Raw genomic sequence first — 91555 nt, 5'->3', positions numbered from 1 at the left:
ACGGGGCGCCTAAGATCAAAGTCAAAAGCAAAAGCACGGCGGCCTAGTAGCCGACCTGAGTGGTGTGGATCTGTAGGAGCCGGCTTGCCGGCGATGCAGACGCCTCGGTACATCAGGCACTCCGAGCAGATGCCATCGCCGTCAAGCCGGCTCCTACAGGGATTGGGGTTGGCCGGTTTCCAACTGTCGGCGCGGTCCAAATGTAGGAGCCGGCTTGCCGGCGATGCAGGCGCCTCGGTGAATCAGGCATGTGCCAAACCGGGCGCCGGGTTCAGCGTTGCAGCACCCCACGGAAGGTTGCACTCAGCGCGCGCAAGGTTTCCCGCGAACGCGCATCGCTGATCCGGCTGTAGAGCACCACTTCACTGACGGGCAATGCGGGCAGTCCAAATTGCGCACTCACGTCCACTGCACCGGGCGGGGCCACGCGGTGGGCGAGGGCGGCGACGCCGAGGCCGGCGCTCACGGCGGCGCCCACGGCCATTACGCCGCCGCCGACGAAGACTTCGGTCCAGTCGATGTGGGCTTCGTCCAGGGCGCGGGTGGCCAGGTGGCGAACGCCGCACGGTGCGGCCATGGTTGCCATGCGCAGCGGCGTGCCGGGAGGGTGTTGCCAGGTGGGGGCGGCGAACCAGCCAAAGCGTTCCACGGCCAGGACTTCGCCGTCTTGGCGGTCGCCTTCGTTGCGCACGATCACGGCGTCGAGTTCGTTGCGATCGAACGCGGCCACCAGGTCGCGGGACGAGGCGATGCGCACTTCCAGAATCACCAACGGGTCGTAGGCCGCCAGGCGGCTGAGCCACAGCGGCAGGTCGGGGCCGGCCACGTGGTCGCTGATGCCGATCACCAGGCGTCGCTGCACTTGGGCAGCCATGTCGCCCAAGGCGCGTTCGTGGGCGTTGAGCAGGGCGCGGGCGGCGACGATGAATTGCTCGCCCTGGGGCGACAGCCGCACATGCCGGGGCGTGCGTTCCAGCAGACGATAACCGAGGCGTTCTTCCAGGCGCTTGAGCTTGAGGCTGATGGCGGCCTGGGAGGTGTCCAGCGCCTCGGCGGCGCGGGTGAAGCTGGTGAAATCGGCGACCAGCACGAACGCGTGCACGGTGTCGATATCCAGGGGTTTGGGTGCGTCAGCCATATCGGTTCCTTATCGCACATATATCGGGTCATATCTTGTTGAAATCAACGCTGCTGCGCAAGCTGGAACCTCATCTTGCACGGGAGTTTTTATATGTTCGCCAAACAGTATTCGCACCGCTTGCCTGCCGACTACGACATGGGCGTGATTCGCCGGCGTGCCGCGCAATTGGGGCCATTGTGGGATAACGCCGAGGGGCTGCTGTTCAAGGCCTTTATCGCCCAGGAGCAGGGCGGCAACGTGTATGCGTCGGTGTACCTGTGGTCAGACCCATTGCAGGCCGCCGACTTTCTGCTGGGGTCACGCTTCCAGAAAGTGCTCGACAGTTTCGGCCGCCCGCATATCGAAAGCTGGCTGCCGCTGGATGTGCAACGTGGGCCGGCGCAGGCGGCGTTGAGTTTGTATCGGGAAGAGTGGCCACTGGCGCCGGGGGCGGACCGGGCCGCGATACTGGCTGAGGAGAAGGCGCGCAACCTGCAGGTGGCGGACAGCCGTGACACCTTTGCGGTGTTCCTGGCGCTGGATGTGCAAGCCTGGCGTTTGGTGCGGATCACCTTGTCGGCCAAGGCACTGGATGGGGCGCATCCCGGGACGGGCTATCAGGTGTTCTACCTGGCCCATCCCGGAATCTAGTTCAGGAGTTCAAGCGTGCGCGTGGCTGGCTCAAGAGGCGCTCGGCCACCGCACCGAACACCAGGCCCAGGGTGGTCCACAGCACCAGCTGGATGCCCAGCGAGGCGACGCGGAATTTCCACAGCAGCACGGCCGAGAATTGCTCCGGCACTTCATTGATCACCGGGAACAGGCTGCTGGCCACCGAGACGATCACGATGTACAGCGCCACGCCCAGGATCGCCCCGGCCCACACGCCACGGCGGGCGATCAGCTTGCGTGCGGCGTTGATCGCGATCACGGCGGCCGCCACCGACACCAATAGCATCAGGAAGAACAGCTGGGTACGTTGGGCGATGGTCTCCGGGTCGCCCACCGATGGCGGGTTGGCCGGGTATTTCAGGCCGGGCACCAGGATCAGCGTTACAAATGCCGCCAATGCCAGCAGCGCCGCCAGGCCACGGGGACCAACCTTGCCGATGCGGCCCAGGGCGTAGGCGAACACCAGGGAGAAAATCCCGCCCAGGGAAACGCTGTACACCACCACGCCGGTGAACAGGCCGAAGGTGCTTTGCACGTCGCGGCTCACCAGTTCTTCTTCCGGCACATCGCCGTGCATCTGTGCCATCTGGTCTTCGAAGGCGATGGCCTTGTCGATTTGCGGTTCGCCAAAAGCCTTGGCGAAGCCGAATGCCAATACGCCGGCGAGCAGGCCCACCAGCATCCCGCGAACGAGTAATTGCCCTGTCATGTCATGTCTCTCTTATTGATTAATGGCAGGGAAAGCCCAGCAGGTGGCGACCGTCGTGGACGAATTCGTGCACGTACATGCCTTTGAAAACCGCCGTGGCACCTTGCTCGGCACCGACGAAGTAGATCGCCAGCATCAACAGCAGGCCGCCGAAGATCGCCCAGGGGAGGATTTCGCCCAGGGGAATCGTTGGCACATAGACATCAGGGTGGGTTGCAGCGGTGTTAGCCATGAAAACCTCCAGGGATGACGCGTCCCGAAATGGAAAGCCTAGGGAGCTGAAACAGGGTCTGGCTTACGGCTGTGGGGCCGAATACAGTGGCGCGACCGCGCCGGCATTGAACCGGCTTCCTGTTTCATGTTCGTTGTAACATGTTGAAACAACTTCGCCAGTCTACGCTGACTGCGCGCCGAAGCAGAGTGAATTTGTGATGCAGACCACCCGTTTAAGCCTGATCTGCCATGCCGCCACGCTGGCGCAAAAGCAGGGGCGTTTTCCCGATGACGAACCCGTTGTGCTGGACTGGCAGCGTGAGGCGTTATCCCTGGCCGGTCGCTACCCGAAAAAACACCGCCTGATCTGCGGGCCGGAAGCCAGGGCCCGGCAGACCGCTGGTTTGTTTGGTGACAACGCACAGGTGGAAGTCGCCGTGCGCGATGGTGATTTTGGCCACTGGAAAGGCCAGGCCATCGACCAATTGGAAGGCGAGGCCTTGAATGCCTGGCTCACTGACAGCGCCAGCGCGCCCCACGGTGGCGAGTCGGTGGACCAGATCTGCCTGCGGGTCGGGCAGTGGATGAAAGCCCTGGAAAGCCAACCGGGGCATGTCGTGGCCGTTACCCATCCCTTTGTGATCCGTGCCGCGCTGTTGCACGTGCTGCAGTTGCCGCTGTCGATGTTCTACCGGGTCGACGTCGAGCCGCTGTCCTGCACCGAGCTGCGTTTCAACCGTGTGTGGCGCCTGCGCCTGGAAACTCACGCCTGACCCCGCGAACATGGCAAAATCCACGCCCCGCAATGAGAGCAACCCATGAAACGCATCCTGATCATCGGCATTGGCGCCGGCAACCCTGACTACATCACGATGCAGGCCGTGAAGGCGCTCAACCGCACCGACGTGTTCTTCCTGATGGACAAGGGCCAGAGCAAGGACAAGTTGATCGACCTGCGTCGCGAGATCTGCGAGACCTACATCACCGAGCCCGGCTACCGCTTTGTCGAGGCCGACTGCCCCGAGCGTGTGCGTGGTGATATCGACTACACCACCGCCGTGCAGGACCTGAACCGCGACAAACAGCAGACCTTCGAGCGCATGATCAACGAGGAAATGTCTGACGGCGAAGTGGGTGCATTCCTGGCCTGGGGTGACCCGGCGCTGTACGACAGCACCATTCGGATCCTGCAGGCGATCCTGGCCAGTGGCCGTTGCACCTTTGAATTCGAAGTGATCCCCGGCATCACCAGCGTGCAGGCCCTGGCAGCGCAGCACAAAGTGCCGCTGAACCGTATTGGCAAGTCTGTCGAGATCACCACCGGGCGCCGGTTGGCAGCAGGGCAGGCCAGCGATGCCGACACCCTGGTGGTGATGCTCGACGCCGAAGACTCCTACCGTACCGTGGCCGATCAGGACCTGGATATTTACTGGGGTGCCTACCTGGGCACACCGGACGAGATCCTGATCAGCGGTAAAGTGGCCGACGTTGCGGACGACATTCAACGGGTGCGCAAGGCCGCGCGCCTGGCCAATGGCTGGATCATGGACACCTATTTGTTGCGCAAACCCTGAGGTAACGTCCCATGCTCAAATTGTTTGCCCTGGCGCTGACCCTGGTGGCTGGCGCTGTTCATGCCGACGATTCGCTGCACACCGACCTGCCATTGGCGTACCTGGAACAGACCCAGACCGATGCGCGCAACCAGCCGTTGGTGATTTTCCTGCACGGTTTTGGCAGCAATGAGGAAGACCTGTTTGGCATAAAGGATTCGCTGCCGTCCACCTGGACCTACCTGTCGGCGCGGGCGCCCATGCCGGTGGACCCTCACGGCTATCGCTGGTTTGCCAAGACCCAGGGTGACGCTGAGTACAACGGCGAAACGGCCGACCTGCAGCGCAGCGCCAAGCTCATCGAAGACTTTGTGGCCAAAGCTACCGCCAAGTACCACACCCGGCCCGACCGGGTATTTCTGGTGGGCTTCAGCCAGGGCGCGATCATGTCCTACGAGGTTGGGTTGCGTCAGCCGGAGCTGGTGCGTGGGATCGCGGCGCTCAGTGGCAGTGTGCTGCCAGTGCTCAAGGCCGAGCTGAAACCGAATGACGCGTTGGGAGCGCTGGCGATCTTCATCGGCCACGGCACGCTGGACCAGGCGCTGCCTTATGCGTCGGCGACGCGGGCGAACGAAGTGCTGACGGGGTTGGGGTTGAAACCGGAATTTCACGGCTACCCGGGCATGCCGCATACCGTGAGCGAGGCCGAAGTGCAGGACCTGAAGGCCTGGCTGGAAAAAAGCCTGAAATAACCCGCACCTCAAAAAAATGTGGGAGCTGGCTTGCCTGCGATAGCGATTGATCAGTCGATATCGCCGTTGACTGATACACCGCTATCGCAGGCAAGCCAGCTCCCACAGGGGTGCTAAGTTGCAAGAGAGATCAGGTTACTTACCGCCGGTGATCTGCTTCACCAATTCAGCATGTCCCTTCACATCATCCCCACGGGAAATGGCCTGGATCACCAGCAGGTGATTACCCGAACCGCCTAGGAACGTGGAATTCAGCGTCTTGCCGCCGCCCTGGGTGGCGGTGCTGTCGACTTGGCGCAGGCCCAGGCCTTTGAAGGTCAGCTTCTTTTCGCCTTGCTTCTTGAAGTCTGGCAGGGCAGCGCTTTGGTCCTTGATAAAACCGGCCACGGCGCCATCGAGGAATTGGGTGTCGTTGTCCTGGATGGTGACCCCGTCTTTACGCGCGGTTTCGGCGACGATCACCACGCTTTTGGTGGTCTGGTTGGCGTACAGCGTGCCCTGGGTGTCGGCGGTGCCGTCTTCGGCCTTGCCAGTGGGCAGCGTGTCGGCCACATACGCCTTGGGCAGCTTGAAGGTGAACTTGCCGCCCAGTGTCGAGATGGTTTGGGTGTCGGCCTTCTGTGGCGTGGGTTTGCTGGCCGCGAAGGCAACGCTTGCACAGAGCGCGAGGGCCAGCAGGGCGGCGGTCTTGGTGAGGGTGGCCATGTAGCGCTCCAGAGATGAACGAAATTGCGGCGTATTCTGTCAGAAAATTCGCAATTTCGTTCATCTGCTGCCTCACACCTTGTCGGACTCCTCCTCAAGCCGGTCCATCTCAAACAGCCTTGCCAGTTCTGTCCGGGCTTCCTGGGCGGTTTGCATCACCTTGGCCGCATCGTCGTACACCGCGTGCTGGGCAGCCAGCACTTGCAGGTCGTGGTTCTTGAAACGGGTGATGCGCGCATCGGCCTGGGCCTGGGTCAAGCCGAGGCCGACCAGGGTTCGGCGGCTCATTTCCAGGCTGGAGTAGAAGGTTTCGCGCACCGGTGACGCGTCCAGGTCTACCAGGCGGTGAACGTGCTGGCGGTTGCGGGCGCGGGCGATGATCTTCATGTGCGGGTAGAGGTTGCGCACCAGCTCCGCCGTCTTGATGTTGATCTCCGGGTCGTCCATGGCGATCACAAAGAACTCCGCCTGATCGACCTTGGCCGCGTGCAGGATCTCGGGGCGTTGCGGGTCGCCGTAGAACACCGGCATGCCGCCGAAACTGCGGGTCAGCTCGATGGTTTCCACCGAGGTGTCCAGGGCGATGAACGAGATGTTCTGCGCACGCAGAATTCGCGCGACGATCTGGCCCATCCGGCCCATGCCGGCGATCACCACGCGGGGCGAATCGCTTTCGATGGTGCGGTATTCCTCGGGCACTTCCACCGGCTTGGCCTTGGGCTTGAACAGCTTGGGGCACACCAGTAACAGCAGTGGCGTCACCGCCATGGACAGGGTGATGGTGAGTACCAGCACGTCGTACAGGTGGGGGTCGAACAGGCCCTGGTCGCGGCCGATCTTGAACACCACAAAGGCAAACTCACCGCCCGCCGCCAGCACCACGCCCAGGCGCAGCGCGCTTTCGCGGTTGAGGTCGCCCACCAGGCGGCCCACGGCGTACAGCAGGGGCAGCTTCAGGCCGATCAGCAACAGGGTCAAGCCGATCACCACCAGCGGCGTGCTGAGCAGCAGGCTGAGGTTGGCGCCCATGCCCACGCTGATGAAGAACAGCCCCAGCAGCAGGCCCTTGAACGGTTCGATCTGGGATTCCAGTTCGTGGCGGTACTCGGAGTCTGCCAGCAGCAGGCCGGCGAGAAACGCGCCCAGGGCCATGGACACGCCCACCAGCTCCATCAGCCAGGCGGTGCCAATCACCACCAGCAGCGCGGTGGCGGTGGACACTTCGCGCAGGCCGGTCTTGGCCACGATGCGAAACACCGGCCGCAGCAGGTAGCGCCCGCCGATGATCACCACCGCGATGCTGCCGAGAATTTGCAGCACATGCTGCAGGCCTTGGGCCTCAGTGGTCGGGTGATCGCTGCCCGCCAGCAGCGGCACCATGGCGATCAAGGGGATGGCGGCGATGTCCTGAAACAGCAAAATCGCAAAGGCCAGGCGGCCGTGGGGCTGGTTGAGTTCCTTGCGCTCGGCCAGGCTTTGCAGGCCAAACGCGGTGGATGACAGCGCGAGGCCCAAGCCAAGCACGATGGCGCTGTTCCACGATTGGCCAAACAGCCACAGCGCCACCACGCCCATGACCAGGCCGGTGAGCAGCACCTGGGCCAGGCCGACGCCAAACACCGCCTTGCGCATCACCCATAACCGCTTGGGCGACAGCTCCAGGCCGATGATAAACAGCAGCAACACCACGCCCAGTTCAGAGAACTGCGCGACGCTTTGCGGGTTGCCCACCAGGCCCAGCACCGAAGGGCCGATGATCACACCGGCGAACAGATAGCCCAGCACCGCGCCCAGTTGCAGGCGTTTGGCCATGGGCACGGTCAGCACGGCGGCGAGCAGGAACACCACGGCTGCTTGTAACAGGTTGCCTTCATGGGGCATTGCGAACTCCAGGATCGTTGAAGCGGATCAAAACAGGGGCTATTAGAGCGCTTTTTACAGTTTGAAAAATTGTATTTTTGCCGCGAGCGGGGATGGGGGTGAGGTGGGATCCCGTTCTTGCTGGGCGTTTACGAAAGTATTAATACCATTTAATTCAATGACGTTTTCGTGGGTCGACTACCGTTTTGGCACACAGGATCTGTTGTTGTCACTGTCAATTTCTACCTCGGTTTCTGATCAAAGCCGAGTTCCTTAAGCCGCCCGGAAGGGCGGTTTTTTTTGGAATTTTTTGAATCCTGTTCAAAGAACCCTGCAAGCGCCGAGAGTGTGGAAGCACGTGCGTGCTGAAGAATGTACAAACAATTTGCCTAGGAACCCGGGTGGCGACAGAGGCCGCTGTGATCCTAAAGTTATGCCCTTGAGTTTATATTCCTTGGGTGGCATATTTGCATGGTCTGGGACATTGAATACACGGATGAATTCGGAGACTGGTGGGGCGGTCTTGATGCACGGGAGCAATCGTCGGTATCTGCCAGCGTTGACCTGCTTGGGCTTTTTGGGCCGGGCCTGCGTTTTCCCCATAGCAGCGATATCAAGGGCACTCGACATGGCAACTTGCGCGAGTTGCGCGTACAGCACGCAGGTCGGCCTTTTCGGGTGTTGTATGCATTCGATCCCAGGCGGTGTGCCGTTCTGTTGATTGGCGGCGATAAAACTGCACAGCACCGTTGGTACGACGTGCACGTTCCCATGGCAGAAAAGCTGTATGACGTGCATTTGGAAACATTGCGTAAAGAGGGCCGTAACCATGGCTAAAAAATTCGCTGACCTTCAAGCGTGCATGACGCCTGAGGCGCGCGCCGATGCCGAGCTAATACTGCGTCAGCACCTGAAGGAAATGCCGTTGCATGAACTGCGCAAGGCGCAGCAGTTGAGCCAGGAGAGCCTGGCCAAAGCGCTGAACATCAACCAGGCGGCAGTCTCCAAGATGGAGCGTCGCACTGACATGTACATCAGCACCTTGCGTGATTACATCCGCGCGATGGGAGGGGAGCTGGAAATTATCGCAACGTTCCCGGATGGCCAGGTCAGGATCGACAACTTCGCCTGCTAGAGGCGCAACCGTGATGGGCAGGAGCCCGGCCCGAGTGCCGGGCTTTTTGTTGCCCGGCGTTGTGTCGGTATTGTGCAACTTGGTGGACAATAGCCGTCACTCCCACCCGCGGAATAACCCCTGTGAACCAACTCCTCGCCATGCGTGCCTTCGTCCGTGTCGTCGACACCGGCTCCTTCAGCCGGGCGTCCGACCAGTTGGCGCTGCCACGTTCCACGGTCAGCAAGCTGATCACCGACCTGGAACAACACCTGGGCATCAAGTTGATGCACCGCACCACCCGCACCCTGGCACCCACCGCTGAAGGGCTGGAGTATTACGGGCATGCACGGCGCCTGGTGACGGAGCTGGATGAAGTGGACAGCCTGGCCCGTGGGCAGATCCTCAAGCCGCGTGGGCATTTGCGGGTGGATGCGCCGGCGTCGTTTGCCAATTGCCTGTTGATCCCCGCGCTGGTGGATTTTCATCGCGAGTACCCGGATATCACGGTTGCCCTGGGGATCAGCGACCGTGCGGTAAACATCGTTGGGGAGGGGGCCGACTGTGTGATCCGGGCCGGCAAGCTCGAGGACATGGGGATGATCGGGCGCAAGGTGGCCGACCTGGAGTACCTGACCTGCGCCGCGCCCAGCTATCTGCAGCGCCGTGGCCTGCCGGTTTCGCCGCAGGACCTGGAGCAGAACCACCTGCGGGCGGGCTATTTTTTTGCAGGCTCCGGCAAGCCTGAACCCCTGATCTTCGAGAACGGTGAGCAGCGCATTGAAGTGGGCGATTGCGCGTTCTCGACCAACGAAGGCAACGGGCTCAAGGAAATGCTGCTCGCCGGGCTGGGCGTCGGGCAGCACTTCACATCAATCGTGCAGTACTACATCGATGCGGGCCAGTTGATTCGCGTGTTGCCGGACTGGTCACGCCCGCCCACGCCGCTGCACATCCTTTACCCGCCCAATCGCCACCAGAGTGCGCGGCTCAAGGTGTTTACCGAGTGGGTGATCCGCACCTTCGGCGTCAAGGAATGATGGCCGTCACCCGGATCTCCACGCGCATGGTGGGCAACCCCAAGGCTTCGACGCCGACCTGGGTCCAGATGGGCGCATGGTTGGGCATGTAGCGGCGGTACTGCTTGACCATTGCCTCGTTGACGTCGGGCGGGAAGCCGCCGACGTGGTAGGAGTTGACGTGAATCACATGCTCCCAGCCGGCGCCTGCGCTGGCGAGGGTACGCTCCAGGTTGTGAAAGGCCTGGGCGATTTCTTCGGCCAGGTCGGTAGGGATCTGGAACTCATCGTCCCAGCCGCCCTGGCCTGAGGTTTCAATGCGATTGCCGACTTTCACCGCCTGGGAATAGTGCAGGTGCTCGCGCATGTAATCGCCATAACCTGGGGTGACAAAGAATTCAGGTGTGCTCATGGGGGTGACCTCGGGTCAATGGAAGACCCTGTGAATCCTAGTGAACACGCTGCAGCGGAAAAATCCCGGTTTTCTGCCATGACTGTCTATCGGTGTGCACAATCGGGCGGCACGCGCGGAGCTGGCTTGCGGTAAAGGCCCACGGCCAGGCCGGTGATGATGATTGCGATGGCGATCAGCTCGGTGGTGCTGACCTGCTCGCCGAGGATCAATACGGAACTGGCGATGCCGAACACGGGAATCAGCAACGACAGCGGCGCCACGGTGGACACCGGGTAGGTCTTGAGCAGCGAATTCCAGCCCCAGTAGGCCACGTGCGTGGCCAGGTACACCTGGAACAGGATCGACAGCACGGCGGTCAGGTCAAGGCTGACCTGCACCTGGGCGAACGACGCGCTGCCGTGCAGCCACCAGGCCATGAGCCCCAGTGGGATGGGCGGAAACAGGCTGGCCCATACCATGAACGAGAAGATCTCCTTGACCCCCGATTGCTTGATGATCACGTTGCCGACGCTCCAGGCCAGAGCACTAAACACGATCATCATCACCCCCAGCACCGCATGCTCACCCTGTTGCGTGGCGATGATGCCACCCAGGCCGATCAGCGCGAGCAGGGCGCCCACCCACTGGCTGCCGCGTATCTTTTCGTTGAACAACACGCAGCCCCAACCCAGGGTGAAAAACACGCTGAGCTGAATGATCAGCGAAGCAATGCCCGGGCTGACGCCGACCTGGATGCCGTAATTGATCACGCCCCACATGCCCAGGCCGAAGATCACGCCGTAGGCGGCGACATAGCCGAAGTTGACGCGGGGGCGCTTGATGAAGAACACCAGGGGCAAGGCGGCGAGGGCAAAGCGGATGCCCGTGAGCACAAAGGGGTCGATCGAGCGCAGGCCCAGTTTTGTGATGGGAAAGTTCAAGCCCCAGATCAGGGTGACGAGTACGGCCAGGGCGAGGTGTTTCTTGTGCATGGGAAATCCTTGGGGCAGGCAGGGCTGTTCAATGGCGATCAGGTTAGGGCGCCGCCGAATGGCCCGCTTGCTATGTCGGGCCATGCTTTGACATTATCGGGCCATGATTCCGACCTTTGATGCCCATGTCCCCGAAGCGCTGGTCACCGTGCGTGAATACCCGTGCGGTACCGTCTTCCCACGGCACACCCACCCGCGTGGCCAGTTTGCGTATGCCTCCACCGGCGCACTGAAGATGTTCACCGACCTCGGCAACTGGGTGGTCCCACCGCAGCGGGCGATCTGGGTGCCCGCCGGCGTGCCCCATGAGATGCACATGCGCGGCGAGGTGGTGATGCTCAACACTTACCTGGACGACCAGGCCGCCGAGCGCGCCGGTTTGCAGGCGCGTTGCCAGGTCTTCGAGGTATCGCCACTGCTGCGTCATCTACTGGAAGCGGCGCTGGCATTCGAGCCGTCGGCGCCTGCCAGTGAGCGACAGCGCTGTGTGCTGACGCTGTTGATCGATGAAATGGGCGCCATGCCCGAGCTACCCCTGAGTGCGCCGCTGCCCGGCGAACCACGCCTGGCCCAGGCCTGCCAGCGCTTTCTGGCGGCGCCCACGCAAACCATTTCCCTGGATGAAATGGCCGCCTGGTCGAACATGAGCCGGCGCACCTTCACCCGCCATTTTCTCGAAAGCACCGGCATGACGTTCGTCGCCTGGCGCCAGCAAGTCTGCCTGCTGGAAGCCACGGCGCGCCTGAGTCATGGCGTTTCCATTACGGCGGTGGCGTTGGAGTTGGGGTTCAGCAGTTCCAGCGCCTTTACCTCGGTGTTCCGGCGCAACCTGGGCGAGTCGCCGGCGCGCTACCTGGCCAAGTCGAAGGCGGCCGCGTTGTTCTGAATCTTCAACACGTCGGTCAGGATTCACCTCTTTTGCGGCCGCGCTTTGGTAGTATCGCCCTCCATCGTCACCAGGAGTCACCGGCCCATGCAGCACCAGTGGGATGAAATGCACCGCACCCGCAAGCCCACCTTTGTATTGTGTGGCGAGCCCCAGGGGGATGTGCTCAATCTCTACGTTCACGGTTACTCGGCGTTCTTTAACCGCCAGCAATTGGGCAGCTTCAAAGACCAATTGGCCAGCATCGAAGGCTCGACCAACCTGATGCTGTTCTGGCCGGCGGGGCATTTTCTGGAGAACCTGTTTGCCCCGTTCAAGGAGGTGATAGGTTCGATGCTCGGCGGTGGTGGCCTGGGCGCGGCCACTGTGGGCGTGGGCAAGGCCATCGCGTATTTTCTCGACCACTACAAAAGTGTCGAGGCCCGTGTGGATGAAGTGGCCAAGACCCTGTTGCCGGAGCTGGCCGGTTACCTGCACGCCGAAGCGTTGCCGGTGCGGCGCATCAACCTGATCGGGCACTCCCTGGGGGCGCGCATCCTGGTCAAGAGTGTGCTGGCTCGCCCGGATGTCGCCCGTGAGCTGCCGCTGAACAACCTGCTGTTGATGGGCGGTGCGATTTGTACGTCGAGCCCTTGGGACGAGGTGTCGGCGCCGCTCAAGGGGCGGGTGATCAACTGCCATTCCAGCAAGGACTGGGCGCTGGCGATGAAGCCGGACACCGAGCGCTGCATCGGCCGTTATGCGATCCCGCTGACCCCGGCGCTCAAGGCCAAGGTGACCAATGTGCACCTGGCCACCTTCGACCATGCCGCGTACTGGCCGCAGTTGAAGACGGTGGTGCAATACACCGACCTGCTGCAGGAGCGTCGCGGCCTGATTCGCTCTGATCAGCGCAGTGCTGAGGTGCGGTTTGCCGAGGAGGACGTCGAGTTGTTCCCGGCGCTGGTGCAGGCCCGCCCCGAAGAACTGAAGTTTCTCGCCGAGCTGATGGCGCAAAAGCGCAGTGCGTCGATTGATGCCAGCGTGCGCGAACCGTTGAAGCTGGCGATTGAACTGCAGCGCATGGGCGGCGACACGTTCATGAACCTGGCCCGTGGCCATGGCGTGAGTTATCGGCAGATCGCCGAAGATGTAGCGCAGCGCCTGGGCATCACGTTCGATGAACCGCTCGACAGTGTGGCGCTGGCAGACATCGAGGCACGGGTCGCGGAAACACTCATCGAGCAATACAAAGACAAACTCAGCCGCGCCGACCGCCAGGCCTTCGACGCGGAACTGAAGGCGGCGGCGCAGAAAGAGCAGGGCCTGTTCAGTCGTTTCGACGTGGGCCGTTCGGCGACGACCGCCTTGAGCGGCACGGCCCTGGCGGGACTCACCGGGTTCATGCTGCGGCGCGGGGCGGCCACGGCCATTCCGGTGGTGGGCCAGGCCCTGGCGGCGGCGATGTTGCTGGTGAGCGGTGTGCGGGCGTTTTCCGGCCCGGCTTACTCGATCACCACCCTGGCGGTGCTGGTGGTGGGCGTGATTCGCCAACGCATGGAACGCGAGGCGTTGAACCAGGAGATGGACCTGGTGGTGCAAGTGGTGGAGGCGTTCGACCTGCCCCGGGACACGGTGATGCGCACGGTCGCGTCTGACTGATAAGCTGTTTCCCTGTCTTGTGTGTTTGCCTGGGATACCGCGTGAAATTCAGCCTGCCGAAAATCGCTACCGCCCCGTTCTGCCCGCCGGAAGTGGCCGGCTCCGTCGCCGTCGACCCCAAGGCTTCGTTTTTCAAGCGGATGCTGATGTTCGCCGGCCCCGGCCTGTTGATCTCCATCGGCTACATGGACCCCGGCAACTGGGCCACCGCCATCGAGGCGGGCTCACGCTACGGCTACAGCCTGTTGTTCGTGGTGTTGCTGGCCAGCCTGGCGGGCATGGCGGTGCAGTGCCTGTGTTCACGGCTGGGCATCGCCACCGGCAAGGACCTGGCGCAGCTGTCGCGCGAACGCTACAGCCAGCGCTCGGCCCGCACCCAATGGGTGTTGGCGGAAATTTCGATCATCGCCACCGACCTGGCCGAGGTACTGGGTTGTGCCCTGGCGTTTCACCTGTTGTTGGGCGTCTCGCTGACCACCGGCATTGTCATTACCGCCTTCGACACGTTGCTGATCCTGGCCCTGCAGAACCGTGGGTTCCGTCGCCTGGAAGCGATCATGCTGGCGCTGGTAGCGACCATCGGCGTGTGCTTCTTCATTGAACTGGTGCTGATCAAGCCGTACTGGCCGGACGTGCTTAGCGGCTTCGCGCCGTCCTTGTCGGCCATCAGCGATGCCGCGCCGCTGTACCTGGCCATCGGTATTCTCGGCGCCACGGTGATGCCGCATAACCTCTACCTGCACACGTCGATCGTGCAAACCCGCCTGATCGGCAAGGACCTCGCCAGCAAGAGGGACGCGGTCAAGCTGGCGCGAATCGACACCATCGGCTCTCTGGCCCTGGCCTTGCTGGTCAACGCCGCGATCCTGGTGCTCGCCGCAGCCGCCTTCCATAACACCGGCCATGCCGATGTGGTCGAGATCCAGGACGCCTACCACTTGCTCGATCCCCTGGTGGGGGGCGCGTTCGCCAGCATCCTGTTCGGCGTCGCCTTGCTGGCCTCCGGGCAAAGCTCCACCTTCACCGGCACCATTGCCGGCCAGGTGATCATGGAGGGCTACCTCAACCTGCGGATTCCCTGCTGGCAACGCCGCCTCATTACCCGCGGGCTCGCACTGATCCCCGCGTTCCTCGGCGTGTGGCTGATGGGCGACGATGCCATTGGCAAACTGCTGATCCTCAGCCAGGTCGTGCTTAGCCTGCAGCTGCCGTTTGCGTTGTACCCGTTGATCCGCATGACCGGCGACGAACAATTGATGGGGCCGTTCGTGAATCGCTGGCCCACGAAGCTGTTGGCGTGGTTTTTGTTCGCGGTGATCAGTGGGGCGAATGCCTGGTTGATTGGGCAGTGGGTGTTTTGATCGTTTGACTGGTTCACCCGTAGAATTCATCCAGTAGCTCGCTTGGTAAGCGTTCGTCGAATTTGTCAGGAAGAACCAGCTTTCCTTTCATCGCCCCGATCCGTTGCGTTGCTGATTGTTCAGCGGCTATAAGGCGAGCAATGGCTCTGCCTTGTCTGGTGATTATGATTGTTTCACCGGCAGCGGCCTGCGCAACCAGCTCTGAGAGGCCGGCTTTTGCTTGACGTAGAGTGATGGAAATTGCCGAACGTGTTGCAGTCATGATGGCTATCCAAGAGTGGAAGTCATCGAATTGTGCCGGTAGCGTCATACGCCCAAAAATAGTGGCCCACAAAAACAGAACTTGCCTACGTTTTGCCCTCGGACGTTTCCTCAAACAGCGTGAGCCATGTGACCCTGATCGCTCACCGATCCCAATACGGCACCGTCCCAAAACACTCCACGAAATAATCAATCACCGTGCGCACCTTCAGCGACAGCCGGCGGCTGCCTGGCCATAGTGCGGCGATCTGCTGCGGTTCCAGGGTGGTTGCCACCTCGTATTCGGTCAGCACTGCCTGCAACGTACCCGCGCGCAGGCCTTCGCCGATCAGCCAGGACGGAAACACCACCAGCCCCAGGCCTTGTTCGGCGGCGTGGGTGAGGGTGTCGGCGTGGTTGCCGGTGATGGGCCCCTTGACGCTGTACGGCGTCCAGTCGCCCTGGTCGCGGCGGAAGAACCAGCGTTGCTGGCCGGTGATGCCTTTGTAGGCCAGGCATTGGTGGTGGGCCAGTTCGTCGGGGTGCCGGGGGGTGCCATGCCGGGCCAGGTAGGCCGGGCTTGCGGCGATGCGAAAGCGTTGGGGGGCGAAGATGCGCGCCTGCATGCTGGAGTCGTTGAGTACGCCAATGCGAAAGAGCAGGTCGGTGCCGTCTTGCAGCGGGTCGACGTAGGTGTCGGTCTGCTGGATATCCAGCTGCAACTTCGGGTAACGCCGGCACAGTTCGCCGAGCCACGGCGACAGGTGGCGCTGGCCGAACACCATCGGCGCGTTGATGCGCACCAGGCCGCTGGGCTCGCGCTCCTGCTCCTGCAGGGCCTGGCTGGCGCTTTCCAGTTGTTCGAGCATCAAGCGCGCATGGCGCCCGAGCACGCGGCCGGCTTCGGTGGGGCTCACCGCGCGAGTGTGCCGGTACAACAACTGTTGGCCGAGCGCCTGTTCCATCAACTGGATCTGCCGGGAGATGGAGGAGGGCGCCAGGCTCTCGCGGCGCGCCACTTCAGAGAAGCTGCCGTGGTCGAGTACCGCGACAAACAGTCGAAGCGCCTTGAAACTCAATTCATTCAAGCCCTGCATCGTGGTCTCCAGGCTGTGCGTTTTGCGCAAAGGTGTTGTCGGCATGCTCCCATTTATCGCACAGCACGGCCACTGGATAATGCGCGCCATGTTTCCTTTCTTTGATGCGCAGGTGATGTATGCAAGCGAGTTCCATGGCGGGTGCGGCTTCGGCCACGCCGAAAAAAAACCTGTTGCGGCTGCTGTTGTTGCCGCTGGTGATCTTGGCGGGCATGGGCCTGTCGGTAGAGGCCGGGTTGCTCGGGCCGTTGGGTGTGCAGGTAGGGCACTTATGGGCAACCCTGAGCATTTTCGGCGTCGGTTCGGCGATTTTGTTTCTGTTGCTGCTGTTCAGTGGCCCGCAAAAAGGCCCGGCGTTGACCGACTTGCCACGCTGGCAGTTGATCGGCGGGTTCCTGGGGCCGATGTATGTGGTGGTGTTGACCCTCGCCACGCCGCACATCGGTATCGCGATGACCATGATCGCGATCCTGTCGGGGCAGGTGGGCAAGAGTGTGTTGATCGACCACTTCGGCTGGTTCGGCACCCAGCGCAAGCGGGTCAATGGCGAGCGCTGGATTGCCCTGGCGTTGATTGTGGCGGCACTTGTTCTGATTGCACGAGGGTAAGGCGATGAATCTGATTCTGTTGTTGGTGCTGGTGATTGCAGCGGGTGCTGTCTTGAGCGTGCAAGCCGCGATCAACGGGCGTTTGGGCCAGGCGGTGGGCGTATTGCGCAGCAGTTTGCTGACCTTTGCGGTGGGTGCAATCAGCACGGCACTGCTGATTTTCTTCTTTGAACCGGCCCATGCCGTCAGCCTGCTGGACGTGCCGAAATGGCAACTCACCGGTGCCCTGTTTGGCGTGGTGTACATGATGGTGATGGTCGGCGCGGTGCCGGTGGTGGGCACGGCCGTGGCGACGGTGGCGGTGATCGTCGGGCAGTTGGGCATGGGCATGCTGATCGATAATTTCGGTTGGCTGGGCAACCCGGCCATCGAACTGTCGGGCAGCCGACTCCTGGCGATGCTGCTGTTGGCGCTGGCGCTGGTGTTCATGTACCGCAGCAATAGCCGTCTGGCCGATTAACGACGCTGAACCCGGATGGCTTGCCTATAGTCACTGCTTAAGGTGTGGCGCCCGCTGCACCTGGACGACCATGAAAAAGGAGTCTGACCATGGCTGATAAAACCTGTGCCTGCCCCCATTGCAAGTGCGTTCTGGGTAAAGATGCGGTGATGAAGGACGGTAAAGGCTATTGCTGCAAAGGCTGCGCCGAGCACCATGCCCATGGCGAGCCCTGCGCCTCGGCGTCGGGTTGCGAATGCGCTAAGTCGGCCCACGGCTGAAACCTGTAAAAATCCGCTCGGATTATCCGGTGGCGGTCATTACCATGGCCGCTCACCCTTGATCGATGCGTTCTTCATGGCCCTGGCCGCACCCCCTGACCTCTCTGATCACGCCGTCCCCGTGCAACCGCTGGCGCGCACCTACCCGCGTGGGTTGTATGTGGAACCCCACAGCCACGATTGGGGCCAGTTGCTGTACGCCATGAGCGGGGTGATGTGGGTCGAAACGCCCCGCGAAGCCCTGGTGGTGCCGCCGCAGCGTGCGGTGTGGCTACCGCCGGGGGTGGAGCATGGGATCCGCGTGGTCTCGGACCTGCAGATGCGCAATATCTACCTGCGCCCGGCGCTGGCGGCGACGCTGGACCGCCAGGTGCAGGTGATCGAGGTGGGTGGGTTGTTGCGCGAGCTGATCATCACCCTGGTCGATCAGGGCGATAACGGCGAGCCGGCGTATTACGATGCGGTGGTCAGCCTGGCCCTGTTGGAACTGCAACGGGCACGCCGTTCGCAGATCCGCATCGCCATGCCAGTGGAGGCCGACCGGCGACTGGTGAATGCCTGCCAGGCGGTGATGGCGGCGCCGTCCCTGGAAATCCCGTTCGAACAGCACGCCGAAGCCGCCGGTGCCAGCGTGCGCACCTTGTCGCGCCTGTTCCAGACCCACCTGGGCATGGGCTTTGCCGAATGGCGCCGCCAGGTGCAACTGGCCACGGCGGTGGCGGAGCTGATCCAGGGCCAGTCCGTCAGCGGCATCGCCCGCTCCCTGGGGTACTCGCCCAGCAGTTTCAGCGACATGTTCCGTCGCGCGCTCGGCGTGGCGCCTTCGCAGTACGTCGGTTGAGGGTTTGGCCGAAATCCTGAAGCACTTGGCCGATGCTTCAGCAATGGGCTCTCTACACTGAGCCCATCCACCCAACTGGCATGACCCCCATGAACTACCTGATTTCCCTCGCCATCGGCCTATTGGTCGGCGTGATCTACGGTGCCCTGGATTTCCGTTCGCCCGCGCCACCCGCCATCGCCCTGGTGGGCCTGATGGGCATGCTGCTGGGCGAAAAGCTCTGGCCCGTGGGGCGGCAGCTGGTCAGCGGTTGGTTGTCCTGAATTCCTTCCCTCCCTTCGATGGATATTGGCCATGAAAGCACTGCAATTTTCCGCCACCGGCGATCTTTCGTCCCTGCGCTTTGTCGACGTCGCCACCCCGGTGCCCGCTGCCGGTGAGGTGCTGGTGCAGGTCAAGGCGGCCGGCCTGAACCCCAGCGACGTGAAAAACGTGCTCGGCCGCTTCCCGTACACCACATTGCCGCGCATTCCCGGGCGTGACTTCGCCGGCGTTGTGGTGGACGGCCCGCAAGCGCTGATCGGCCAGGAAGTGTGGGGCACTGGTCGTGACCTCGGCTTTTTTGCCGACGGCTCCCACGCCCAGTACCTCACGGTGGCCGCCGAAGGCGTGGCGCATAAACCGACCCACCTGAGCTTTGCCCAGGCCGCCAGCCTTGGCGTGCCATACACCACCGCCTGGGATGCACTGGCGCGCAGCGGCGTTACTCAGGGCACGCGCTTGTTGGTGATCGGCGCGAACGGGGCGGTGGGCAGCGCAGCGTTGGTGCTGGCCAAGATCCTCGGTGCCGAAGTGTTGGGCGCGGTGCGCAAGGCGGATCAGGTCGAGGTGCTGAAAGCGCAAGGCTTTGAAGCAATCACCCTGGGAGAGCCGGAGGCGTTGGGCGCGCAGGTGAATGCGGTGTTCAAGGGCGGCGCCGAGGTGATCTTCGACACCACGGGTTTCTGGCTGCCGGCGGCGGTTGCTGGCTTGGCGCCGTTCGGGCGTATCGCGATCATCGCCGCACCGGTTGACGGCCACGTGCAATTGCCGGCGCTGGCGTTGTACCGCAAGGGCGGTTCGGTGGTGGGGATCAACTCATTGCTATACAACTGCCAGCAGTGCGCAGTGATGCTGGAGCAGTTCGGCGGCTTCTTTGACGAGGGCTTGCTGCCCCTGCCAAGCGGCCTGCGCGAAGTGGCGCTGGCTGATGGCTTGCAGTGCTATGAGGAAGTGAACAGCGGCAGTGCGGACAAGATTATCTTCCTGCCCTGACACATCCTTGTAGGAGCCGGCTTGTCGAGTCGTCGCACCGCGGCGATGGCGATTTCGAGGACGCCATCGCCGGCAAGCCGGCTCCTACAGGGGATCATCAGGCCTCGGGAACGCCTTTTTCCCACGCCGACCAATTCTTCAGAATCGCCTGCACCAGCGGGTTGCCCGTGCGGTACAGGTTCTCCAGCGCCGGTACAAAGCCGCCCTGGTCTGCGTATTTCAGCAGGTTGTCCACTTCGCTGTAGCCAGGGTACGGCCGGTCGAAGTCGGAGCCGGCGCGCACCACCGCCAGGCGCTGGATATCCACCAAACCTTCACGGCTGGCACGCAGCAGGGCTTCATAGGTGGAGTTGTCTTCCTGCTGGGTGGTGCAGTACTCGCCCTTGTTGTCCGTCAGCAGCTTGGTCCAGACCTCGGCGCGCTCGCTCAGGCGTGTGCCGGAGAACCAGGTATTGCCCGCCAGCGTGTCGCAGCGGGTGACTTGCGGCGGTTGGTTGGCCGGTGCCGCCGGGTAGTGCTTGCGCCAGGCGCTGGACTCCTTGCTTTCGGTCAGTTCGACTTTCTGCGACAGGGCAAATGCCTTGGCCTGCAACTTGGGGTTGAGCTCAAACACTTCGGTCTTGTAGTCCAACGGTGGTTTTTCGTTGGGCCCCTTGGTGTTGATGCCGATGTAACCGGTCGGCCAGTCCTTTGGCGCGTCCCGCGAATCCAGTTCCCACTGGGTACCGAATTCCACCAGGTAATGGGCCCAGGCCGCCGTGCCGATGGTGCCGTGTTTAGGGCTGATACCCGCGATCCCGGCGATCAGGAAATAACTCTGGCGCAGGTCGAACTTGGGCGACAAGGCCAGCGCCAACGTGGACGCGGCAGCATTGGTCTGGCCCATGCCGGTGACCAGCAGGCACACGTCCTGGGTGTTGCAGCGAATCACCGGGTATTCGGCGGACAAGCCCGGCACGCGGACTTCCCGCTTGAGTTCCAGGCGATCGATCCAGGTTTGCGCCTCGGGGGCGAACATGGTGATCAGCATCACCTTGGGCTTGATCGGCGCCGGCGTATCGGCCAATACCGCAGGGGCCAGCAGGGCCAGGCCCACGGCAATCGAGAGACGGGTAAACACGTTCATGTAAAGCTCCTTAGTCAGAATTGATAACCCACGCCGGCGTAGTAACCCCAGCCGTCGGAACGGGCGCGGAAGTTGCCCTCGCCGAAATTCAACTCGCTGCCATCTTCCCAGTTGCCGCCGTTATGGAAGTAACGGCCGACCAGGGTAAAACGCAGGTGGGTGAACGAATACAGCAGCACGTTGGTGGCCACGACCGAGTTGGCGGTACGCGCCGGATTGTCCTTGTGCAGGTCCGAGCCAAAATCGTAGTTAGTGAAGCCGATGTAGGTCAGCGAGGCGCCGTTGTCGAAGCTGCTGATGGGCACGATGTACTTCATCTGCGCGCGGTAGCCATCCCACGAATACTCGTTGCTGGCGCCATAGTTTTCCCACTGGTAACGGCCATAGAAGTTCGCCGACAGGTTGACCCGCGAGTGGGTGTCGATGTCGGTGCCCAAGCCGCTGTACAAGGTGTTGGCGCGGTTGGCCTTGTTGCTGCCGTGGTCGTAGATCCAGTCGAACGCCACGTACCATTCCTTGAACGGCCCGATCGCCAGGCTGCGGCCCGCCAGGTAGTCGATGGAGATACGCGGCTCGTGCTCCATGAACACCGGCGAGCCATGGTCCCACACGCCTTTGTCATTACTGTTACCGATGCCGAGGATCTTCGGCACATCTACGTAGCCGTACAACTCGAACGGGCCCTTGCGGCCGAAGTACTCGTATTCCAGGTAGACATCATCCTGTGGCTTGGGGCCGAAGCTGATGTCTTTACTGCCGATCAGTGTGAGGTCCTGGTTGAACCATTCCGACAGATAGACGCCTTTTTTCGCCGGGCTGGCTTCAGGATTTTTCGTGTCGGGGCTCAGTGTTTCGCCCTGTGCTGAGTCATCGATGGGTGTTTCCTGCGCCAAAAGGGGGGCGCTGAGTACTCCCGTAACGGCGGCCAGTAGCAAAGAAACACCAAGGGAAGCAGGACGCCTTGAGGTGGGGTGCATTGAAAATCCCTATTCGTACGCGGTTTGAACCCGATTCTTCGGGTAAAGGTGAACCTGGTTGCCAAGTTCGTTCCGCAAACGTTTGCACAGGCTGTACCAACTTCTCTCAATCGGTTGATCAGCTTGAAAAAAATGGGGATTAGTCGACCTTTTGATCAGAAATGACTGGGTGTCATTTTTTCGATGCGATTGAACAGGTGCATCGCGGTTTCGCGACGGTATTCGCTCGGCGTCTGGTTCATCTCGATGCGAAAGTGCCGATTGAAATTGGACAGGTTGGCATAGCCCACTTCAAAGCAGATATCCGCCACCGACATATCGCTTTGCAGCAACAGCCGGCAGGCGCGTTGCACGCGGAACTTGCGCATCAGGTCGATAAAACCGTGGCCGGTGTTGCGCTTGAAGAAACGTGAAAACCCTGGTTCGCTCATCTCCAACTGTTGGGCGATGACCGATAGGCGCAAGTCACCAGTCAGTTCACGCATCAGGTAGTCGAAGGCCTTGTTGATTCGCTCGGCGCTGCGCGCGTCCAGGGTCGGTGCGTAGCAGGGGCTGGCGAGTGCCTGGACGTGCTGCACGGGGGCGTTCTTCAGGGTGTTCAGCAATTGCAGGAACAGGATCAGCCGTTGCAGGCCGTGGGCCTTGCCGATGGCCTCCATCAACTGCGCCGCCTGCACGGCGGTGTCGCCGCTGAATTCCAGGCCGCGCCGGGCGGTTTCGAACAACTGCTGCAAGTCGCCGAGTTCCGGCAGAGTTTTTCGCAGGGCGAGGAGGGCAGCGCCGTCGAATTGCAGCACCACGTCGCGGCCGGTCAGGTACTCACCGGGGGCCAGGTCACCGATCCAGTCATGGGGTAGGTCCGGGCCGATCAACGCCACATGCCCGGCACTGAACGCGCCGATGTAGTCGCCGGCCACCAGCTTGCCGCTGCCCTGGCGGATCAGGTGGATTTCGAATTCGGGGTGGTGGTTCCAGCGCGCCAGATCAAAGGGGTAATCGTGTTCGAACCAGCGGAAACAGTGGTCCGGCTCGGGCAGGATCACTTCGAGTTCGGCAGGGCGGTGCTCGAACAGCTGGGCGCGGCTGACAGGCATGATGCGGCCTCAGGGTGGGCGTGGACTCGCTTCAAAATACGCGCCCCGCACGGGTGAGCGCTACCCCCGGTTTCGCCCGGCACTGATACTTTTTTGATCCGGGTGGCTAAGTTAAAAAAGTATCAGTCGGGCATTCGCCATTCGTTTGTGAGGGGGTGGGCAAGCTGCTGTAATCAGGCTTCAACAACAAAAACAACAGGTGGAAACCGCCATGTTCCAGATCTGCAAAGGCAAGCTCCCGCAAGCGTTGTTCCTGCTTTCCGGCCTGGCGCTGGCCATGCCCAGCCACGCCGCCGACACCGTGACCATCGCCACGGTCAACAACAGCGACATGATCCGCATGCAGCGCCTGTCCAAGGTGTTTGAAGAACAGCACCCGGACATCAAGCTCAATTGGGTGGTGCTGGAAGAAAACGTGCTGCGCCAACGCCTCACCACCGACATCGCCACCCAGGGCGGGCAGTTCGACGTGCTGACCATCGGCACCTACGAAACCCCATTGTGGGGTGCCAAGCACTGGCTGGAACCGCTGACGCAGCTGCCAGCCGCGTACGACGCTGACGATATTTTCCCCTCGGTACGCCAGGGCCTGTCGGTCAATAACACCCTGTACGCCTTGCCGTTCTACGGCGAAAGCACCGTTACCTATTACCGCACCGACCTGTTCAAGCAGGCCGGCCTGAGCATGCCCGCGGACCCGACCTGGACCCAGCTCGGCGAATTCGCCTCCAAGCTCACGGCAAAAGACAAAGACCAATACGGCATGTGCCTGCGGGGCAAGGCCGGCTGGGGTGAGAACATCGCCTTGCTCAGCACCATGGCCAATGCCTTTGGTGCGCGCTGGTTCGACGAGCAGTGGAAGCCCGAACTGACCAGCCCCGAGTGGACGGCCGCCGCCAACTATTACGTCAACACCCTGAAAAATTACGGCCCGCCTGGCGTCTCCAGCAACGGCTTCAACGAAACCCTGGCGCTGTTCAACAGCGGCAAATGCGCGATCTGGGTCGATGCCAGCGTCGCCGGCTCCTTCACCACCGACAAGAGCCAGAGCAAGGTCGCCGACAGCGTCGGTTTCGCCGCCGCGCCCACCGAGGTCACCGACAAGGGCTCCTCCTGGCTGTACGCCTGGTCCCTGGCCATCCCGGCCACCTCCAAGCACAAGGACGCGGCTAAGGCGTTCATTACCTGGGCCACGTCCAAGGACTACATCCAACTGGTCGCAGACAAAGAAGGCATCACCAACGTACCGCCAGGCACCCGCCAGTCCACCTACAGCGAGGCGTACTTGAAGGCCGCTCCGTTTGCCCAGGTGACCCTGGAAATGATGAAGCACGCCGACCCTGCACACCCGTCGGCCAAGCCGGTGCCGTACGTGGGCATTCAATACGTGACCATCCCTGAGTTCCAGGCGATCGGCACGTCGGTGGGCAAGCTGTTCTCCGCCGCGCTCACCGGTGGCATGTCGGTTGACCAGGCGTTGCTCGAAGCCCAGTCCACCACCGAGCGCGAGATGAAACGCGCCGGCTACCCCAAATAATGCCCAAGGACACGAACGTCATGAAACGACTGGAAGGTAAAAGCGCGTTGATCACCGGGTCGGCGCGCGGCATCGGCCGCGCCTTTGCCCAGGCCTATATCGCTGAAGGCGCTACCGTTGCCATCGCCGATATCAACCTGCAACGGGCCCAGGCCACCGCCACTGAACTCGGCTCCAAGGCGTATGCCGTCGCGATGGATGTGACCGACCAGGCCTCCATCGACGGCGCAATTACCGCCGTGGTGGCCCACGCCGGCAAGCTGGATATCCTGATCAACAATGCTGCGCTGTTCGACCTGGCGCCCATCGTCGACATCACCCGCGACAGCTATGAGCGGCTGTTCTCGATCAACGTTGCCGGCACGCTGTTCACCCTGCAGGCCGCGGCCAAGCAGATGATCAGCCAGGGCCACGGCGGCAAGATCATCAACATGGCCAGCCAGGCCGGGCGCCGGGGCGAGCCGTTGGTGGCGATCTACTGCGCGACCAAGGCGGCGGTAATCAGCCTCACGCAGTCGGCGGGGCTTAACCTGATCAAGCAAGGCATAAACGTCAACGCAATCGCCCCGGGCGTGGTGGATGGCGAACATTGGGACGGGGTGGATGCACTGTTCGCCAAGCATGAAGGCCTGGCGCCTGGCGAGAAGAAGCAGCGGGTAGGGGCCGAAGTGCCGTTCGGGCGCATGGGCACGGCAGAAGACCTGACCGGCATGGCGATCTTCCTCGCCTCGAAGGACGCCGACTACGTGGTCGCCCAGACCTACAACGTCGATGGCGGCAATTGGATGAACTGACCCCACACACCTATAACTGAATGAACTGACCCCACACACCTTGTAGGAGCCGGCTTGCCGGCGATGGCGACCTTTGATGTTGCAGAAATCTCAGGGGCCCCATCGCCAGCAAGCCGGGCTCCTACAAGGGGTGTTTCATTCCGCAAAGCTGCGGTCGAAGAAGTAGATTTCACCCGGTCTCAGCGTCGCCACCGTCGCCTGCGGCCGGCCACCTTCGCCGTGCTTTTTACGCCCCGTCTCCCGCAAATACCCCGCCTCAGTCAGCTTCAACAACCGCTGGCGAATACTGGTCTTCAACACCGGCCGCGCCAGCACCAGGGAAAAAATCGCGGTCGCTTCCGGTGCACTGAACTCCTCACCCAAAAACATCAGCGGCAAGCTGCTGTACAGCGATTTGGACAGCAGCCGCTCCTGCACGGCCGCCACGATCAGGTTGTGATCGAACGGCAGCTTGAGGCTGCCATCCGCCACGTCATCCAGTGAAAACCAGGCCTGATGCTCGCCCAGCGCCACCTCGTCGGCGACGATTGCCAGGTAATAGGTCGACGATGACCAGCAGCGTGGGTCGCGAAACGCATCCCCCACCGTGCCCACTTGCTCGCTCCAGGCCAGTGCCAGGCCGACCTTGTCACTGGCGCGCAACCGTTCCACCGCATCCTTGAGGCTCAGATCTTGCACGTCGCCATTGACCACAACGCCTGGCAGCGCCCAATGCCCGGCGAAGGGTTCGGCGTCGCGCTTGTTGAGCAGCAGTTTCAGCTCGCCGGTGGCGCGGCAGTAGAACAGCACGCACAGGTCGACGGTATGGAGGTAGGCGTGAAGGGGCATCGGGCATTCCTTGTAAACAGTGGCGGGGCACAGTCTAACGGATCGAGCAGATATGTCATGTACTCGCTCCAGCATAGATAACTAAATGTTTCTTGCAATGAAAGTACATGACGTGTACTTTTGTTTCCAGGCCACAGGAGAACCACCATGACCCTTGCGAAAACTGCCATTGCCTCATTCGACGTCGACGCCCAGAAGAGCTTCACGCCCCTGTGCCCCAACGAGTTGCCGGTGGCCGGTGGCGACAGGATCGGCGCCGAGCTCAACTACATGGCCAGCCTTGCCGGCCATCGCGTTGGCAGCAAGGACGCCCACACCCCGCATGCCCCCTGGGTGGTGACGCAGCACAGCGACATGCTGCAACCCACTGGCCTGGCCCACGCCGACGTGACCTGGGTGAGTCACTGTGTGCCGGGCACCGAGGGTTTCACCTTGCTCGACGAGTTGCCCACGCCCTATGAGTACGACTACTTCATCTGGAAAGGCGTCGAACCCGACCTGCACCCCTATGGCGCCTGCTTCCACGACCTGCACGACAAACTTTCCACTGGCGTCATCGAGTACCTCAACGCCAGGGGCGTGAGCCGGGTAATCGTCGGCGGCCTGGCCCTGGACTACTGCGTCAAGACCACCGCGATGCAACTGCTCAAGGCGGGCTTCGAGGTGATCCTGCACCTGCCGGCCTGCCGAGGTATCAGCGAGGAGGGCGGCGTGCAAGCCGTCAATGCGTTGCTCAAGGCCGGTGCCGTCATCAGCAGCACCCGCGAAGAACTGGCCGCGATGGCCGCGCGTTAAGGAGACACACCATGGAAAGTGCCTACGACTACGAAGCCCCAGTGATCCAGGGCTTGCTCGACACCGACTACTACACCTTCACCATGATGCAGGCTGTGTTGCACCAGCACCCGAACGTCGATGTCGAGTACAACTTCATCGTTCGGTCCAGGGAAAAACTCGGCCACCTGATCCCCGAACTGCGCGCCGAGCTGGAGAAGATGGCCGGCCTGCACATGCGCGAAGGTGAGCTGCGTTTTCTGTTCAACCCACGTTTTCGCGAATACCTCACCCCGGACTACGAGCGTTTCCTCGGCCTGTTCCGCTTCAACCTGCGTTACATCCACGTCAGTGAATTCGACGGCCAACTCAACATCCGTGTGGTTGGCCCGATGCTGCACTGCATCATGTTCGAGCAGCCGTTGCTGGCCCTGGTGAGCGAGCTGCGCAACCGCGACAAGTACCCCGACGTGACCCTGGAAGACGTCACCCGCAAGCTCTACCAGAAGTTCGACTGGCTGGAGAAAAACCTCAGCCGCGACGAGTTGGCCGACCTGCGCGTTTCCGATTTCTCCACACGTCGGCGCTTGTCGTTCAAGGCCCAGCGCGAAGTGGTCGACATCATGCGCCGTGATTTTCCCGGCCAATTCGTCGGCACCAGCAACGCGCACCTGGCCTACGAATTTGACCTGCCGCTGATCGGCACCATGGCCCACCAATGGCTGATGGTGCACCAGCAACTGGGGCGCTTGCGCGAAAGCCAGAACGCCGCGCTGGAAAACTGGGTGCGTGAATACCGTGGCCGCCTGGGCATTGCCCTGACCGACTGCATCAGCACCGACTTTTTCCTCAAGGACTTCGACCTGTACTTTGCCAAGCTGTATGACGGCCTGCGCCAGGACTCCGGCGACCCCATCGCCTGGGCCGACAAGGTACTGGCCCGCTACAAGCAATTGGGCATCGACCCGATGACCAAGGACCTGATGTTTTCCGACGGCCTGAACTTCGAAAAATGCCTGCCGATCCTGCGTCACGTGCGCGGCAAGGCCAGGTTCGGTTTCGGCATGGGCACCAGCCTGGCCTGCGATGTGGAAGGTGTGGAGCCGTTGAGCATCGTGATGAAACTGGTGCGGGTGCACGGCGAGCCGGTGGTGAAGTTCTCGGATGACCCGATCAAGAACGTCTGCGAAGACGCCTCGTTTTTGCAGTACGCAGCACAGGTGTTCAATGTGGGCAATGTGGAGGTGTGACATGCAAGACCGTATCGCACAGGAACTGAACATCAATCGGCAACTGGTCAAGGGCGGTGAGGCCAAGGAAATCCAGCGGCGCATCGACTTCATCAAGGCCACCTTGCGCAGTTCTGGCGGCAAGGCCCTGGTACTGGGCATCAGCGGCGGCGTCGATTCCCTCACCGCTGGCCGTCTGTGCCAGCTGGCCGCCGAGCAATTGCGCAGCGAAGGGTATGCCGCGCACTTCATCGCCATGCGCCTGCCCTACAAGACCCAGGCCGACGAGCGTGACGCCCAGGCTTCCCTGGGTTTCATCACCCCGGACCAGATCGATACCCTGAACATCGCCGCCAGTGTCGACGGCCTGATGGCCAGCCTCACCGCCAGCGAAGCCAGCGCGGCCCATGTCGACTTCATCAAAGGCAACGTCAAGGCCCGTGCACGGATGATTGCTCAGTACGCCGTGGCCAACCTGCACAACGGCCTGGTGGTCGGCACCGACCACGGTGCCGAAGCCTTGATGGGGTTCTTCACCAAGTTCGGCGACGGTGCTTGTGACCTGGCGCCACTGTCGGGGCTGACCAAGACCCAGGTACGCCTGCTGGCCACGGCCCTGGGTGCGCCGGACAACCTGGTGCACAAACACCCCACCGCTGACCTGGAAGAACTGGCACCCGGCAAGCTGGATGAGCACGCTTATGGCTGCTCGTATGCCGAGATCGATGCCTACCTGATGGGCGAACCGGTGAGCGAGCGGGTACGCCACATCGTGGAGCAAGCCTACCTGAAGACCGCCCACAAACGCGCGTTACCCATCACCCCCCTGTAGGCGCCGGCTTGCCGGCGATGATCGCAACGGCACCGCGTTTCTCCAGAATGCCCGCGTTATCGTTAACGAGCATCGCAGGCAAGCCAGCTCCCACAGGAGATGCTGATTAGCGCTCGATCGAGCGACTCCACCGCGCATTCCACTCCGGCCGCGCCAGGTTCACTTTGTCCCAATCAATCGAGATCGCCGTCTGCAAGTAACCCTGCATCGCTTCCACCCGCGCGCGGGTCTTGTCGGTGGTCGGTGTGGTCGGGTTCGACGGGATCTGGTCACCTTCCTCCAGCGCCGGCGCCTGGGCTTCGGCGGTCAGCAGGAAGGCCGCGAGTTTCTGCGCCAGTTCCGGCTGGTCATTGCGCGCAATCACGCATTCGGCAACGTTCAGCACCACCGCGCCTTCCTTGGGTTGCGCATATTCCATCGGCACACCCAGCAGCTTCTGAGTGGTGACCTGGGTCGGCGTCAGCGGGAAGATCGCCGCTTCGTCGGTTTGCACCATCTCGGAGATCTTCGCCGAGCTGGCGATGTACTCCAGCACATTCGGCCCGATGGTTTTTGGCCAGGCCTTGAAGCCCGGCTCCACGTTCGTCTCGTCGCCGCCCTGGATACGGTTGAACATCAGGAAACCGTGCAGGCCGAACGTCGACGATGCCAGGGACTGGAACACCACTTTGTCCTTGAAGCGCGGGTCGGCCAGGTCCATCCACGAGGTCGGCGCTGCCCAGCCTTTTTCCTTGAACATCTTGGCGTTGTAGCCAAGGCCCGTCACGCCGAGGGTCACGGCCACGGCCTCTTCCTTGATCTTCGCTTTGGCGGGGATCTGGTCGAGGGTCGGGTTCGGCGTGAGCTTGTCGCACAGGCCCATGGAGATGGCGCGGTACATGATGCCGTCGTCAAGGAACATCACGTGCATCTGCGGGTTGTCTTTGTTGGCCTGGACCTTGGCGAGGATGTCCGACGAGGTGCCGGGCACGATCACCACCTTGACGTTGTTGGCCTTTTCGAACGCGGGCAACACCTTGTCGGCGTACACCCGTTCCATGGTGCCGCCGTTCATGCCCAGGTACAGCGTGGGCGCGGCATGGGCGGTAGAGGCGAGCAGGGCGAGGGACAAGCAGGACAGCGCAATACGTGGGTTCATGGATGTTTTTCCTCTCAGGCTTGGAAACGACGGATGGAAAACGCTTCGATGGGTTGCCGGCTGGCCCCGCTGCAGACGATCTCTGCCAGGGCTTCACCGACGGCGGGGCCGAGCTGGAACCCGGCGCCGGCAAAGCCGAAACCGTGGAGCAGGCCGGGTTGGGTGCTGCTGGGGCCGATCACCGGTTCATGATCGGGGAGGTAACCTTCGGTGCCGCTCCAGGTGCGGATCGCCTGGGCCCCCTTGAGAAACGGGTACAGCTCGCCGGCATTGCGCAAAATCTCCAGCACCGCCGCTTGCCCAGGGCGGGCCTGCTGCGGGCCGAGGGCAAAGCCACGACCGCCGCCGAGGATGCAATTGCCCCGGGCGACCTGCCGCGCATAAATGCCGCCGCCTTCCACGCCGGTGCTCACGTCCATCACCACCGGCAACGGCTCGGTCACCAGCATGGCCGGGTGCGCCGAGGTGATCGGCACCGGCTCGCCAAACTGCGCGGCGACGGTCCCGGCCCAGGCGCCGGCGCAATTCAACAGCCACGGCGCTTGCAACTGCAGGCCATTGGCGCACCTCACCTGGAATTGGCGGCCGTCGTGTTCGATGCGGACCACTTCGGCCTGCTCGTACACCGTGGCGCCGCAGCGTTGCGCCTCACGGGCGAAGGCCGGCGACACCAGGCGCGGGTTGGCGTGGCCGTCTTCCGGGCACAACGACGCGCCCACGGCGATATCGCCCACCCACGGGAAACGTGCGCGCAGCTCGGTGTAATCGAGCAGCTGCAAGCCCAGGCCAAAGCCACGGGTCTGTTCGGCATAGGCTTGCAAGGCGGCGAAATCGGCATGGCTGCGCGCCAGTTTCAGATGCCCGGAGCGCACGTATTCGCCGTCGATGCCGATCAGCCCCGGCAAGTCTGCCCACAGTTCATGGGCGCGTTGCGACAACGGCAACTGATGTAACGGCCGCCCCTGGCGTCGCACGCCGCCATAGTTGACGCCGCTGGAATGGGAGCCGCAGAAGTCTCGCTCCACCAGTGCGACACGCTTACCTTTCTGCGCCAGGCTCAAGGCCGCCGAGGCGCCGACGATCCCGCCGCCCAGTACGATCACGTCGATCATGGCTGCACCTCCACGCCAAACGGCAGGGGCTTGATGGGGGCCTGGCCACGCAACCGGCCGACCTCGTCAATGCCCCGGCCACTGCGCTCGGCCACAATCTCGGCAGCCGCCATGCCGCACATGCGCCCCTGGCAGCGGCCCATGCCGACGCGGCAGTGAGCCTTGACCCGGTTGATTTCCCAGTGGCCTTCATCCACCACGGCGCGCACATCGCCCACGCTGACCTCTTCGCAGCGGCACAAGATCAAATTATCCGGTGCCTGCGCGGCCCACTGTTCGGGGAAGGGGAACGCGGTTTCCAGGCCATGGCGAAAGCGCTGGATACCGGCCAGTTGTTGTTCGAGCACGGCGGTGCGGCGCTGGTCAATTGCGATGCCCGAATCTTCCAGCACCGCCAATGCTGCCCGCTCGCCGGCCATCTGTGCGGCGTCGGCGCCCATGATCCCGGCCCCATCGCCCGCCAGGTACACGCCGTTCACGCTGCTGCGTCCGGCGCTGTCCCGTTGTGGCAGCCAAGCGCGATTTAACGCGTTCCAGGCGAACTCACAGCCGAGCAAGTCCGCCAGTTGCGTCTCGCTGCGCAGGGCATGGGCGAAGGCCACCGCATCGCATTCCAGGGTGCGCGAACCCCAGCGAATCCCGGTGACCCGTTGCTCACCGTCAATCTGCGCAAGCGTGGCGCCCTGGTGCACCGGAATGCCGTGGGCAGTAAGCCATGCGCGGTAATACAAACCTTTGGCCAAGGTTGCCGGTTGACCGAGCAACGCAGGCAATGCACGGCACTGCGCGCTGAACGGCGCGCTGTCGAGTACCGCCACCACCTGGGCGCCGGCCTTGGCGTATTGGTAAGCCACCAGATACAGCAACGGCCCGCTGCCACAAAACGCCACGCGCTCGCCGATGGCGCAACCTTGATACTTCAGGGCGATCTGCGCCGCGCCCAGGCTGTACACGCCGGGCAGGGTCCAGCCCGGCACCGGCAGGATACGGTCGGTGGCGCCGGTGGCGACGACGAGCTGCGAATACTCGATGCTTTCGGCGCGGCCGTTTTTGAGCAGGTCGAGACGGCCATCCTCGGCATTCCACACCAGGGTTTCCGCGCGGTAGTCGATCAAGGGCGCCAATTCGTCCATGGTGCGGTGCACGGCCTCGGCCTTGCCCGCTTCAAAACCGTAGAGTTGCTTGGCCGAGCGCTGGAAATTCGGCGGTTGACGACGATAGATCTGACCGCCGCCGCGCGCGCTTTCATCCACCAGGCACGGTGTGATGCCATGGTCGAGCAAGGTGCGCGCCGCGCTGATGCCGGCCGGGCCTGCGCCCACAATCACCACCGGCTTCATGGCTGACGCCCCGGGGCGCGGCTGATCGCCTGGCCGGCTTCCAGCAGGGTCGAGCACGCACGCACGCGCCGGCCATCGGCAAGCCGTACCCAGCAATCCTGGCAGGCGCCCATCAGGCAGAAACCGGCGCGCCGTTCGGCACTGAAATCGCTGCCCCGCAGGTGCTCGGCGCAGGTCAGTACGGCGGTGAGTACGGTGTCGCCGAGCAAGCCGGTCGCCGGTTGCCCATCGAGGGTGAAGGCCAGGGCAGGGCGCCCGGTCTCGGCCAAGCGTTTGAACAAAGCCATCAGTGTTTCCCCACCAACACACGGTCCAGGCCGTAGACCCGGTCCAGCAGGATCATGGTCGCGGCGGTCAGCGCAATCACCAGCGCGGAAACGGCGGCCATCATCGGGTCGATGGACTCGGTGGCGTACACGTACATGCGCACCGGCAGAGTTTGCGTGGCCGGCGAGCTGACAAAGATCGACAGCGTCACCTCATCGAAACTGTTGATGAACGCCAGCAACCAGCCGCCTGCCACACCGGGCAGGATCATCGGCAAGGTGATCTGGCGAAACAGCGTAAAGCGGCTGGCACCGAGGGATTCGGCGGCCTGCTCGGCACTGCGATCAATGCCGATGGCGGCCGCCAATACCAGGCGCAGCACGTAGGGGGTGATGATCACCACGTGAGCCAGCATCAACCAGGTGAAGCTGCCATTGACGCCCATCAGGGCGAACAGGCGCAGCATCGCCACGCCCAGCACCAGGTGCGGGATGATGATCGGCGACAGGAACAGGGCGCTGAAAAAGTTGCGCCCCGGGAACTGGTAGCGGCTGATCGCCAGGGCCGCCGGCACGGCAATCAACGTCGCCAGGCTGGCGGCGGTAAAGGCCAGGATCAGACTGTTATAGAACGCCTGGATAAAGTCAGCGCGCTCGAACACCGCACGGAACCAGCGCAGGGAGAAGCCCGACGTTGGAATGCTCAAGGTGTTTTCCGGGGTGAAGGCCACCAGGCACACCACCACCAGTGGCGCCATCATGAACAGCACCACCAGGCCGTGGAAGCCGAGGGCCAAAGGACCGTTTCTGGACATGCGCTTAAACCCCCAGGGACTTTTTGTAGCGGCGTTCGACCATGCGGTTCCAGCTCAGCATGATCAGCAGGTTGACCAACAGCAGCACCACCGCGATGGTCGCGCCCATGGGCCAGTTGAGTTCCGAGAGGTACTGGTCGTACACCACCGTGGCGACCATCTTCAGGCGACGCCCGCCGAGCAGGCCGGGGATCGCGAACGAACTGGCGGCCAGGCCGAACACGATCAAGGTGCCGGACAGCACACCGGGCATCACCTGCGGCAGCACGATCTTGCGCATCACCGTGGCCTGGCTCGCGCCGAGGGACAACGCCGCCTGTTCGGCCGACGGGTCGAGCTTCTGCAAGGACGTCCACACCGGGATGATCATGAACGGCAGCATCACGTGCACCAGCGCGATCACCACCGCAAAGGGCGTGTACAGCAGTTTCATCGGGCGCCCGCCCAAGGCCTGGATCACCTGGTTGACCAACCCGTCGGCGCCGAGCAACAGGCTCCAGCCGAAGGCGCGCACCACCACTGAGATCAGTAGCGGCGTGAGGATCAGGATCAGGAAAATCGAGCGCCACGGGGTGCCCATGCGGCTGAGGATGTAGGCCTCGGGCACGCCGATCACCACGCACAGCAGGGTCACCAGCGCGCTGATCCAGAACGTGCGCCAGAAGATTTCGTAGAAGTACGCATCGCTGAACAGCGACAGGTAGTGGGCCAGGGTCCATTCATCCGCCTTCACCCCCACCTGGTAGTCGAACACGTTGAACGACAGCACCAGGGTCATGAGCAGCGGCAATACCAGCAGCCCGGTGAACAGCGCCAGGGCCGGCAGCGACAACAGGTAGCCCCGGCTCATGCGCGCACCTCATCGGTGGCCAGCACGCGCAGCAGGTCAGCCTGCCAGTCCAGGCCCACGAGGGCGCCGCAGCCCAGCGGCGCGCTGCCGTCGTTGCTGCGCACCACGGTGATTTCGCCCAGCAGGGTGTGAATGCGGTACAGCCACTGGCTGCCGAAGAAGTAGCGGTCGAGGACCTTGCCTTGCAGGCGACCGTGACCTGTATCCACCAGCTGGATTTTTTCCGGGCGCAGGCTGAGGGTCAGCTCGCCGTGGCCGCTTTCGTGACGCACTTGCGGCACGCCCAGCTGGTCGTAGTCGCCGGACAGCAGGTTGGCCTTGCCGACGAAGTCCGAGATGAACCGCGTGCGTGGGTGTTCATACAGCTTGTAGGGCGCATCCACCTGGGTCACGCGGCCGGCCTGCATGACCACCACGCGGTCGCTGATGGACAGCGCTTCGGCCTGGTCATGGGTGACCATCAGGGTGGTGATGCCCACCGCGCACTGGATGCGACGGATTTCAAACTGCATCTCTTCGCGCAGGTTGGCGTCGAGGTTGGACAGCGGTTCATCGAGCAGCAGCACCGGCGGCTCGATTACCAGGGCACGGGCGAGGGCCACGCGCTGGCGCTGACCACCGGACAACTCGCGCGGGTAGCGTTCGGCGTGGGGCGCCAGGCGCACCAGTTCCAGCACGGTCTTGACCTTGGCGGCGATCTCGGCGGCGGGCACTTTGCGCATCTTCAGGCCGAAGGCGACGTTGTCACGCACGCTCATGTGGGGGAACAGCGCGTAGCTCTGGAACACCACCCCCAGGCCACGGCTGGCGGGCTTGGCGTGGGTGATGTCACGGCCGTCGAGCAGGATCTGCCCGCCGCTCACGTCAACGAAGCCGGCAATCATTTGCAGGGTGGTGGTCTTGCCGCAGCCCGACGGGCCGAGCAGGGACACGAACTCGCCTTTTTCCACCGCAAGGTCGGTGGCGACCACCGCATCGACGGCGCCGTAGCGTTTGCTCAAGGCGTTGAGTTGGAGAAATGCCATGGTTGCGTTCCACCTTTTTTAAGTCGCGTCGACACGCGCTTTGTTGTTTTGGGCAGATGCGAAAAGAGTGTTGCGGGTGCGGTGGCGCTCGATCTTTTAGTCGGCTGCCGGTTGTTGTTCATTTCGCCCCTGGTGGACGCAGATTAGGACGAAGACTAGGATGGGCGAAAGATAGAATTTCACTGAACGGACTACTATTTTCAGTTTTATTCACTCACCGGAATTTACCAGGAGATCTGTTGTTATGGATTCCAATGAACGAAACGAAAACGCCAGGGAAGTCGGTGTCGGTGGGGTGTCCCGGCTGTTTGCACTGCTGCGCACCCTGGGTGAGGTGCCGGAGGGCGGCGAGCGTGTGACCCAATTGGCGCAGCAGGTCGGTTTGTCGCAACCGACCACTCACCGCTTGCTGCGCAGCCTGATGGACGAAGGCATGGTCGAGCAGGACGCACGCAGCAAGCGCTATCGCCTGAGCCTGGAGTTCTTCGCCCTGGCGGCCAATGCGGGCAAGACCGGCAACCTGCGCGACCTGGTGCGGCCGAGCATGTTGCGCCTCAGTGCATCGCTGGGGGACTCGCTGTTCCTGCTGGCGCGCTCGGGGTTTGACGCGATCTGCCTGGACCGCAGCGAAGGCCCGTACCCGATCCGCACCTTCACCGGCGATATTGGCGGGCGCGTGGCATTGGGCGTGGGGCAGGGCAGCCTGGCGATCCTGGCGTTTTTGCCGGAGGAAGAGCGTGAAACGGTGATTCGCTACAACCTGCCACGGCTCAAGGATTTCCACCTGTATGACGAAGTGTTGTTGCGTTCGGAGGTAGAGAACGTACGCACCCTGGGTTACGCGGCGCGCAATACCGGTGTGCTGGAAGGCATGGCGGGGTTGGCAGTGCCGATCCTCAACCGCGATGGTCACGCGGTGGCGGCCTTGAGTGTGGCGACCATCAGCGACCGGCTGGGGCCGAGCCGGTTGCCAATGGTGGTGGAGTTGCTCAAGCGCGAAGCGGCGGCGATCGGGCCGCGGATCAACCCCTTCGATCCCACACTGCGCCGCCCCTCACAAACCTTTGGCGGATAATCAATCCCCCAAACAATAAACATCCAATGTGGGAGCTGGCTTGCCTGCGATGGCGGAGTATCAGCCAACAAAGATGCAAGCTGAACAACCGCTATCGCAGGCAAGCCAGCTCCCACATTTCTAAATCGCAGCCGACGCAACATTGCCGGCGATGGCGCCCGTGAGATCGCCACCGCCGGCAAGCCGGCTCCTACAGGGGTCAGATCGCAGCCAACGCTACGGAGGTGGCAGCGGTGCGGGTCTCCACGCCGAGCTTCACATACACATGCTCCAGGTGCTTGTTTACCGTCCTCGGGCTCAACCCCAAAATATCGCCGATGTCCCGATTGGTCTTGCCGCACGCCACCCAGCGCAGCACCTCCACCTCCCGTTCCGTCAACGCAAACCGCGCCGATAACAAGCGGTGCGCCGGCTCATCCTCCAGCGTCAGCACACTCGGCTGCCTGGCCTCCCGCGCCGACAGCAAAATGCGCGAGGTGCGCAAATGCGCTGCCACCCGTGCCAGCACCTCGTCGGTCTGGATCGGCTTGGTCACGTAGTCGCTGCCACCCACTTCAAACCCCTGCACCACATGCTTGCTGTCAGTCAGCCCGGTCATGAACACCACCGGGATGTCCGCGCTGGCCGGTTGGGCCTTGAGCCGGCGACAGGTCTCGAAACCGTCCAGGCCCGGCATCATCGCGTCGAGCAGGATCAGGTCCGGGCGGCGGCGCTGTACGCGGTTCAATGCGCTGAGGCCATCGAGGGCCACCAGCACCATGTAGCCGGCGTCGTCGAGGGCATCGGACAACATCGCCAGGTTGTCCGGCGTGTCATCGACGATCAGCACCACGCCAGGTTCAGTGCTGCGGGTGAGTGCATTCATCTACGGCCTCCTTGAGGGTTCGGTTGAGTTCATCCAGGCGAAAGCCCTTGAGCAAACCGCGCACTTTGCTGATGAAAGGCGCGGCGTCGGGAGTTTGTACAAGGATCGTGTCGAGTCGTTCGTGCAGGCCGCGCACATAGCCGATGGCGCTGAGTTCGGCGAGGGCGGCGAGGTCTTCGGGGCTGGGCAGCACGCTGGGTGGCGCAGGCGGCACACGGCTTTGAGTGCGCCGCAGCCACTCCAGGCCCAGATGTGTTTGCAGGCGCCCGAGCAGTTCCGGCGTGCGCACCGGCTTGGCCAGGTAGTCGTTGCAGGCAGCCGCGATACCGCGTTCGCGGTCGTCGGTAAAGGCATTGGCCGAGATCACGATGATCGGTGCGGTCGACAGCGCGTTGCGCCGGATCAGGCGGCTGGTTTCATAGCCGTCCAGCGTCGGCATCGACAGGTCCATCAGGATCAGGTCAGGGGCCAGCAGCGCCACCTGGCGGATCGCGTCCTGGCCGTTGCTGGCCTGGATCACTTCAAACCCCAGGGGCGTGAGCATGCCGCTGAGTACCTTGCGATGGTCCACGTGGTCATCCACCACCAGAATGCGCCGGCGTGAACCGAGATAGCCGATGATGTCGTGCTCCACATGCACCACCGCCTGCGGCGCACGTACCTGGGACAGGAACAGCCGCACCTGGAAGCACGTGCCCTTGTCCAGTTCGCTGGTGACGCGCAATTCGCCGCCCATCAGCGCGGTGAGCATGCGCGTAATGGTCAGCCCCAGGCCCACGCCCTTGTCCTGGCGCATCAGGTCGCCACGCTCGAACGGCTGGAAAATCCGCTCCAGTTGCCCAGGGTCTATGCCGATGCCGGTGTCGATGATTTCAAAATTGGCCGTCTCGCGCCTGTAGCTCACTCGCAGGCACACCTCGCCGCTGTCGGTGAAGTTCACCGCATTGCCTAGCAGGTTGATCAGGATCTGCCGCACGCGCTTCTCATCACCGCGCACCACCGCCGGGATATTGCCCGCGCAGTCCAGGCGAAAGCGCAGGCCCTTGTCCTGGGCCTGGGGCGTGAACATCTGCTCCAGGTCGTGAAGCAGTTCCGGGAAGGGAATTTCGGTGAGTTCCAGGCGCAACTTGCCCGCCTCGATCTTGGCCACATCCAGCAGCCCGTCGATCAGCGACACCAGGTGCGAGCCGCTGCGCAGGATGGTCGCCAGGGCGTCCTGATGCTGCTCGGGCATGGCGCTGTCGCGCTGCAGGATCTGGGTGAAACCGAGGATGCTGTTCAGCGGTGTGCGCAGCTCGTGGGACAGCCCGGTGACGTAGCGGCTCTTGGCGGCATTCGCCGCTTCCGAGGCTTCCTTGGCCTGTTGCAGGGCCTGGTCGGTGAGGCTGTGGGCGTCGATTTCCTGCATCAGCAGCAGGGTCTGGCGGTCGGATTCCTGCTGGGCCACGCCACGGCTTTCACGGGTGAGTACCACCCACCAGGCGAGCACGGCGGCCAACACCGACAGGGTCAGGAAGGCTTTGAAGAACGCCTGGTACAAGGTTTCCGAATGAGGCAGCCCCTGGGCAGCCTGCACGTAGATCAACGCCAGGGCGCCAGCGAGCATCAACACCAGCGCCAGCAGCAACCCCAGGTAATGCGCCAGGCGCGTGTGCAGGCGCGGCATCATCGTATTCGGCAGCAGCCAGCGCAACACGCCTTCGAACTGGGTGACCAGGCGCGCGTGGGGTTTGCAGCGGTCGCCACAACGCGCATCCAGCGAGCAGCACAACGAGCAGATTGGCGTGCTGTAGGCCGGGCAGAACGCCATGTCGGCGGTTTCGAACGGGTTGCTGCACAGCCCGCACACCGCGTGGGTGGCCGGCGCCACCGGGTGAATCAACTGCACATCGCTGGTGCGGGCGATGTAGTACTTGCCCCCGGTCAGCCAGGCCAACAACGGCGCCATCACCAGCGCTGTGCCCAGCGCGACAAAGGGGGGCGCAGCCTGGGCCAGGGCACCGAACAGGCCGAAGTGGGCGAGGATCGACAGCAACGACGCGATCAGCATCGAACCGACCCCCACCGGGTTGATGTCGTAGAGGTGCGCGCGCTTGAACTCGATGTGCTTGGGCGACAGGCCCAACGGCTTGTTGATCACCAGGTCCGCCACCAGCGTGCCGATCCAGGCAATCGCCACATTGGCGTAGAGCCCCAGCACCTGGTCGATCACATCGAACACGCCCAGCTCCATCAGCATCAGCGCGATGGCCACGTTGAACACCAGCCACACCACGCGGCCGGGGTGGCTGTGGGTGATGCGGGCAAAGAAGTTGGACCAGGCCAGGGAGCCGGCGTAGGCGTTGGTCAGGTTGATCTTCATCTGCGAGATGAACACGAACAGCACCATGGCGCCGAGGGCCCATTCCGGCGAGCTGAACACATAGCGGAAGGCGACCAGGTACATCTGGGTCGGCTCGGCGGCGCGCTCCATGGGAATTTCGTGTTGCAGGGCGAGAAACGCCAGGAACGCCCCGGCAAACATCTTCAACGCGCCGGGGATGATCCAGCCGGGGCCGGCGCAGAGCAGGGCGGCCCACCAGCGCTTACGGTTGGCGGCGGTTTTTTCCGGCAGGAAGCGCAGGTAGTCGACCTGTTCGCCGATCTGCGTCACCAGGGACAGCGCCACGGTGCATGCGGCGCAGAACGCCAGCAGGTTGAACCCGCCCCCTTCGCCGCTGCGCCCGACAAAGCTGGTCCAGTCGCTGAAGGCGTCGGGGTTTTTCCACGCCACAAAGCCGTAGGGCAGCACCAGCAACAGCAGCCAGATCGGCTGCGTCCACAGCTGCAGGCGGCTGATCAGGGTCACGCCGTAGGCCACCAAGGGGATCACCAGCAATGAACAGATCACATAGGCAATCGCCAGCGGAATGTGGAAATACAGCTCCAAAGCCAGGGCCATGATTGCCGCTTCGAGGGCGAAGAACAGGAAGGTGAAGCTGGCGTAGATCAGCGAGGTGATGGTGGAACCGATATAGCCGAAACCGGCGCCACGGGTGAGCAGGTCCATGTCCACGCCGTAGCGCGCGGCGTAATAACTGATGGGCAGGCCGGTGAGGAAAATCACCAGGCTGATCGCCAGGATCGCCCAGAAGGTGTTGGTGAACCCGTAGCTCAAGGCCAAGACGCCGCCGATGGCCTCCAGCGCCAGGAACGACACCGCGCCCAGGGCCGTGTTGGCGATGCGCAGCTCCGACCATTTGCGAAAGGACTTGGGGGTGTAGCGCAGGGCGTAGTCTTCCATGGTCTCGTCGGCGACCCAGGTGTTGTAGTCGCGGCGGATCTTGACGATGCGCTGGGTGCCGGGAGGGGGATGCACGGTGGGAGACTCCGCAAAGAAGGCTAAATCGGATGAGCAAGTTCCATGCCCCGATTCAAAATGTGGGAGCTGGCTTGCCTGCGATAGCGGTGGATCGGGCACTGGAGAGGTCGGCTGACACACCGCTATCGCAGGCAAGCCAGCTCCCACAGGGTTTTGGGGCGGTGGGCGGGCGCGATCCTGCGCGAAAATGGTGCGCAGCGGCATACGTCAAATGACGTACCCGCTTACGTCAGGCTGCGTATACCCGCGCTGGCCCCCTGCCGCCATGCTGGACTCCTCATTGCAGAGGAGTCGCCCCATGGCACCCAGATTGATCCGCTCCACACCGCTGTTGGCCTTGTCATTACTGGCGGCCGCTCTGTTCAGCCAGGGCGTGCTGGCCGACAACGAAGGCTTGGCCGTGACCCCCACCGAAGTCACCGTCGGCCAGTTGCACTCGGCCACCGGCACCATGGCTATTTCCGAGACCGGCTCGATCCAGGCCGAGCGCCTGGCCATCGAGCAGATCAACGCGTCGGGCGGTATTCTCGGTCGGCAGATCAAGGTGATCCAGGAAGACGGCGCATCCGACTGGCCGACCTTCGCCGAGAAAGCCAAGAAGCTGCTGGTCAACGACAAGGTCGCCGCCGTGTTCGGCTGCTGGACCTCGGCGTCGCGCAAAGCGGTGTTGCCGATCTTCGAAAAAGAAAACGGTTTGCTCTACTACCCGACCTTCTACGAAGGCCTGGAGCAGTCGAAAAACGTGATCTACACCGGGCAGGAAGCCACCCAGCAGATCCTCGCCAGCCTCGACTGGATCGCCAAGACCAAAGGCGCCAAGACCTTCTACCTGGTGGGCTCGGACTACATCTGGCCGCGCACCTCGATGAAGATCGCACGCAAGCACATTGAAAACGTGCTGCACGGCACCGTGGTCGGCGAAGATTACTACCCGCTGGGCAACACCCAGTTCGGTTCGCTGATCAACAAGGTCAAGCTGAAGAAGCCGGATGTGGTGTTTGCAGCGGTGGTCGGCGGCTCCAACGTGGCCTTCTACAAACAGCTCAACGCGGCCGGCGTGAACGCGTCCAAGCAGACCTTGCTGACGCTGTCGGTCACCGAAGACGAACTGCTCGGCATCGGCGGTGAAAACATGGCCGGTTTCTATGCCTCGATGAAGTACTTCCAGAGCCTGGACAACCCGAACAACAAAGCCTTCGTCGAAGCCTTCAAGGCCAAGTACGGCAAGGACGCGGTGATCGGCGACGTGACCCAGGCCGCCTACCTCGGCCCATGGCTGTGGAAAGCCGCGGTGGAGAAGGCCGGCAGTTTCGACGTGGATAAAGTGGTGGCCGCATCGCCAGGCATCGAGCTGAAAACCGCGCCGGAAGGCTACGTGAAGATCCACGAGAACCATCACCTGTGGAGCAAGTCGCGCATCGGTGAAGTGCAGCCCAACGGCCAGTTCAAGGTGATCTACGAGTCGGATCTGATCGAGCCGAACCCGTTCCCCAAAGGCTACCAATAACCCCTAAGGCTGGCACAACCCCTGTAGGAGCCGGCTTGCCGGCGATGGCATCCCCTCGGTGCAACTGAAACACCGGGGTGCCTGGATCGCCGGCAAGCCGGCTCCTACAGGTCTGTTCTCAACCTGGTTCTCAGGAGACCATCATCATGGAATGGCTATCGGAATTTGGAGCCATCGCGGCAATGCAGGGGTTCAACGGCTTGTCCGTGTTCTGCGTGCTGTTGCTGATGGCATTGGGGCTGGCGATCATCTTTGGTCAGATGGGCGTGATCAACATGGCCCACGGCGAGTTCCTGACCATCGGCGCCTACACCACCTACGTGTGTTCCAGCCTGACCGCGCACTTTGCGCCGAGCTTCCAACCCTATTACTTCTTCTTTGCCATCGCCCTGTCGTTCCTCGTTGCCGGCGCCATCGGCTGGCTGGTGGAGTGGGCGATGATCAGCCGTTTGTACAAGCGCCCGCTGGACACCTTGCTGGCGACCTGGGGCTTGTCCCTGGTGATGCAGCAAACCTTCCGCTCGGTGTTCGGCGCCCGTGAGGTCAGCGCCGAACCGCCGGCCTGGCTAATGGGCTCGGTAAACTTCACCGACGCCATCGAGATCCCGCGCAACGGCCTGTTCATGATGGGCCTGACCCTGCTGCTGACCGGTGCGATCTTCATCATGCTCTACCGCTCGCGCTGGGGCTTGCAGGTGCGCGCCACGGTGCAGAACCGCCTGATGAGCCGGGCGGTAGGCATCAATACGCGCAAGGTCGACCGCATGACCTTCGCCCTGGGTTGCGGCGTGGCCGGGGTGGCGGGTGCGGCGTTCACCACCATTGGCTCCACCGGGCCCACGGCGGGTTCGCAGTACATCGTCGATACCTTCCTGGTGGTGGTGTTTGGCGGTGCGCAGAGCCTGTTCGGCACCATCGCCTCGGCGTTCGTGATTGCCCAGACCCAATCGCTGTCGGAGTTTTTCCTCAGTGGCTCGATGGCCAAGGTACTCACCTTGTCCTCGGTGATCCTGATCCTGATGCTGCGCCCGCAAGGGTTGTTCTCCATCAAAGTGCGCAAGTAGAGGCGAGCAGATGAAGGCTTTAGACAAGCTGCTGGGCGGCCAGCAAAACCTGATCGGCATCGTGCTGCTGGGGCTGTTGATCCTGGTGGTATTCCCCCTGACCCTGGACGCGTTCCGCCTGAACATGGTCGGCAAGTACCTGACCTACGCGTTCGTCGCGGTGGGCCTGGTGCTGTGCTGGGGCTATGGCGGCATTCTCAGCCTGGGGCAGGGCGTGTTCTTCGGCGTTGGCGGCTATTGCATGGCGATGTTCCTCAAGCTGGAGGCATCGGACCCGGAGAGCACCAAAATCCAATCCACCCCTGGCATCCCGGACTTCATGGACTGGAACCAGATCACCGAACTGCCGCTGTTGTGGCAGCCGTTCCACAGTTTCAGCTTTACCGTTTTTGCGGTGATCGCGGTGCCGGTACTCCTGGCATTTATCATCGGCATGGCGTTGTTCAAACGCCGTGTGGGGGATGTGTATTTCTCCATCGTCACCCAGGCGATTGCACTGATCCTCACCGTGCTGATCGTCGGCCAGCAAGGCCTGACCGGTGGCGTCAATGGCATCACCGACCTCAAGACCCTGCTCGGCTGGGACCTGCGCACCGACAGCGCCAAGCTGATCCTGTACTTCATCAACGCGGGCTTGCTGTTTGGCTGCATCTTCATTGGCCGCTTCATCCTCGCGTCCAAGCTCGGTCGGTTGCTGATGGCGATGCGCGACAAGGAAGAGCGCGTGCGTTTTTCCGGCTATGACGTGGCCAGCTTCAAGATCTTCGTGTTCTGTGTGGCCGCTGCGTTCTCGGCGATGGGCGGGGCGATGTTTGCCTTGCAGGTGGGCTTCATGTCGCCGTCGTTCGTGGGCGTCGTGCCGTCGATCGAGATGGTGATCTTTGCCGCCGTGGGCGGGCGCATGTCGCTGCTGGGCGCGGTGTATGGCGCGTTGCTGGTGAACTACGGCAAGACCTACTTTTCCGAGTCGTTTCCCGAACTGTGGCTGTACCTGATGGGCGGGTTGTTCATTGCCGTGGTGATGTACTTCCCCAACGGCCTGGCCGGATTGTGGGAGAGCCATGGCCGCCAGGCGTTGGCCAAACTGCTGCGGCGCACACCGGTGGTGAAAGCCCCGGTCAAAGCCAAGGCTAAAACCAAAATCCTGGAGACCCAGCCATGAGCGCCGTCGGCTTTGAGATGAAGAAACCGGTGCTGGCCATCGAAGGCCTCACCGTGTCGTTTGATGGCTTCAAGGCGGTCGACAACCTCAACCTGTATATCGACCGCAATGAAGTGCGCGTGGTGATCGGCCCCAACGGCGCCGGCAAGACCACCGTGCTCGACCTGATCTGCGGCAAGACCCGCGCCACCAGCGGCAGCATCCAGTTCGACGGGCAGGAACTGACAAAAATGCGCGAATACAACATCGTGCGCGCAGGTGTGGGGCGCAAGTTCCAGAACCCATCGATCTACGAAAACCTCACGGTGTTCGAGAACCTGGAGATGTCCTACCCGGCCGGGCGCAAGGTGTGGGGCGCGCTGTTCTTCAAGCGCAACGCCCAGGTGATCGCACGGGTGGAGGAGGTGGCGCGGGAGATCTTCCTCGGCGATTTGCTGCAACAGCAGGCCGACCTCTTGTCCCACGGGCAAAAGCAGTGGCTGGAAATTGGCATGCTGCTGATGCAAGACCCCGAGCTGCTGATGCTCGACGAGCCCGTGGCGGGCATGAGCGTCAACGAACGCGCACAGACCGCCGAGCTGCTCAACCGCATCAGCCAGGGCCGTTCGGTGCTGGTGATCGAGCACGACATGGAGTTCGTCAAAAGCATCGCCCACAAGGTCACGGTGCTGCACCAGGGCAAGGTGCTGGCCGAGGGCAGCATGGAGTCGGTGCAGAGCAACCCTAAAGTCATCGAAGTGTATTTGGGCCACTGAGGAAGCAGGCATGTTCAAGATCGACCAATTGTCCTGCGGCTACGGGCAGAGCCAGATCCTCCACGACCTGGACCTGAACGTGGCCAAGCGCGAGATTGTCGCGGTGATGGGCCGCAACGGCATGGGCAAGACCACCTTGTTCAAGAGCCTGATGGGCATCCTGCCGCAATGGAAAGGCCAGGTGAGTGTGGACGGGCACGATGTGTCGGCACTGGAAACCCACGAGCGGGTAGAGCGGGGCATCGCCTATGTGCCCCAGGGCCGCATGATTTTCCCGAGCATGACCGTGCTGGAAAACATCCAGACCGGCCTGCCGGCCTCGGCGCGGGGCAAGGTGCCGGAGGATCTGTACGCGTTGTTTCCGGTGCTGCACGACATGCAATCGCGCAAGGGCGGCAACCTGTCCGGTGGGCAGCAACAGCAGCTGGCAATTGCCCGCGCGCTGGCGACCAACCCCAAGGTGTTGTTGCTCGATGAACCGACGGAGGGGATCCAGCCGTCGATCATCAAGGACATCGCCCGCACCTTGAAGGAGATCCGCAACCTGCGGGACCTGACCATCGTCGTGTCCGAGCAGGTGCTGTCCTTCACCCTGGAAATCGCCGACCGCTTCCTCGTCATCGAGAAGGGCCGCTTCGTGATCGAAGAGACCCGTGACCGCGTGGACGAGGCCACGATCAGCCGCTACCTGTCCGTCTGACCTGCCGGTGTGTTGGACCTGTAGGAGCCGGCTTGCCGGCGATGGCGATCTGTCAGTGGACGCGAAGTTGCCTGACCTGCCGCCATCGCTGGCAAGCCAGCTCCTACAGGGGGGATAGGAATTAGCCGTCAGGGTCAGGTGAATTGTGCTGCAACGTTCGACCACAGGCTTACCCGGCGTCCCCTGGCTTCAAAAAACGCGATCTCGCGCTTGATCCCCCCACTCAATTCCCACCCCGGCAGGTCCAGCACGATCAGCTCGTCGAGCAACGCCATGAACACCTCATCCACCGGCGCCCATAGCTTGCCGATGGCTGCGTTGTCCTTGCCCACGAACGTCTGGTTGATCGGGTGAGACATCGACACTTGGCTGAACACGGCATGACCCGCCTCGATAATCCCGGCAGCAACCTTGTTGCAAGCGATAAACCGTTCCTCGACCACGGCCGCATCGGCATGGCTGTAAGGGCAGGCGAGAAAAATCTTGCGCATAAATACCTCTGTTTTTTTGATGAATGAATAAAATTCTGTGGCTTATCTGTTGAATTGGTGACCGAATCCACTTAGTTTTGCCTTCACCTCAACACCGACACGGAGACCGCCATGCGTCCCAACGAGCGCCGCCAGCACATCCTCGAACTGCTTCGCCAGCGCGAGCGCATCTCCGTCGACGAACTGGCCCGTACCCTCAGCGCCTCCCAGGAAACCATTCGCCGCGACCTGGCGGACCTCGCCGATAGCGGCCAGGTCACCAAGTTCCATGGCGGGGCCTCGTTGCCACCCCGTGGTGAACACGAGAACGCGTTCCAGACCCGCATGAACGAGTTCTCCCAGGAAAAACGCGCAGTGGCGCGCTATGCCGCCGGCTTGTATTCGCCGGGCGACAGCCTGCTGATCGATACCGGCACCACCACCTTGTTTTTCGCCCGCGAACTGGCGCGGCTCAACCGCATCACGGTGATCACCAACTCCCTGCAGATCGCCGACAGCATCGGCGCCAGTGGCAACCGGGTGTTCATGATCGGTGGCGAGTACCGCCCCGAATCCAACCAGAACAGCGGGCCGCTGGCGCTGGAGCAGATCGCCCGTTTCAACGCCGAGCACGCCGTGGTCACCATCGGCGCCCTGAGCGTGGACGGTGCGTTCGACTTCTCCATCGAAGAGGCCGAGATCGCCCGTGCGATGATTGCCCGGGCGCGCTACCTCACGGTGATCGCCGACTCGTCCAAGCTCGGCCGCAGTGCGTTGTTCCAGGTGTTTCCCCTGGAGCGCATCGACCGCTTGATCATCGATCGCAAGCCGGTGGGCGAGCTGGGCAGTGCGTTGGCGCGGGCCAATGTGGACGTGCATGAGGCGCAGGTCACTCCGAAAACCGATTGGTAAACCCCCGGCTGCCCAGGGGCAGCCGAGGAATCGCGCGCAGCCGGATGCCGCAAGGCTGGGGTGCAGCCTCTGCCGTATCAGGTGGGCGAAGGGGGTGTGGCTTACAGGTAATGCTGGATCGGCGGCATCTGTTCCAGTTGCTTGCGACGGGTGACCCACACGCAGGCAAACACCACGGCGCCGACCGCGATCAGGCCCAGCACGTACATCTGCGCCACGCGAAAGTCCGCCGGGATCATGAACACGCACAGCTCCACGAACAGCCACAGACACGCGCCAGCCACCACCGGCCATTCCCATTTGCCCAGGGTAAAGTCGTCGGCGTGGTGCAGCTGTTTGTGGCGAGTGCCGATGTACAGCAGCACGGTGGCACTGTAGAGCAGGGCCGGCAGCAGGGTGGCCGCACCGAGAATTTGCGTGAGGGCGTCGGGGTCGCTGTAGAAGCTCAGCACGATGATCATCGGGATCAGCGCCGCCAGGATCGTCGCCCACAGCGGGCCGCCGGTGGGGCGTGGCACGTAGCTCAAGGCTTCGGCGAACGGCAGGCGCCCGTCGCGGGCCATGGCGTGCACCAGGCGGCTGTTGCTGGTCATGATCACCAGGCCACAGGCAAAGATCGCCACGCACACCACCAACAGGATGAGCTTGCTCAGGGTTTCGCCCAGGGTGATGCGGATCACGTCGGCCACCGGTGCCGAACTCTTGCTCAACTCAGCCACTTGATCGCCCAGGCCCATGCCGATCACCATCAGGAACAACGTGCCCATCACGCCACTGGCCAGCACCGCGTGGACCATCGCCCGAGGCACCACCTGCTTGGGGTTGAGGGTCTCTTCGGCCAGGTTGGCCGCCGCTTCCCAACCCACCAGGGTGAAGGCGCCGAGCAGGCCCGAGAGCATGAACGGGCCGAGCCAGCCGTAGTAGTGCTCGGTGGGGGCAATGCCGGTGGACAGCAGGTTGGACGCCTGGCCCTTGCCGAAGAAGGTCACGGCGATGCCGATGCCGACGATCAGGCCGATCATCGCGATCACTTCCGCCCCCACGGCCATGTTGTTGATCTTGGTCAGGATCGGCGTCGACCAGATGATCAGCAGCATCTGGATAAACAGCACCACCACAGTGGTGATGGCGCCCGCCGCCGGGGAGTACTCAAGCCCGAGCAAGGGGAACAGCGCCACCTGGGCCAGCCCGTAATCCACCGCCAGCAGCACCACCGCGATGAACGCGAAACTCATCCAGCCAAACCACCAGCCCAACACCGGGTTGACCAGGCGACTGGCCCACTGGTAGCTGAAACCGGACAGCGGGATCTTGCTCGCCAGCAGCCCGAACACCAGTGCCACCAGCAGCGTGCCGAGGGTTGCGATGGGCCAGGTCCACATGCCGATGGGGCCGCTGGAGACCAGCACCGAACCGTAGGTGGAAAACAGCCCGGTGGTGATCGAGATAAACGAAAACGCCACGGCAAAGGATTCGAACTTGCCCAGAGAGCGTTCGAACTGTTCTTTGTAGCCGGTGCCGCTGTCGGCACCTTTATCGGGTAAAACGGTTTGCGGACTCGAAAGAGTGTCAGACATGGGGATGTCTCCTTCAAAAAATGCACAGGACAAGGCTCGGCGCACGGGTTGACAGGGCAACCTGCGACGCCCGGGGCCCGACGGGGTGACGCACTTCATATGCCAGCGTGTTTTTTGTTGTGGTTTTGCCTTTTTCGGCGTTGTGAGCCGGTCAATTCCCTGGCGGTGAAGCGGGTGGCAACTGCCTGTTGTCACCGGTTGCCTGTGGCTAGCGCCAGGTGCGACAGCGGCTGACCGCGTCGCTGAAGGTGTCCCTCCACGCGCGGGCGGTGGCCGCGCTGACCCTGGGGTGGAACTCGGTGCAGGTGTTGCGCGGTGCCACCAGGGTTTTGCCCAGTCCACGGGCGGCCAGTGCTGCACAACCAAAGGCGGTAAGTTCGTCGAAACGCTGGGTCACGATGCACCGTTGCAAGGCGTCGGCGAGGAACTGCGCGAAATAGGGGCTGCGCGCCAGGCCGCCGTCGATGGACAGGCGGTCGGTGACGCTGAGGAACTGGTCCATGGCGCTGATCACCTCGACACTGCGCAGGGCCACGCCTTCCAGCACGGCCTGGCACATGTCCTGACGCGTGGTGCCGCCGTGCATGCCCACCCACAAGGCGGCCGCGCTGCGATCCCAGTGTGGGCAGGCCAGGCCCGACAATGCCGGCACGAACGCCAGCTGGCGGGCAATCGCCGGGGGCTGGTCGAAGCCGGCCAGTTCGGAAAAATCACTGAACAAGCCCAACCGGCCAGCCCATTCCACGGCGGCGCTGGCGTCGTACACACCGCCGTCCATGGCGTACACCGGCTTGCCGTCGATCTGCCAGGCGATGGTGGCGAGCAGGCCTTTGTCCGGGGCGCGGATGATCTCGTCGCCGGTCAGGGTCAGGGCAAACGCGCCGGTGCCAAAGGTGATCTTGGCATCGCCGGCCTTGCGGCAGCCGTGGCCATACAACGAGGCTTGCTGGTCGACCACTGCGGCGGTGACCGGCGTGGCGCCGATCTCACCGAAATGGCCGACGGTGTCGAGAATCGGCGGCAGGGTCTCGATGGGTACCCCGAACAGTTCACAGAGTTCGGCGTCCCATTGCCCGGTGGCCAGGTTCATCAGCGAGGTGCGCGATGCGGTGGTGACATCGGTGGCGAACACCCCGGTAAGGCGGTCGAGAAACCACGCGTCACTGGTGCCCAGGCGCAGGCGCCCGGCCTTGAGCGCCTGCTGGGCGGCGGGCAGGTGGTTGATGATCCAGCTCAGCTTGCTTGCGGAAAAGTACGGGTCCAGGGGCAGCCCGGCACGGGCCAGGGTCAGGCCTTCGCCGCCTTCGGCGCGCAGCCGCTCGATGGCCGGGCCGGTGCGGTTGTCTTGCCAGACGATCACCGGCGACAGCGGCTTGCCGGTGATCGCGTCCCACGCCAGGCAGCTTTCACCCTGGTTGGCCAGGCCGATGGCATCCACGCGCCCGGTGGATTCGAGGCAGCGTTGCAGGTTGGCCAGCAGCTCCAGCGGGTCATGCTCGACCCAGCCCGGCTGCGGGTGGTGTTGCTGGTGGCGCAAGGCGAGCTGGATATCGGCCGAGCCGTCATCGCTGACCACCAGCACGCGGGTGCTGGTGGTGCCTTGGTCCAGGGCGGCAATTCTCATGGCGTCTCTCCTTTGTTCGGCGCGGGGTGTTCATGGCCGACAAAGTCGACATCCAGTTGCGTGATACGGGCGTTGAGTTTGAGTGCGGCAATGGGGATCAAAATGCGTCGCTCCGGCAGGCAGGCCAGGGCCTTGCTCCAGATCGGCACGCCGTCGGCATACACCGTCAATTTGCCTTCGCAGGCTGTGCTGACGCGCAATTGCAGGTGCTCAAGGCCGGCCACGCCGGTTGGGGCAAAACGTTGCGGCACGCAGAGCTTCAACGGCGGGCGGCAGCGGATGGCCAGGGTGCGCTGGGCCGCGGGGATTTCACCGCGCAAGTCCTTGGCCAGCAGGTGTGCCACGCGGGCCCCTTCGCGCCACGACCAGCCGGCGGTTTCCACCGGGCGCAGCAGGTTGCCGGCGGCGAAGTAGGCCGGGTCGGAGCAACGGCCGTATTGGTCGATCACCGGGCCACGGCTGCCCGGGTCCAGCATCAAGTGGCTTTGGCGCACCAGGCTGGCTTCCGGCAGGAACTGCCCGGTGAGCAGCACGCCATCGCAGTCCAGGCGCTGCACCTGCCCGTTGGCCAGGCGCACGCTGGCGGCCTCCACGCGACCGGTGCCGTGGATCTCCAATAGCTGCGCGCCGTAATGCACCGGTACGCCGCACAGCCATGGGAACAGCGACAACGGCCAACGCGCGGTGGCACGGAAGTTCGACTCGATCATCGCCACCGGCTTGATCCCGGCACGGCGGCAACTGAACACCGAGGACAAACTCACCAGTTCGCTGCCGATAATCAGCGGCCGTTCGAACGGCTTGAGGTGTTGCAGGTACAGGTAGGCTTGCAGGGCACCGGTGTTGATCACCCCCAGGGGCCGGTCACCGCCGATCAGGCGCGCCGAGCGCGGGTTCTCGCGCACGCCGGTGGCCAGCAGTACGCGCTTGGCTTGCAGGGTGACGGCGCCGGCGTTGCTCACCAGCTGCAGGCAACCGCCATGGCCCAGTTGGGTCACGGTGTGGCCCAGGCGCAGTTGCACGCCGGCGGCCAGGGCTTCGGCGACGTTGCGGCGCGCATAGTCGGGCCCGGTATAGAGACGGCCGTATTCGCGAAAGCCGAACGGCGGGTGGCCGCAATGGCGCGGCACGCCACCGGCCACGCTGTCGCGTTCGATCACCACCACGTTGTCCACGCCCTGGCGGCGCAGCTCAACGGCGGCCGACAACCCGGCCGGGCCGCTGCCGATGATTGCCACGTCCACGTACTCAGTCTTCATGGGCGGCTCCCGTGGCCAGTGGCAGTGCGAGGTGCCCGGCGCTCAGTTCGGCCACGCGGGCGCCGCAGTAAAAACCCTGGCAGCGGCCCATGCACGCACGGGTGCGACGCTTGAGGCCACCGAGGTCGCCGGGGGGCAGGGGGCTGGCAAAGGTGGCCTGGATTTCCCGCGAGGTGACCCACTCGCAGTGGCAGACGATTTCGCCAAAGCCCGGCTGTTGATAGTCCCGTGGCAAGTGCTCGGCGAGGTTGGGCAAGTGCGGCCAGCTCAGGTGTGTGACGGGCGCGTGCTGGACGCGCTGCCTGTACAGCTCGAACACATGCCGGGCAATGCCCAGCGCGGCTGTCAGCCCGGTGGAGCGGATACCACCGACGGTGATCCAGTGCTGCCCGGTCACTTCGTGGATGCGGTATTCCTTCTTCTCGCTGGCGGGGCGCAGGGCGGCGTAGGTGGCGGTGACGGGCATGCCCTCCAGCGCCGGAATGCGGGCCACGGCGGCGTCGATCAATTGGTTGAGGATGGCCGGGGTCAGGCCGGCGTGAACGCGGTCGTCCTGTTCTTCGGCGGTGGGCCCCACCAGCAAGTTGCCAAAGACGGTGCGGGTGATGACGATGCCTTTGGTGCGCTCATTGGGCACCGGCAGGATGATGTTGCCGAGCAGGGCGGACGCGGCCTTGTCGAACACCACGAACTGGCCTTTGCGCGGGTGGATGCTAAAGGTGCTGTCGCCCAGCAGGCGGTGTTCCAGGTGGTCGCCGAACAGCCCGGCGCAGTTGATCACGGTGTTGGCGATATAACTGCCGCGCGAGGTACGCAGCTGCCACGCCTGGCCGTCAAAATGCCCGGCCTCGACGTCGGTCCCGGTGTGCACGCGGGCGCCGTGGGCCATGGCGTGTTGCAGGTAACCCAGGGGCGCCGACCATGGGTCGATCAGATATTCCCCGGGCACCGCCACGGCCCCCAGGGCGCCGTGGGCCAGGTGGGGTTCGGCGTGCTGGAGCTGCTGCGGGCCGATCAGGTGCGCATCGGTCACGCCGTTGGCATGGGCCTGTTGCAGGATGCCGTCGAGCTTGGCCAGGTCGTCGTCACTCCAGGCCACCACCATGGCGCCGGTCTTGAGCAGCGGCAGGTTCATGTGCCCGTGGATCTCCAGGTATTCCTGATAACCCGCTCTCATGCACGCCAGCTCGAGGCTACCCGGTGGCGCATCGAAACCGGTGTGCAAAATGGCACTGTTGCCCTTGCTCGCACCCGAGAGGATGTCGGTACCTTTTTCCAGCAACAGCACCCGTGCCCCTTCAAGGGTGAAGCGCCGCGCCATGGCGCAACCCACGACGCCGGCGCCGATGATCGCGACATCATACGTGTCGGTGGGGGGGGCAAATGATGGGCTCATTGTGCGGCGTAGTCCTTGTGTCGATAACGTGACTTGAATGCCGGTAACGGAGCAGTGACTGTGCCAGTCGAGGTATTGACTGTGGAGTTGTTGTTTTTAAGGCATTCAATTCGGTCATAAAAGGATAAAGCGTGCCTTAAACCTATAGAGCATTGGTTTTATTGGTTTTCTGTGTGGGGTATGGGAAGTTTTCACATTGCTACTTTGCGACACAGTGGGGCGAAGTAACGTTACAAGTGCACTCAAGTGAGGCGTCCGCTTAGTTGTGCACCCACTATGACTAAGTTGCGGCGTCACTAACGCCCGTAACGTTGTTTTAGAGCAAAAGTGATTCGGTCATATAACCGTTGATAAATGACCGAAAGGGCGGTTTAAAAAATCAATATCCACGTTTAAAACCAACACTGGCGCACTCCCTGCGAAGGTCCCGGTGTAGCGGCACATCGATAAAAACCAGCCGCCATGCCGTTGAACACACCAGAGAGGATGTTCCATGCGTAACTTCGCAATCATTGAAGCCCCGTCCGTGCTCGGGCATATCCCCACTCACTTGGGCGTGGCCCGCATGCCGGATGTGCTGCTCAAGGCCGGCCTGGCCGAGCGGCTGGGGGCGCGCCACGCCGGCCGCGTGGAGTCGCCGCCGTGGCGCGAGGAGCGCGATCCGGAAACCCAGATCATGAACCCCCACGCCATCAACGAATACTCCATCACCCTGGCGAATAAAGTAGGGGAGGTGCTGGACAAGGGCGAGTTCCCGGTGGTGATCGGCGGCGATTGCTCGATCCTGCTGGGCACCTTGTTGTCGCTGCGCCGCCGTGGGCGCTTCGGGCTGTTTTACCTGGACGGCCATGCAGACTTCTATGAGGCCGAAAAGAACCCGATCTCCGGCGCCGCGTCGGCCAGCGACCTGGGCTATGCCACCGGCCGTGGCCCGGCGGTGGTGGCCGACATCGAAGGCCGCCGTCCGCTGTTGCGTGACGACGATGTGGTGCTGTTCGGCTACCGCGACGGTGCGATCCAGGCGCGCAACCGTTGCCAGCCGATCCCCGAAGACCTGCTGGCGTTCAACCGCAACGAAGTGCGCATACTCGGCACGCAAACTGCTGCTGAAGAAGCGGTGGCCCACCTGACCCGTGTCGACGGCCCGGAAGGTTTCTGGATTCACGTGGACGTCGACGTGCTGGACCAGGGCATCATGTGGGCCTGTGACCACCCGCAGCCGGACGGTTTCTCCTGGGACGACCTGGCTACGACGCTGCGCACGGCCATGCAGTCGCCACAGGCCATTGGCATTCAATTCACCATCTACAACCCCGACATGGACCCGGGCCACCTCAGTGGTCGCGGCCTGGCCGGCACCATCGCCAGGGCGCTCGCACCGTTCGGCAAAGCCTGATCGGTGGCGGCGGTGCTCGGTATTCGCTCAGAGGAGGGCTGCCCGATGACCACCGCCGATTCCGTGAGGTACTGGCGTTCGCCGATCCTGCCGGACGCCGACCTGCTGAGTGCCACCTACCATCGACAGCGTTTCGCGGCGCACTGGCACGACACCTACACCGTGTCGGTGATCGAAGCCGGTGCCCAGCGTTACGACTACCGTGGCAGCCGTCACGTGGCCGATGCGGGCTGCGTGCCGGTGCTCAATCCGGGTGAGGTGCACACCGGTTCGCCGGCCATGGACGGTGGCTGGCAATACCGGGTGTTCTACCTGCCGATCAACTTCGTGCAACAGGTGATGAATGACCTGTGCGACCGCCCGTGCGACCTGCCGTGGTTTCGTGACGACATCCTGCGCGACCCCGACCTGACCCGCAAAATGCTGCGGGCCCACCACGCCCTGCAGCAGCCGGACGACGCCCTTGGTGCCGAGCACGCGTTGCTCGATGCGGTGTCCACCCTGTTGATCCGCCATGCCGGGCAGCGCCCGCCGGTGGCGCATTTGCTGCGCGATGCGGTGCGTGTCGAGACCCTCAAGGCGCGCTTGATGAGCGACCTGGCCGAGCCCCTGACCTTGAGCGAACTGGCCGGGGAGGTGGGCTTATCGACGTTTCACGCGGCGCGCCTGTTCAGCCGCGAAACCGGTCTGGCACCCCATGCCTGGCGCAATCAATACCGCCTGAACCTGGCCCTGCACCTATTGCGCGACGGCGTGCCCGCCACCGATGTGGCCAGTGCCAGCGGCTTTGCCGACCTCAGCCATTTCACCCGGCATTTCAAGAAAAGCTTTGGCGTGACGCCGGGTCGCTGGCGCTGAGTTTATTTTCGTAAAGCGCAAGAACGTTCAATCGCCGCAGTGGTGCCACTCCCTATGATTTTTTCCATCATCTGGAAGTGGAACCTCTGTCATGCCTCGCCATATCCAAACCACCTTGCTCGACCCCACGCCCCGCGCACCCGGCGGTTTTCGATCGTTGGCCACGGCCACCCATCGCGGCTCCACCACCCTGTTTGGCAGTGCCCGCGAAGTGCGCGACGACTGGTGCCCCGAGCGCGTGCCCTATGCCTACGGCCTGCACGGTACGCCCACCAGCCTGGAGCTGGCCGCGCGCGTTGCCCAACTGGAGGGCGCCGAGCATTGCTTTATCACCCCGGGCGGCCAGGCGGCGATTGCCCTGGTGTACTTCGCTTTCTGCGGTGCGGGTGACCATGTGCTGGTGCCGCAGAGCGCCTACGGCCCCAACAACGACCTGGCCCGTGACCTGCTGGCCAGGCTGGGCATCGCGGTGCAGACCTACGACCCGATGATCGGCGCCGAGATCGCTACGTTGATCCGCCCCAACACCACCCTGATCTGGTGTGAGAGCCCGGGCTCGGCCACCATGGAAATCCAGGACGTGCCCGCTATTGCTGAAGTGGCGCGGGCGGCGGGCGTGGTGCTGGCGCTGGACAACACCTACGCCAGCGGGGTGTTTTTCGACGCCTATGCCCACGGTGTGGACGTGTCGATCCAAGCCCTCACCAAGTACATCGGTGGCCACAGCGACCTGCTGTTGGGCTCGGTGTCGACCCGCAGCGAAGTGCATTACCAGGCCCTTGGCCAGGCGCGTTCGCTGCTGGGCATGGCGGTCTCGCCCGACGATTGCAGCCTGGCCTTGCGCGGCCTGCAGACCCTTTGGGTGCGCTTGGCTCATTTGCAGACCAGCACCTTGCAAGTGGCGCAATGGCTCAAGACCCGCCCCGAAGTGGAAAGGGTATTGCACCCGGCATTTCCCGATTGCCCGGGTCACGCGTTGTGGCTGCGCGACTTCACCGGTTCCACCAGCGTGTTTTCGGTGGTGTTCCGCCCGACGCTGGCGGGCGAGGCGCTGCTGGACTTCATCGACCGCCTCAACCTGTTTCACCTCGGCTACAGCTGGGGCGGCGTGACCAGCCTGGTGGCGCCGCATTTCAACCTCAACCGCGATGTGCGCCAGTACAGCGATCGGCTGGTGCGTTTCAACATCGGCCTGGAGCACGTCGACGACCTGATCGCCGACCTTGAACACGCGTTTTCCCAAGCAGATAACCACGGAGATGGGCAATGAAAACCTTCACGCGTTTGATGATCGCGGGCGCCGTCCTGGGCGCCAGTGGCCTGGTACACGCCGGCGCCACCCTGGATGCGATTCACAAGAAAGGCTTTATCCAATGCGGGGTGTCCGACGGCATCCCGGGGTTCTCGGTGCCGGACAAGAATGGCAAGCAACAGGGCATCGACGTGGACGTCTGCCACGCGGTGGCCGCTGCGGTGTTCGGCGATGCGGGAAAAGTGCGGTTCACCCCCACCAACGGCAAGGAGCGCCTGGCCGCGTTGCAGTCCGGCGAGATCGATATCCTGTCGCGCAGCACCACCTGGACCAGCTCCCGCGACGCCGGCATGGGCCTGGTTTTCACCGGAGTCACCTACTACGACGGTGCCGGTTTCATGGTCAACAAGAAGCTGGGGGTGAGCAGTGCCACTGAACTGGATGGCGCGTCGATCTGCATCCAGGCCGGTACCACCACCGAACTGAACACTTCGGACTTCTTCCGCAGTCGTGGGCTCAAGTTCACGCCAATCACCTTCGACACCTCCGAAGAAACCGCCAAGGCCTTGCAGGCCGGGCGCTGTGATGTGATCACCGCCGACAAGTCGCAGCTCAATGCCCAGCGCAGCCAGATGACCACGCCGTCCGACTTTGTGATCCTGCCGGAGACGATTTCCAAGGAACCCATGGGGCCGTCGGTGCGTCGCGGTGATGATGAGTGGTTCAGTATTGTGCGCTGGACGCTGTTTGCGATGCTCAACGCGGAAGAGGCCGGGGTGACATCGGCCAATGTCGAGGCCCAAGCCAAGACCACCCGGAACCCGGACGTGGCGCGCTTGCTCGGCGCCGATGGCGAGTACGGCAAGGACCTGAAACTGCCCCGGGATTGGGTGGTGCAGGTGGTCAAGCAGGTGGGCAGCTATGGCGAGGTGTTCAACCGCGCGTTCGGGCCGGAGACGCCGCTGGCCATCGACCGGGGTTTGAACAACCTGTGGAACAACGGCGGTATCCAGTACGCGCCACCGGTGCGGTGAGAGGGCCGCGAACGCTTGCCTGAACGGGCAGGCGCATACCGTATCGGCGTCTATGGAATATCCGGGCGGGCTCAGGTGTTTACCGGTAGACCTGAACAACCGCCGAGCCCGCCGCCCATGAGCACCGACACCCCTTACCGCAGCGCCACCGAGCTGCTCGCCGACATCGCGGCCGGCCGCCAAAGCAGTCGCGCCTTGCTCGACAGCTACCTGGCGCGCCTGGAGATGCTCAACCCGGCGCTCAACAGTGTGGTCACCCTGGACCTCGCGCAGGCGCGCCTCAAGGCCGACCTGGCCGACACGGCGGTGCGCAATGGCCTGCCGCTGGGGCCTCTGCACGGTTTGCCGATTACTATCAAGGACACCTTTGAAGTGCTCGGTATGCCGTGCACCGCAGGTGCCGCCGCGTTGCGCGAGCATCGGCCGGCGCAGTCGGCGGTGGCGGTCAAGCGCCTGGAAGATGCCGGTGCCATTGTGTTCGGCAAGACCAACGTGCCGACCATGGCCGGGGATATCCAGACTTACAACAGCCTGTTCGGCACCACCCACAACCCCTGGAACCTGGCGCTGACACCCGGCGGTTCTTCAGGGGGCGCTGCGGTTGCGTTGGCGGCGGGCTTCACCGCGTTGGAGCTGGGCAGCGACATTGGCGGCTCGATACGCATCCCGTCGCACTTTACCGGCGTGTATGGGCACAAACCCACCCACGGCATCGTGTCCCAGCGCGGGCATATCCCCGGAGCACCGGGTGACCTGGCAGAGGGGGCGTTGAACGTGGTCGGGCCCTTGGCGCGCAGTGCCGCCGACCTGCAGTTGATGCTGGACGTGATCGCCGCCGCACCACCGGCCGGGCAACCCGGTTGGCAATTACAGCTGCCAGCGCCGCGCCCTACGTCTCTGAAGACCTTTCGTGTGTTGCTGTGGACCGACGATGTCGATTGCCCCCTCGACCAGGGCATGACCGAGGCCTATCGCCAATTGCGCCTGAGCCTGGAAGCGGCGGGTGTGGAGGTGGTGCAGGGCGCGCCCAAAGGGGCGTCGCTGGAGCGCTTGTTTGCCGCCTACCTGTTGCAACTGGGCGCTGAGCTGGGTGTGTCGTTGCCAGCGTCCAAGCGGTGTTTCATGGGGCTGATGGCTCCGCTGTTGCGGGCGCTGGGCCGGGTGATGGACACGCCGCAGCATGCCGACAAGTTCTACCAGGGCAGCGCCATGGGCCATGCCGATTGGTTGAAGGCCCATGAGGCGGGCTTGCGCCTGCGTGAAGCTTTCCTCAAGACCTTCGATGACGTCGACGTGATCCTGGCGCCGCCCACCTTCACCACGGCGTTTGCCCATGACCACTCCAGGGTCATCAGCCTGCGCACCCTGCAGGTTGACGGCCAGAAGCGTCACTACGCCGACCTGTACAAGTGGATTGCGCCGGCCACCCTGATGGGCCTGCCGGCCACCAGCGCGCCCATTGGCCTGACACGCCAGGGGTTGCCGGTAGGCGTGCAGATCATCGGTGCGCCGTTTGCCGATCGCACCACGATCAAGTTTGCCGAATACCTTGCGGAGGTGGTCGGTGGGTTCCAGGTGCCGGGGGCTATGGGGTAGGGCGGATCATGGCCGCCGGCTGCACGCGTTGCGCGTATTCCTCGGCGGTCATGAAGCCCAGTTGCACCGCCGCTTCCTTGGGCGACAAGCCTTCGTCTGCGGCCTTGCGGGTGATCTGCGCCACCCGGTCATAACCCAGCACCGGGTTGAGCACGGTGGCCATTAACAGCGAGTGCTCCACGTTGCGCGCCAGTTGCGGGCGGTTGACCTCCAGGCCGTTGAGCAGCTTGTGGGTGAACAGGCTGACGCAGTCGGTGAGCACCTCGATCGAGTGCAGCAGGTTGTGGATCAGCACTGGCTTGGCCACGTTCAATTCGAAGGTGCTGGACGCCCCCGCCAGGGTGATGGTGGTGTGATTGCCCATCACCTGCATGGCTGCCTGCACCAGTACTTCGGCGATGGTCGGGTTGCGCTTGCCGGGCATGATCGAGGAGGTGAGGCCGTCATCCGGCACGATCAACTCGCCCAGGCCGCAACGCGGGCCTGAGCCCAGCAGGCGGATGTCATTGGCGATCTTGGTCAGCGACACCGCCAGCACATTCAACGCGCCGGAGACCTCCACCAACGCATCGTGGGTGCCCATGCCTTCGAATTTGCACGGGTTGGTCTGGAATGCCTCGCCGGTCAGCTGGCTGATTTCCTCGCAAAACGCCACATCAAAGCCTTCGGGGGTGTTGAGCCCCGTGCCCACCGCCGTGCCGCCCTGGGGCAGCAGGCGCAGGCGTGGCATGCAGGCCTCGATGCGCGCGATGCCGTGGTGGATCTGCTGGGCAAAACTGCCGAACGCCTGGCCCTGGCTCATCGGCACCGCGTCCATCAGGTGGGTGCGGCCGATTTTCAGCACGTCCTGCCAGGCGTCGGCCTTGGCGTTCAGCTCGTTGCGCAGGTGACCGAGCGCAGGCAGCAGCCGACCGCGCAACTCCAGCACGGTGGTCAGGTGCATCACCGTGGGGAAGCTGTCGTTGGACGACTGCGAACGGTTCACGTGGTCGTTGGGGTGCACCGGCGACTTGCTCCCCAACTCGCCGCCGAGCCGCAGGTTGGCGCCGTTGGCGATCACCTCGTTGGCATTCATGTTGGTCTGGGTGCCGGAGCCGGTCTGCCAGATCGACAGCGGAAAGTGCGCGTCAAAGTGTCCGTTGGCCAAGTCCTGGGCGGCCAGCTCAATGGCCTCGGCCAAGGCGGGCGCGAGTGCGCCAAGCCGTGCATTGGCGCGGGCGCAGGCGCGTTTTTGCTGGCCGAAGGCGCGGATCAGGCTGGCCGGGAACGGCTGCTTGGCGCCGAACACCTCCAGTGCGCGCTGGGTCTGTGCACCCCAGTAGCGTTCGGCCGGGATGGACACCGGGCCAAACGCATCGTGTTCGATTCGCAGAGTGGGCATCGTGCTGCTCCGTCAAAGTGCCGCGCCGGCCGCTCGGCCGAGCACGCGTTGATATTCATCCTGGGCGGTCTGCTGGGAGAACTCGCCGGACCACTTGGACACCACTACGGTGGCCACACTGTTGCCGATGGTGTTGCAGGTGGCAATCGCCATCGACATGAAGCGGTACACGCCAAACAGCAGGGCCAGGCCTTCGGCCGGCAGCACGCCGATGGCCGTGACGGTGGCGGCAAACACCACAAAACTGCCGCCTGACACCGCCGCTGCGCCTTTGGACGTCACCAGCATGATCGCGATGATGCCCAGCTGTTGCTCCCAGCTCAGGGGTACGCCATAAGCGTTGGCGATGAACAGCACGCACAGCGACATGTAGATCGAGGTGCCGTCGAGGTTGAAGGCGTAGCCGGTGGGCAGCACCAGGCCGACGCTCTGCTTGGAACAGCCGAACTTCTCGAGTTTTTGCAGCAGGCGGGGCAGGGCGCTTTCCGACGAGGCGGTGCCGAGCACGATGAAGATTTCATCCTTGATGTAGGTGAGGAAGCGCCACAGGCTGAAACCGCTCAAGCGACACACCGCACCCAGCACCACAAAGATGAAGAAGGCAATGCCCACGTAGAACATCAGCACCAGGTTGGCCAGGGACATCAGTACGGCAGTGCCGTTGCTGCCCACCGCGTAAGCCACCGAGCCGAAGGCGCCCAGGGGCGCGAACTTCATGATCAGGTTGATGAATTCGAAAAAACATTCGGAGATGCGGTTCAAGCCGTCTTCGATGACTTCACGGCGCTCGGGTTTCAGGGCCAGCAGGGCAAAGCCGAACAGCACCGAGATCACCAGCACCTGCAGGAGTTGGCCACCGGCAAACGCGCCGACGAAGTTGTCGGGGAAGATGCCGTAGATGAAGTCCATGGTCGACGCCGGCGCGTGGCCCTTGGCAACGGCGGCACTCGCTGCGGCAGCGGCAGCGCTGCTCGGGTGGGCGTCGTGCATGCCGGAACCGATCTGCAGCAGGTTGCCCCACAGCAGGCCGATGGCCAGGGCGATGGTCGACACCACTTCAAAATAGATCAGTGCGCGCAGGCCGACTTTGCCGACGCGCTTGATATCACCGGCCGAGGCGATGCCGTGGACCACGGTGAAAAACACCAGCGGCGCGACGGCGGTCTTGATCAGCTTGAGGAAGATATCGCCGAGGATCTTGAAACTGGCGGCCAGCTCGGGGGCAAGAAAGCCGAAAGCAATACCGAGGAACATGGCGGCGACGACCTGGAAGGTCAGGTCCTTGTAGAGCGGTTTTTTGGCGGGGGTGGATGACATGTCTGTGATCTCATTGTTGTTATGGTTCGGTGTAGCGCCGTAGATCTAATGTGGGAGCGGGCTTGCCCGCGATAGCGGTCTGTCAGCTAATGCATCCGGTGACTGACACACCGCAATCGCGGGCAAGCCCGCTCCCACATTTGGATTTGCATTGAGTGTTGGATCAGCGCGGGACTGCGCCTTCGCGCGCCAACGCGATATCCACCATCTGCGGCGCCAGCCCCAGGTAGTTGGCCGGGTCGGTCAGGCGTTGCAGTTCGGCCACGTCCAGTTGCGCGGTGGCTTCGCCCTGGGCGAGCAGGGCGTCGAGCAGGCTGGTGCCCTGGTCGTTGGCCATGCGGCAGGCGGCGTACACCACGTCGTGGGCCACCTGACGGCCGAGGGCCGGGGCGAGGCCCATCATCACGGCTTCGGCGACGATCAGGCCCTGGGTCATGTCGAGGTTCTTGCGCATGCGCTCGGGGCGCACTTCCAGGCCTGCGAGCATGAAGGTCGCCTGGCCCAGGGACGCGGCGCTGAGGGCGAAGGCTTCGGGGATGGCGATCCACTCCGCCTGCCACGGGCCGGTGGAGCGTTCGAAGTCCTGGATCATCGCGTCGAGCATCAGCCCGGCGTGTTGGCGCACGCCCTTGGCGGCGGCGTACATCAGCTCGCAGGAAATCGGGTTGCGCTTCTGCGGCATGGTGCTGCTGGCGCCACGGCCCTTGACGAAGGGCTCGTACACCTCGCCCAGCTCGCTGGTCATCATCATCATGATGTCCAGGGCGATCTTGCCCAGAGAACCGGTGACCAGGCCGAGGAAGTTCAGGGTTTCGGCCAGGCCGTCGCGGGCCACGTGCCAGGTGGCTTGCGGGACGCCCAGGCCGAGTTCGGCCATCAAGGCTTCCTGTACTTCCAGGCCCTTGTCGCCCAGGGAGGCGAGGGTGCCAGCGGCGCCGGCGAACTGGCCGATTTCCACCCGTGGGCGCAGTTCCACCAGGCGTTCGGCGTGGCGGTCGAACATGCTCAGCCACACCGCGCACTTGTAGCCGAAGGTGATCGGCAGCGCGTGCTGCAAGTGGGTACGGCCCGCCATGGGCGTGTCGCGATAACGCTCGGCCAGGCCAGCGAGCAGGCCGCGTACCGCCTGGATATCACGCTCGACAATCGCCAGGGCCGCACGTACCTGCAGGACCACGGCGGTGTCCATGATGTCCTGGGTGGTGGCGCCCCAATGCACATAGCGGCCGGCTTCGCCGCAGATCTTCGACAGTTGCTCTACCAGCGGCAGGATCGGGTAACCGACGATCTCGGTCTCGTGCTGCATCAGCGCCAGGTCCAGGGCTTCGTAGCGTGACAGCGCGGCGATCTGCTCGGCGGCCTCGCTCGGGATCACGCCACAACGGGCTTCGGCGCGGGCCAGGGCCACTTCCACTTCGATGTAGCGCTCGATCAGCGCTTTGTCGGAGAACACACCGCGCATTTCGGCGGTGCCGAACATGTCGCGGAACAGGGCGGAATCAAAAACGGTACTCGACATGGCGAAGTCCTATTTGTTATTTTGAAACCATACATATTTAATATGTCCGTACATTATGATTACGCCTGTGCTGATACACTGTCAACACGACAACGAGGGTAAAAATGGAAAGCGTGAGCCAGAGGCGTTATGCGGCGGTGGCCAAGGACTTGATCGACAGGATTGGCAGCGGCCATTACCCGGTGGGGTCGTTGTTGCCGACGGAGTTCGAACTGTGTTCGCTGTACGCGGTGAGCCGGCACACGGTGCGCGCGGCCATCGACCAGTTGCAGGGGCAGGGCATGGTCTCGCGGCGCAAGCGCGTGGGTACGCGGGTCGAGGCGTCGTCACCCAAGGGCGGTTATTCCCAGGCGATGGCGTCGGTGGCCGACCTGGTGCAAGTGGCCGAAACACACATTCGTGATATCCAGGGCGTGCGTGAATTCGTCGCCGATATCGCCCTGGCCCGGCGCCTGGGGCTTGAGCCGGGTGGGCACTACTTCTGCGTGTCGAGCATCAAGGTGGATGCCGGCGACGGCAATGCGCCGCTGTGCTGGACCGACGTGTACGCCGAACAGACCTTCGCCGAGGTGATCCCCGAAGCGCGCAAACACCCCGATGAGTTGATCGCGGCGTTGATCGGCAAGGCGTTTGCGCGGCATATCGATGTGGTCGACCAGCAGGTGCGGCCGGTGCAATTGAGTACCGAACTGGCCGCCAGCCTGAAGGCCCAGGGCGGTGCACTGGGGCTGAACATCATCCGCCAGTACCGGGATGAGGCCGGTGAGGTGATTGCCGTGTCGGAAACGGTCTACCCGGCAGACCGTTTCACCCTGACCATGCAGATGCGGCGCGACAAGCTCTAGGCCACGTTGAAGAACGCCACCTTGGTGCTCAAGCGGTCCGCCAGCTCGGCAAGTTCCTGATTGGAGCTTTCCACCACTTCGGAACCGGCCGCCGATTGCACGGTGGAGCTGTGGATACGCGTGACGTTCTGCGCCACCTCTTCGGCGGCGGCGCTTTGCTGCACCGAAGCGCTGGCGATTTGCGCGTTCATCGCGTTGATCGCGCCGACTTCCTGGCTGATCTTGCCCAATGCCACCTGAGAGTCGCGGGTTTGCGCCACGGTGACCTGGGCCAGGTTGCGGCTGCGCTGCATGATGTCGGCGGCGTCCTGGGTGCCGCTTTGCAGCTTGCCGATCATGTCGCGGATTTCCTGGGTGGACTCCTGGGTGCGCGTGGCCAGGGAGCGCACTTCATCGGCAACCACCGCAAAGCCACGCCCATGCTCACCGGCCCGCGCCGCTTCGATGGCCGCGTTGAGGGCCAGCAGGTTGGTCTGGGCGGCGATGGCGTTGATCACCTCGATCACGGTTTCGATGTTTTCGCTGTCGCTGGACACCTGGTTGACCCGCGTGGTTGCTTGCTCAAGGATCGTCGCCAACTCTTCGATGGCCACGGTCACTTCGCCCACCAGGCGGTGGCCGCTGTCCACTTCTGCGTCGGCCAGGATGGTGGCCTTCGACGCCGCCGAGGCGTAGCCCGAGACCTCGCTGACCGAGGCAGCCATCTGCGTGATGGCGGCGGCCACATGCTGGGCTTCGCTGGTCTGCAGGGTGATCTGCTGGCGGTTGTCGCTGGCCACCGACAACAGGGTCACCGAGGAATGGCGCAGGGCCTGGGCGGCGGCGCGCACTTCGGTGATGGTGTCGCCCAGGCGCGCCAGGGCGTTTTTCAGGATGCCCATCACGCTGTCGGGGTAACGGGTTTCGATGGGCTGGTTCAGCTCGCCCTGGGCCAGGCGGCGGATCGCTTCGGCCACTTCCTCCGGCTCGGCACCGAGGGTGGCCTTGATGTTGCGGATGATCAGCAGCGACACCAGCACGCTCAGGATGATTGCGACCGCGCTGGCCAGCACCATCAGCACCGCAAAGTTGCTGGCGGCCGATTGCACCGTGTCCAGGCGTTGCTTGATCTGGGCTTCTTCGAAGTCGATCAGCGCATTCACGCGCTTGAGCCACTCGGTGTAGTGGGCCGATGCCTGGGCCAGCAGCAGGTCCTGGGCGCCGGCGATGTCATTGCCGCGACGCAGGGCAATCACCCGTTCGCTGGAGGCCAGGGCCTGGGTTTCGATGGCCTTGATATCGGCCAGCAGGCGCGCCTCTTCGGCGCTGGGGGCGGCGCTGGCGAACAGGCGGTCGAGCATCACGGCGGAATCCTGATAGTCGCGCTTGAGCTGGTCGATCTCAGCCAGGTGCCGGTTGAGTGCCGGCTCATCCTTGACCAGCACCGCGTCGCGAATGGCGATGGCGCGGTTGTGCACGCTGCCCCGGAAGTTGATCGCGTAGCGCTGCACCACGGCGGCTTTTTCACCGACCTCCTTGAGGGTGCCGTCGATAAACCCCACTCGCTGGATACCGACCGCAGTGATCAGCACCAGCAACGACAGGGTGGACGCAAAGCCCAGTCCGATACGCATTGCCAACGAGACAGGTTTTTTCATGAAAGGCTCGATATTCAAGGAGTTAGAGGTGATGGCTAAAAGCTATCTGTCTCGCGAAATCTAATCACCCCTCGGCGTCGCGTCCAATCACTAATTGCTGACCCTGACATTGAGCGAATTGATGGAATAAAACCGCACGCTTGGGTTTTATACGTCATCCAACGTATTCCCCGTTTTCCCTGGCCCCTTGAGACTGGATTGCACGCACCCGCCATCCGTCCAGGAGCCTGTCCATGACCGAAACGCTGATCAAAGTCGACCTCAACCAGCCTGTCACCGAAAACGAGCAGATCCACAACCGCTGGCACCCGGATATTCCGATGGCCTGCTGGGTCAAGCCGGGCGATGACTTCATCCTTGAAACCTACGACTGGACCGCCGGCGCCATCAAGAACAACGACGACGCCAGCGACGTGCGCGACGTGGATTTGTCCACCGTGCACTACCTGTCGGGCCCCGTAGGCGTGCACGGCGCCGAGCCGGGTGATTTGCTCGTGGTGGACCTGCTCGACATCGGCGCCAAGGCCGATTCCCAGTGGGGGTTCAACGGTTTCTTCTCACGCCAGAACGGTGGCGGCTTTCTGACCGATCACTTCCCCAGCGCCCAAAAAGCCATCTGGGATTTCAAGGGCATGTTCACCAGCTCCCGGCACATTCCGGGCGTGAACTTTGCTGGCCTCATCCACCCCGGCTTGATCGGCTGCCTGCCCGACCCGGTCATGCTCGCCGACTGGAACCGTCGCGAACAGGAGCTGATCGACACCAACCCCACCCGCGTTCCGCCGCTGGCCAACGCGCCCCTGGCGGCCACGGCGCACATGGGCAAGATGCAGGGCCAGGCACGCGACGATGCGGCTGCCACCGGCGCGCGTACCGTGCCGCCCCGTGAGCACGGTGGTAACTGCGACATCAAGGATTTGTCCCGGGGTTCGAAGATCTTTTTCCCGGTCTACGTCAAGGGTGCCGGGCTGTCGGTGGGTGACTTGCACTTCAGCCAGGGCGACGGCGAAATCACCTTTTGCGGCGCCATCGAGATGGCCGGCTGGGTGCATATGAAAGTCGAGCTGATCAAGGGTGGCATGGCCAAGTACGGGATCAAGAACCCGGTGTTCAAGCCGAGCCCGATCACCCCGAACTACAAGAACTACCTGATCTTCGAAGGCATCTCGGTGGACGAGCAGGGCCAGCAGCATTACCTGGACGTCAACGTTGCCTACCGCCAGGCGTGCCTGAACGCGATCAACTACCTGACCAAGTTCGGCTACTCGCCGGCCCAGGGCTATGCGCTGCTCGGCTCGGCGCCGGTACAAGGGCATATCAGCGGCGTGGTGGACATCCCGAATGCCTGCGCGACCTTGTGGTTGCCCACGGAAATCTTCGAGTTCGACATCAACCCCAACGCCAACGGGCCGACCAAGTTTCTCGATGGCAGCATCGACCTGCCCATCGCCCCGGACCTGTAGCCATGCCGACCTACGAATACGCCTGTGCGGCGTGCGGCACCTTCACGATGTTGCGGCCCATCGCCCAGCGCAACGAACCGAGCCAGTGCCCCTATTGCGACGGGCCGGGCGGGCAACTGCTGATTTGCGCGCCCGCGTTGCAAACGCTGTCGGGCAACCAGCGCAAGGCCATCGAGGGCAACGAACGCAGCCGCCATGCGCCGCAAACCGTCGGCGAGTACCAGGAAAGCCGCAAGCACCCGGCCGGTTGCAGTTGCTGCGGCACCAGCAAAAAGGTGCTGCCGAGCAAGGCCAACCCCTTGGGGCTCAAGACCAAAACCGGCCCACGGCCGTGGATGATCAGCCACTAGAACAGGAGCGTTGTTATGCGTCATGGCGACATTTCCAGCAGCCCGGACACCGTGGGTGTCGCGGTGGTGAACTACAAGATGCCGCGCCTGCACAGCAAGGCCGATGTCATCGACAACGCGAAGAAGATTGCCGAGATCATTGTCGGCATGAAGCAGGGCCTGCCCGGCATGGACCTGGTGGTGTTCCCCGAGTACAGCACCATGGGGATCATGTACGACCACGATGAAATGATGGCCACCGCCGCAAGCATTCCCGGCGAAGAGACCGCGATTTTCTCGGCGGCCTGTCGCCAGGCCAACACCTGGGGCGTGTTTTCCCTGACCGGTGAGCGCCACGAAGAGCACCCGCACAAGGCGCCGTACAACACGCTGGTGCTGATCAACCATCTCGGCGAAATCGTGCAGCGCTATCGCAAATGCATTCCCTGGTGCCCCATCGAAGGCTGGTATCCGGGCGATCGCACCTATGTGTGCGACGGGCCCAAAGGCATGAAGATCAGCCTGATCATTTGCGACGACGGCAACTACCCGGAGATCTGGCGCGATTGCGCGATGAAGGGCGCTGAGTTGATCGTGCGTTGCCAGGGCTATATGTACCCGGCCAAGGAGCAGCAGGTGCAGATGTCCAAGAGCATGGCCTGGGCCAATAACTGCTATGTGGCGGTGGCGAACGCGGCGGGGTTCGATGGGGTGTATTCGTACTTCGGACACTCGGCGATCATCGGTTTTGACGGGCGCACCCTGGGCGAATGCGGCGAGGAGGAGATGGGCATCCAGTACGCGCAACTGTCGGTGTCTCAGATCCGCGATGCGCGGGCCAATGACCAGTCGCAGAACCACCTGTTCAAGTTGCTGCACCGGGGTTATACCGGCATGCACGCCTCGGGCGATGGCGACAAGGGCGTGGCGGACTGCCCGTTCGAGTTCTACCGCACTTGGGTGTTGGACGCGCAAAAGGCCCAGGAGAATGTCGAGAAAATCACCCGCAGCACCGTCGGTGTCGCCGAATGCCCGGTGGGCCAACTGCCCCATGGCGGTAAAGAGCGGACGGCGGAGTAGGGCATGCGCTTTACGTTTGAGCCGGCCCGGGTGATGACGCTGTTGCGCAGCCGCATTGTCGGCCAGGACGCGGCCTTGGCGCAGGTGGAGGGCCTGCTCAACGTGGTCAAGGCCGATATCGGTGAGCGTGACCGGCCCTTGAGCGTCAACCTGTTCATGGGGCCGACCGGCGTGGGCAAGACCGAGATCGTGCGCCTGTTGGCCCAGGCGCTGCACGGTCGCGCCGATGGTTTTTGCCGCATCGACATGCACACCCTTGCCCAGGAGCATTACGCCGCCGCACTCACCGGCGCACCGCCGGGGTATGTGGGGAGCAAGGAAGGCATCAGCCTGTTCAACAGCGAGCTGATCCAGGGCACCTACAGTTGCCCGGGCATCGTGTTGTTCGACGAGCTGGAAAAGGCCAGCCACGAAGTGGTGCGCAGCCTGCTGGGCATCCTGGAAAACGGCCAGCTGACCCTGGCCGGTGGCACGCGCACCCTGGACTTTCGCAATTGCCTGATCTTCATGACCAGCAACATCGGCGCACAACAGGCGCGCCGCCATCGCCAACGGTTCGCCCACGGCTGGCGCCGCTTGCTGCGGGTATTTGCCCGGGACGAGGCGGCGGTGCTGGAAGACGCGTTGCACGGTCACTTCGAGCCGGAGTTTCTCAACCGCATCGACCGCATCCTGATGTTCGAACCCATCGACGGCCAGTGGCTGGAGGCGTTGCTGGATGTCGAGTTGGGCAAGCTCAACGGGCGCCTGGCGGCACACCAGCGTTGGCTGGAAGTGGATGAGCCCGCGCGGGCATGGTTGTGCCGCCAGCACGATGCACGTTTTGGCGCCAGGGCCTTGGGCCGGCGACTGCGGGTGGAGTTGCAGCCCGCCATCGCCGAATGCGTGCTGCACGATCCTGGTGTGCAAGGCATGCGGGCGACCGTGCGGGATGAGCAGTTGCACGTTTCGCGTCAATAGGCTTGCGCGTTGTAAAATTTTGGCTAATATAGCCCGGGTAAAACAAATAACACCCGGGTAATAATCCATGCCTACGCAAAACCTTTCGCTCTGCACCGCCTTTGTCCATCACCAGCGCGTGGCGGCGGGCACCTATGCCGATGTTGCCCACAGCCTTGCCCAATCCGCCTTGGCGCCTGGCAGCTTCCTGGTGTTTGATGACGCCACCGGCAGCCAGGTGGATTACCCCTGGCCAGCGGGGTATGCACCTGCGCAACCGGCATCGGCCGAGGCGGATGACGAGCCTCCGGCAGCGCCATCGGTGGGTCGCCCGAAACTCGGGGTGGTGGCGCGGGAAGTCACCCTGCTGCCGCGCCATTGGGAATGGCTGGGCCAGCAACGTGGTGGCGCGTCGGCGGCGTTGCGTCGCTTGGTAGATGACGCTCGCACCGCCAGTGCTTCCCGTGATCAGATACGCCAGGCCAAGGAAGCCAGCTATCGTTTCATGAGCGCCATCGGCGGTGACCTGCCAGGCTTCGAGGAGGCTTCCCGCGCATTGTTTGCCCACGACGCCGCAGACTTTTCCCACAAGATCGCGCAGTGGCCGGTGGACGTGCAGACGTACCTGGCGTGGCTGTCGCGCAATGCTTTTCCCGTCTAACAATAATTCACGGACCTGAATCTTCATGGAAGTCATCCAGAAACGGCCGTTGTGGCAGATCTACCTGATCTTTCTGGCACCGATGGTGCTGTCCAACTTCCTGCAAAGTTTTTCCGGCACACTCAACGGCATTTACGTCGGGCAAATGCTCGGTACCCAGGCACTGGCGGCGGTGTCGGGAATGTTTCCCATCGTGTTTTTCTTTATCGCCCTGGTGATCGGCCTGGGGGCGGGCGCGTCGGTGCTGATTGGCCAGGCGTGGGGCGCCCAGGAAACCGCGATGGTCAAGGTCATCACCGGCGCCACCCTGACCCTCGGTGCGCTGGTGGGGTTGATTGCGGCGGTGCTCGGTAGCCTGTTTGCGCGTCCGGCGTTACAGGTTTTGGGTACGCCGATTGATGTGTTGGACGATGCGGTCGGCTATGCGCAGATGATGATGTTGATCATGCCGCTGTTGCTGGTCTTCATCCTCTACACCCAGTTGTTGCGTGGCGTCAGCGACACGATTTCGCCGTTGCTGGCGTTGATGGTGTCCACGCTGGCCGGCCTGTTGCTGACCCCGGCGCTGATTCGCGGCTGGATCGGCCTGCCACCCATGGGCATCCAGAGTGCGGTGTACGCGGGGCTGGTGGGGAACGCCTTGGCGATGCTGTTTTTGATCCTGCGCCTGCGCCATAAAAACCACGTGATGGCGCCGGACCGCGAGCTGCTCGCTGCCTTGCGCCTGGACCGGGTGATCCTTGGCAAGGTCCTGCGCATCGGTTTGCCCACCGGCTTGCAGATGGTGGTGCTGTCACTGTCGGAATTGGTCATCCTCGCCCTGGTCAACGGGCACGGTTCCCAGGCCACGGCGGCCTATGGCGCGGTGACGCAGATCGTCAACTACGTGCAGTTCCCGGCGCTGTCGATTGCCATCACCGCATCGATCCTCGGCGCCCAGGCCATCGGTGCCGGGCGCCTGGAGCGTATCGGGCCGATCCTGCGCACGGGGCTGATGATCAACACCTGCCTGACCGGCGGCCTGATCGTGCTCGGTTACCTGCTGTCGCACTGGTTGCTGGGCCTGTTCATCACCGACGACACGGCGCGCAGCAACGCTGAGCACCTGTTGCACATCATGCTGTGGAGCATCCTGGTATTCGGCTTCCAGGCGGTGGTCGGAGGGATCATGCGCGCCAGTGGCGTAGTGCTGATGCCGGTGGCCATCTCGATCTTTTGCGTGCTGTGCGTCGAGTTGCCGATGGCGTACCTGTTCAACGCGCACTTTGGCCTGGAAGGGGTGTGGATGGCGTTTCCGGTGACCTACCTGGCGATGCTGGTGTTGCAGACCGCGTATTACCGGCTGGTGTGGCGGCACAAGCAGATCAAGCGGTTGGTGTGATTATTTGAAATGGGTATCGGCGACCGGCAGGATGCTTGCGACATGCCAGCCGTCCTTGCCTTTCAATAACGTCTGGCTGATCAGGAAAGTGTCCACCTGCGCGGGCTCGCCTGGATGGCCTCGGGTAAAGGCGACCGGCACCATCAGTTGGGCAACTTCGTCGTTCACCATCACTACACTGAAGTGGCTCATGTCCGGCTGTAGTTGCCAGGTGCCCTTGTAGTATTCCTTGAGTTTGCTGACGACGGCATCCGGCCCCCAGCTGGCTTCACCACGGGCAAACCAGAGCATTTTCGGTGAATCCCACAGCATGGCCTTGATCTGCTTGAGGTCATGGGCATTCTGAGCCTCGACAAATCGAGTAAAGAACGCTCGGGTTTCGTCCTCTTGCGGGGTCGCGAATGCGCAGGTGAGGGTGAAGAGTGAAAACAGGGCGCCGAAGGCCAGTGCACAGCGTTTCATAAGGATTCCTCAGGGATGGTCTGAGGTAAAGCTTAGGCCAACTCACAGGGCGACAAAGGCCATTTAACCCTCGTTTCGGGACGTTGCGCTTGCCTCGGCGGGGTTCCTAGCCGTGCGCCGAATCACCCGTGGCGGCTCGCCGAATTGGCGAACGAACGCCCGGCGCATGCGTTCGCTGTCACCAAACCCGGTTTGGCGGGCGATGTTGTCTAGGGGGTGGCGCCCATCCTGGATCAACACCACGGCCGCTTCGATCCGCAGCTTTTCCACAGCCTTGGCCGGTGTAAGCCCGGTTTGTGCATGAAACGCCCGGCTGAACTGGCGCAGGCTCAAGTGCGCGGCATCTGCCAGCTCGCTCAACGGCAGCGCGCGATGCAGGTTATTGCGCATATACGTCATGGCGGCCTGAATGCGATCGGTCTTCTGCTCCATGTCCAGCAGCACCGAGCGTTGCGGCTGGCCTGCGACGCGGCGGCTCTGAAGAATGAAGGTTTTCGACACAGCGCGGGCGACTTCCGGCCCCAGGTCGGTTTCAACCATGGTCAATGCCTGATCAATGCCTGCGGTCATGCCCGCACTGGTCCAGATGGATCCGTCGATCACAAACAATCGCTCTTCTTCCAGCTGGACCTCTGGATAGCGTGCGCGAAATTCGTCGGCAAAAAACCAGTGGGTGGTCGCCCGCCTACCGTCGAGCAACCCCGCCTGCGCCAGAAAGAAAGTACCGGAGCAGGTGGCCGCAAGGCGGCGACTGTGCACGGCGGCGTGTCGCAGATAAGCCAGCAGCGGCGCGGTAAATTCGCGATCACTGCCGCCGCCGATGATCACCGTGTCGAACGCGGTGTCATCGAAGCCTTCGGTGTGCACCACCACACCCAGGGAGCTGCGTACCGGCCCGCCATTTTCGGAGAGCAGCCTGACATCGTAATGAGCCTTGCCCACGGCGCTGTTGGCACTCTCAAAGACAGACAGCGCGGCGAAGCTCATGACACCGAAACCGGGAAAGGTAATGAAACCGATGCGCTGCATGATGGGCTCCGGGAAAAGGGCAGGCGGGCAGTCTAAGTGTGCACGCTTTGCATGGATGCGCTTGCGGTTATTGCTTCAGCCCTCGCAAGAGCAGCTCCAGCCCTTGCAGGCCTTCTTCCAGTCGCAGGTTGGGGTGTTCGTCTGCGGCAATCCACAGGGCGGTGCTCACCAGGCTGCCATTGATCAGGCGCGCTAACGCCTGGCTGGCGGCCGGTACGATGATGTGCGCGCTCATCAGGCTCTCCAGTAAGGCGGCCAGGGACTCCACGCAGTGTTGCGAGTGGCTTGATTCGGTGACGCCCAGAACCGCAGGCGCATCCTGGAAAACAATCCGTTGTATTTCGGGATCTTGTGCCATACGCAGGTAAGTACGGCAACGTTCGCGGAACCCGTCCCATGGGTCGCTTGCCTGATCGGTGATGCCTTGCAAGTGCGCATCCATCTCACCGTCGAGTTGGGCCACCACGGCCGCCAGCAAGCCCTTCTTGTCACCAAAGTGATGGTACAACGCACCCCGTGTCAGCCCGGCGCGCGCGGTAAAGTCGTCCATCGATGTATTGGCATAGCCCTGGCTGGCAAAGGCTTGGCGGGCGCTGGCGATCAGCCGGGCGCGGGTGTCCTCGATCATTTCGGCTCGGGCTCGGCTCATGGTTAAGGCTCGCTGTGGGTCAGTAAAAGATTGACATACGTTACGTATGTTAATCATGATTTGTCACATACGCACCGTATGTATTTTGCCTCGGGCGCTTCAGATAGCAAGGTTCAAGGCATAGAGAATGAGGTTCAGCAACATGGCAAACCCCTACACCGAATTGTTCCAGGTGCCTGGCGCGCGTGCATTTGTGTTGGCCGGCATGCTGGCGCGCATGCCGGTGTCCATGACCGGTATCGGCCTGATCACCATGCTGTCGCAGGTGCATGGTGGCTATGGCCTGGCGGGCTCGGTGGCGGCCGTATTTGCCCTGGCCACGGCGTTTTGTGCGCCGCAGGTGTCGCGGCTGGTGGATCGCTACAGCCAGGGCCGGGTGCTACCGATTGCAGCATTGATCGGCGGCGGGGCGTTGCTGATGCTGTTGCTGTGCACGCGATTGCAGGCGCCCAGTTGGACCCTCTTCGTGTTTGCCGCGCTGGCCGGTTGCATGCCGAATATGTCGGCCATGGTGCGGGCGCGCTGGACCGAGTTGTACCGGGGCCAACCCAAGTTGCAGACTGCCTTTGCCCTGGAATCGGTGCTCGATGAGGTGTGTTTCATCATCGGCCCGCCGATCTCGGTGGGCCTGAGTGTGGTGCTGTTCCCCGAAGCCGGGCCGCTGGTGGCGGCGCTGCTGCTGGCGGCCGGGGTGACTACCTTTGTGCTGCAACGTGACACCGAGCCTGCGGTGCACGAACACCACGCGCACCACGGCGGCTCGCTGATTGCTTCGCCCTCGGTGCTCATCCTGATGATCCTGCTGCTGGCCATGGGCGTGATCGTCGGCGTGGTGGATGTGGTCAGCGTGGCGTTCGCCCAGCACCAGGGCCAGCCTGCGGCTGCCAGCATCGTGTTGTCGGTGTACGCCATCGGTTCCTGCCTGGCTGGCCTGGCGTTCGGCACCCTCAAGCTCAAGGCACCGCTGCCGCGCCAGTTCCTGCTGTGCGGCGTGGCCACGGCGTTGACTACCTTGCCCTTGCTGCTGGTAACCAACATCCCGGGGCTGGCGGTGGCGGTGTTTATCTCCGGGTTGTTCTTTGCCCCGACCCTGATCGTGTCCATGGCGTTGGTGGAGCGGGTGGTGCCCCCGAGCCGCCTCACCGAAGGCATGACCTGGCTGATCACCGGCCTGAGCATCGGCGTGGCCATCGGCGCTGCCAGCTCCGGGTGGATGATCGACCATTTTGGCGCCCCCAGTGGGTTCTGGGTGGCACTTGGGGCTGGTGCAGTGGTTTTTGGTTCAGCGTTGCTGGGCTATCGGCGCCTGGGCTGAAAGCAGGACGTGCAGGGCCTGTTCATCATGGCCATAACGCGCTGCGACATAGGCCTCAAGCAAGCGGATAAAGTCTTCGGCGATGGTGGCGCCCTTGAGTGTCATCACCCGTTCGCCATCCATGTAGACCGGTGCCGAAGGGTGTTCACCGGCGCCGGGCAGTGAGATACCGATGTCCGCCAACCGGCTTTCCCCCGGGCCGTTCACCACGCAGCCCATGACCGCCACATGCAACCGCTCGACGCCTGGGTAGCGGCTGCGCCATACCGGCGTTTGCGCGCTCAGGAACGCCTCGATCCGCTGCGCCAGTTCCTGGAAGAACACACTGGTGGTACGCCCGCAGCCGGGGCAGGCCACCACTTGTGGGCTGAAGGCGCGCAGGCCCATGGTTTGCAGCAGTTGTTGGGCCACCTGGACTTCACGAGCGCGCGTGCCGCCCGGCTCCGGGGTCAGGGACATGCGCAGGGTGTCGCCGATGCCTTCCTGCAACAGCACGGCCAGGGCTGCGGTGGAGGCGACGATGCCCTTGGTGCCCATGCCTGCTTCGGTCAAGCCCAGGTGCAAAGGGAAGTCGCACCGAGCGGCCAGGTGGCGGTAGATGGTGATCAAGTCCTGCACATGGCTGACCTTGGCCGACAGCACGATACGGTCTGCCGGTAGCCCGACCTCCATGGCGCGCCCGGCATTTTCCAGGGCCGAGACCACCAGCGCTTCGCGCATCACCGCGTCGGCCGGCAGCGGTGCGGGCAGGGCAGCATTCGTATCCATCAGGCGGGCCAGCAGGTCCGGGTCCAGGCTGCCCCAGTTGACGCCGATGCGCACCGGTTTGTCGTAGCGACAGGCAACCTCGATCATCTGGCAGAACTGTTCATCGCGCCGTTCGCCTTTGCCGACATTGCCGGGGTTGATCCGGTACTTGGCCAGGGCCTGAGCGCAGTCGGGGTAAGCGGCCAACAGGCGATGGCCATTGAAGTGAAAATCCCCCACGAGGGGCACGTTCACGTTGTGCCGGTCCAATAGCTCGCGGATGCGTGCGACCTGGGCCGCGGCTTCATGGCTGTTGACCGTGATGCGCACCAGCTCGGCCCCCGCACGCGCCAGGCTTTCCACCTGGCTTGCGGTGGCCTGGGCATCGGCGGTGTCGGTATTGGTCATGGCCTGCACCACGATCGGCGCGTCGCTGCCCAGGTGAACCGGCCCGACGTTGACCTGGCGGGTGGTGCGACGGACAGGGAAAGTGTTCATGCTCATGACGCCTCTGCGCTATTGCCGGGCAATCAACCCGGCGGGGAGGTGAAACCGCACCTGTTCCTCGCGCCCGGGCAAGGCCCTGACCTGCAGCGGGGCTATGCGTGCCAGCGCGGCGATGACGTCCTCGACCGAGCTTTCCGGGGTTGAAGCACCTGCGGTAATGCCCACGGTCATGTCGGGCGTGAACCACTGGCTGTCGATTTCACTGCCGTCGGCTACCAGGTAGCTCTGTACGCCGAGGTCATTGGCCAGTGCGCACAGGGTCACCGAGTTGGCGCTGTTGGCATTGCCGACCACCAACAGCCGTTCCACCTGTGTACACAGGTCGCGCACTGCTTGCTGGCGATTCTGCACCGCGTAGCAAATATCGCGGCTGGCGGGCCCGACAATCCCGGGGTAGCGCTGGGTCAACGCCTGTACCACGGCCCGTGTGTCGTCAACGCTCAGGGTGGTCTGAGTCAGGTAAGCCAACGGCGCACCCACGGCGAACGGCAGCTCGCTGACCTGCTTGACGGTCTGGATCAAGGTGATCGGTGCATCAACCTGACCGAGAATACCAATGACTTCAGGGTGGCCGGGCTCGCCGATCAAGATCAATGAATAACCCTTGGCCGCGTACTGGCGTCCATGGTTGTGTACTTTGGACACCAGCGGGCAGGTGGCGTCGAATACCTGAAGCTGGCGTTGCTGAGCCTCGCGTTCCACGTCACGGGTTACGCCGTGGGCGCTGAAAAGGGTCACGGCACCGGCGGGCACCTGGTCCAGCTCTTCCACGAACGTGGCACCCTTGTCCGTCAACGTCTGCACGACATGGCGGTTATGCACGATTTCATGGCGCACATACACCGGCGCGCCGAATTGGTCCAGGGCTTGTTCCACGGCATCGATGGCACGCACGACACCGGCGCAGAACCCCCGTGGCTGGGCAATGATTACGTTCATGGTCAGGCGCTCACCTGACGCGGTGTGATGACGGGCATGGCCGCGCCCGGCGCGTGTTCATGGATAAATCGGCTGATGGCCGCGCTGATGCCGTTGGTGTCGAGACCGTAATGGCGCAACAACTGATCAGGCGCACCGTGCTCGATGAACTGGTCAGGTAAGCCCAGTTGCAGCACCGGCAGGTGCAGGTTGCTGCGGGCCAGGTATTCCAGGCAGGCCGAGCCTGCGCCACCGAGGATGCAACCTTCTTCAACGGTCACCAGCAAGTCATGGCTGCGCGCCAGGTTTTGAAGCAGCTCGGTGTCCAGCGGTTTGATGAAACGCATATTGGCGACGGTGGCATCGAAGCGGTCCGCGGCCTCCAGCGCGTGTTGCGTCATCGAGCCAAACGCCAGGATGGCCACACGTTGCCCTGGCACACGGGGGCTGAGGCGGCGGATTTCGCCTTTGCCTATGGCTAGCTCACTGAACACCTGCGAAGGTGCCGCCCCCAGTGCGCAGCCGCGCGGGAAGCGCACGGCGCACGGCCCGGGTTGTTGCAGGGCCGTGTGCAACATCTGCCGGCATTCCTGGGCATCGGCGGGTGCCATGATCGTCAGGTTGGGGATACAGCGCAGAAAGGCCACATCGAAGGCTCCCATATGCGTGGCGCCATCGGCACCCACGATCCCGGCACGGTCGATGGCCAATACGACGGGCAGGTTCTGGATCGCGATGTCATGGATCAACTGGTCGTAGCCCCGTTGCAGGAACGTGGAGTAGATCGCGACCACAGGTCGCATGCCCTCCGTTGCAAGCCCGGCGGCAAACGTCAGGGCGTGTTGTTCGGCAATGCCGACATCAAAATAGCGCTGCGCGAAGCGTTGTTCGAACGCCCCCAGGCCCGAGCCTTCGCGCATGGCCGGGGTGATGGCGATCACCCGTGGGTCGTGTTCTGCTTCGTCGGCCAGCCATCGGGCAAACACCTGGGTGTATGAGGGTTTGCCTGGCGGCTCAGGGGGCAGGCCCTCGGTGGGGTCGAACTTTGTCGGCCCGTGATAGCGCACCGGGTCGGCTGCCGCCGGAGAATAACCGTGACCTTTTTCCGTGATGATGTGCAGCAACTGCGGCCCTCGACGTAATTTCAGGCGGCGCAGTACCCGTTGCAGTTCATCCACGTCATGCCCGTCGATCGGCCCGCTATAGGCAAACCCCATGGTCTTGAAGAGGTTGGCTTCGTGGCGGGCTTCGCTGCTGGCCGTCAATGCTCCCAGGTGTTCACGCAACCTGCCCACGGAAGGGGAGATCGACATGTCATTGTCATTGAGCACCACAAGGAATGGCAGGTCGCGGTACACGCCGGCATTGTTCAGCGCCTCGAACGACATCCCGCCGCTTAGCGCACCATCGCCGATGACGGCGATGCAGTGCCGGTGTTCACCCTTGTTGCGTGCGGCGAGTGCCATGCCCAACGCGGCGGATATCGAAGTGCTGGAGTGCGCGGTGCCGAAGCAGTCATAAACGGATTCACTGCGCCGCGGAAAACCCGAAATACCACCGAGTTGGCGAATGTCGGCCATGTCTTCACGGCGGCCGGTGAGAATCTTGTGGGCGTAGGCCTGATGCCCGACATCCCACACGATGCGGTCATCCGGTGTATTGAAGGTGTAGTGAAGCGCAATCGCCAGTTCGACCGTGCCCAGGTTCGCCGACAGGTGGCCGCCCGTGGTACTGACACTGTGCAGAATAAAGGCCCTCAGTTCGTCGGCCAGCGGCCGAAGTGCGGCGGGGTGCAAAGTGCGCAGGCGGGCAGGGTTATCAATCGTATTGAGGAGTTCGAACATGGTTGCCTCCTGCGAGCCGTGTTGACGCTCACCGCTAGAAAAAACGAAGTTCTAAGGAACGACCGTGTAAACATTAAAGTTGCCGTTTTTCATGTTGTGAAGAGCAAGTTTATTGGGTGGGCGCATGACTGCTACTTCGCCAGCAGTTAGTTTTGCTGAACGTTTTTCAGGATTTATGTTTGGTTTTCGAGGCGCAGAAGAGTGACGCCCGCTGCCGTGGAAGCACGTGCTTTCGTCTGCTGGCGGCGATTCGGTAAACCTTGCGTGTGATGTTTTATAGGCGTTCACAGTACAGTCTCATTGGGACTAGCCATTGGACGATACTGCAGACCAAACAGATGGGCTGAAAAGGCAAGAGGTGAAGGTTATTTTTAGAAAGGAACAGGCGTCAGCGCAAGTCCGTGCATAGTTTTATTTGGAATGAGCGAGTTTTGAACGCGTTATAGGTCGCCTGTTATATAAATAAAAGTGTGCTTGCCTATCGCAAGTTAGTCGAGTGGCTAACTTGTCAGACAGTGGGCGGATGCTACGTTTACTTCAATTACCTGCCGCCTCCAAAGGACGTTTGATCATGTTGCAACGCCTGCTCGTTCTCGGTTCTACCGGGTCGGTCGGCGACAGTGTTCTGGATGTAGTCGCGCGTCACCCCGAGACATTGATGGTGCAAGGGCTTACTGCTCATCGGAACATCGACAAGTTGTACCGACAGTGCCTGCAATTTCGTCCCCCCGTCGCTGTGGTTAGTGAGCCGCAGCATGCCATCGAGCTACAGGCCCACTTGCTGGCAGCCGGCCTGCCGACCGAAGTGTTGTGTGGTGTGGATGCCTTGTGTGCGGTGGCCGCTTCGTCGGATGTCGACACGGTGGTGGCCGGTATCGTCGGGGCGGCGGGGTTGTTACCGACCTTGAGTGCTGCGCAGTCGGGCAAGAAAATCCTTTTGGCGAACAAGGAAGCCTTGGTCATGGCCGGCGCCTTGTTCGTCGAAACCGTGGCCAGCGGCGGAGCGACGGTGATACCACTCGACAGTGAGCACAACGCGATTTTTCAGTGCCTGCAAGGCTGTCACGGTTCGCTGGAGGACGTTGATCGTCTGATCTTGACGGCCTCGGGTGGACCTTTCAGGAAGCGTCCCCTCGACAGCCTGGACGATGTGAGCCCCGACCAGGCCTGTGCCCATCCCAATTGGTCAATGGGTCGCAAAATTTCCGTGGATTGCGCCACCCTGATGAACAAGGGCCTGGAAATCATCGAAGCCCACTGGCTGTTCGACTTGCCCGCCGAACGCATCCAAGCGTTGATTCACCCGCAAAGCGTGGTGCACTCCATGGTGGTGTTTCGCGATCAATCCGTGTTGGCCCAACTGGGCAACCCGGATATGCGGATGCCAGTGGCTCACGCACTGGCGTATCCGCAACGTATCGAGTCCGGAGTGTCGCCGCTGGACCTCACACGTTCTGGCGGCTTGACCTTCGAGCATCCCGACCTCCATCGCTTCCCCTGTTTCGGCCTGGCCCTGCAAGTGCTCGCCGAAGGTAATCGCGCCAGTGCGGCGTTGAATGCCGCGAATGAAGTGGCCGTCGAGGCGTTCCTGGGGCGACGGGTTCGGTTCACCCAGATCCCGCGTGTGGTGGATCACGCCTTACAGTGCATCAACCTGCAGACGCTCTCCAGCCTGAGCGATATTTTCGAGCAGGATCACCAGGCAAGGAGGTTGGCACGCGAGGCGGTCAGGGTGTGCAGTTTAAACGGTTGATACCGCGCTCAGCCGACGGCAGGCGTTGACTCACTGCGATGGTGCAGCAGGAATTCGCTCAGCGCCTGGCGCGTCAAATCGTTCAGCGTCACTTTCTTGCGGCTTGCCTCCAGGGCTGCTGCCAGATGCAGGTCGTGGCCGACGCGCACGTTGAATGAGCCTTTGCAGGGTTTCTCCGGTGCTTGCCTGAGGGTCTGGCAGGTGGCGAGATAGTCGTCCACCGCTTCGCGAAAGGCCGCGTCCAGCTCGGCGACGGTCTTGCCCTCGTAGCTGACCAGCGCCTTGATGAACAGCACTTTGCCGAACAGGCAGTTGTCTTCGAGGCTGGCTTCGATGGAGCCGATGTAGCCTTGGTGTTTCAGTTGGTTGTTCACTGAATCAGTTCTCCTGATTTCAATTGTTCGATGATCTGGCGCCGAATGTAGTGTTTCACTTCGTTGCCGGGGTGAGGCCTGTGCAGCGTAATCATTGCACTGGGGTCGCCGTTGTAGAATTTGACCCGGCTTCCAGCCCCTTGAATCTGTGTGTAGCCCAGCCGGCACAGCAGCGTGGCGAGCTCCTGCCAGGTAAATCCCATCTGCGGATTGAGCAGTTTGGCGAGCAATTTTTCATTTTTGGACACAGCGTTCCCTGCGTGTAACTAAATGTAGTTGCAAAAAGTGGTTTACGTCAATGCTAGCCCGGGTTCATTCGTCGTGCCGAATTTGGTGTAACCCTTGATGACACGCCGCTGCGCGCTTCCCATCCCCCGCTAATTTTTCGCTGTCCGGTTCGTTTTATAGGGACGACGTGCCTTTGTGCTTCCCGCCTATTGCTCCGGACTCCAAGAAATGAATGCTGAAGACTCCTTGAAACTTGCTCGCCGGTTTATCGGGTTGCCCCTGGAAAAACGCCAACTGTTCCTGCAGGCCTTGCAGAAAGAGGGCGTGGATTTTTCCCGGTTCCCGATCCCGGCAGGGGTGGAGGCACAGGATCGCCAGGCGCTGTCCTACGCGCAGCAGCGCATGTGGTTTCTGTGGCAATTGGACCCGGCCAGCGGTGCCTACAACCTGCCCGGCGCCGTGCGGCTCAAGGGCGCGCTGAACCTGGGCGCGATGGAGCAGGCATTCGCCAGCCTGGTGGTGCGCCATGAAACCCTGCGCACGGTGTTCCAGCGCCAGGACGATGAGCGCCTGTTGCAGGTGGCGATGACGTCGCAGGTGACCATCGAGCAGTTGGATGTGAGCGCGCTGGCGCCCGCCGAGCGCGAGCAGGCTGTCGTTGAGGCCGCGACCCGTCAATCGCTGTTGCCCTTCGACCTGGAGCACGGCCCGTTGCTGCGCGTGCAGTTGCTCAAACTCGACGAACACGAGCACGTGCTGCTGCTGACCCTGCACCACATCGTCTCCGACGGTTGGTCGATGAATGTGCTGATCGACGAATTCATCCGCTGCTACGACGCCCACGAGCGCGACGAACAGCCACAATTGCCAGCGCTGCCGATCCAGTACAGCGACTACGCCCTGTGGCAGCGGCGCTGGCTGGAAGCGGGGGAGCAGGCGCGTCAACTGGACTACTGGCAAGCGCGCCTGGGGGATGAACACCCGGTATTGGAGCTGCCCACAGACCGGTCGCGCCCGGCCATGCCGAGCTACCAGGGCACCCGCCATAACTTCGCCATCGACCCGGGCCTGGCGGCGCAGTTGCGCAGCTGCGCGCAAAAACACAATGTCACCTTGTTCATGCTGCTGCTCGGCGCGTTCAACGTACTGCTGCATCGCTACACCGGGCAGGGTGATATCCGTGTCGGCGTGCCGATTGCCAACCGCAACCGCAGTGAGGTCGAAGGGCTGATCGGCTTTTTCGTCAACACCCAGGTGCTGCGTACCGAGTTGACCGGGCAGACCCGCATCAGCGAATTGCTGCAGGCCATCAAGGAGCACGCACTGGGCGCCCAGGACCACCAGGAGTTGCCATTCGAGCGTTTGGTGGAGGCGCTGAAGATCGAGCGCAGCCTCAGCCATACGCCGCTGTTCCAGGTGATGTACAACCATCAGCCGGTGGTGGCCGACATCAGCTCGGTGAGCACCGCGTCCGGCCTGGAACTGGCCCTGGTGGAATGGCAAAGCCGCACCACCCAGTTCGACCTGACCCTCGACACCTTCGAGAAATCCGGCACGCTGCACGCCGCGCTGACCTATGCCAATGACCTGTTCGACGCGCCCACCATCGCACGCATGGCCGAGCACTGGACCCGCCTGTTGCACGCCATGGTCGCCGACGGTGAGCAACGCATCGGCGAATTGCCGATGGTGGCTGCCGACGAACAGCAGGTGCTGATCCACGGCTGGAACCGGACTGCCGAGGCCTACCCGACCGAGCAGGGCATCCATCAGCTGATCGAGGCCCAGGCGCAACGCACCCCGCATGCCCCGGCGCTGGTATTTGGCGCCACCACCTTGAGCTATGCCCAGCTTGACGCTCGCGCCAACCGATTGGCCCACGCCTTGCGCGAGCGCGGCGCAGGCCCGGATGGGCTGGTGGGTATCTGCATCGAGCGTTCAGTAGAAATGGTGGTCGGCCTGCTGGCGATTCTCAAGGCCGGTGGCGCCTATGTGCCGCTGGACCCGGAATACCCCCAGGAGCGCCTGGCCTACATGATCGAGGATAGCGGCATCCGGTTGCTGCTCAGCCAGCAAAGCCTGCTGGCGCTGTTGCCGACCGCAGGTATTGACGTGGTTGTGCTGGATCAGGCCGAGTCGTGGCTCGACGGTTACAGCAGTGCATCGCCCGCCGTCGCCCTCGATGCGCTGAACCTTGCCTATGTGATCTACACCTCCGGTTCTACCGGCAAGCCCAAGGGCGCCGGCAACAGCCACCGTGCGCTGGTCAACCGCTTGTGCTGGATGCAACAGGCTTATGGTCTCGACGCCAGTGACGCGGTGCTGCAAAAAACGCCGTTCAGTTTTGACGTGTCCGTGTGGGAGTTCTTCTGGCCGCTGATGACCGGCGCACGCCTGGTGGTCGCCGCCCCGGGTGAGCACCGTGAGCCGGCGCGGCTGATCGAAACCATCGGTCGCCACGGCATCACCACGTTGCACTTCGTGCCGTCGATGCTCCAGGCGTTTATCCATGAGCCGGGTGTGCAGGCCTGCTCGAGCCTCAAACGCATTGTGTGCAGCGGCGAGGCCCTGGCGCTGGATGCGCAACTGCAGGTGTTCGCCAAGCTGCCGGGCGCCGGCCTGTACAACCTTTACGGTCCCACCGAAGCCGCCATCGACGTGACCCATTGGACCTGCTTGGACGAAGGTGCCGACAGCGTGCCCATCGGCCGCCCGATCGCCAACCTCGCCACCTATGTGCTCGACGCCCAGCTCAACCCGGTGCCGGCCGGTGTTTCCGGTGAGTTGTACCTGGGCGGCGTCGGCCTTGCCCGTAGCTACCATCGTCGCCCGGGGCTGACCGCCGAGCGGTTTGTGCCCAGCCCCTTTGTCGATGGTGCGCGCCTGTACCGCACCGGTGACCGCGTGCGCCAGCGCGCCGACGGTGTGATCGAATACCTCGGCCGCCTCGACCATCAGGTCAAGCTGCGCGGCTTGCGGATCGAGCTCGGTGAAATCGAGACACGCCTGATGCAGCACCCCCACGTGCGCGAAGCCGTGGTGCTGGTGCAGGGCGGCAAGCAGTTGGTCGCTTACCTGGTACTCGAACACGAAGAACCTGCCGACCTCAAAGCGTGGCTGCTCAGCAGCCTGCCGGAATACATGGTGCCGACCCATCTGGTGCCGCTGGCCAAGCTGCCGGTCACCGCCAATGGCAAGCTCGATCGCAAGGCCCTGCCGGTGCCGGATGCTGCGCCGCAACAGGCTTATGAGGCGCCGCAAGAACCCTTGCAAATCGCCTTGGCGGCGATTTGGCAGGATGTGCTTGGCCTTGAACAAGTCGGCCTGGACGACAACTTTTTCGAGCTGGGCGGCGACTCGATCATCTCCATCCAGGTGGTCAGCCGCGCCCGTCAGGCGGGCATTCGCCTCAGCCCGCGTGACCTGTTCCAGTACCAGAGCGTGCGCAGCCTGGCGCGGGTGGCAAGCTTCGAGCAGGCCATCGTGATTGACCAGGGCCCGGTCTGCGGTGAGGTGATCCTCACGCCGGTGCAACAGGCGTTTTTCAGCGAGGCGATCCCGGCGCGGCATCACTGGAACCAGTCGTTGCTGCTGACCCCGCGCGAGGCACTCGACCCTGCACGCCTGGACGCGGCCCTGAACCGATTGATCAACCACCACGACGCCCTGCGCCTGCGTTTTGTGGCGCAGGTTGACGGTTGGCAGCAAACTCACGGGGCCCCGGTCAGCGCGTCCGGGTTGTGGCAGTCCCATGCGCAAAACGATGCAGCGCTGGCCACCTTGTGCGATGAAGCCCAGCGCAGCCTGGACCTGGCGCAAGGCCCGTTGTTGCGCGCCGCCTTGATCAGCCTGGCCGATGGCACTCAGCGCCTGTTGCTGGTGGTCCATCACCTGGCGGTCGACGGTGTGTCGTGGCGCATCCTGCTGGAAGACTTGCAACAGGCTTATCGCAACGCGGCACTGCCCGCCAAGACCAGCGCCTACCAGCACTGGGCGCAGCGGCTGCAGGCCCATGCGCAGACCCTGGAGGCTCAACTGCCTTACTGGCAGGCGCAGTCACTCGACGCCGACCTGCCGTGCGATAACCCTCAAGGCGGCTTGCAGAATCGCCTGGGCACCCAGCTCGAAACCCGCTTCAACGCCGAAGACACCCGCCAACTGCTGCAAGACGCGCCGGCCGCCTATCGCACCCAGGTCAACGACCTGTTGCTGACGGCGCTGGCACGGGTCATCGGCCGTTGGAGCGGCCAGGCTGCGGCGCTTATCCAACTGGAAGGCCACGGCCGTGAAGACCTGTTCGACGACGTCGACCTGACCCGTACCGTTGGCTGGTTCACCAGCCTGTTCCCGGTGCGTTTGCAAGCCGATGGCGAATTGTCGAGCGCGATCAAGGCGGTCAAGGAGCAACTGCGCGCAATCCCCGACAAGGGGGTGGGCTATGGCCTGTTGCGCTATATGGGCACCTCCGAGTCTCGCCAAGCCCTTGCAGGGTTGGCTGTACCTCGTATCACCTTCAACTACCTGGGGCAGTTTGACCGCCAGTTCGATGACTCGGCACTGTTTGTGCCGGCCACTCAAGGCAGCGGCCAGGCCCAGGACGCCGAGGCGCCTTTGGCCAACTGGCTGACGGTGGAAGGGCAGGTGTACGGCGGTGAGCTGAGCCTGAGCTGGGGGTTCAGCCGCGAGATGTTCCAGGCGGCGACCATCGAACGCCTGGCCGACGATTACCGTCGCGAATTGCTGGCGCTGATCGCCCATTGCGTGGACCCGCAACAGGGCGGCCTGACGCCGGCCGACGTGCCCCTGGCACAACTGGCCCAGCCACAACTGGATGAGTTGGCACTGCCGGCCCGTCGGGTACAGGACCTGTACCCGTTGTCGGCGATGCAGCAGGGCATGCTGTTTCACAGCCTGTATCAACAAGGGCAGGACGACATCTATGTCAGCCAGCTGCGCGCCGATATCCAGGGCCTGGACGTCGCACGCTTCCAGCGTGCCTGGGAGCAGGTTGTGGCCCGGCACGACATGTTGCGCACCGGCTTTGTCTGGCAGGACGCCCAAGCGCAACCGTTGCAGGCGGTCTACCGCGAGGTCGCCTTGCCGTTCGCCGCGTATGACTGGCAGTCCCGACCTGATCAGCAAGCGGCGCTCGATGAGCTGAGCGAGTCGGCCCGGGCCCAGGGTTTTGTGCTGGAACAGGCGCCGCTGTTGAGCTTGAAGCTGATCCGCACGGGCGTTGATCGCTTCCATTTGATCTACACCAACCACCACATCCTGCTCGATGGCTGGAGCCGTGCGCAGTTGTTCGGCGAGGTTTTGCAGCACTATGCCGGCCAGTCGTTGGCGCCGATTCGGGGGCATTACCGCGACTACATCGCCTGGTTGCAGGCGCAGGACGCGTCCGCCAGCGAGGCCTTCTGGAAAGGTCAGTTGGCAGCGCTGCAAACGCCTACACACCTGGCTCGTACGGCATCGCCTGATCCTTCATTGGCCAAGGGTGCGGTGCATCTGGCGTTGACGGCGGCGCAAACCACGCAGCTCAAAGCCTTTGCCCAGGCGCACAAAGTCACCCTCAACACGTTGGTGCAAGCCGCCTGGTTGTTGTTGCTGCAACGCCAGACCGGCCAGGACACCGTCGCCTTTGGCGCCACTGTTTCCGGACGCCCGGCGGGTTTGCAAGGGGTCGAGCAGCAGGTGGGGCTGTTCATCAATACGCTGCCGGTCATCGCCACGCCAAGTCCGACGTTGCGGGTCGGCGAATGGTTGCAGCAGGTCCAGGACCTGAACCTTGCCCTGCGTGAGCACGAACACACGCCGTTGTTCGATATCCAGCGTTGGGCGGGCACCAGCGGCGGCGCGTTGTTCGACACGCTGCTGGTGGTTGAAAACTACCCGGTATCCGAGGCGTTGGCCCACGGGGCGCCGGCCGGGCTTGCGTTCAGTAACGTACAAAACGTGGAACAGACCCATTACCCGCTGACGGTACTGCTGGGCGCTGGGGCGTCCCTGGCGTTTGAGTTCAGCTTTGACGTGCAATTGTTTGCTGAAGGTGAAATCCACCAGCTGGCCGAGCATTTCCACTGCCTGTTGCACGGCCTGGCCAGGGATTCGTCACAACGCTTGGGAGATCTGCCATCGCTGACCGAGGCAGAGCGCGAGCAAGTAATCCATCAGTGGAACGCCACCGCCCGCGACTACCCGTTGCAGCAGTGTGTGCACACACTGATTGAAGCGCAGGCCGCCAACACGCCGGACGCCCCGGCCTTGGTGTTTGGCCAGCAGCGCTTGAGCTACAGCGAGTTGAACCGTCGTGCCAACCGCCTGGCCCATCGCCTGATAGAGGCTGGCGTAGGGCCGGATGTGCTGGTCGGCCTGGCGGTGGAGCGTTCCGTCGAAATGGTGGTGGGCTTGCTCGCCGTGCTCAAGGCCGGGGGCGCCTATGTACCGCTGGACCCTGAATACCCGCGTGAACGCCTGGCCTACATGCTCGACGACAGCGGCGTGAAGCTGCTGTTGACCCAGGCCCATCTGCTCGAGCATTTGCCGATCCCGGCCGGGCTGGAATACCTGGTGCTGGGTGAGTCGACCTTCGAGGGTTTCAGCGAAGCCAATCCGAACGTGACGTTGGACGGCGAAAACCTCGCCTACGTGATCTACACCTCCGGCTCCACCGGGCAGCCCAAAGGTGCCGGCAACCGTCATTCGGCGCTGCTCAACCGCCTGCAGTGGATGCAGGAAGCCTATGCGCTGGATGCCAGCGACAGCGTGCTGCAAAAGACCCCGTTCAGCTTCGACGTGTCGGTGTGGGAGTTCTTCTGGCCGTTGATGACCGGTTCACGCCTGGTCGTCGCTGCGCCCGGCGATCACCGCGATCCGGCCAAGCTGGTCAGCCTGATCAACACCGAGCAGGTCACCACGCTGCACTTTGTACCGTCGATGTTGCAGGCATTCCTGCAAGACCCGATGGTCTCCACCTGCCATACCCTGCACCGCATCGTTTGCAGCGGCGAGGCCTTGCCGGTGGATGCGCAGATCCAAGTCTTCGCCAAGCTGCCGCAGGCTGCGCTCTACAACCTGTACGGCCCGACCGAAGCGGCCATCGACGTGACCCACTGGACCTGCGTCGATGAAGGTCGCGACGCGGTGCCGATTGGCCGACCGATCGCTAACCTGGGGTGCTACATCCTAGACAGCAACTTCGAGCCAGCCCCCGTTGGTGTGCTTGGCGAGCTGTACCTGGGCGGCGTAGGGCTGGCTCGGGGTTACCACCGTCGCCCGGCCCTGACGGCCGAGCGTTTTATTGCCCACCCGTTTGTAAACGGCGAGCGCCTGTACCGCACCGGCGACCTGGCGCGCTACCGCGACAACGGCGTGATCGAATACGCCGGGCGCATCGACCACCAGGTCAAGCTGCGTGGCCTGCGTATCGAGCTGGGTGAAATCGAGGCACGCCTGCTGGAGCACGAGTGGGTGCGTGAAACGGCCGTGTTGGCAGTCGACGGACAAACCCTGGCGGGTTACCTGGTGCTGCAACAGGCGGGTGACGACTGGCGCGATGTATTGAGCGCCCACCTGGCCCAGCACCTGCCGGACTATATGGTGCCAGCCCAGTGGATGGTGTTGGAGCAAATGCCGTTGAGCCCCAACGGCAAACTCGACCGCAAGGCCTTGCCGAAAGTGGAGGCCCAATCGCGGGATTATCTAGCGCCCCACACCGCACTGGAGCAGCAGGTTGCTGCAATCTGGGCGCAAGTGCTGGGCGTGGAGCGGGTTGGCCTGAACGATCATTTCTTCGAGCTGGGCGGGCATTCGTTGCTGGCCACCCAGGCCATCTCGCGCGTGCGCCACGGCCTGGGCCTCGAGGTAGGGCTGAAGGCGCTGTTCGATCAGCCGGTGCTCGGGGCGTTTGTCCAGGCTTTGGGCGCCGAGCGGGTGGAAACCCATCCGATTGAACCGGTTGAGCGCGACCAGCCGCTGGCCTTGTCGTATGCCCAGGAGCGGCAGTGGTTCCTCTGGCAACTGGACCCGCACAGCGCGGCGTATCACGTGCCGAGCGCCTTGCGCCTCAAGGGCGCGCTCGATCAGGACGCCTTGCAGCGCGCGTTCGATACCTTGGTGAGCCGTCACGAAAGCCTGCGCACGCACGTGCAGCAGGACGCTGATCGCACCGTGCAGGTGATCAGCCCGGTTGCCCGCATTCAGCTCGACACGGCCGAGGCCGACGAGGCAAACCTGAAGGCGTTGGTGGAAGCGCGCATCACCCAGCCGTTCGACCTGCGTTCGGGCCCGCTGATGCGCGCCGGTTTGCTGCGCCTGGCCGACGATGACCATGTGTTGGTGCTGGTGCAGCACCACATCATTTCCGATGGCTGGTCGATGCAGGTGATGGTCGATGAACTGGTGCAGCTCTATGCCGCCTACAGCCAGGCGCAACCCCTGCAACTGCCGGACCTGCCGATCCAGTACGCCGACTACGCCGTGTGGCAACGCCAGTGGATGGAGGCGGGGGAGAAGGCCCGTCAACTCGACTATTGGCGCGACCTGCTGGGCGGCGAGCAGCCGGTGCTGGAGCTGCCGTTCGATCACCAGCGTCCCGCCGTGCCCACTCACCGTGGCGCGCGCTTGAGCATTGCGTTGCCGGCACCGTTGCTCGACGGCCTCAAGGGCCTGGCCCAGCGTGAAGGCGTGACGTTGTTCATGCTGTTGCTGGCGTCTTACCAGGTGTTGCTGCACCGCTACAGCGGCCAGCAAGACATCCGCGTCGGCGTGCCGATTGCCAACCGCAACCGTGTGGAGACCGAGCGCCTGCTGGGCTTCTTCGTCAACACCCAGGTGCTCAAGGCCGATATCGACGGGCACACCACCGTCGGCCAACTGCTGCAACAGGTCAAGCAGCGCGCCCTGGAGGCCCAGGCCCATCAGGATTTGCCGTTCGAACAACTGGTGGAAGCGCTGCAACCGGAGCGCAGCCTGAGTTTGAGCCCGTTGTTCCAGGTCGCGTTCAACCACCATGTGAGCCTGGCGGGCAGCCATTTGCGGCGCCTGGCGCAGTTGGACATCAGCCCGGTTCTCTGGGGTGAGGCCGTGGCACAGTTCGACCTGACCCTGGATATCGAGGAGTCCCAGGAGCAACTGCGCGCTTCGCTGAGCTACGCCACCGACCTGTTCGACGCCAGCACCATCGAGCGCATGGCGCGTCACTGGCAGAACCTGTTGCAGGCGATGGTGGCTGACCAGCAGCAAACCGTCGGCCAGTTGAACCTGCTCGACACCGCTGAACAGCAGCACATCCTGCAACTGTGGGACCTTACCGACTCAGGCTTCCCGGCCACACGCTGGGTGCACGAACTGGTCGGCGACCGCGCCCGCGAAACCCCCGATGCCGTGGCCGTCAAGTTCGACGCCCAAACCCTGACCTACGCCGAACTCGACTCTCAGGCCAACCGCCTGGCCCATGCGCTGATCGCCCGTGGCGTTGGCCCGGAAGTGCGCGTGGCCATCGCCATGCCACGCAGCGCCGAGAGCCTGGTGGCGTTCCTGGCGGTGCTCAAGTCCGGTGGTGTTTATGTGCCGCTGGACATCGAATACCCCCGCGACCGCCTGCTGTACATGATGGAAGACAGCCGCGCGCAACTGCTGCTGACCCACACCAGCGCCTTGCAGCAACTGCCGATCCCTCAGGGGTTGGAAGCCCTGGCGATTGATCGCACCGAAGACTGGGCCAACTACAGCGACACCGCGCCAAGCGTCGTGTTGGACGGCGACAACCTGGCCTACGTGATCTACACCTCGGGCTCCACCGGTATGCCCAAGGGCGTGGCGGTGT

General features: G+C 63.1%; 82 protein-coding genes and 1 riboswitch. Of the genes, 43 read left to right on the top strand and 39 right to left on the bottom strand.

From position 1 onward, the window contains the following. Positions 1 to 271 precede the first annotated feature (271 nt). Complete coding sequence (locus HX792_RS13530) at positions 272 to 1138, bottom strand: LysR family transcriptional regulator (protein ID WP_176996579.1); 867 nt, start codon at positions 1136 to 1138, stop codon at positions 272 to 274. Between the two features lie 93 nt (positions 1139 to 1231). On the opposite strand from HX792_RS13530, the gene HX792_RS13525 reads away from it, so the two are divergent. After that, positions 1232 to 1771, top strand: coding sequence for a DUF4865 family protein (locus HX792_RS13525; protein ID WP_176996578.1), 540 nt, complete (start codon positions 1232 to 1234; stop codon positions 1769 to 1771). A gap of 1 nt (position 1772) precedes the next feature. On the opposite strand, the gene HX792_RS13520 is transcribed toward HX792_RS13525, so the two are convergent. Further along, positions 1773 to 2501, bottom strand: a complete 729-nt coding sequence (locus HX792_RS13520) for a CbtA family protein (RefSeq protein ID WP_176996577.1) — start codon at positions 2499 to 2501, stop codon at positions 1773 to 1775. Positions 2502 to 2520: 19 nt separating this feature from the next. Beyond that, a complete protein-coding gene (locus HX792_RS13515) occupies positions 2521 to 2733 on the bottom strand; it encodes a CbtB-domain containing protein (RefSeq protein WP_065905961.1) in 213 nt (70 codons plus the stop codon). A 31-nt stretch (positions 2734 to 2764) separates the two neighbouring features. After that, positions 2765 to 2896: riboswitch (cobalamin riboswitch) on the bottom strand. 36 nt (positions 2897 to 2932) lie between these two features. Here HX792_RS13515 and HX792_RS13510 point away from each other — a divergent pair. The 3 genes from HX792_RS13510 to HX792_RS13500 are packed head-to-tail and all read left to right on the top strand — an operon-like array spanning position 2933 to position 5019. Next, positions 2933 to 3487, top strand: coding sequence for a histidine phosphatase family protein (locus HX792_RS13510; RefSeq protein ID WP_176996576.1), 555 nt, complete (start codon positions 2933 to 2935; stop codon positions 3485 to 3487). Between the two features lie 45 nt (positions 3488 to 3532). Further along, positions 3533 to 4288, top strand: a complete 756-nt coding sequence (cobF, locus tag HX792_RS13505) for a precorrin-6A synthase (deacetylating) (RefSeq protein WP_176996575.1) — start codon at positions 3533 to 3535, stop codon at positions 4286 to 4288. 11 nt (positions 4289 to 4299) lie between these two features. Continuing rightward, on the top strand, positions 4300 to 5019 hold the full coding sequence (locus tag HX792_RS13500) for an alpha/beta hydrolase (RefSeq protein WP_176996574.1): 720 nt from the start codon (positions 4300 to 4302) through the stop codon (positions 5017 to 5019). 135 nt (positions 5020 to 5154) lie between these two features. Here HX792_RS13500 and HX792_RS13495 read toward each other — a convergent pair whose 3' ends face one another. Further along, positions 5155 to 5724, bottom strand: a complete 570-nt coding sequence (locus HX792_RS13495) for a hypothetical protein (RefSeq protein WP_176996573.1) — start codon at positions 5722 to 5724, stop codon at positions 5155 to 5157. Positions 5725 to 5796: 72 nt separating this feature from the next. Beyond that, the gene (locus HX792_RS13490) at positions 5797 to 7605 is read right to left on the bottom strand and encodes a monovalent cation:proton antiporter-2 (CPA2) family protein (RefSeq protein ID WP_176996572.1); all 1809 of its coding nucleotides are present in this window, start codon (positions 7603 to 7605) and stop codon (positions 5797 to 5799) included. Between the two features lie 450 nt (positions 7606 to 8055). Here HX792_RS13490 and HX792_RS13485 point away from each other — a divergent pair, with 450 nt between their 5' ends. The 3 genes from HX792_RS13485 (at position 8056) to HX792_RS13475 (ending at position 9738) form a co-directional block, all read left to right on the top strand. Continuing rightward, positions 8056 to 8421, top strand: a complete 366-nt coding sequence (locus HX792_RS13485) for a type II toxin-antitoxin system RelE/ParE family toxin (protein WP_176996571.1) — start codon at positions 8056 to 8058, stop codon at positions 8419 to 8421. Next, positions 8414 to 8719, top strand: coding sequence for an XRE family transcriptional regulator (locus HX792_RS13480; protein WP_176996570.1), 306 nt, complete (start codon positions 8414 to 8416; stop codon positions 8717 to 8719). Before HX792_RS13485 ends, HX792_RS13480 begins: the two co-directional genes overlap by 8 nt. Positions 8720 to 8841: 122 nt before the next feature. Then, the gene (locus HX792_RS13475) at positions 8842 to 9738 is read left to right on the top strand and encodes a LysR substrate-binding domain-containing protein (RefSeq protein ID WP_371319354.1); all 897 of its coding nucleotides are present in this window, start codon (positions 8842 to 8844) and stop codon (positions 9736 to 9738) included. On the opposite strand, the gene HX792_RS13470 is transcribed toward HX792_RS13475, so the two are convergent. Together HX792_RS13470 and HX792_RS13465 are read right to left on the bottom strand one after the other, a co-directional pair. Further along, positions 9728 to 10129, bottom strand: coding sequence for a RidA family protein (locus HX792_RS13470; protein ID WP_176996569.1), 402 nt, complete (start codon positions 10127 to 10129; stop codon positions 9728 to 9730). The two genes, HX792_RS13475 and HX792_RS13470, sit on opposite strands and share 11 nt — an antisense overlap. Positions 10130 to 10215: 86 nt before the next feature. Then, the gene (locus tag HX792_RS13465) at positions 10216 to 11103 is read right to left on the bottom strand and encodes an EamA family transporter (RefSeq protein ID WP_176996568.1); all 888 of its coding nucleotides are present in this window, start codon (positions 11101 to 11103) and stop codon (positions 10216 to 10218) included. Positions 11104 to 11206: 103 nt separating this feature from the next. Between HX792_RS13465 and HX792_RS13460 the strand changes: the two genes are divergently transcribed. The 3 genes from HX792_RS13460 (at position 11207) to HX792_RS13450 (ending at position 14991) form a co-directional block, all read left to right on the top strand. Then, positions 11207 to 11989: a helix-turn-helix domain-containing protein gene (locus HX792_RS13460; protein WP_176996567.1), complete on the top strand. Its 783-nt coding sequence runs from the start codon at positions 11207 to 11209 to the stop codon at positions 11987 to 11989. An 87-nt stretch (positions 11990 to 12076) separates the two neighbouring features. Next, positions 12077 to 13630, top strand: coding sequence for a DUF726 domain-containing protein (locus HX792_RS13455; protein WP_176996566.1), 1554 nt, complete (start codon positions 12077 to 12079; stop codon positions 13628 to 13630). Positions 13631 to 13671: 41 nt separating this feature from the next. After that, a complete protein-coding gene (locus tag HX792_RS13450; protein WP_176996565.1) occupies positions 13672 to 14991 on the top strand; it encodes an Nramp family divalent metal transporter in 1320 nt (439 codons plus the stop codon). 13 nt (positions 14992 to 15004) lie between these two features. On the opposite strand, the gene HX792_RS13445 is transcribed toward HX792_RS13450, so the two are convergent. Both HX792_RS13445 and HX792_RS13440 read right to left on the bottom strand, forming a co-directional pair. After that, entirely contained in the window at positions 15005 to 15253 is a 249-nt protein-coding gene (locus HX792_RS13445) for a type II toxin-antitoxin system Phd/YefM family antitoxin (RefSeq protein WP_176996564.1), read from the bottom strand. A 142-nt stretch (positions 15254 to 15395) separates the two neighbouring features. Next, positions 15396 to 16328, bottom strand: coding sequence for a LysR family transcriptional regulator (locus HX792_RS13440; protein ID WP_176996563.1), 933 nt, complete (start codon positions 16326 to 16328; stop codon positions 15396 to 15398). Between the two features lie 119 nt (positions 16329 to 16447). Here HX792_RS13440 and HX792_RS13435 point away from each other — a divergent pair, with 119 nt between their 5' ends. The 6 genes from HX792_RS13435 to HX792_RS13410 all read left to right on the top strand — a co-directional run bounded on the left by HX792_RS13435 (position 16448) and on the right by HX792_RS13410 (position 19751). Next, entirely contained in the window at positions 16448 to 16936 is a 489-nt protein-coding gene (locus HX792_RS13435; protein ID WP_176996562.1) for a DMT family transporter, read from the top strand. A 4-nt stretch (positions 16937 to 16940) separates the two neighbouring features. Further along, complete coding sequence (locus HX792_RS13430) at positions 16941 to 17396, top strand: DMT family transporter (RefSeq protein WP_176996561.1); 456 nt, start codon at positions 16941 to 16943, stop codon at positions 17394 to 17396. An 89-nt stretch (positions 17397 to 17485) separates the two neighbouring features. Then, the gene (locus HX792_RS13425; RefSeq protein ID WP_176996560.1) at positions 17486 to 17656 is read left to right on the top strand and encodes a metallothionein; all 171 of its coding nucleotides are present in this window, start codon (positions 17486 to 17488) and stop codon (positions 17654 to 17656) included. A gap of 76 nt (positions 17657 to 17732) precedes the next feature. Beyond that, positions 17733 to 18497: a helix-turn-helix transcriptional regulator gene (locus HX792_RS13420; RefSeq protein ID WP_176996581.1), complete on the top strand. Its 765-nt coding sequence runs from the start codon at positions 17733 to 17735 to the stop codon at positions 18495 to 18497. Between the two features lie 89 nt (positions 18498 to 18586). Continuing rightward, positions 18587 to 18760 (top strand): DUF1427 family protein, encoded by a 174-nt coding sequence (locus tag HX792_RS13415; protein WP_176996559.1) that lies wholly within the window; start codon positions 18587 to 18589, stop codon positions 18758 to 18760. Positions 18761 to 18791: 31 nt separating this feature from the next. Continuing rightward, the gene (locus tag HX792_RS13410) at positions 18792 to 19751 is read left to right on the top strand and encodes a zinc-binding alcohol dehydrogenase family protein (RefSeq protein WP_176996558.1); all 960 of its coding nucleotides are present in this window, start codon (positions 18792 to 18794) and stop codon (positions 19749 to 19751) included. A 97-nt stretch (positions 19752 to 19848) separates the two neighbouring features. Here HX792_RS13410 and HX792_RS13405 read toward each other — a convergent pair whose 3' ends face one another. The 3 genes from HX792_RS13405 to HX792_RS13395 all read right to left on the bottom strand — a co-directional run bounded on the left by HX792_RS13405 (position 19849) and on the right by HX792_RS13395 (position 22948). Then, on the bottom strand, positions 19849 to 20877 hold the full coding sequence (locus HX792_RS13405) for a purine nucleoside permease (protein ID WP_176996557.1): 1029 nt from the start codon (positions 20875 to 20877) through the stop codon (positions 19849 to 19851). A gap of 14 nt (positions 20878 to 20891) precedes the next feature. After that, positions 20892 to 21854, bottom strand: a complete 963-nt coding sequence (locus tag HX792_RS13400) for a nucleoside-specific channel-forming protein Tsx (RefSeq protein WP_176996556.1) — start codon at positions 21852 to 21854, stop codon at positions 20892 to 20894. Positions 21855 to 22009: 155 nt separating this feature from the next. Then, the gene (locus HX792_RS13395) at positions 22010 to 22948 is read right to left on the bottom strand and encodes an AraC family transcriptional regulator (RefSeq protein ID WP_176996555.1); all 939 of its coding nucleotides are present in this window, start codon (positions 22946 to 22948) and stop codon (positions 22010 to 22012) included. A gap of 277 nt (positions 22949 to 23225) precedes the next feature. Between HX792_RS13395 and HX792_RS13390 the strand changes: the two genes are divergently transcribed. After that, complete coding sequence (locus HX792_RS13390; RefSeq protein WP_371319356.1) at positions 23226 to 24485, top strand: sugar ABC transporter substrate-binding protein; 1260 nt, start codon at positions 23226 to 23228, stop codon at positions 24483 to 24485. Positions 24486 to 24505: 20 nt separating this feature from the next. Further along, positions 24506 to 25279, top strand: a complete 774-nt coding sequence (locus HX792_RS13385) for an L-iditol 2-dehydrogenase (protein ID WP_176996553.1) — start codon at positions 24506 to 24508, stop codon at positions 25277 to 25279. 135 nt (positions 25280 to 25414) lie between these two features. Here the strand turns inward: HX792_RS13385 and HX792_RS13380 are convergent, their stop codons facing one another. Next, a complete protein-coding gene (locus tag HX792_RS13380) occupies positions 25415 to 26107 on the bottom strand; it encodes an NUDIX hydrolase (protein WP_176996552.1) in 693 nt (230 codons plus the stop codon). 147 nt (positions 26108 to 26254) lie between these two features. Here HX792_RS13380 and HX792_RS13375 point away from each other — a divergent pair, with 147 nt between their 5' ends. The 3 genes from HX792_RS13375 to nadE are packed head-to-tail and all read left to right on the top strand — an operon-like array spanning position 26255 to position 28942. After that, entirely contained in the window at positions 26255 to 26902 is a 648-nt protein-coding gene (locus HX792_RS13375; protein ID WP_176996551.1) for a nicotinamidase, read from the top strand. A gap of 11 nt (positions 26903 to 26913) precedes the next feature. Continuing rightward, the gene (gene pncB / locus HX792_RS13370) at positions 26914 to 28131 is read left to right on the top strand and encodes a nicotinate phosphoribosyltransferase (protein WP_176996550.1); all 1218 of its coding nucleotides are present in this window, start codon (positions 26914 to 26916) and stop codon (positions 28129 to 28131) included. 1 nt (position 28132) lies between these two features. Continuing rightward, complete coding sequence (gene nadE / locus HX792_RS13365) at positions 28133 to 28942, top strand: ammonia-dependent NAD(+) synthetase (RefSeq protein ID WP_176996549.1); 810 nt, start codon at positions 28133 to 28135, stop codon at positions 28940 to 28942. 106 nt (positions 28943 to 29048) lie between these two features. On the opposite strand, the gene HX792_RS13360 is transcribed toward nadE, so the two are convergent. From HX792_RS13360 to HX792_RS13330, 7 genes are read right to left on the bottom strand one after another with little or no spacing between them, the layout of a single operon-like run. After that, the gene (locus HX792_RS13360) at positions 29049 to 30080 is read right to left on the bottom strand and encodes an ABC transporter substrate-binding protein (protein ID WP_176996548.1); all 1032 of its coding nucleotides are present in this window, start codon (positions 30078 to 30080) and stop codon (positions 29049 to 29051) included. 14 nt (positions 30081 to 30094) lie between these two features. Beyond that, positions 30095 to 31192, bottom strand: a complete 1098-nt coding sequence (locus tag HX792_RS13355) for an FAD-binding oxidoreductase (RefSeq protein ID WP_176996547.1) — start codon at positions 31190 to 31192, stop codon at positions 30095 to 30097. Then, complete coding sequence (locus tag HX792_RS13350) at positions 31189 to 32532, bottom strand: NAD(P)/FAD-dependent oxidoreductase (protein ID WP_176996546.1); 1344 nt, start codon at positions 32530 to 32532, stop codon at positions 31189 to 31191. Before HX792_RS13350 ends, HX792_RS13355 begins: the two co-directional genes overlap by 4 nt. Next, positions 32529 to 32819: a (2Fe-2S)-binding protein gene (locus tag HX792_RS13345; protein ID WP_176996545.1), complete on the bottom strand. Its 291-nt coding sequence runs from the start codon at positions 32817 to 32819 to the stop codon at positions 32529 to 32531. Before HX792_RS13345 ends, HX792_RS13350 begins: the two co-directional genes overlap by 4 nt. Further along, positions 32819 to 33613 carry an ABC transporter permease gene (locus HX792_RS13340; protein WP_078743198.1) on the bottom strand — a complete coding sequence of 265 codons (795 nt, stop codon included), beginning with the start codon at positions 33611 to 33613 and terminating at the stop codon, positions 32819 to 32821. The genes HX792_RS13345 and HX792_RS13340 overlap by 1 nt, the downstream gene beginning before the upstream one ends. A 4-nt stretch (positions 33614 to 33617) precedes the next feature. After that, entirely contained in the window at positions 33618 to 34463 is an 846-nt protein-coding gene (locus HX792_RS13335; RefSeq protein ID WP_176996544.1) for an ABC transporter permease, read from the bottom strand. Then, positions 34460 to 35488, bottom strand: coding sequence for an ABC transporter ATP-binding protein (locus HX792_RS13330; RefSeq protein ID WP_176996543.1), 1029 nt, complete (start codon positions 35486 to 35488; stop codon positions 34460 to 34462). Before HX792_RS13330 ends, HX792_RS13335 begins: the two co-directional genes overlap by 4 nt. A gap of 244 nt (positions 35489 to 35732) precedes the next feature. On the opposite strand from HX792_RS13330, the gene HX792_RS13325 reads away from it, so the two are divergent. Beyond that, positions 35733 to 36563: an IclR family transcriptional regulator gene (locus HX792_RS13325; protein ID WP_176996542.1), complete on the top strand. Its 831-nt coding sequence runs from the start codon at positions 35733 to 35735 to the stop codon at positions 36561 to 36563. Between the two features lie 199 nt (positions 36564 to 36762). Here the strand turns inward: HX792_RS13325 and HX792_RS13320 are convergent, their stop codons facing one another. After that, entirely contained in the window at positions 36763 to 37428 is a 666-nt protein-coding gene (locus tag HX792_RS13320) for a response regulator (protein ID WP_176996541.1), read from the bottom strand. Further along, positions 37403 to 40786 carry an ATP-binding protein gene (locus HX792_RS13315; RefSeq protein WP_176996540.1) on the bottom strand — a complete coding sequence of 1128 codons (3384 nt, stop codon included), beginning with the start codon at positions 40784 to 40786 and terminating at the stop codon, positions 37403 to 37405. Before HX792_RS13315 ends, HX792_RS13320 begins: the two co-directional genes overlap by 26 nt. A gap of 301 nt (positions 40787 to 41087) precedes the next feature. Here HX792_RS13315 and urtA point away from each other — a divergent pair, with 301 nt between their 5' ends. The 5 genes from urtA to urtE all read left to right on the top strand — a co-directional run bounded on the left by urtA (position 41088) and on the right by urtE (position 45977). Continuing rightward, positions 41088 to 42296, top strand: a complete 1209-nt coding sequence (gene urtA, locus HX792_RS13310; protein WP_064452758.1) for an urea ABC transporter substrate-binding protein — start codon at positions 41088 to 41090, stop codon at positions 42294 to 42296. 146 nt (positions 42297 to 42442) lie between these two features. Continuing rightward, the gene (gene urtB, locus HX792_RS13305) at positions 42443 to 43360 is read left to right on the top strand and encodes an urea ABC transporter permease subunit UrtB (protein ID WP_176996539.1); all 918 of its coding nucleotides are present in this window, start codon (positions 42443 to 42445) and stop codon (positions 43358 to 43360) included. Between the two features lie 10 nt (positions 43361 to 43370). Beyond that, entirely contained in the window at positions 43371 to 44522 is a 1152-nt protein-coding gene (gene urtC / locus HX792_RS13300) for an urea ABC transporter permease subunit UrtC (RefSeq protein ID WP_176996538.1), read from the top strand. Continuing rightward, complete coding sequence (gene urtD, locus HX792_RS13295; protein ID WP_176996537.1) at positions 44519 to 45277, top strand: urea ABC transporter ATP-binding protein UrtD; 759 nt, start codon at positions 44519 to 44521, stop codon at positions 45275 to 45277. The genes urtC and urtD overlap by 4 nt, the downstream gene beginning before the upstream one ends. A 10-nt stretch (positions 45278 to 45287) precedes the next feature. Beyond that, positions 45288 to 45977 (top strand): urea ABC transporter ATP-binding subunit UrtE, encoded by a 690-nt coding sequence (gene urtE / locus HX792_RS13290; protein ID WP_138815132.1) that lies wholly within the window; start codon positions 45288 to 45290, stop codon positions 45975 to 45977. A gap of 134 nt (positions 45978 to 46111) precedes the next feature. Here the strand turns inward: urtE and HX792_RS13285 are convergent, their stop codons facing one another. Next, complete coding sequence (locus HX792_RS13285) at positions 46112 to 46468, bottom strand: DUF1937 family protein (protein WP_176996536.1); 357 nt, start codon at positions 46466 to 46468, stop codon at positions 46112 to 46114. Between the two features lie 111 nt (positions 46469 to 46579). Here HX792_RS13285 and HX792_RS13280 point away from each other — a divergent pair, with 111 nt between their 5' ends. Then, entirely contained in the window at positions 46580 to 47359 is a 780-nt protein-coding gene (locus HX792_RS13280) for a DeoR/GlpR family DNA-binding transcription regulator (RefSeq protein WP_176996535.1), read from the top strand. 101 nt (positions 47360 to 47460) lie between these two features. Here the strand turns inward: HX792_RS13280 and HX792_RS13275 are convergent, their stop codons facing one another. The 4 genes from HX792_RS13275 to HX792_RS13260 form a co-directional block, all read right to left on the bottom strand. Next, complete coding sequence (locus HX792_RS13275) at positions 47461 to 48936, bottom strand: amino acid permease (RefSeq protein WP_176996534.1); 1476 nt, start codon at positions 48934 to 48936, stop codon at positions 47461 to 47463. A gap of 208 nt (positions 48937 to 49144) precedes the next feature. Then, complete coding sequence (locus HX792_RS13270; protein WP_176996533.1) at positions 49145 to 50560, bottom strand: glycerol kinase; 1416 nt, start codon at positions 50558 to 50560, stop codon at positions 49145 to 49147. Further along, the gene (locus HX792_RS13265; RefSeq protein WP_176996532.1) at positions 50557 to 51819 is read right to left on the bottom strand and encodes an NAD(P)/FAD-dependent oxidoreductase; all 1263 of its coding nucleotides are present in this window, start codon (positions 51817 to 51819) and stop codon (positions 50557 to 50559) included. The genes HX792_RS13270 and HX792_RS13265 overlap by 4 nt, the downstream gene beginning before the upstream one ends. Further along, entirely contained in the window at positions 51809 to 53215 is a 1407-nt protein-coding gene (locus HX792_RS13260; protein ID WP_176996531.1) for an NAD(P)/FAD-dependent oxidoreductase, read from the bottom strand. Before HX792_RS13260 ends, HX792_RS13265 begins: the two co-directional genes overlap by 11 nt. A gap of 493 nt (positions 53216 to 53708) precedes the next feature. Here HX792_RS13260 and HX792_RS13255 point away from each other — a divergent pair, with 493 nt between their 5' ends. From HX792_RS13255 to HX792_RS13235, 5 genes are all read left to right on the top strand, one after another. Beyond that, positions 53709 to 54611, top strand: coding sequence for an arginase family protein (locus HX792_RS13255; protein WP_176996530.1), 903 nt, complete (start codon positions 53709 to 53711; stop codon positions 54609 to 54611). Between the two features lie 45 nt (positions 54612 to 54656). Then, complete coding sequence (locus HX792_RS13250) at positions 54657 to 55469, top strand: AraC family transcriptional regulator (protein WP_176996529.1); 813 nt, start codon at positions 54657 to 54659, stop codon at positions 55467 to 55469. A 91-nt stretch (positions 55470 to 55560) separates the two neighbouring features. Next, positions 55561 to 56739 (top strand): cystathionine beta-lyase, encoded by a 1179-nt coding sequence (locus HX792_RS13245; protein ID WP_176996528.1) that lies wholly within the window; start codon positions 55561 to 55563, stop codon positions 56737 to 56739. Then, the gene (locus HX792_RS13240; protein ID WP_176996527.1) at positions 56736 to 57755 is read left to right on the top strand and encodes an amino acid ABC transporter substrate-binding protein; all 1020 of its coding nucleotides are present in this window, start codon (positions 56736 to 56738) and stop codon (positions 57753 to 57755) included. Before HX792_RS13245 ends, HX792_RS13240 begins: the two co-directional genes overlap by 4 nt. 117 nt (positions 57756 to 57872) lie before the next feature. Beyond that, positions 57873 to 59351: an amidase gene (locus tag HX792_RS13235; RefSeq protein ID WP_176996526.1), complete on the top strand. Its 1479-nt coding sequence runs from the start codon at positions 57873 to 57875 to the stop codon at positions 59349 to 59351. Here the strand turns inward: HX792_RS13235 and HX792_RS13230 are convergent. From HX792_RS13230 to HX792_RS13220, 3 genes are all read right to left on the bottom strand, one after another. After that, positions 59341 to 60732, bottom strand: a complete 1392-nt coding sequence (locus HX792_RS13230) for a lyase family protein (RefSeq protein WP_176996525.1) — start codon at positions 60730 to 60732, stop codon at positions 59341 to 59343. The genes HX792_RS13235 and HX792_RS13230 overlap by 11 nt on opposite strands. Before the next feature lie 12 nt (positions 60733 to 60744). Further along, complete coding sequence (locus tag HX792_RS13225; protein WP_033897419.1) at positions 60745 to 62049, bottom strand: cation:dicarboxylate symporter family transporter; 1305 nt, start codon at positions 62047 to 62049, stop codon at positions 60745 to 60747. 163 nt (positions 62050 to 62212) lie between these two features. Continuing rightward, positions 62213 to 63568 carry an adenylosuccinate lyase family protein gene (locus HX792_RS13220; RefSeq protein WP_176996524.1) on the bottom strand — a complete coding sequence of 452 codons (1356 nt, stop codon included), beginning with the start codon at positions 63566 to 63568 and terminating at the stop codon, positions 62213 to 62215. 113 nt (positions 63569 to 63681) lie between these two features. Between HX792_RS13220 and HX792_RS13215 the strand changes: the two genes are divergently transcribed. Continuing rightward, positions 63682 to 64413, top strand: coding sequence for a GntR family transcriptional regulator (locus HX792_RS13215; protein ID WP_176996580.1), 732 nt, complete (start codon positions 63682 to 63684; stop codon positions 64411 to 64413). Here the strand turns inward: HX792_RS13215 and HX792_RS30625 are convergent. Next, positions 64410 to 65117 (bottom strand): methyl-accepting chemotaxis protein, encoded by a 708-nt coding sequence (locus tag HX792_RS30625; RefSeq protein ID WP_371319355.1) that lies wholly within the window; start codon positions 65115 to 65117, stop codon positions 64410 to 64412. The genes HX792_RS13215 and HX792_RS30625 overlap by 4 nt on opposite strands. 1166 nt (positions 65118 to 66283) lie before the next feature. Between HX792_RS30625 and fmdA the strand changes: the two genes are divergently transcribed. The 6 genes from fmdA to HX792_RS13180 all read left to right on the top strand — a co-directional run bounded on the left by fmdA (position 66284) and on the right by HX792_RS13180 (position 71903). Beyond that, positions 66284 to 67513, top strand: coding sequence for a formamidase (fmdA, locus tag HX792_RS13205; RefSeq protein ID WP_176996522.1), 1230 nt, complete (start codon positions 66284 to 66286; stop codon positions 67511 to 67513). A gap of 2 nt (positions 67514 to 67515) precedes the next feature. Then, the gene (locus tag HX792_RS13200; protein WP_176996521.1) at positions 67516 to 67863 is read left to right on the top strand and encodes an FmdB family zinc ribbon protein; all 348 of its coding nucleotides are present in this window, start codon (positions 67516 to 67518) and stop codon (positions 67861 to 67863) included. 15 nt (positions 67864 to 67878) lie between these two features. Continuing rightward, positions 67879 to 68922, top strand: coding sequence for an aliphatic amidase (locus HX792_RS13195; RefSeq protein WP_176996520.1), 1044 nt, complete (start codon positions 67879 to 67881; stop codon positions 68920 to 68922). A 3-nt stretch (positions 68923 to 68925) separates the two neighbouring features. Then, positions 68926 to 69882, top strand: coding sequence for an AAA family ATPase (locus tag HX792_RS13190; protein ID WP_176996519.1), 957 nt, complete (start codon positions 68926 to 68928; stop codon positions 69880 to 69882). A 67-nt stretch (positions 69883 to 69949) separates the two neighbouring features. Continuing rightward, positions 69950 to 70522, top strand: a complete 573-nt coding sequence (locus HX792_RS13185) for a DUF2239 family protein (protein WP_176996518.1) — start codon at positions 69950 to 69952, stop codon at positions 70520 to 70522. A 25-nt stretch (positions 70523 to 70547) separates the two neighbouring features. After that, positions 70548 to 71903, top strand: a complete 1356-nt coding sequence (locus tag HX792_RS13180) for an MATE family efflux transporter (RefSeq protein ID WP_176996517.1) — start codon at positions 70548 to 70550, stop codon at positions 71901 to 71903. Here HX792_RS13180 and HX792_RS13175 read toward each other — a convergent pair whose 3' ends face one another. The 3 genes from HX792_RS13175 to HX792_RS13165 form a co-directional block, all read right to left on the bottom strand. Next, a complete protein-coding gene (locus HX792_RS13175) occupies positions 71904 to 72365 on the bottom strand; it encodes a DUF3225 domain-containing protein (RefSeq protein ID WP_176996516.1) in 462 nt (153 codons plus the stop codon). It abuts the gene before it with no gap. Positions 72366 to 72428: 63 nt separating this feature from the next. Then, positions 72429 to 73394, bottom strand: a complete 966-nt coding sequence (locus HX792_RS13170) for a GlxA family transcriptional regulator (protein ID WP_176996515.1) — start codon at positions 73392 to 73394, stop codon at positions 72429 to 72431. A 67-nt stretch (positions 73395 to 73461) separates the two neighbouring features. Then, positions 73462 to 74043, bottom strand: coding sequence for a TetR/AcrR family transcriptional regulator (locus HX792_RS13165; protein ID WP_176996514.1), 582 nt, complete (start codon positions 74041 to 74043; stop codon positions 73462 to 73464). Between the two features lie 142 nt (positions 74044 to 74185). Between HX792_RS13165 and HX792_RS13160 the strand changes: the two genes are divergently transcribed. Then, positions 74186 to 75358 (top strand): MFS transporter, encoded by a 1173-nt coding sequence (locus HX792_RS13160; protein WP_176996513.1) that lies wholly within the window; start codon positions 74186 to 74188, stop codon positions 75356 to 75358. On the opposite strand, the gene ispG is transcribed toward HX792_RS13160, so the two are convergent. Genes ispG through dxs form a run of 3 tightly spaced genes read right to left on the bottom strand, consistent with a single transcriptional unit; the run spans position 75326 to position 79374 of the window. Then, positions 75326 to 76603 carry a flavodoxin-dependent (E)-4-hydroxy-3-methylbut-2-enyl-diphosphate synthase gene (gene ispG, locus HX792_RS13155; RefSeq protein WP_176996512.1) on the bottom strand — a complete coding sequence of 426 codons (1278 nt, stop codon included), beginning with the start codon at positions 76601 to 76603 and terminating at the stop codon, positions 75326 to 75328. The genes HX792_RS13160 and ispG overlap by 33 nt on opposite strands. A gap of 18 nt (positions 76604 to 76621) precedes the next feature. After that, entirely contained in the window at positions 76622 to 77551 is a 930-nt protein-coding gene (gene ispH, locus HX792_RS13150) for a 4-hydroxy-3-methylbut-2-enyl diphosphate reductase (RefSeq protein ID WP_176996511.1), read from the bottom strand. Positions 77552 to 77553: 2 nt separating this feature from the next. Next, positions 77554 to 79374: a 1-deoxy-D-xylulose-5-phosphate synthase gene (gene dxs / locus HX792_RS13145; RefSeq protein WP_176996510.1), complete on the bottom strand. Its 1821-nt coding sequence runs from the start codon at positions 79372 to 79374 to the stop codon at positions 77554 to 77556. 565 nt (positions 79375 to 79939) lie between these two features. Between dxs and ispC the strand changes: the two genes are divergently transcribed. Next, positions 79940 to 81127 carry a 1-deoxy-D-xylulose-5-phosphate reductoisomerase gene (ispC, locus tag HX792_RS13140; RefSeq protein WP_218172664.1) on the top strand — a complete coding sequence of 396 codons (1188 nt, stop codon included), beginning with the start codon at positions 79940 to 79942 and terminating at the stop codon, positions 81125 to 81127. Positions 81128 to 81135: 8 nt separating this feature from the next. Here the strand turns inward: ispC and HX792_RS13135 are convergent, their stop codons facing one another. Together HX792_RS13135 and HX792_RS13130 are read right to left on the bottom strand one after the other, a co-directional pair. Next, complete coding sequence (locus HX792_RS13135; protein ID WP_176996508.1) at positions 81136 to 81501, bottom strand: type II toxin-antitoxin system HicB family antitoxin; 366 nt, start codon at positions 81499 to 81501, stop codon at positions 81136 to 81138. After that, the gene (locus HX792_RS13130; protein WP_176996507.1) at positions 81498 to 81749 is read right to left on the bottom strand and encodes a type II toxin-antitoxin system HicA family toxin; all 252 of its coding nucleotides are present in this window, start codon (positions 81747 to 81749) and stop codon (positions 81498 to 81500) included. The genes HX792_RS13135 and HX792_RS13130 overlap by 4 nt, the downstream gene beginning before the upstream one ends. A 208-nt stretch (positions 81750 to 81957) precedes the next feature. On the opposite strand from HX792_RS13130, the gene HX792_RS13125 reads away from it, so the two are divergent. After that, positions 81958 to 91555, top strand: a 9598-nt coding sequence (locus tag HX792_RS13125) for a non-ribosomal peptide synthetase (protein ID WP_176996506.1), incomplete at its 3' end; no start/stop codon positions are given.

This window comes from Pseudomonas sp. B6002 (assembly GCF_013385985.1).
Classification (GTDB): Bacteria; Pseudomonadota; Gammaproteobacteria; order Pseudomonadales; family Pseudomonadaceae; genus Aquipseudomonas.
This window is presented reverse-complemented; position numbering and strand designations above follow the sequence as displayed.

Excerpts from the sequence above, each read along its gene's own strand:
- HX792_RS13530 (WP_176996579.1), bottom strand. The coding sequence starts at position 1,138 with ATGGCTGACGCACCCAAACCCCTGGATATCGACACCGTGCACGCGTTC.
- HX792_RS13525 (WP_176996578.1), top strand. The coding sequence starts at position 1,232 with ATGTTCGCCAAACAGTATTCGCACCGCTTGCCTGCCGACTACGACATG.
- HX792_RS13520 (WP_176996577.1), bottom strand. The coding sequence starts at position 2,501 with ATGACAGGGCAATTACTCGTTCGCGGGATGCTGGTGGGCCTGCTCGCC.
- HX792_RS13515 (WP_065905961.1), bottom strand. The coding sequence starts at position 2,733 with ATGGCTAACACCGCTGCAACCCACCCTGATGTCTATGTGCCAACGATT.
- HX792_RS13510 (WP_176996576.1), top strand. The coding sequence starts at position 2,933 with ATGCAGACCACCCGTTTAAGCCTGATCTGCCATGCCGCCACGCTGGCG.
- cobF (WP_176996575.1), top strand. The coding sequence starts at position 3,533 with ATGAAACGCATCCTGATCATCGGCATTGGCGCCGGCAACCCTGACTAC.
- HX792_RS13500 (WP_176996574.1), top strand. The coding sequence starts at position 4,300 with ATGCTCAAATTGTTTGCCCTGGCGCTGACCCTGGTGGCTGGCGCTGTT.
- HX792_RS13495 (WP_176996573.1), bottom strand. The coding sequence starts at position 5,724 with ATGGCCACCCTCACCAAGACCGCCGCCCTGCTGGCCCTCGCGCTCTGT.
- HX792_RS13490 (WP_176996572.1), bottom strand. The coding sequence starts at position 7,605 with ATGCCCCATGAAGGCAACCTGTTACAAGCAGCCGTGGTGTTCCTGCTC.
- HX792_RS13485 (WP_176996571.1), top strand. The coding sequence starts at position 8,056 with ATGGTCTGGGACATTGAATACACGGATGAATTCGGAGACTGGTGGGGC.
- HX792_RS13480 (WP_176996570.1), top strand. The coding sequence starts at position 8,414 with ATGGCTAAAAAATTCGCTGACCTTCAAGCGTGCATGACGCCTGAGGCG.
- HX792_RS13470 (WP_176996569.1), bottom strand. The coding sequence starts at position 10,129 with ATGAGCACACCTGAATTCTTTGTCACCCCAGGTTATGGCGATTACATG.
- HX792_RS13465 (WP_176996568.1), bottom strand. The coding sequence starts at position 11,103 with ATGCACAAGAAACACCTCGCCCTGGCCGTACTCGTCACCCTGATCTGG.
- HX792_RS13460 (WP_176996567.1), top strand. The coding sequence starts at position 11,207 with ATGATTCCGACCTTTGATGCCCATGTCCCCGAAGCGCTGGTCACCGTG.
- HX792_RS13455 (WP_176996566.1), top strand. The coding sequence starts at position 12,077 with ATGCAGCACCAGTGGGATGAAATGCACCGCACCCGCAAGCCCACCTTT.
- HX792_RS13445 (WP_176996564.1), bottom strand. The coding sequence starts at position 15,253 with ATGACTGCAACACGTTCGGCAATTTCCATCACTCTACGTCAAGCAAAA.
- HX792_RS13440 (WP_176996563.1), bottom strand. The coding sequence starts at position 16,328 with ATGCAGGGCTTGAATGAATTGAGTTTCAAGGCGCTTCGACTGTTTGTC.
- HX792_RS13435 (WP_176996562.1), top strand. The coding sequence starts at position 16,448 with ATGCAAGCGAGTTCCATGGCGGGTGCGGCTTCGGCCACGCCGAAAAAA.
- HX792_RS13430 (WP_176996561.1), top strand. The coding sequence starts at position 16,941 with ATGAATCTGATTCTGTTGTTGGTGCTGGTGATTGCAGCGGGTGCTGTC.
- HX792_RS13425 (WP_176996560.1), top strand. The coding sequence starts at position 17,486 with ATGGCTGATAAAACCTGTGCCTGCCCCCATTGCAAGTGCGTTCTGGGT.
- HX792_RS13420 (WP_176996581.1), top strand. The coding sequence starts at position 17,733 with ATGGCCCTGGCCGCACCCCCTGACCTCTCTGATCACGCCGTCCCCGTG.
- HX792_RS13415 (WP_176996559.1), top strand. The coding sequence starts at position 18,587 with ATGAACTACCTGATTTCCCTCGCCATCGGCCTATTGGTCGGCGTGATC.
- HX792_RS13410 (WP_176996558.1), top strand. The coding sequence starts at position 18,792 with ATGAAAGCACTGCAATTTTCCGCCACCGGCGATCTTTCGTCCCTGCGC.
- HX792_RS13405 (WP_176996557.1), bottom strand. The coding sequence starts at position 20,877 with ATGAACGTGTTTACCCGTCTCTCGATTGCCGTGGGCCTGGCCCTGCTG.
- HX792_RS13400 (WP_176996556.1), bottom strand. The coding sequence starts at position 21,854 with ATGCACCCCACCTCAAGGCGTCCTGCTTCCCTTGGTGTTTCTTTGCTA.
- HX792_RS13395 (WP_176996555.1), bottom strand. The coding sequence starts at position 22,948 with ATGCCTGTCAGCCGCGCCCAGCTGTTCGAGCACCGCCCTGCCGAACTC.
- HX792_RS13390 (WP_371319356.1), top strand. The coding sequence starts at position 23,226 with ATGCCCAGCCACGCCGCCGACACCGTGACCATCGCCACGGTCAACAAC.
- HX792_RS13385 (WP_176996553.1), top strand. The coding sequence starts at position 24,506 with ATGAAACGACTGGAAGGTAAAAGCGCGTTGATCACCGGGTCGGCGCGC.
- HX792_RS13380 (WP_176996552.1), bottom strand. The coding sequence starts at position 26,107 with ATGCCCCTTCACGCCTACCTCCATACCGTCGACCTGTGCGTGCTGTTC.
- HX792_RS13375 (WP_176996551.1), top strand. The coding sequence starts at position 26,255 with ATGACCCTTGCGAAAACTGCCATTGCCTCATTCGACGTCGACGCCCAG.
- pncB (WP_176996550.1), top strand. The coding sequence starts at position 26,914 with ATGGAAAGTGCCTACGACTACGAAGCCCCAGTGATCCAGGGCTTGCTC.
- nadE (WP_176996549.1), top strand. The coding sequence starts at position 28,133 with ATGCAAGACCGTATCGCACAGGAACTGAACATCAATCGGCAACTGGTC.
- HX792_RS13360 (WP_176996548.1), bottom strand. The coding sequence starts at position 30,080 with ATGAACCCACGTATTGCGCTGTCCTGCTTGTCCCTCGCCCTGCTCGCC.
- HX792_RS13355 (WP_176996547.1), bottom strand. The coding sequence starts at position 31,192 with ATGATCGACGTGATCGTACTGGGCGGCGGGATCGTCGGCGCCTCGGCG.
- HX792_RS13350 (WP_176996546.1), bottom strand. The coding sequence starts at position 32,532 with ATGAAGCCGGTGGTGATTGTGGGCGCAGGCCCGGCCGGCATCAGCGCG.
- HX792_RS13345 (WP_176996545.1), bottom strand. The coding sequence starts at position 32,819 with ATGGCTTTGTTCAAACGCTTGGCCGAGACCGGGCGCCCTGCCCTGGCC.
- HX792_RS13340 (WP_078743198.1), bottom strand. The coding sequence starts at position 33,613 with ATGTCCAGAAACGGTCCTTTGGCCCTCGGCTTCCACGGCCTGGTGGTG.
- HX792_RS13335 (WP_176996544.1), bottom strand. The coding sequence starts at position 34,463 with ATGAGCCGGGGCTACCTGTTGTCGCTGCCGGCCCTGGCGCTGTTCACC.
- HX792_RS13330 (WP_176996543.1), bottom strand. The coding sequence starts at position 35,488 with ATGGCATTTCTCCAACTCAACGCCTTGAGCAAACGCTACGGCGCCGTC.
- HX792_RS13325 (WP_176996542.1), top strand. The coding sequence starts at position 35,733 with ATGGATTCCAATGAACGAAACGAAAACGCCAGGGAAGTCGGTGTCGGT.
- HX792_RS13320 (WP_176996541.1), bottom strand. The coding sequence starts at position 37,428 with ATGAATGCACTCACCCGCAGCACTGAACCTGGCGTGGTGCTGATCGTC.
- urtA (WP_064452758.1), top strand. The coding sequence starts at position 41,088 with ATGGCACCCAGATTGATCCGCTCCACACCGCTGTTGGCCTTGTCATTA.
- urtB (WP_176996539.1), top strand. The coding sequence starts at position 42,443 with ATGGAATGGCTATCGGAATTTGGAGCCATCGCGGCAATGCAGGGGTTC.
- urtC (WP_176996538.1), top strand. The coding sequence starts at position 43,371 with ATGAAGGCTTTAGACAAGCTGCTGGGCGGCCAGCAAAACCTGATCGGC.
- urtD (WP_176996537.1), top strand. The coding sequence starts at position 44,519 with ATGAGCGCCGTCGGCTTTGAGATGAAGAAACCGGTGCTGGCCATCGAA.
- urtE (WP_138815132.1), top strand. The coding sequence starts at position 45,288 with ATGTTCAAGATCGACCAATTGTCCTGCGGCTACGGGCAGAGCCAGATC.
- HX792_RS13285 (WP_176996536.1), bottom strand. The coding sequence starts at position 46,468 with ATGCGCAAGATTTTTCTCGCCTGCCCTTACAGCCATGCCGATGCGGCC.
- HX792_RS13280 (WP_176996535.1), top strand. The coding sequence starts at position 46,580 with ATGCGTCCCAACGAGCGCCGCCAGCACATCCTCGAACTGCTTCGCCAG.
- HX792_RS13275 (WP_176996534.1), bottom strand. The coding sequence starts at position 48,936 with ATGTCTGACACTCTTTCGAGTCCGCAAACCGTTTTACCCGATAAAGGT.
- HX792_RS13270 (WP_176996533.1), bottom strand. The coding sequence starts at position 50,560 with ATGAGAATTGCCGCCCTGGACCAAGGCACCACCAGCACCCGCGTGCTG.
- HX792_RS13265 (WP_176996532.1), bottom strand. The coding sequence starts at position 51,819 with ATGAAGACTGAGTACGTGGACGTGGCAATCATCGGCAGCGGCCCGGCC.
- HX792_RS13260 (WP_176996531.1), bottom strand. The coding sequence starts at position 53,215 with ATGAGCCCATCATTTGCCCCCCCCACCGACACGTATGATGTCGCGATC.
- HX792_RS13255 (WP_176996530.1), top strand. The coding sequence starts at position 53,709 with ATGCGTAACTTCGCAATCATTGAAGCCCCGTCCGTGCTCGGGCATATC.
- HX792_RS13250 (WP_176996529.1), top strand. The coding sequence starts at position 54,657 with ATGACCACCGCCGATTCCGTGAGGTACTGGCGTTCGCCGATCCTGCCG.
- HX792_RS13245 (WP_176996528.1), top strand. The coding sequence starts at position 55,561 with ATGCCTCGCCATATCCAAACCACCTTGCTCGACCCCACGCCCCGCGCA.
- HX792_RS13240 (WP_176996527.1), top strand. The coding sequence starts at position 56,736 with ATGAAAACCTTCACGCGTTTGATGATCGCGGGCGCCGTCCTGGGCGCC.
- HX792_RS13235 (WP_176996526.1), top strand. The coding sequence starts at position 57,873 with ATGAGCACCGACACCCCTTACCGCAGCGCCACCGAGCTGCTCGCCGAC.
- HX792_RS13230 (WP_176996525.1), bottom strand. The coding sequence starts at position 60,732 with ATGCCCACTCTGCGAATCGAACACGATGCGTTTGGCCCGGTGTCCATC.
- HX792_RS13225 (WP_033897419.1), bottom strand. The coding sequence starts at position 62,049 with ATGTCATCCACCCCCGCCAAAAAACCGCTCTACAAGGACCTGACCTTC.
- HX792_RS13220 (WP_176996524.1), bottom strand. The coding sequence starts at position 63,568 with ATGTCGAGTACCGTTTTTGATTCCGCCCTGTTCCGCGACATGTTCGGC.
- HX792_RS30625 (WP_371319355.1), bottom strand. The coding sequence starts at position 65,117 with ATGGCTGCCTCGGTCAGCGAGGTCTCGGGCTACGCCTCGGCGGCGTCG.
- fmdA (WP_176996522.1), top strand. The coding sequence starts at position 66,284 with ATGACCGAAACGCTGATCAAAGTCGACCTCAACCAGCCTGTCACCGAA.
- HX792_RS13200 (WP_176996521.1), top strand. The coding sequence starts at position 67,516 with ATGCCGACCTACGAATACGCCTGTGCGGCGTGCGGCACCTTCACGATG.
- HX792_RS13195 (WP_176996520.1), top strand. The coding sequence starts at position 67,879 with ATGCGTCATGGCGACATTTCCAGCAGCCCGGACACCGTGGGTGTCGCG.
- HX792_RS13190 (WP_176996519.1), top strand. The coding sequence starts at position 68,926 with ATGCGCTTTACGTTTGAGCCGGCCCGGGTGATGACGCTGTTGCGCAGC.
- HX792_RS13185 (WP_176996518.1), top strand. The coding sequence starts at position 69,950 with ATGCCTACGCAAAACCTTTCGCTCTGCACCGCCTTTGTCCATCACCAG.
- HX792_RS13180 (WP_176996517.1), top strand. The coding sequence starts at position 70,548 with ATGGAAGTCATCCAGAAACGGCCGTTGTGGCAGATCTACCTGATCTTT.
- HX792_RS13175 (WP_176996516.1), bottom strand. The coding sequence starts at position 72,365 with ATGAAACGCTGTGCACTGGCCTTCGGCGCCCTGTTTTCACTCTTCACC.
- HX792_RS13170 (WP_176996515.1), bottom strand. The coding sequence starts at position 73,394 with ATGCAGCGCATCGGTTTCATTACCTTTCCCGGTTTCGGTGTCATGAGC.
- HX792_RS13165 (WP_176996514.1), bottom strand. The coding sequence starts at position 74,043 with ATGAGCCGAGCCCGAGCCGAAATGATCGAGGACACCCGCGCCCGGCTG.
- HX792_RS13160 (WP_176996513.1), top strand. The coding sequence starts at position 74,186 with ATGGCAAACCCCTACACCGAATTGTTCCAGGTGCCTGGCGCGCGTGCA.
- ispG (WP_176996512.1), bottom strand. The coding sequence starts at position 76,603 with ATGAACACTTTCCCTGTCCGTCGCACCACCCGCCAGGTCAACGTCGGG.
- ispH (WP_176996511.1), bottom strand. The coding sequence starts at position 77,551 with ATGAACGTAATCATTGCCCAGCCACGGGGGTTCTGCGCCGGTGTCGTG.
- dxs (WP_176996510.1), bottom strand. The coding sequence starts at position 79,374 with ATGTTCGAACTCCTCAATACGATTGATAACCCTGCCCGCCTGCGCACT.